Genomic DNA, 115,343 nt, shown 5'->3' with positions numbered 1-115,343 from the left:
TCTTCGAGCGTGATGTCGTGCAGTGCCTGGTCGATGCGCCTCAGCAGTTGCTGGTCCTCGCGGCGCACGAGCAGGTGCAGATCGGTGGAGAAGTCGCTCTCGAACGGATGAAGCTGCAGTTTGCCCGCGAAGTGCCGCCGGATCATCGCGTGCAGTGTAGCTTCCAGGCCGATCGCAGCATCGGCGATGCCGTTGTCCACGGCGGCCAGGGCTGCATGCCGATCGGGCAAGTGCAGCAGGCGGACCTGCGGATGGTGGGTTGCCAGCCAGCTGGCATAAGGGCCGCCGCGAATCACGGCCAGCACCTGCGCCTTCACGCTGCCGACGTCACGTGGCGCGTGCTCGCCTTTACGCACGGCCAGGACCGTCTTGCCGCCATCGAAGGCGCCGGATGCCATCAGGCCGGGGCAGGGCCGTGGGCGATGCGCCGGGCGGCCCATCACCAGCACCAGATCGGCCTCGTGCCGGCAGACGGCAGTGACCGCTGCCCTCGTGCTGGTGTAGGCGATGTCACGGAAGCGCAGTCCGGAATGGTCAGCCACGAGCTGCGCATAGCCGTGGGCGAGGGTCGGGAGCGGGATCGAGTCCGCCAGTGGTGCAGGCAGCGGGCGCAATGATGGCGCGGTGGCGACCCGCACTTCGCGACCCGCCGGCCACGCCTGCAGATGTGCATCCTCGGCCGAGGCTGCTGGCAGCAGGATCAGGACCATCAACGAGGTGACAAAGGTATGCAACCGGAGGCGAACACGGCGCCTCATCGGAGGTTCCGCTGCTCTCGCAGTGCATAGATCTCCACGTCATTGCGCAGCCCGAGCTTGCGCAGGGCGGCCACCTTCTGGGTGCTGACCGTCTTGACGCTGCGGTGGCGGCGCAATGCGATCTCCGACACGGTCAGGCCGGACAGGAGCAGGTCCAGCACTTCGCGTTCATTGCGACTGAGTTCGTCGCGGCAGGCCGGGACCAGGCAATCGGCCGGCAGGCGGCACAATCCCTGCGATACACGCACGATGGCCTCGGACAGCATCTCCAGCGGCTCGGATTTGCTGACAATGCCGCTGATGCCGGCCGCCAGAAGGTGGTCCACGCGGGTTGTTGGCGTCAGCGTGGCGAAGGCCAGCAGGGGCACATGAGGAAAGCGCTCCCGCAGCAAGGGAACCAGCTCATCACTGCTGCGGTCGCCAGGCGCCAGGGTGAGATCGATGATGGCGACATCCACTGCCAGCTTGCGCAGGCAGCCGATGAACGCGTCGCTGTGGGTGTGGCTGGCGACAATGTTGAAGCGGACGTCGCGGCACAGGTGCAAGGCGGTGCCGCGGCGGACGACTTCGTGATCGTCTAGCAGTGCGAGCCGCAGACGGCGCGGTGCAGGGTATCCATTCATGCGCTGGGAGGTGATCGGCGCCCGGGAGGGCGTGGCGACCATTCTGGCGCTGCTGCCGCGCCGGGCACCGAATTTGCTGGATTTTTGCGATTATTCCTAAGAGTCAATGTGCGCGAACCATCAATCCAGGAATGTTAATTGATGTAATGGATCGCCACGCCCGAATCCAGGCCCTTCAGAAGTTGGCGGGCGATGCCGCCCAGCGCAAAGGGTCGTGGCGTGTCATCGGACCGATTGCGGCACGCGTCTGAGCTTGCGGGTGTCATAACCCATGGCCGCAATCCGTGCGACCGCCTGCTCATAGTCATGCTCGGACACCTGTGGTGTGCGGGCCATGTACCAGACGTAGTCGCGCTTGCTGCGCGCCACGATGGTCTGGCGGTAGCTCTCGTCGAGCCAGGCAATCACGTACTCGGCCTGGATTGGCCAGATGAACTGCATGCCCCAGATCGCGCCATTGCCTTCCTTCTCCACACGACCGATGGGATGCATCGACTTCTGCGGCGCATCGAAGCTGCCCTTGCGGTAGGTGAAGGTGGTCTGGATGCGCCCGTCGGGACGAAGTGCGTAACTCTCCACCGCGTCGAAGGCCTCGCGTTCGGGGCGCGACGGGATATGCGCGATCACATACCAATCGCCCATGAAGCGCGGCACATCCACGGATGGCGGGCGCGGCAGCGGGCGGGTGTCGCTGGAACTGCAGCCGGAACCGAACAGGCCGACCGCGATCAGGGGAAGCAGCGAGAACATGCGCATGTTGCACCTCAGCGGGGTCGGAACAGATAGTGGGCCACCAGCCACTGCTGGCCGTCGTCATAGCCAAACAACTCGGCACAGGCCATCCAGAACATCCGCCAGCGCTGCCACCAGACCTTCGCTGCAGCCTGGCCATAGGTTGCGATCAACACCGGCATCACCTGCTGGCGGGCCGCATCCTGGTTGGCCAGCCAGTGGTCGGCGGTGCGCTGGTAGTGGGTGCCGTCCAGCAGCCAGCGCTGGTCGAGCCGCAGGTCGCGCTGGAAATGCAGCAGGGTGTCAGCTGCCGGCATCAGCCCGCCGGTGAAGAAGTGCCGCCCCATCCAGTTGTCGCCGCCGTCTGTCTCGAACGGATACATCAATGTGCGATGGGCGAAGATGTGCACGAACAGCGCGCCGTCCGGCTTCAACCACCGAGCGATGCCCGCCAGCAGGCGCTCGTAGTTGCGCACGTGTTCGAACATCTCCACCGACACGCAGCGGTCGAAGCGTGCCGCAGGCAGCTCAAGCTGGTTGACATCGCGGGTGATCACCTCGACGTTGTGCAGCCCCCTGGCTTCACACTGCGCCATGATGTGCTGGCGCTGGCTGTGCGAATTGGAAACGGCGGTGATGCTGGCCTGCGGGTAGCGTTCGGCCATCCACAGGGTCAGTGAGCCCCAGCCGCATCCCAGTTCGAGAATCTGCTGGCCATCGGCCAGGCCTGCGCGCTGGCCGTACAGTTCCAGCATCGCGTCCTCGGCCTGGTCCAGCGTTTCGCGCCCGGTGGGGTAGTAGCAGCTGCTGTACTTCAGTCGCTTGCCCAGGCAGGCCTGGAAAAAGGCAGCTGGCACTTCATAGTGCTGTCGGTTGGCTGCGTCGGTGTGCAATGCGAGTGGGCTGTCGGCCAGCTCGGCGATGCGCCGGCTGAAGCGCGCCGACTGGCCTTCGATGCCACCCTCGCTTTCCTCATGCAGGCGTTGCGCGCACAAGCGGCGGATGCCCGCACGCAGCGCCGCATCGGGGACCAGCCCGCGTTCAGCCCAGGCGATCAGCCCGGTTTCCGCGTCTTCGGCAGGATTCAGTGACGGGATCGCGTTCATGCGGAATGCTCCTTGGAAGAACGGGGGAACCAGGGAAAGAACATCGGTGTGCTGCGCTGGTAGGCGCGATAGTCGTCGCCGCGGCTGCGCAGCGCCTGTTTCTCGGTGAATGGGATGCCGCTGAGGTAGCGCAGGAACACGTACATCAGCAATGGGCCGGCCCACGCCAGCCACCACAGTGGCGAACCGACGGCGAGCAGCACATAAGTGAACCAGTGCAGCCACTCGAAGAAGTAGTTGGGGTGGCGGGAATAGCGCCAGAGCCCTTCGCGGCAGGTGCGGCCCTTGTTTGCCCGGTCGGCGCGGAACCGGGCCAGCTGCCGGTCGGCCAGTGCTTCGCCGCCGACGCTCAGCAGCCACACCAGCGCGGCGGCCACGGCCCACCACGTCATGCGGCTGCTCGGGTTGGCAGCCACTGCGACAAAGGGCAGGGCAAACAGCACCACCAGCAATGCCTGCGCCATGAAGAAGCCAAAGATCTTGCCCTGATGGCCCTGCCAGTGTTCGCGCAGATAGCGGTAGCGCCCGTCTTCCGGTTCGCTACGGACCCGGTGCCAGAGGTGCAGGGCCAAACGGCTGCCCCACAGGCCGCCGAGCACGCCCAGCGCGATCCGCGGCACCGTCGCGCCGTCGCCGAGCAGCGCCAGCAACAGGGCCGATGCACCTACGCCCTTGGCCCAGAGCACATCGACCACGCCGATGTTCTGGTGGCGGCGCTGCCAGGCCCAGCCCCAACTCATCATCAGCAAGGTGTACAGCAGGACCCACAGGAGATGGTTCATGAAGGAACTCCAGCCAGGGGCGGCGAGCTGGCTCGTGAGCCGCGACGGGCGCAGTGGCACAGCAGTGAAAGCGCGATGCACCAGCCCGCACCCAGTACCAGCAGGCCCTGCCATGCCGGCACAGCGAACCGCACTGCATCAAAGCCACGTGCCGCGGACAGATAGGCCAGCGGTGCCAGCAGCAGGCCGAACAGCGCCGGCAGGGCACGGTGGCGCAGCAGGAAGCGCATCGAGTTGGTCAGCGTCATCGCGAACGCGGCCCACAGCGCCATGATCCACGGTGGAGGCGCCCAGGCGAGCGGGGCGGCGGCGTAACGAACGGTGCCGGTCGCAGCGGCGCTGGCATCGACCAGCCAGGCGCAGGCCAGCGCCAGCACCATCAACCGAAGGTCCAGCCGTGGTTGCGGCGACGCCAGCAGCTGGCTGCCGATGTACAGAGAGGCTGCCAGCAACGCCGGCCACTGCCAGCCGCGCCCGGCGCCGGCCACGGCGCACAGCCAGACCAGCTGGTTGCCAAGCAGATTGGCCCAGAACCGGCGCATCTCAACTGCCTTGGCCCGATGAGGCGCCCGGGCGATGCCCCGGGCGCGCCATCAGCAGATGGGAGACCCCGATCGAGCGCTCCAGGAAGCCGCCCTCGCAATAGGCCAGGTAGAACTCCCACAGGCGGCAGAAGCGCGTATCGAAGCCCTGCGCCTGCACGTCGGGCAACCGGACGAGGAAGCGCTGGCGCCAGGCGCGCAGGGTCAGCGCGTAGGAGTGGCCGAAGTCCTGCTGGGCGATCAGCTGCAGGTCGCTGGACCGCGTTTTGGCGGCCATGATCGCGTTGATCGACGGAATGAAGCTGCCGGGGAACACGTAGCGCTTGATGTAGTCGACGCTGCGCCGGGCCTGCTCGTAGCGATGGTCCTCGATGGTGATGGCCTGCAGCAGGGCAACGCCATCAGGCTTCAACAGGCGCTGCAACGTCGCCATGTAGGTGTCCAGGTATTCGGCGCCGATGGCCTCGATCATCTCGATCGACACCAGCTTGTCGAACTGGCCCTGCAGGTCGCGGTAGTCCTGCATCAGCAGCGTGACCTGGCCTTGCAGGCCTGCGGCGCGCACGCGCTGTGCCGCCAGCGCATGCTGTTCTGCGGAGATGGTGGTGGTGGTGACGTGGCAGCCGTAGTGCTGCGCGGCGTGCAGCGCAAAACCACCCCAGCCGGTGCCGATCTCCACCACGCGGTCGCCCGGTTTGAGCTTCAGCTGCTGGCAGATGCGGTCCAGCTTGCGCCGGGAGGCGGATTCCAGCGACTCGTCTTCTTTGTTGAACAGGGCTGAGGAATACATCAGGTCCGGCGACAGGAACAGGGCAAAGAAGTCGTTGCCCAGGTCATAGTGCGCGGCTATGTTGCGGCGACTGCCCTCGCGGCTGTTGCGGCGCAGGCGGTTCCAGCCCCGCAACAGCCAGCCGCCCAGGCGGGCCGGGCCACGCTCCATGCCGTCGAGCAGGTCGCGATTGCGTACCAGCAGCCGAATCAGCGCCACCAGGTCATCGCAGTGCCATTCGCCCTGTATGTAGCTTTCACCTGCACCCACACTGCCTTGCGCTGCAACCTTGCGGTAGAACGCCGGGTCATCGATGGTGACGGTGACATGCAGTTCGCCATGCGCATCGCCCAGCCAGACTTCGCCGAGTGCATCACGCACGCACAGGCGGCCGTCGCGCATGGGGGCAAGCTGGGCCAGCAGGCGGCGGCGCAGGAATGCATCCAGGGCGCCGGGACGTGGCAAGGCGACCAGGGGAGTCATCGAATTCATCGTGGTTTCTCGGCAAGAGCAGGGTGGTCGTGCACGGGGTTGCGCTTCAGCCACAGCCGCAGCGCGTGCCAGTGGATGGCGGCCACCACCTGCGTGGTCATCAGGGGGTAGCAGGCCAGTACCCGGGCCAGCCCAGGGCCGTCCAGCACCCTTCGCTGCATGGACTGGGTGGCGTCGAACTGCCGAACGCCGTCGCGCCAGACCTGCATGTGCACGCGAAGATCATCACCAGGTGCGTTGAACCGCCAGTCGTAGCGGCAGTCCATCGGCATGAAGGGTGAGACGTGAAAGGATTTGTCGAATGTCCAGCGCAGTGATGCCCCGTCGCCGGTGGCCGCAGCTACCGGCAGCACATAGGCGTGCCGCTCCTTCCACGGGGTATTGGTGATCTCGGCGACGATGCAGTCCAAGGTGTTGCCATCGGCCCGGTAGCAGTAGTAGAAGCTGACCGGATTGAATACGTGCCCGGCGAAGCGAAGATGGGTGAGCAGGCGCACCGGGCCGGTGGGCCGATAACCCAGGGTAGCCGCGGCATGGTCGCGCACCGCATCGGCCAGTGGTTGCGCAGGGTTGCCGAAGTAGTCACTGCGGCGGAACTCGGCCAGGTTGCGGCGATTGACCGACCACAGCCAGCGCCCGGCGAACACGGTCTCCAGCTCGTCCAGATCGAGCAGCAGCTGCGCGATCGGATAGCGGAACGCGTGGGGCTGCGGATGATGCCGTCGGTGCATCACCTGCCCGAAGTAGAGTGCGCTGGCACTCACGCTGCCACCTCGCCGGGTGCGATGGTGTCGCGGTGCGGGGTGCACTCGCGCATCGCGTCCACCACGCGGCGGGCGCTGCGGATGCCGTCTTCGTGGAAACCCCAGCCCCAGTACGCGCCCGCGAACCAGGTGCGGCGGCGGCCCTGCAGCTCAGCCCAGCGCTGTTGCGCGCGTACCGCTGCGTGGTCGTGGACCGGATGGGCATAGTGCAGCCTGCGCAGCACCTTGGCTGGATCGATCGCCTCGCTGCGGTTGAGGGTCACGACCAGCGGGGTGTCACCGGGCAGGCCCTGCAGAAGGTTCATGCAATAGCTGACCGTACAGGGCGCGCCTGGCTCCTTGGGAACGTGTGCATTCCATGCGGCCCATGCCTTGCGGTTGCGCGGCAGCAGCGATGCGTCGGTATGCAGTACTGCTTCGTTGGCCTGGTAGCGGATGGCGCCGAGCACGTCGCGTTCGACCGGATCGGCGTCACGCAGCAGGGCCAGCGCCTGGTCGCTGTGGCACGCCATGATGACCTCGTCAAAGCCCTCCACGCCGGCCGCGCTGTGCACGCGCGCGCCCCACGGCATGCGCTCGACCGAATGGACCGGACATTCCAGCCGCTCGCGTACCCGCCAGCGGGCACGCAGGGCATCGACATAGCGTGCCGAGCCACCGCTGACTACCCGCCAAGGTGCGCGCCCGGTCATCTGCAGCATCTGGTGGTTGGCCATGAACTGGGCCAGGTAGCGGGCCGGGAACTGCATGACCGTGTCGGTCGGTGACGACCACAGCGCTGAAGCCATCGGCAGCAGGTGCTCGTCGATGAACGCAGCACCGTAGCGCTGGCCGCGCAGGTACTGGCCCAGTGTCGGGCCTTCGTCTTCCGCCAGCAGCAGCGGCGCATCCCGGTAGAACCGGCGCAGGTCGGCCAGCATTCCCCAGAAACGTGGCGAAACCAGATTGCGACGTTGGCAGAACAGGCCATCCAGCGACGTGGCGTTGTACTCGACGCCACTGCGCTCGCTGTGCATTGAGAAGCTCATGGTGGTCGGCTGCGAGGCCACACCCAGTTCTTCGAACAGTGCCGTCAGCAGTGGGTAGTGCAGGGGATTGAACACGATGAAACCGGTATCCACCGCCATGCGCGTGCCGTCCACCTGCACGTCATGGGTGTGGGTATGTCCGCCCAGGTAATCGTTGGCCTCGAACAGCGTCACTTCGTGTTCGCCGTCCAGCCACCAGGCACTGGCCAGGCCGGCAATGCCGGAGCCGATGATCGCGATGCGCATGTCAGTACCTCGCCTTGGCCAGTACCCACTCGGGGATGGGCTTGAGCCCCCTCACCAGGCCGAAGGCCGCCATTGCGCGCAGCCCGTACCAGGTCAGGTCGATCTCCCACCAGCGGAACCCCTGGCGGACGGTGCCAGGAAAGAAATGGTGGTTGTTGTGCCAGCCTTCGCCGAAGGTAAGCAGCGCCAGCCAGAGGTTGTTGCGGCTGTCGTCACGGGTCTCGAAGCGCCGCCGGCCAAAACGATGGGCCAGTGAGTTGATGGTGACGGTGGCGTGGAACAACACCACGGTGGAAATGAAGAAGCCCCACACCAGCAACTGCGGGCCAGAGGTGTGCAGCCCGGGCGCCCAGCGCTCCAGGCCGGCGCCGAGTGCGTACAGCGCAGCAGCCAGCAGTACCGGTACCGCCGTATCAAATCGGTCCAGCCAGCGCAGCTCGGGGAAGCGCGCCAGGTCAGGCACGCGCGATAGATCCGTGGCGAATGCCTCACGGGTCAGGAACCAGCCCATGTGGCTGCGCCAGAAGCCGCCTTCGCGCGGCGAGTGCGGGTCCAGCGGTTGGTCGGCATGCCGATGGTGATGGCGATGGTGGGCGGCCCACCACAGCGGCCCACGTTGCACGCTGGACGCACCGATCACCGCGAACACGAACTGCACCGTTCGCGATGCCTGGAACGTCCGGTGCGAGAAGTAGCGGTGGTAAAAGGCGGTGATCGCAAACATGCGCACTGCGTAGAGGGCTGCGGCGACGATCACGGCGGTCCAAGAGATACCTACCGAGATCACCGCGATGCAGGCCAGGTGCATCAACGCGAACGGTACGGCGCGCAGCCAGTCGATGCGTCCGGGCTCGCCAGCGGCGTGGTCTGCAGCGCTGCCGGTGTCGACCCAGCGCTTCAGGGTGCGCAGCAGGTGCCAGCGTCGGCGGGGAAGGGGCGCTACAGAGGCCATGGCGGATCTCGGCGGGTGTCGTGTCTTCCTCTACGCAGCAGTGCGCGCAATGGATGCGGCCGGCTGTGGAGAATTTCGGCTTCACTCGGGCATCACGCTGCAGCGCCCCACCAGGGGTTGCGTCCAGGCCTGCTGCCATTCGCTGGCGGACCGCTCGGCAACCGGCGAGCTGAAGCGCACCGTGACCTGTGGGTAGGTGCCGCGGGCATCGCGCAGGTTGCTGGTTCCGCGGAATTCCAGCAGGCGGCGGTCGGCGCTGGCATAGACCAGCGACAGGCGCGGCGCGATGCCGCCGTACCACGTGTCCAGACTGACCTCGATGGCCTGGGCGTCGATGCCCTGCCAGCGAACAGGGCCGGTACGCCGCACCTGCACCGGGAAGAAGCGCTGCCGCCCCGGCACCAGGAAGGGCAGGCTGATGCGTTCACCTCGCAGCAGCGCTGGCCAATGCTGACGCACCGCGGCGTCGAAGCCCGTGTCGATCACCGCATCCGGCGCCAACTCAAGCCGACGCTGACGCAGCTCACTGGCGGCATCTTCTTTCCAGGCGATCAACACCGACTCGCCACTGGCGTCGACTTCAGCGGTTTGCCCGCTACGGCTGTCCTGCAGCGAATAACCCCGGGCCTGCGGGCGCGCGCTGGCCGGCAGATGCTTGCGGGCGAAGGGGCGGCCATCCGGGCACTGATAGAGCACCCAGCGTTCGGCACCCTCCGATGGGCCGCGCCGCCAGTGCACTTCACGATAGAGCAGGTCGCCCTGCGCCGAGGTGGCCACGCCCTCGTTGCGCAGCCAGGGCGCCGCCAGCGCGGCATGGGGCAGGCATAGCAGCAGCCAGGCAGTGCGCATGGTATTCGTCCGGTAGAGAGGCTCAGGTCATACGGTGGCCGTGGCTGCTTGGATGCGCCGTGCCTGCTGCATCCAATGGCCACCCCTGCGCGTAGAGAGGACAGACCTTCACCTGCCCGCCGCTCACGCAGATGTACCCTGACGCCGCCAGCACCCTCCTCAACTTCGATACCGCACGCACCGTGTCCAGTTCCCAGCAGCCGAGCAGCGAGCCGACGAACTGGGCCGATGACATGGACAGTGTGGCGCGGCTGCGCGACCGCGACTGCTTCATGCGGATCTATGACTACTTCATGCCGCGGCTGTGCGTGTATCTGCGTGGCCTGGGGGCACCCGACGCCGTGGCCGAGGAAATGGCGCAGGAGTGCCTGCTGCGCCTGTGGTTGCGGGCGGCCGAGTATGATGCGGCCCAGGGCGCGCTGAGTACCTGGCTGTACCGGATCGCGCGAAACCTGCAGATCGACCGCATCCGTCGCGAGCGCAGCTGGATGCAGGTGCAGGCAGCGGTGGAAGACGCCGCGGCCGTGGACGTGATCGAGCGCAGCAGTGCCGAGCAGTTCGCCGACCAGGCGCGCCTTCGCCAGCGCATCAACGAGCTGCCCGCCGTGCAGGCGAGGCTGGTGCGGATGTCCTATTTCGAGGCGAAGAGCCACAGTGAGATTGCCCAGGCGCTGGGCATGCCGCTGGGGACGGTAAAGTCACACCTGCGACGTGCGTTCCTGCAACTGCAGGCCAAAGTGGGAGGTGCGCTGTGAATCCGCACCACCACCTGCACGAGTCCACGCTGATGAGCTATGCCGCCGGCGCGCTGCCGGCGCCGTTGAGCATCGTGGCCGGTGCCCACCTCGAGCAGTGCCCCCACTGCCGCCAGCGCCTGCGCGATGCCGAGGCAATCGGCTCGGTGTTGCTGGAGCAGACCCAACCGCCCGCTGCCGACGGGCGTCGCGAGCAGTTGCGCGAGGCCATGCTGATGCAGCTGGCCTCGGAGGCGCCGAGCGCCATCGCCGGAACCAGGCGCCCTGTGCCGAGGGAGCGGCCCGAGGCCGACCCCGACCACCTTCCTGCATCACTGCACCCGTACTTCGGCGCATCGCTCAGCGAGCTGCGTTGGCGCTGGATGGCGCCCGGCGTGCATTGCATCCGTGCCGAGCAGATGCCCTCGCTGATCATGCTGAAGATTGCCCCGGGCAAGTGCCTGCCCATGCACAGCCATGGCCGCAGCGAACTGACCCAGATCCTGCGGGGTTCGTACAATGATGCGCTGGGGTTGTTCGCACCGGGTGACGTGGCAGATCTGGACGAAGACGTGGAGCATCAACCGGTGACCGCGCCCGGTGTCCCCTGCATCTGCGTGTCAGCGCTGGATGCGCCGCTGGTGTTCAGTGGCTGGCTGGCGCGGAAGATCCAGCGTTTCGTGAAACTCTAGCGGGGATGACGATGGCCGGGACGGGCGCATTACGGATTCTGTTGACCGGTGCCGCAGGCCTGGTCGGGCAAGGTGTGGCGCTGGCCTGCCAACGCTCACCACAGGTGTCCGGCCTGACAGCGCTGGTCCGCCATCCGGGAAGTCTGAGCGGCGCCGGCAGCGAACTGATCGTTCCGGACTTCCTGCGTATCCAGGACCGGTCGGATGAACTGGCCGGGTTCGATGCCTGCTTCTACTGTGCCGGGGCGCCACCGGTTGGAACGGCAGAGGCCGAGTACCGACGCGTGACCCTGGACACCACTCTGGCGGTGGCCCTTGCCTGGGCGGCTGCGAATCCCGAAGGGTGCTTTCTGTATGTATCCGGTGCCGGCGCGGACCCTCGGAGCCGGCTGATGCCGTTGAGGATCAAGGGCGAGACCGAAGTCGCATTGCAGAGCCTGCCGGTGCGCACCGTGATGCTGCGCCCGGGCGGTGTCAGGCCGGTCCCGGGCACCGGCACCCGTCATGCCCTGTTGAAGCCCCTTTACTGGGGCGGTGCGCCATTGATGAAACTGGCCGGTGCGGTTGCACCTTCGTTGGTGACGAGCAACCTGGCACTGGGCCAAGCGATGATTGCCTTGGCCGTCAGGGAGCATCCACCGGCGACGGTGGAGTGCGCGGACATCAACCGGATCGCGGCCGGCGGGCGCGATCCGGCGTCCTGACCTCAGTGTGGCGCTGCGTCCAGCGCGGTGCGCACGGCCGTCGCCAGATCACTTCGGGTGAACGGCTTTGGCAGCAGCGCAACGGCCCGCCCTTGGCTGCCCACCTGGTCGTGGTCACGGGGATAGCCCGACGTGAACAGCACGGCGACCTCCGGCCAGCGTTCACGGACTTCCCGCACCAGTTCCCAGCCCGACATGCCGGGCATCACCACGTCCGAGAACAGCAGGTCCACCCTGGTATCCGGGCGTTCCAGCAGCCGCAGTGCGGAAGGGCCGTCGTGGGCTTCCAATACCCGGTAGCCCAGCAGCCGCAGTGCATCCACCGTGTGGGCGCGGACATCGTCGTTGTCCTCGGTCACCAGGATGGTTTCCTCGCGCGGCGAATAGCCTGCCAGGCCGGTCTGCGGAGTGCGCGCCTCGCTGGGCAACGGCAGCAGTGAACGCGGGAACATCATCGTGATGCTGGTGCCGCCGCCTTCCACCGAATCGATCAGCACGTGGCCGCCTGACTGCTTGACGAACCCGTGCACCATCGACAGGCCCAGGCCGGTGCCACGGCCAACCTGCTTGGTGGTGAAGAAGGGTTCGAAGACCCGGGCGAGCGTCGCCGCATCCATGCCGTGGCCGTTGTCGCGCACCCGCAGCATCACGTACTCGCCCGGCGTTGCATCCGGGAACAGCGCGGCATAGTCGTGGTCCAGATGGCTGTTGTCGACTTCAATCACCAGCCGCCCGCCATGCGGCATCGCATCGCGGGCGTTGACCGCCAGGTTCAGTACGGAGGCCTCCAGTTGGCTGATGTCGATCTCCACGCACCAGATGTCCTCCGCGCTGCGGATCTCCAGCTGCACCAGTTCACCCAGTGCACGCTGCAGCATGTCGTGCATGTCCAGCAGGCGGACATTGAGGTCAGCGGCCTGGCTGCGCAGCGGCTGGCGGCGGGCAAACGCCAGCAGGCGCTGGGTCAGGCTGGCGGCACGGCCCACCCCCTTCAGCGCATTGTCCAGCGCACGGCCCACCAGCGCACCGGCCTCGCCAGCCCTTTCACTGAGCAGCATGGCGTGCTCGACATTGCCGGAAATGACGGTCAGGATGTTGTTGAAATCATGCGCGATGCCGCCGGTGAGCTGACCGACCGCCTCGATCTTCTGTGACTGGCGCAGCGCGTGCTCGGCCTGCAGGCGTGCGGTGGTTTCGACGGCCTCGGACACAACGGCGGTGACCGCCCCTTCGGCGTCGAGCAGCGGACGGAACGAGAAGTCGAAGCTGCGGCGGCCGGTCGGGAGCTCCAGCTCCAGCGCATGCAGTGAACTGCGGCCCTGCGCTGCGTCTCCGACGGCGCGGTCGATCGCTGCGCCCATGCCCTCGGTGGTGGCGAACCAGACCGATTCGGCGAAGTGCTGGCCAACAATGTCCTTCTTGTCTGCAAGTACAGCGGCCAAGGAAGCGTCATTGGCATCGACCACGCATCCGCGCAGATCCAGCAGCACCTGATGCTGGAAGCTGGACTCGAAGATCGCCTGCAGGCGGCGCTTGCTGGCGCGCAGCTCGGCCGTGCGCGCCTGCACCTGCTGCTCGAGCAGCTGGTTGTCCTCACGCAGGGCCAGCTCGGCCTGCTTCAGCAGCGAGATGTCGCTGCCCAGGCAGATGTAGCCGGCCACGCTGCCATCGGCGGCATGCTCCGGCACGCATTCCATCTGTACGAAACGCGACTCGCCACTGCGATGGACGAGCTCGACCTGGAAGCTCGTGCGTTCGCCCTGCAGTACCCGTTCAAGGCTGGGCAAGGCGTGTTCGAAAGCGGAGATGCCGCTGACATCGCGCGCGGTCCGGCCCAGCAGCTCGGCCAGGCTGAATCCATGCCAGTCCAGGAACGCCTTGTTGGCGAACCGGTAGCGATGCGCGTTGTCGAGCTGGGCGATCAGCGCGGGTACGGCATCGGTGACCTGCTGCAGCTGCGCCTGGCTCTCGTTCAGCGCCGCCTGGGCATGCATCAGCTGGGCGCGTTCATGGGCTTCCTGGCGAGCGCGGCGGATCGCATCCGGCAGGCGTTGCAGGCGCTGCTTGACGACGTAATCGCGCGCGCCACGGGTCAGCGCCTGTACGGCCAGCTCTTCCGTCAGTGTGCCGGAGACGAAGATGAAAGGGGTCTGTGGAATCCGCTCGCGCGCCAGCGCGAGGGCCGCATCGCCATCGAATCCGGGCAGCACATGGTCGGCCAGGATCACGTCGAACGCACGGTTGTCGATGGCCTCGATGAACGCATTGCGCGTCCACAGGCGCTCGACCTCGAACTCCAGGCCGGCACGCCGCAGCTGTGCGGTGATCAGCTCCGCATCAAGCGCGCTGTCCTCCAGCATGAGGATGCGCAGGCGCTCGCTGCGGCGCGATCCATCACGCATTGTGCTGCCCCGAGCCGCTGGGCCGGTGCGGTGGTGGCTGGTTGGTGATGCCCCAGAACATGCCCAGTCCTTGGATGGCGTCAAAGAACTCCTTGAAGTCGACCGGCTTGACCACGAATGCGTTGACGCCCAGTTCGTAACTGCGCACCAGATCCTGCTCCTCGCGCGAAGAGGTCAGCATCACAACCGGGGTGCTGCTCAGGTACGGGTCGCCACGGACCTGCTCCAGTACCTCCAAGCCATTGACTTTGGGCAGCTTCAGGTCCAGCAGCACGACCACCGGGCCGCCGTGCATGGCACCGGCGAACTTGCCTTCGCAGCGCAGGTAATCCAGCGCTTCGGCGCCGTCGCGTACATGGATGACATCGTTCAGCAGCTGGCAGCGCTCAAGCGCGGCCATCGTCAGCTCTGCATCCTTGGGGCTGTCCTCTACCAGGAGGATCGGCCGCAGGTCCCTCATGGGTGTTCTCCTGTGGAGCGGGGTAGGGTGAAGTGAATGGTCGCGCCCTTGCCGGGCTCGCCCACGGCCCAGGTACGGCCGCCATGGCGGCCGATGATGCGGCGGACATTGGCCAGGCCGATGCCGGTGCCTTCGAACTCTTCGACGTGGTGCAGGCGCTGGAACACGCCGAACAGCTTGTCCACGTAGCGCATGTCGAAGCCGCAGCCGTTGTCGCGCACGAAGAAGTGGTCTTCCTCGTCGTTTCGCTCGTGACCAACCTCGATCACTGCATGTTCGCGCTCGCGGGTGAACTTGATCGCGTTGGCCAGCAGGTTCTGCCAGACCAGGCGCAGCATCGTCGGATCGGCTTCAACCTCCGGCAGCGGTGCGAGCGTCCACTGCACGTCGCGGCCGGTGTAGTCCAGGGCCAGGCTCCGGCGCACATCCTCGGCCAGCGCGGTCATGTCCAGCCGCACACGCCCCAGCGTGGAGCGTCCCATCTGCGAGAAGCTGAGCAGGTCATCCACCAGCGTGCCGGCGGACTTGGCCGATTCCACGATCGTGTCCAGGAAGCGGCGCTCGGTATCGTTCAGGCGTTCGCCCGCCGAGCTGCCCAGCAGCTCGGAATAGCCGACAATGTGACGGAAGGGAGCGCGCAAGTCGTGGCTGACCGAATAGGAGAAGGCTTCCAGTTCCTTGTTGCTGCGGAGCAGCTGCTCGTTCAGTTCGGCCATTTCCTCGGCCTTGCGCAACACGATATCGACGATGGCCGTGCGCATTTCGTGTGCCGCTTCGCAGTCAGCGTCGCTCCACGGCAGGCTGCGCTGCTGCACGGTCTCCTTCCAGGCCTCGAACGAGTTGCGCGGGGACAGCGCAACGCCCGGTGCGGCTTCCTTGCGGGGATCGCCACCCCAGCGCACGGTACGCACCACTTCCGGCCGGAACCACATCAAATAACTGTCATGCAACTGCGAAATGGACACCGCCAGCAGGCCGCTGGCCACATCGGCCAGGTGCGCGGCAGGCGACCAGTCGGCTGCCAGGTGATCGGTGCAGTAGGTTTCCTGACCGGCCTGCTGCGCGGCCAACCAGTTCGCCAGGGCCAGCACGTCGCTGGCGGAAGGGCACTGGCCAACACGCAGGCAATCGCCTTTGTGAACGATCGCCGCGCCGGCCGCGCCGGTCAGCGACAGCAGGCTGGCCTCGTCCTGGCGCAGGGCCGCCATGAAGTCCTCGTCGCCGGCCATGCGACCCAGCAGCTTGACCAGTATCGAGCGCCGCGCGACGCGCTCTTCGATCGCACGCGCCCGCTCCTTCAACGCGATCTGCAGCGACAGGATCTGGCCCATGAGCTCGCAGGCGGTACGCACGTGGTAGGGCAGGTGCCGTGGCTGCACGGTGTGGCAAGACACCAGCCCCCACAAGCGGCCTTCATGCACCAGCGATACCGACATCGATGCGCCGGTCCCCATGTTGCGCATGTACTGCAGGTGGACCGGCGAGACGCTGCGCAGCACGGCCAGGCTCAGGTCGGTGGCTGGTGCGTCGCGATGGTCGTCGGCCCGCATCAACGGCGCGGGGGTGTAGTTGTTGTCCGCGATCAGGCGCACCCGGTTGCGGCGGTAGAGTTCGCGGGCCTGCGCAGGAATGTCCGATTCGGGGAAGCGCAGGTCAAGGTAGGACGGCAACAGGCCGTTGCCATCCTCGGCCACCACGATGCCATTCCAGCCGGCATCGAACTGATAGACCAGGGTGCGGTCAAAGCCGGTCAGCCGGCGCATGTGCGCGGCAGCCAGCTGGCAGAGGTCTTCCACGGTGCCGGCCGACTCGATCCCGGCCATCAGCTCGCGGATGGCCGGATACAGTTCTTCCAGCGAGCCGGGCTGGCCGGGAACCGGCGCTTCCAGCTCGACCAGCAGATCGGTGGCGGAGCGGTGCAGCAGCAGTTGATGGCGGCCATGGCCATCCAGATGCACGGCACCGACATGCGCGCTGCTGCCGACCGTCGCCTGCTGGAACAACGCCTGGAACGGCGCCAGCGCACCGCCAAGCACCTTGCTGACATGCTGCGCCAACGGCTCGCCGAACTGCTGCAGCAGCCCCGGATGGCTGATGGCGCGCTCGAGCACCTGCAGGGACTGCGGCTCAACGACCAGAAGCACACCGTACGGCTGGATCGCGCCGGGGGTATGGATCGGTTCGCGCGCGCAGCTGGACGAGGCGGTGTCGTGCGCGGATTCAGCAGAAGGCATCAAGGGCAGGGCTCATGGTTCGTGGATGGCTGGATAGCCCAGTGATACATCCGTATCCATCAATGGTGAAGCAAAATCGTGCATCCGCCTACCAGTGTGTGCGTGTGAAGCGTGTTTCTGTCCAAGCTGAATTCTTCATGTAAAGACCAGGTCGAACACTTGCAGTTTCGCGAAGAGTACATCTGCGCTGCACATCAGCTCGACAGGTCATTGCCTAGGGTGGGTCCACTTCCCTGAGCGACCGCCCCGTGAATCTGCAGACCGTGCCCTTGCCCCCGTATCGCATGCTGCCTGACAGCTGCCAGTTCGAACTGCTGGATGTGGATGCGCTGCAGGACCCTGCCAGTGGCCGGTTGCTGCATCTGTACTCGCTGGTGGCCCGTTGCCTGTCCTGCGAGACGATCTTCAAGGCAGAGGAAGGGCAGGGCCTGGTCAGCCATACTGCGGCGCGGGTGGTGCGATGCCCCACCGGCTGCGGACAGCAGGCCTTCAAGCCGGCCCTGCTGCGGAGCTGGCACCGGCAGGCCGCGGCCCAGGCGTGACCGGCAGAGGTCACAGCAGCCCGGGATTGGCTCGCCATACCGCGAAGTTGAGCGCTGAAGCGAACGAGATCCAGGCCAGATAGGGAAGCAGCAGTGCCGCCGCAATCGGACGGACGCGCGCAAACGCGACGGTTGTTGCGCATACCAGCGCAATCAGTACAAGAATGTCGGCGAAGGCCAAGGCGCCCAGCTTCCAGCCGAAGAACAGCCAGCTCCACAGCGCATTGACGGCAAGCTGCACCAGGTAGAGCATCAGCGCCGGTCGTGCTCCACGCCAGCCGCGTTCGCGCCAGACCAGCCAGGCGGCAATGGACATCATGGCGTAGAGCAAGGTCCACACCGGACCGAAGACACTGGCCGGTGGTGCCCACGGGGGAAGGGCCAGGGTGGTGTAGAAGCTTGCCGCGGATGCCGACGCCCACGCCCCCAGAGTGGCCGCGATGAAGGTGATCGCCATCCATCCCAGAAGCCCGAAAACCTGTGAACTCCGCTTCATACCGTGCAGCTCCATGATGCGCTTGATTGCGTCTACGCACTGAGGCCGCAAATGGATGCAGGCCGCCAGCCTTCAGTCCGATGAACCTGCGGCGCCCGTTCCCTGGCTCGCTGGCAGCAGGGAAGGCCGCTGATCAAACCACTCGCGTGCCTTGGCCAGGTGCCACTGGCGCTGGTCACCGTCCAGCTCGATGCCCGCACCCAGCAGCCCCCAGCGCAGATACAGGTCCCCGCGCTTGCGCTGGTCGAGCAGATCCAGCCGCGCGCGTACCGACAGGCGATCGTTCTCGGCCTGCAGTCCATCGATGACCAGATGGCCTGGGCGCCAGCGCAGCGTTGCCTGTGCCTGTACCTGTCCGGAATCCAGCAGCGACAAGGTCCAGCGCGGGTAGTCGGTGCGCTCTGCGAACAGTGCAAGCAACGGACGGGCGTCGCTGAGATCCAGATCCGTGGTGGCATCGACCTGGAAGGGCGACTGCGCATCGATGCGGCCACGCTTGAAGGCCACGCGGCCCTTCCATGCACTTGGGCGCTCTGTACCGGCCACCTGCACATTGCGCAGCTCCACGGTGGTGCCGGACAGATCGAAATGACGTTCATTGAAGTCACCGCGGCGCAGGGTCGCGTTCACGCCGATATCGCCGCCCATTTCCAGTCCCGCCACCTTGGCACTGGCGTTGCGCGCAAACAGCCGGGCCGTGCCATGACCGACGCGTCCATCGGTGTCGAGCGTGGCATCGCCGCTCAGGCTGCCGGTGCCTTGAAGCAGCCGCACCTGCGGCGAGCCGAGGTAGCGGTTGTAGGCCGTCAGATCAGGGATGGTGGCTTCACTGAAGCGCAGCTGCGCGCGTACCCCTTTGCGCAACTCCTGCAGGCGGCCATCGCCGGCCAGGTCCAGGGCCAGGTCACGGCCGTCGAACAGGCGCACGCCCTTGGCATCGGTTGGCTGCGCAGTGAATCGTGGCAGCCGGACAGCCAGCTGTGCCTGGCTGGGGCTGCCGGCCTTCAATACGCCATGGGCACTGGCCGTGCCCGCCAAGCGGACGCCGGCGACCTCGGCCACGGCCGCGGCCGCCGGGATGTCCACAGTGCTGCCTTCGATCAGTTCGCCGTTGCGCAGGCGCAGATCGGCTCTCAGCGTGCCGCCTCCGTCCAGCTGCAGCCACGGCTTGCGGACGAACAGGGCAGGGATCCAGTTGAGCGAAGTGAACGTCCATTCGCCGCGCACTGTGCCCGAACTGCGGTCCAGCAGCTGTGCGGGCTGCCGGAAGGGGATGTCGCGGCCACTGACGTGCAGATCGGCATCCACTTCGCTGCCTGAGCCGGGTTTGGGCGGCAGGCGGGCCTGCAGGCGCAGGTCGTTGGCCACATTGAGCTGCAGGGCCAGCACGCCGCGGTCGGGGGCGCCGTCACCCAGGTAGAGCGGCACCTGCCAGATTGCGCGGTCCCCGGGCTGCAGCTGGCCGTCGATCAGGTGCAGCGCCAGTTGCAGGCGTCCGGGTATGGGCGCGCTGGAGATCTTCGGCGTTGTGGCATCCGTGTCCATGCGCAGGCCCTGGCTGCGGGCGTCGACCTCGAGCTGGGCATGCAGCAGCTTCAGCTTGGCCAGACCAGGTGCCTGGTCCCGATAGTGGCGCGGATAGCTGAAGCGCGCGGTGAGATCCATGTCGCCCAACAGCTGCACGCCGTCAAAACTGGTGTCCGCATCGCTGAACGCCACCTCGGATTCGAAGAGCTCCGACGGCCCGCCGCGTAGCTGCTTGAGGAAGCCCACCGTGCCGTGGCCCTTGCCGATGATCAGCAGCTTGCCAAAGCGTGCGCTGCGGATGCTGTCGCTGTGGATGGCGTCGAAACGCAGGGTCCAGCCGCGGTCACTGCGCGGCGGTGGCGGGATGGCTTCTTCGACGCGGCTGATCTCGGCGGAAACCCCCGTCGCCTGCAAGCGCGGAACCCGCACCTCGCGCTGGAACAGGGGCAGCACCGCCAACCGGGCGCTGGCGCGCTCGGCATGCAGCGCGTAGACCGTGTGGTTCACGTGGCCGCGCATGTGCACGTTCCAGGCGATGACATGGCCGGGCAGCAGCGTGATGGCCGGGCCGGTGGTCATCACGAACTTGTGCGGCTTGCGGTTGGTGACCTGATCGAACAACGGGGTATTGAGGAAGATGTTGCCGGCCAGCAGGTACAGCAGGTAGATGCCCAGCAGGACGCAGGCAGGGACGCGCCACCGTCGAAGCCGGTGCGGGATGTGCACGGAAACAGGAGGCATCTACTGCTCTGAGGGCCGGAATTCCCACAACTATTGCGGAGCCGATGGCGGTGGAGCGTGAAGCAGCTACGGAGCAGGCGTTGGATTCTGGTAGTGTCCAGCCTGATCGCCACCACAGATCTGCAGGAGACGCATGGAGATCCGGCCCGCCCGTGCAGGCGATTTCGACGCGATGTGGGGCATGTTCAAGCAAGCCATTGCGACGCAGGATGCGCTGCCCTTTGCTGGCTCTTTCGCTGTCGAGACGTTTCGCACGCATTGGTTCCAGGCCCAAGCACCTCATGTAGCTGTGCTGGAGGGCCGGGTCGTGGGCATGTACAAGATGGGCCCGAACTTCCCTGACCTCGGGGCGCATGTGGCCAGCGCCACGTATGTGGTGGATGCGCCGGCACAAGGGCAAGGTGTGGGCCGGGCCCTGGTGGAACACAGCCTGGAGCGGGCGAGGGCGGAAGGATTCCTGGCCATGCAGTTCAATTACGTGGTCAGTACCAATCGCCCAGCGGTGGCGCTGTACCGGAAGCTGGGGTTCGATGTGGTGGGAACGCTGCCGAAGGCGTTCCGGCATGGGACGCTGGGCTTGGTGGATGTCTTTGTGATGCACAGGTTCCTGTGATGCGATGCGTTGGTCGCACGTGGCCGGCGATATCCAGCCGAGGCTGGCTGCACAATTCCTGAGGATGTCCCTCATCCTCAGCGCATCGACGCGGGCCCGCGCCTAGATGGCATGGAGCTCGCCGGAATGGAACGAGCTGAATAGCGTGACGCGTCACGACCAGTGAGTGGCTACGGCTGGGGTGCCAGAACGCGCTCCTGAGGCCTCGGTCGTTGGTGCCGAATCGGCGAAAGCGCTCTTGCCAGGCTGGCGTGCAGCCACGGCAAGATCAGCGGCAAAACTACGGCCGCAAAGCCGTCTTTACCGGCCACTGTCAGATCCGCAAGATCCTTTGCCATTCCTGCAGAGGTTGAGGAAGCCCAAAGGGCGGTTGGCAGTGTGTTGCACGCGCAAAACTATGATTCTGTATCTCATTGATTAATCAATGGATCGATGCGGTGTTGCACCACAATCGCGCGCGCGCCAATGCTGTGTAGTTGGACATTGCACAACGCTAGTGCATGAATTTGGTGCGGCGCCAATGCACGGCTTCTAATTTGAGGCAAAGCCAATGGAGCGGCTGTGCCCGGCGGCGTAGTTCAAACGAGCGTAATCAATGCTGTGGGGACTGGAATGCTCTTGTCCGGCAGGCTATCGATGATTGTGGCCGAGCCGCTCTCGCAGCAGTCGAGGTGGCCATTGGAGGTTGCGAACCTCTTCCTTTAGGTCGGCCCCGCCACGTGGTCGAGGTGGGGCTCGGACTCGGACTCGGAGGAAGGGATAGTCGCGGCATCGCTAGAGATTCAGCCAGCCTCGCGCTGGCCCGCTGACGCTGATTGTGCACAAGCTAATCGCGCGACGCCCCAAGTTGAAACATCCGTGCTCCGGGCCGGAAGGCAGCGACCTCACTCGGTGCACCTCGAGCTGGGCACGAAGCGCGTGAAGCCTAGAGGCGTCTCCCTCAGGCAAGCTTCCTCGCTAAACAGCGCGGAGTACCCGGGCAGGCATGCCTCATGTCGCGCCCAACAGCTGCCATGACCAAGCCATCACTTCGTCAGCCACTGGCCGTAAGCCTCAACATCAATCATCGGTACGGTCCCACTGAACTGAAGTTGGGCGATGAGTTTGAAGAGGAACGCCGTCGCGGGCTTGTTCTCATTCACAAAGAGATAGCGATCCTTGGAATGGTCAAAGAAGAAGTGACCATGCGCAGCAACGCAGCCAAGGTCCAAGCGCCCGTCGCCGGGATTGGCGGTCAGTGCCCTTTCCAGGGAGGGCCCAAGCGCTGGACTCCAGTCACTTTCAAAGGTCAGCAGCCCGCCAAGAATTGGCATCAAGGCCTTTGGCGGATAGACCCCACCCGCGTGCGGGATTGGCAGGCTAGTGCGCTGCAACTGTCGAACGCTTGCCACCTTCTGCTGGGCGTACGCCACCAGCTCTGCATTCGCTGTCTGCTTGGCTTCGAACACCGCATAGACGCTCTCGGCAGGAACAATGATTTCACCCTCGTAGGTGAAAATAAACGGTGAATACTGCCGATCGAAAATCACCACATCAATCTGCTGGCTGAAATTTCCTTGACTATCCACCACGTGTGCCTTCGCAGCTTGATAGCGCTTTGGTAGGTAGGTATCCAGCAAGCTGATCCACACGTTCTCACTGGCATCCCCCTTGGACCCTGGGTGATTGAACGTCTTCCGGACAGTGGCAAGGCGCAGCTGAACATCCTCATGCAATGAAGAAAGCAGCTGTGAAAGTGACCATTGGGACATCTTGGGACCTCCATACACTCAGCAGCAGGCGCTTGCCTGGTCAACAATGTGAAATAGCAGCGACTGGGGTGGGGCAGCCAGCTGTGCCACACGAAACAGTGTCAGCGGCGCCCCGGCGCGTGCTGGGAAGGCATCTCAGCCATGATCCTGAAACGCCGGCGTTGGCTGCATTGGGCGAGCAATCTCAAGCGCGCGTTTGCTCTCAATCGATCGGTCTGGATAAGCATCTAGTACGATCGAGGGGATCAACCGCTGTGTGATGTCAGAGTAGGTGAAGCCGACCTCTTGTCCATCCTTCGCTCCAGTGGCCTCTACCAGCCCTTCGATCTGCACGGAGGATAGACCCAGCGGTCGCAACTGGTGTTCCAGGACGTAGCGTCGCTGAGCTGAATCAGGACGGTTGAAGGTCAAAATGTCAGCGGCGCGACGGCGTACGGCCGGATCCAGCGCGTTGAGGCGATTGGTGCACATGATCACGGCGGCGGGCACCTTCGTCTGCGCCAGACGATCGATACCCCTGATGAAGGCATTGACCCCTGCTCGATCCTCATGGTGCATCTGCGCCGATTCCCGAGACTGGGTCAGCGCATCGGCCTCATCCACCAGCAAGATGACCCCTCCGGTGCTTTTTCCGCGACCTTGCAATTTGGTCGCTTCTGCCAGCGCGTAGTCGAACGCTGTGGTGAGTAGCTGGGTCATCTCGCCAACCTGTCCCTTGCCTCGGGTGGCCAGGCTGAGCGGGAACAAGGTGATATCAATCTTCTCCTGTCGCGCCACGGCATCACCGATAGTCTCTGCCAATTCGGTTTTGCCAGAGCCGACGTCACCGGAAAGAATGACCAAAGGAGGTCGGCGCAGTACGGAATCAAGCAGCGTTGCGGCACCTGGGTGATGGCGCTTGGCCCACAATTCCAGGCCAGCTGGGTGGACTAGCAGGCCGAGAATCTTCGACAAGCGAGCCTTCTGATCGTCCACGCCAATCAGCCGATCCAATCGGGTGCGGGCGTCGATGTCCGGATAGATGCGACGTTGATCAAACAACTCGTCAAGGGTTGGCTTTGAGTGCATTAGTAGCTCCTGACACTGAGGCGGTCGAGTGCCTTGCCACCCGCAGAGTAGCTGCGGTCAGACACCAGGCTTCCGCTGATACCAGGCTCGGCTGCCCCGGTACGCTGAAATGGAAGCGACTTTTCAAATGACTCCCGCTGAGGAGCCGACAGCGTGAACCAGGCAGAGGAATACGTCAGGTAGTTGTAGAAGCTCGCCCCGGATACATCTGCGCCTGGGCGGAGCTTGCCGGGATCGTCATCGATTCCGGACATGCCTGCAAGATCTTTTGCGGTGTAGCGCAGTGTGGGCTCGATCCAGTTATCACCCCGCTTGAAACCGTAGGTGACTGTGTCCAGATAGCCGGCCTTCAACAATTCAACCACTTCGGTCTCATAAGCGGCGATTCTGTCATCGCTGGGCGCCCCATAGAAGCGCTGCATACGCTTGAGGTCGGCGGCCAATTTCGCTGCCATGTGGCGGGCATGAGTGATCGTAAAGGTGCTGGTGCTTGATTGTGTGTAGCTGCCAGTCATAGGGCCCTCACGCTTGGAAGGAAGAGCCGAAGACCTTTTGCCAGTAGCGCACGGTCTCCTGCTTGGTCGGTGCAGCCAGTGCCGCATCAATCGCGTCGCCGGCATCCAATGCCGCCTCGACAATGGCATCGACCTGCGCGTGACCGTACAATTTGGCCACGTTGTTCTTCTCGTTCACCGGATCAATGATCTGCATAGGCTCGGAGAAGGCGGCGATAATGGCGGTAGGGTAGTAATCCTGGAATGCGATTTGTTCGCGAAGGCCGCTCTGCGCCACGTAGGTGAAGAAGTGCTGGAGCGCTTCGGGGTAGTTGGAGAAATCACGCCCCTCATCGCACAGCTTTGCCAGGATCATCTCGATCATGAAGGACTTGAAACGAAAGCCGGGAACTTCCGTCTTCATGCGCCTTGCCCAGAACTTGACCAAGCGCACCACCTGCACAAAATCCGAAGGCTGCAATTGTTTACGCCGCTTGGCAAACTCTAGGTGCCGGGGAATGCTGGTTCTCAAGAACGAGCCATCATCCTGACTGACTAGGTTGCCATACCAGTCAGGATCGCCGTCATAGAGGATCGGCACCACGTCCACATCCAGCCCAGAACCTTGGAACGAGACTGTTACGGAGTAAGTCTGGGGCTTGACTTGTTCGGGCTTGAAATTTGGATAAGCCTTTCGAAGCCGCTCTGCCAAGTACTCCAGCAGCCTCCCAATGTCCTTGGGGGCGTCTGCCCCACTGATGTAACAGGCCACGTCAATGTCGTTGAGCGACCGCAATGCGGTGCCTTTTGCCAGACTTCCCGAAAGGATCATCTTTCGAAGGGTGAAATCCGGGTGCTGCCCTAGGTAGGTCTCCAGACGCTCTCTCAGTCCACGCGCCTGCGCGCGTAGCTCATTGGCTTTATCGCGTGGCAGATTGACCCGATCGTCGGCAAAATTGACAAGCTCCCTATGGCCTACGTGCTGCGTTCCCATGCATCGATCTCCAAGCCGGGCGCGTGCCGACCGGCGGATAGGTGAGGTGGTACTGCGACTTCCCCGCTGCCAACTTGCCGGCTCGTTGTCGCAGGAACTGCGACTCTTCCCCGATCACGGGCCGGAAAGCTGATAGCTCCCGATCAACATTGGGATGGCTTTCACAGTTTCAAGGGCGTGGGTGGGTGCCGGGACGCGGCGCGCCTGGGACGGGCTCAATCCGCGTCGAGCAGCCGTGCGGCCGGGTTGTGCTGGGCGCCGCCCTGCTGGAAGTAGCCAGCCGCGCTGGCCACCGAGCGGTGATCGGTATTCGCCATCAGGGCGGGCAGCGCCAAGCCTTGGTGCGCCCCTTCGGTGATGAAGCCCGAGCGCAGGTTGTGTCCGCCGAAGTCCCCTCCAGGCCGGCGAGTGCGGCGCGGTGCTGGATGACCACGGCGGTGGTGTGGGGCGCCTATCGCCAAGTCAACCCGGGTGCCCGCACGCGGCAGGACAGCGCGTCATCGGTGATCCTAGCGGTGGGCAGTATCCGCAACTGACTGGCGCACAACGGCAGATGGTGCGCGAGGAGTACATGCGGGGCACCTAAGGTCTTCGGTTTGGGGTGGAAGTCCCGCTGGTCCAGTACGTCATTCAGGCCTATCGCGCGGCGCCGAACCCTCAGCGTCATCTTGCTCCTGACTATCTACTGATGGTAGACCAGCCAGAGTCTCTGCCCGATGGCGCCATCTGGCATTGACTGGTGCATCAGCATCACGGATTGAAGGCGCCTGGCCCTGGCGTGGATTCGATTGCTGTTGTTGGCAAATGCTACGAATAAATGGGTGCCGCCCATTTCCAGGTGCAAACAGGCGGCTTCTCTATCTCGGCAGCTGAGTTGTGCGTCAGAAGTTTAGGGTGGGGCGATCGATGCCTTTGCTTAGGGTTGCGTTATCCGAACGCCACGCGCAATTCGTGTGGATGGCTCGTATCCAAAAGCGCAATGGGACTGGGCGATCTATAACGCTCCGGAAGCGCGCTCAAGTTGCCCTCATGCTCCGAGAGGAGGATGCCGTCCGCGTAGCCCTGGGCGAGCACCGCTAGTCTCACTCGTAGTCCCAATCCCGAGTTGCTCACCCGCTGCGGGCTGGAATGGCTGAATTTGCCCAGGAGCTCATCTACGAAGTTCAAATAGTTGGGGTGAATCACTCGATAGCGCCCGCCTGGCCTGGTCGCGGCGTAGCTGCTCCATCCATCCGGAGCCGGTTGATCCCGAGCTCCGGCGACTCGCTCGCCTTGAGGGCTAAAGGCCTGATCTGATCGACCTCGTCGGGAACCTCTGGCTGCATTCTGGTCAATGTAACGGAGGATTGGGCCTGAGTCGTCCTCAGAGCCCGTATGGTTTGCACGTAGTGCTGTATCTGCGCCTGCTGGTGGTGATTGTTGATCTGGGTGTGTCGTGAGCCTGTACCTTTTAGCGTTGCAGACCCTCCTGGCCTGGCGTAGCGCCAGGCCAGGAGGAAGGTCCACAAGGCTGGAAATCCTGCTGGGATCAACGTGTACCCCTGGAGTTACGATCAGCCGACTTGTACGCCTTTGCTCCGCACACCAGTTGAGGTAGGCCTGTAGATACGCCGTGGCATTGGGGTGGGGGTGTCTCTGCAAGGCGGAAGCCGACTCATTCATAAGGTCAAAGCCGCACGCACAGGTGAGCAACTTCGTGGGCGTGCCAGCGACTGTCACCGGAAATCCATTGCATCGTGGGCAACTCTGGCGCAGGCGAACGCCATGCCAGGGACACGTGGAAATCCAGGGCAGCTGATGCAGTGTGGTGTGATACCCGAGTCTGATGCAAGGAAGGCAGTACCTCAACCTGAGATGGGAGGGCAGTCTCGGGTCGTCCGTCATGAACGGATACCACGCCGCCAAGTCCCACTCGGGCGGAGTCTCGATCCCAAGGGTTGTAGAGAGTGCCTCTTGTTGTACTTGCGAGGTCGTCAGGCTCAAGAGCAGGTTGATGTTTCTGTTTGGCTTGATTCCGAGGAGTTGTGAGTACTCCGTGACCCGCCTGGCCTGGTTCAGTCGCGATAGCCTCGCGACGCAGCCAAAAGCCGATTGGTATGGAACAAGTCGGAGGTTGCCGCCGACCAGCTGAGCGCCGCTCCTCATTTGCCTACGGCCCTATTTCTTGAGCTTTCGAAGCCGGCGTATGCGCTGCGCAGGAGAGCTTCATCAATGTGCTGGGTAGTAAGCCCTTCGAAATCGTTGCGCCCAGCAGCGATCTTGGTGAGTAGGTGGTAGACAAACTGGTTGAAGGAGGCCATGAGCCAATCCTTGGGAACGGGATAGTTGCCTTGATTGGCAAGGTTCTCAATTCGTTCGCGTATCGCTTCGGTCTCCTTCTCAAGGCGCCAGCCAACGCTGTAAGCATAGGGTGCGAATGCTTCGGTGTAGGTCTTTCCTCCCTCGTCCGGCCACCTCATAACTTGGTCAAGCTGGCGAAATGCCAAGGCGACATCACATGCGTCCTGCACGTCAGCGTCCTCCGTCGGGATGTCCCAGAGAAGCCCGGTAAAAGGATGGCTGTCGACAAAGAATCGGCCATACAGATGTGGCGGCGCCAGCTGACTAAGATCGTCTGCGCCTCCAATCACGCTGTTGCTCTGGTGGATGAAGAGAAAGAACGGTTGCACTGATGATCCGAGGAAGTGGTTCTGAAGCTTTGCAAGGTGGGCGTAGTCCTTGAGCGTGAGCTGCTCAGCCGTATCGATCGCAATCACGACCACGTCGGCCGATGCTCTAGCGGCTTCCTGCTCAATTGCCCGGATGATCCTGAGGAGGAGATCCTGTGGGCTGGCTACGGTTGTTGCCCTCATGCCCAGTCCAAGGATGACCTCGCGGAAGAAGTTGCCTTCGCTAGGGGTAGTCGGTTTTCCGACGACCATCCGGAGGAATCCAATAGGAAATGGTCGCCAAGAAGTGGTGGTTTCAAGTATTCGCGTGGCAGTTGACTTCCCACACCGGCCATCGCCAATGATCCTCAGGCTCGGCCGCCCATACTCCAGGCACGTGGCGAATCCAGATGCCATTCGCAGTAAGGGGAGAGTCTGGATATTGGGGCGATGTCGCGCGTGCATTGGGTGGTTCTCAAGGCTCGCCGGGGCCTTCATCAGCGGAGCCTCGTGTTGAACGTGGCCCTGCGGATTCCCATCAGTGGAGAGCCTTGCCCCTGACTGTTGGTCGTGGAAGGTGGCTTGGGCACATCGCCAGCTGCCATGAGCGAGGCGCTGTCCCTGACGCCAGCGGCCGCCGATCGGACGGCTGCGTGATAGGCCTCAATGTTGTCGGCTAAACAGTAGTTACCGGGCTCCCGTGACGCGTCGCTCTTCGCCCAGCGTGCCGCGCGCTTCCTGATCGACAGCGTGTGGGCCACGCTCGCATATGGGGCGAGAGCGTGAAGTGTGAGTACACGCTTACCGCCTCTCCAGAGGGTCAGCTTGCGAATGTCTCGCCAGTCTTCGTAGGTTGCGTCAAATGACTGCCCAATCAGGTGCCACTGTCCAGACAGTGTTGGTGACCTGTACCTAGCGTGGTCGAGATAGACGAGGGGAGGTACACCACTCCTTCTGGAGCCTCTGATGGTCACCTTCATCCGCCTAACGGTCATGTTTCTCACGTCATCTTCGGTGCCAGGTGCATGCCACACCCACTCCCCAGATGCCAGATGCTCATCAATGATTCGCTTGGGCGACCTGGGTTCGCGAGTGGACCGGCTCGTCACATTGTGCGAGGTAACATAGGTGTCAATGAGGTCTTTCAAGACCTCCAGGAGAATGGGGTGGTCTTTCCCGTCAAGCTTTGTAGTGACTTGACGCTCATTCACTTGCGTTGCGGGAGCAAAGCCGCCGGCGATGTGGCGCAGCAGGCCATTCTCAATCTTCTTGAATAGAGCCTCGATGTAGGGGCGACCTTCGCCCATCCCGGATCGTCCAAAGTGCAGGATTCCCTTGTGATGATCAATGAGATTTCGGACTGTCATCTTGGCGTGATGGGATGAGTCGTTGTCCATTGCGATCATTGCGCTTCTCATCACTACCTCATCCACTAGGTAGATCGACGGCATCCATGCACTAGTCGAGTAGCTCAAGTTCGACGTGCTCAGATCCCTTGGTTGCCAGGGGCTCATGATCTTCGCGAACAGGCTGACTACATCGTGTTGCTCGTACTTCCGGCCAAGCACCATTTCCCAACCAAGGATGGCGCCACTCCCGACATCAACAACTGCCAGTAGCCAGATCCGACTAATCTTCTCTAGCCGGAATGAGCCGTCCGCCATCGGCATGGCCAGCCATGCGTCGATGTCGACGGAATGCTCGTCGTACTCAACTCGATCAAATGGCCGAATGCTGAGTAGGTTCTCGATTCGGGTGGAAGTAGGCTCATCCGCAGCCAAGAGCATCTCATTTTCGCTCTTTGTGCCTCGGATGCGCTTTATGAGGGAGGTCAGTGCTCGTCTTCCCTTGTCACGGATGTTGAGCGGATACATGGCCTGAAAGCCCTTCCCAGTCAGCACCTTCACGAACTGGGAATGCAGCCTGTCGAACGCGGGGCTCCTTTTGGACTGTGTTGGCAAGGCGCCCTTGAATCTTGCGACTGCATCGCCGAGTTCGGGGATCGCTTGCAGGACAGCATCTATGGCGAACGGATGTGAACTATCGGGGACGACCGAGTTGTTGCGATCTGACACGCTGAATCGCGCATAGGGAATGCAGGCTCGGTATCCGACTCGATGACCGCTCTCGTCGAAGAGCAGTGCGGTCCGGATCATTCGAGAGAGGGTATTTCGCGGCACGCCCCATCGAAGGGCTGCGTCGACCAAGGTTGCCCCATCAAGGACGCTGGTGAGTGCTGACAGGCGGGCTTGAAATTCCGACTGTTGATCAGCTGGAAGTACGATCCCATTTGGCCTTGGAGTTGCCCGGATCGACTCGAGGTCGACGGCATTGAACTTGGAACTCATGGGTCGGCCCTCCAGATCCTTGATCGCCCCGTCATTCGAGGAAATGCATCGGTCGCCAGAAATCCGACGTGAAGCAACTCAGCCACGACCCCCTGAATGTGAGTTCGAGGGTGGTGCCTGAGCTCATGGATGAGTTCATCTGCACTGATGCTGCCGCTTCGCTCGATGGTCGCGGCGATTTCCTGTCGCAACGCCAGGCTGCTCCCCAGATCCTTGGCTGACTGGCAGAACCCGAGCAGTTGGTAGCAGAGCTCATTCCTGCCGCCGGGCGCCTTGAGTTCGTCCTCCGTGATTAGCCACAAAGAGATGCCTGCATCCTTGGCTGCTGAACGAAGCCGGTCCAGCTCGCGAGGACGACGCTTGCCATCCACGCCGGGTACTGTCTGCGAATTCGGAATGACGTTTGCATAGATCTCCTGGCCTCCGCGCCTCTGAAACCAGAAATGGAGTTCCATGCTGTCAAGTCCTACCGGGATGGACCGAGGCCTCTCGGTCACGGCCGCCACTGATGGATCAAACTCCAATTGCAGTCGAAGCGCGAGTTGCAGGGGGCCGTGTACGGTAACCGTCCGGTTCTCTTTCGGGCTAAAGAAGGTGAAGATGTCCCCCCTCTTGATCTGGCCAGCGGTTAGTTCACGGGGGGCCAGCGGTCGATCCTTCCCATTGTGGAGCGGGTCGGAGGCGCGTGCAGACGCTACGCCTTGCAACGGGCTCACGGGATTGGTCGCGTGGTTGCTCATGCTGCCTCCTTGTGGATGACTGCAGTTCGCATGGTCGAGGAGTGGCGCTGCGCAATCGCGATTGAGGGATGACTCAATGCATGGTCAGCTGAGTGTTGGATCTTCATCGATCGACTTCCCGGTTGGCCTCGGAGAATGAGGCTCGGTACTGGCGGCAATGGCCAGCAGGGTCATTGGGGATTTCGGGCATGGGGTGCCGTGCCGATTGCCATACGATGGCAGTCGGAGCGCGCAGATGCCCGCTCAAGCAGCTTTGCCGCTTGACACGAAGTCGGAATTGCGGGAGCCTACATACGTTATCGTAGAGCTTCACCCCCTCTCGCTCCGGCGAGAGGCTATCGCCCCCGTTGCTGCGGGGGCGATTTCATTTCCGGGGTCGGAGATTTGATGAACTGGGGGGCTAAATGCCTCCTTTGAAGCTGGAGTTTTGGCGTCAAGCCGTTCAGGGGCGCACTGTGCGCCTAGGTGAGTTTCAGCAGATCAGAAGTGGTGCGGGCCTTTTGGCTTCGGCCTCAGCTCGCGTGCTCAGGAATTACAGCGAGTTCAGCCACTCAGCGACATCTCGCGTTTTGGCGAACAACCCCCGCCGACCTGGCAGCGGAAAGGTGCGAACCGGCAAAAGTTCACGCTGGACGGCTCGGCCGAAGGTGCGGCCGTTTGGAAAGCCAAGGTTCCGCTGGAGGTCGCTGCCGCCCATGAGCTCCCCATGCCGCTCTAGCAGCTCGCGACTGAGTTCGGTGGAGACTGCTGCTTCTGGATTCTGGATAGGCATGACGCAACTCCTAGCTACCGTTGGACCCCATCATGCACAATTGCAGCCAGTTCTAGGGGATTCTTTAGTCCCGCTTCAGAAGATCCATAAGTATGCCTCGTGGCAAGATTCCAACAGACGTGGCGCTGGTCGTCCGCAATAGCGTGTGGGCCTGCGTTGTGCGAAGGCTGCATGGCGATCGACTGACCTGGGATGATCTTGATCAGTTGCTCTTGCCTAGAGTTGGGCTCGATATACACGCGCAAGCGGCCAACGGTCGTCCCCGATCCTTCTACCGGTTCTTCAGCAAGGGGCATCATCCAGGGAAGCTACGCGGTCCTGGTGGATACTTGATTGACTCGGTGCATGGGGATCCAGCGTTCGCGGCTGCAAAGGAGGCCTTCGAGCATCCGATCTGGATGATCTGCAGCACAGAGGCTCCCACTGCGGAGCAATTGCGGGGCGTACGTCGATCACTAATGGAGCGTCTTGGGCTACTGATGCCGTCCATCACCGAACGCCTGGTGGCTTCTCATCACAATCTCCCTGGCCTCAGCAGCTATGCGCCAAGTCGGGTAGATGCCTTGGAGTCCATGTTCAACGTGGCCGAAGGTGGCTCCTTGGACGCGATAGGCCTGTGTGCGTGTAACTATCTGTTAGCTATAGACAGCGGTAGGCTCGAGACTGCAGTAGATGTCCGGGATGCACTACGCTGGGCAATTATTCGTTTTTGTGCTGTTTGGGGATTGCGCCCCGACGCATGCACGGCAATCCAGCTGTTGATGGAGCAGCGGGTGGTCAGGCTTCGTAGGGGATCGCTGTTGCCAAAGGATGTTGGGTTTCCACTTGGCAATACGGATTCCAGCGCGTTTAGTAGCAATTCGGCGAAGGGGGTATTCTTCGCAGATGACTATCCGTGCATGCTTCCGGTGACTCCTCGCACAGGTGGGGTGGATACATTCTTCGCCCGGTTTCACTCGCACTATCTTGCTTTCGTGAATGATCTGACAAGGCAAGGAGCATTCGCGCAGCTGGCTGGGACTGAGCTCGGCGGATCTTTGCCGACTCAAGATGCAATTGACGACCTGTTTCTTGGGCTGCTGGACGTGCCGGAGGATGTTTGTCACGGCGAGGTTGCAACTCTCAAGCAGTTTGCGCCAATCAGTCCGGTAGCGGCATGCGTGGCGGAAGTCCTGCCCACTTCTAGCATCGGAAGCTCGCCTTACACCCGCATCAAGCCTCTGGGCGCAGTGCTTCTGAAGTTCATGCGTTCTGTCGACATGCTGGTTGACGTTGAGCATCCGCATCCCATGGTTGATGAGCCGTGAGATGCGCCTCCAGGATCTTTCGTTACCTTGAAGTGGCGTCAACAAGGGAGAGGTATCAACGCTAGCCGCGCGGTGGAGGTCACTGTTCTTGCGGGGAGATGCGCATGCTGGTTCTGCAATGCATGCCGAGCCTTTTAAGCTATGGTCAGTACGAAGAGGTCGCCCCAAAGGGATTTCCTTGAAGCGCTGAACCTCTTATTGCGAAGGAATCGTCAGTCAAGCGCGCCGACAGGGCTTATGAATGCTTTCCCTTCTAGCTCGGATGGTGCGCTGGAGGCCACCACTTGACCAGCCAGTCCTGTGTAGCCAGAACTGGCAAGAAGCCATTTGCTCAAAGTGGTCGCATGCTCGTTGAGCGGGATAGTGGGGTGGGCACTAGGCGTGAGCCTAGTGGTACGCATCTGAAGAAGACTGAGCCTTAGCTCAGTAAAGTCAGTCTTTGAGTCGCTTCTCAAAGTCGGCAATGAGCTTGCCCAGGGATAGGCCTGTCAGGCGCGCTATGTCCCTAAGCTCCACGACGTCAACCCTGCGCTTCCCTGTCTCAACATCGCTAATGAACGACTGGCTGCGCCCCAGCTTGCTGGACACTTGTACTTGGGTAAGGCCAGCAGCCAAGCGCGCGTCTCTGACGGTCTCAATCAGGGCGGCGTATTCCTTGCGATGGATTGTCTTGGCCACGGCCGCACCCTGGTTGAGCGGCTTCAGAAGCTATATCCAGTTCTCCGATATCTAAAAACCAGATATCCTGTGCTTCTCATTGACAGGGGAAGGGCATGATCAAAGAACAACGTCGACGCGACGCAGCTGGCTGGGGCAGGCAGGGCTTGCTGCTTGCTCTGACGGTCCTAGTTGCCGCCTGCAGCGGTCCAGTAGACAGGAAGTTGGTCACTGACGGCACGCAGGAGCAATACAGAGCGTCGATTGACGCAATTGACGCCGAGCTGAGTGCCCATGAGCGGGATGCCTTCAACTGGGCCGTTGCCGGCCTTGATCTGGCTGAGCTGAACAAGGCCTACCCGAATGCATCTATAAGACAGGTGGTTAGGGGGCACATCAAGCAGATTAGGGATGCCCATCCAAAAGAAATTCTTGCTCTGCAGGAGCAGGCCAACGCGCAGCGGCCGACGATCACCGAACTAGAAAGAGTGCGTGCGAGTGGCGCAACGTTACGGATCGAGGACAGCTTCTTTGGCCCGAAGCCGGTCATTGAGGCGCGAATTGCGAATAGCTCAACTTTGGCGCTCAGCCAGGCCAGCTGGGCGGCGACGCTCTACATCAATGGCGAAGCTCAGCCCACGGCAAAGTCGCGGGTGCACAGCGACTTCCGATCGATTGATGGCCTCAAGCCGAGCCGCGGCGTCACGGCGCGCTTCAATGTTGGCTTCGTAAAAGGTGATGATGCGTGGTCGACACTGGCAATTCGACAAGCGTCTTCAACGCGAGTCGAGCTCGAACTAATTCCTCAGACGGCTTTGGACTTCAATGACAAGCCCTACATAGCTGCCAACTATAGGGAAAAGATCCAGTCTCTGGAGAATCAGCTTAAGCAAGCCGAGAAGTTCTCAGATATCTGACTCATTGGCGTTCCGCAACTGCGTCCGATGACCAAGCGCAGCGCGGAACGCTCCAGATCCAAGTGTCCAACTGCTGATGAGGATCCTAGCGCTCAATGCGACCGACCATCCTTGCTCTCGATCTCGAGGGGACGCTGATCTCAAATGCTGTCAGCCAGATTCCACGCCCAGGGCTTTATCAGTTCCTTGAGGTCGCTCATGAACTCTTCGAGCATCTGGTCATCTACACCACGGTCCCTGAGGCAGCTTTCCGCAGGATTTCGCGGCTGCTGGTCGAGGAAGGGAGCGCGCCAGGCTGGTTCGCTGAGTTGCCATATACATTCTGGGGAGGGGCAACGAAGGACCTCCGGTATGTGTCTCCGATCCTGGGTGCAGCGCTGTTGCTGGACGATCACGCGGACTACATCCATCCGGGGCAGGAGCGCTATTGGATTGAGGTCTCTTTGTTCGGCGCTCCATATGACGCGGATGACGCCGGCCTGGAAGTGGCCCTTGAGATGCTGAAGGAACGATTGGTTGTTCCGTTGTAGTTGGTGTGCTTAGTGAGTGGGTTGGCGGGTGCAGCTCTTCCAGCCAGCAGCGCCGGTTGCTGCATAGGAATGGGCTGTCGTTCAGGAGATCCGACATGATTCGAACAAGTTTGACCCACCCTTTAGCTATCGCGGAACTCCCGGTTGGCGAAAGGGGAGGGGCAATTGGTGTGACCTTCGCGCCAGGTAAGTACCAAGAAGTTGCGATGACGGGGGCATGGGCGAGAGACATCGATGTGGATGTCTCTGTGATTCAGTGTTGGGGAGCCAGCCACCTGATCACGCTACTCGAGCCGTGGGAGTTCAGTGAGTTGCGGATCGAGTGCTTGCCTCAAGTGGTTGAAGGGCAGGGCATCTCATGGCATGGCCTTCCAATCACGGATGGCGCAGCACCTGACCAGAGGTTGCTCGAACGATGGCCAGTACTGGGGTCAATGCTCGTTCGGAGTTTGCATTCGGGCCTGCGCATTGTGGTCCACTGCAAGGGTGGGCTGGGGCGAGCCGGCACTGTCGCAGCGATGCTTCTACTGCAGTCAGGGGCTGAGCGAACAGCGCAGGCTGCCATTGGCTCGGTGCGACGTGTCAGGCCGGGTGCCATCGAGACCGCTGTCCAGGAGGATTTCCTGCAGCAATGGGCACAGGGACTGCGCTCGTAGTTGCCCTTCCAGATCAAACGCGTGGCGAGCTCATCAGTCGTTCAAGGCCAGCCCTGGCTATTGGCGCCACCGATACCTACGCGATCTAGTCGACCGCTGACACCGGATTCGCTGGGTCGCGCGCCCACTAGTGGACGCGGCGCGGAGAGTATCCGCTAAAGCCTCCAGTCGCTACTTGGCTGCAGCCAGTACTGTCTGCCCAGAGGGATAAACGTCTCCATTGCCACGTCCAAGATCAACGGCTGACGCCAGCCATGGCCTGGCACGAAGCAAAAGTCAGTCGGGCCAAGTGCTCCCGATTGAACTCGGCTAACGAGCCAAGTGCATCTCCTGCTGATCTCTCGATCAAGTACCCGACGGGCGGCCTCCTCGTCCAGATCAGCTTTCAGGAACTCCGACGCAACGTTGCGCATGCCGGCCCACAGTACATACCTCTTGCGTCCCAAGCTCAGTGCATTCCACTCCGGGAGCTGGGTCGATCTCAGGCCATTGCCCAGCGTGGGAGATAGCCGATACTTGCGTAGCAGGTTGGCCAGGTATGCACGGGCTTCGCTCTCTGCGAGCGAGGTTCCCAAGGTCCGTTTGGCAGTGGACGGGCATTCGGCAGCCCATCGGGTAAGCGTACTGGTCAACCTGGCCTCCAGACTCACGTCCTGACGTGACCAAGCGGCCTGATAGGTCCATGCCAGAGGCTCATACAAGGACCTCGCCCCGGAATTGGGGGCTGCGATGGGAATGCGCTGCAGTACGCGAAGTGAGGCAAGCGTATCGAGTGCGGCTGAGGCCAAGCCCTCGGCGGCAACAGGCCCGCTTACGGTCCTTGAGCGCTCCAGTGCGCACCAGGCGCAGGCTAAGAACGGGCCGATTGAACGAACGAAATCGTCCAACTCTGGCCAATGCGAAATGAGGGTCGGTTGGGTGACAACATAGGCCACTTGTCTCTCAGATCGCTCGCCTAGCTCACCAGCATAGCAGCGAGGCGAGTCCGCGTCTATCTGATCTTCAGATATCGCCACACTGCTGTCCGTGGCTGCGCTGGAGTTGTGAGTGAAAGTCCCGTCGCTTCCTCCAGCGGTGTTCTAGGTTCTTTGGGGAGCCGTGCTATGCCGAGGAGCGCGAGTAGGCCATTGAGCATGGACGAATCAGTGGTTCAAGTTCCATGTCGCGCGGCCGATACAGCCCTGTCCAGACTCCTGGCGGGTCGTCCCGGCCACGAATCCAGTCGATGGCATCCCGTTTGCCCAGGAGCTCCGGAGCGACGTTCTAAGTACCCTGCCATGTACTCAATTCAGAAGATCATCGACCTGCTGCTGCTATTGGGCGTTCCTTCGCTGCTCTTCATTGGCGCTTACGTTCTGCGCCGCCCCAAAAGAGAGCTCAGTTGGGAGCCGGTGCTGGATCAGCGAGTTCATTGCTGGAAATGGTGCGCCTATGGCTTCATTTTTCTCTTGTATGTTCCCGGGACGACGTTGTATCGAACGTTGATTCCTACGGGTTGTGATGGACTTGTTTGCGTCCAGTTCTTCACCGCGAGTGGATACCGTATCGCCCCGAGCGAACTTCATGTTGTTCTCGTCGCAACTGCCGTTTTCGCGGGGTACTTCTTTGCGCGTGTTCGAGCTTCGTACTCACCGATTCCTACCAGGGCCCGGGGCTACGTCCTGAAGGTTGCCTATCATGGCAAGGGGGAGTACTCGCCACACTTGGAGATAGCCCGCCAAGTTCGCCGGCGTCAGCTCAGAGCGGAGCTTGCTGAAAGGCGTAGGCTTGAGCGGGAGGGCTTCCACCTATGGTTAAGATCCGTACGGCCGTGGGTTTGCACGTTGGCCAGAGGCTCTACTGTTGAGCTACTTAGCCCCATGCTGTCGGGAAGGGACCCACTCACTCTTGTCAGGTGGCTATCTCGTAGCGGCCCCATACATGATGTAGTCCTTCTTTCTAGGCGACTTCGTTGGTGTGAGGCGTTCTTCTACCACCTCACCGTGAATCATCGACTTTCCTTCAAGTCAGTTCGATCCGAAGGCATACGATTCAGGGTCGGCTGAAGGCCCCACTCATCACATCCTGTGTGTCTTAGGGCGATACACGATTCTGGGAGGCCGGGCGTATTGGCTAACTGATTGAGTCAAGTCGAGGGCCAGAGGCGGTGGCATTTGACCTTCGGCTTAGCTGAAGATAGTCCAGTGACATTCAGTTCATGAGTCGGCCGCCACCGAACCCACTCGCCCTTTCCGGGCTTTAGTTGAGCCCATTCTCCACTTCAGGCGAATGGGCGGCATATCACGCTCAATGATAGCTCGTGCTCGCACTCACCTTGCCGCGGAAAACGCGGTATGACCAGGCGGTGTAGCCCAGGATGACAGGAAGCATGACCGCCAAGCCGACCAGGCTGAAGCCAAGCGACGACACTGGCGCTGCTGCATCCCAGATCGTCAATGCCGGGGGGAGCAGGTACGGCCACATGCCGAGTACGAGGCCTAGGTAACCCAGGACAAACAACGACAGGCTCAGTAGGAAAGGGGCAAGATCATGAGTGGGGCGTTTCTCCGCGCGCCACAGCGCCACTGCCACGGCGAGCGTAAGAAGGGGGACGGGGGACAGCCACCAGAAATTCCCGTCACTGAACCAGCGAGTCATTAGTCGCAGATCAAGGAACGGCAGCCAGCTGCTCACGAGCCCCATGGCCACGATCACGGCGACCACCAGGGGGCGGGTCAGGCGCCTGGCAAGTGCGTGGGTTCGCCCCTCGGTCTTCAAGATTAGCCAGGTGCCTCCAAGCAAGGCGTAGCCGGCAACCAAGGCTGCTCCGGTAAGCATGGCAAAGGGGCTGAACCATAGGAATGGCCCGCCAGCGTAGGTGTCACCAGTCATTGGCACGCCTTGCACCACCGTGCCAAGAATCACTCCTTGAGAGAACGCGGCCAGAAGCGAGCCAAGGCCGAAAGCCACGCTCCAAAGCCTCTTGGAGCGATGGGCTTTGAACCTGAACTCAAAGGCGACCCCCCGGAAAACCAATGATACAAGCAGCAGAAGTACTGGAAGGTACAGGGCCGAAAGAAGCGCTGCATAGGCTGTTGGAAACGCTGCTAGCAATCCGGCTCCGCCGAGCACCAGCCAGGTTTCGTTGCCATCCCATATTGGGGCAGCGGTGTTCATCATCACATCGAGCTGCTCTTCATCCTCGGCAAAGGGCGCGAGAATGCCAATACCGAGTACGAAGCCGTCGAGGACGACGTACATCAGGACGCCGAAGCTGATGACGGCGAACCAGGCGATGGGCAACCAGGTCATCGAGTCCATGTCAGCGTTCCTCAGAGAGATTGATCAGCGGCCGAGATAGGCCGTGCAGGTGTGCGATCACCACCCTCTAGCGACGGACTTCCGTCTTGGGCATGTGGGCCATGTCGGAGGATCTTGACCAGATACCAGATGCCCCAACCAAATACGAACGCATATCCAGCGACATAGACCGCGAGTGAGATCGCTGTCATCCAGGCCGTTTGCGGTCCCACGGCATCAGCCGTTCGCAAAACGCCATAGACAATCCAAGGCTGGCGCCCCATCTCGGTGACAAACCAGCCGGCCACCAAAGCAACGAACCCACTTGGAAGCATCCAGTTCCAAGCGCGCAGCAGGGCCCCGGAATCGAACAGCTTACGGCGGGCCAGGGTGAAAGCAGAAAGCCAGGCGAGCAGTAGCATGAGGGTGCCTATCCCAACCATGATCCGGAATGCGAAGAACACAGGCGTGACCGGAGGTCGTTCGCTCGCCGGTACGGATGTCAGCGGTGCGAAGGTTCCATCCATGGAGTGAGTCAGGATGAGGCTGCCAACACGCGGAATCGCGATCTCAAGATCGTTCCGCTCTTCCTTCTCATTTGGTACAGCGAAGACGACCAGCGGAACTCCTTCACCTTCTTGGCCCTGATGCCAGTGAGCCTCTACCGCTGCGATCTTCATCGGCTGGTGCTTGAGGGTGTTCAGACCATGCATGTCACCCACGAAAATCTGAACAGGAACGGTAATGGCCGCAAATATCACAGCCGCCCCAAGCATCTTGCGGCCGGCTTCGACGTGCTCCTTACGCCGCAGGTACCAGGCGCCAACACCACCCACCACGAAGCAGGTTGTTATGAATGACCCTATTGCCATATGGGCCAGTCGATAGGGGAACGATGGATTGAACACAACCTCGAACCAGTCAACCGGATGGACCACTCCGTTGATCATTTCGTAGCCCGCAGGCGTATGCAACCAGCTGTTGGAGGCAAGAATCCAGAACGTTGAAAAGAGCGTTCCAAGTGCGACCATGCATGTGGAAAAGAAGTGCAGGCGTGGTGATACTCGCCCCCAGCCGAACATCATCACTCCGAGGAAACTTGCCTCCAGGAAGAAGGCTGTCAGGACCTCGTAAGTCAGTAGGGGGCCGATTACGGTTCCGGCGATCTGGCTCAAACGAGGCCAGTTTGTGCCGAACTGGAACGCCATGACGATACCGCTTACCACGCCCATGCCGAAGGACACGGCAAAGATCTTCTGCCAGAAGAAGAACAGATCCCGCCACACCGGGTTGCGGGTTCGAAGCCAGCGCCATTCCACGAAACCAAGCCAACTGGCCAAGCCAATGGTGAAGGCAGGGAAGAGCACATGGAAGCTGATGAGAAAGCCGAACTGAATTCGGGAAAGGAGGAGGGCGTCCATAACGATCCCAATAGGGGGTGGGTGGTGGCTAGCGGCTCAAGTTCCGATGGTGCCTAGCAATTTCATCGGCGGAGATCCTTGCTCATTGCACGGCAGGCGTCATCTGGCGTCATACGGCTGCTAGGTGTGCAGCTTCCAAATCGAGTAGGCGCTGGGGGTGTGAATAGATGTTGAAGCCATCCGAGCGCGCGAAACCGACAAGACAGATCCCTGCGGCCTTTGCGAGATCTATGGCTAAGGCTGTGGGTGCCGATACCGCTGCAACGATCGCCATGCCTGCATAGGCGGCCTTACTCACCATTTCGTAGCTAGCACGGCTAGATAGAAGCACGAGACCTTCGTTGGTTGAAGTCGATGAGCGCCTCATTGCACCAATGAGCTTATCTAGTGCGTTGTGCCTGCCCACGTCTTCGCGTACCACTTCGATAGCTCCGTCCGGGAGAACCCATGCTGCTGCGTGGGTTGAGCCGGCAGCCTCGTTCATTGGCTGTAGCCCTTTTAGCGAGGACAGTGCTACGCGTAGCGCCAAGGCGGAGTAGGTGGTGGGTCGGTCGATTGGCAAAGGCATTCTGAGCACTTGCTCCAGTCGACTAGCTCCACATAGCCCGCAACCGCTACGCCCGGGTAGGTTGCGGGTGGCGTCGTTGGGCATTGACACGATGGGCGCACTATCTGTGACTTCCATCGCCAGCTCAATGCCTTCCAGCGATGGCCTCACTTCAATCCGGAGAAGTTGGGAGGGATCAGAAATTGTTCCCTCCGTCATGGAAAAGCCCAGCGCAAAGTCTTCCAGATCCGTTGGGCTGGCCATCATCACCGAGAAAGGACTGTCGTTGTAGAGCATCGCGACAGGCACTTCTTCGGCAACGCTGTCCATGATTGAGCCGCGCTCGCCACCACGCCACCGAAGGGTTCTTCGATATGCGATGCCGCAGGGCTCGTTGGCAGGTACTGGGCTGGGCGCTTGCATGGAGATGAGGCCTGGCGGGGAGGGAAGCCGGTAACGATGATCTGGGCGTGCAGGGTCCCTCGGGTCGGGGACTTCTTAGTGGTTTGACAGTGCGGAGAGTATCCCAAGGCGTACACCCCGCTGCGGTCAAAATTTACAAATGTTCGCAGATGGACAGTTTGGCTGAGTTGATCCGACATTCTGTTCGAGGGGCTGTGGCCCGCCTGTCCGCTACATGTGCCTGTAGCTAGAAAACGCCCGATAAATTAGATAGTTACAATCGATGGCGGGTGGCGTGAAGACCTGTTCGTGGTGAGGGCCAGGATGAGCGCTTCGGGTCCGTTGAGGCACTCGTATCGGACACCAGTGCCTCGATTCGATCCCCGGCGTGTACGCCGGACGTCTTGTCTGGGCAGGGTGGACATACTGTCCGTGGAAGGGGAGGCCGTCGCGTGCTTAACTTTTCCCACTCCCAATTGCATGCTGCGAGTGCCTGTCATGTCAGAGCAGAAGATCCCCCGTTACAAAGCCTACGACCATCCTGCCGGTGGTTGGGGTGCCGCCGGTGCAACCGCCAAGGTTCTGATGCAGCAGAGCGTCATTGCCAAGGGATCTAAAGCGCTTTTGTCGATGAATCAGCCTGGGGGATTCAAGTGCCCCAGTTGCGCTTTCCCGGATGCAGATCACACCAAGAAGCTGGAGTTCTGCGAAAACGGTGCGAAGGCCTTGGCATGGGAGGCAACCAAGCATCGCGCCACGCGTGAGTTCTTCGCGGAGCACACTGTCCAGGAGCTGATGGCGCAGTCCGACTATTGGCTGGAGATGCAGGGTCGATTGACCGAGCCGATGCGATATGACCCGGTATCCGACCATTACGTTCCTTGTAGCTGGGATGAGGCCTTCGCGCTGATCGGGCGACACCTGCAGGCCCTGTCCAGCCCGCATGAGGCTGAGTTCTACACCTCGGGGAGGACGCCGAACGAAGCCGCGTTCCTGTACTCGATCTTCGTGCGCGAGTTCGGAACCAACAACTTCCCGGACTGCTCGAACATGTGCCACGAGCCGACCAGCCGGGGGTTGCCGCCGGCAATTGGTGTCGGCAAGGGCACTATCGTGCTCGATGACTTTGAGCATGCTGAGGCCATCTTCGTCATCGGCCAGAACACAGGCACCAACTCACCACGAATGATGTCCAACTTGGTGGAGGCGCGGAAGCGTAATGCTCCAATTGTCGCGGTCAATCCTATGCCGGAACGTGCGCTGATTCGCTTTGCCGAGCCCCAGGACGTCGTGCAGATGGCCACGTTTGGCTCCACCGAGATTTCCAGTGAATTTGTACACATTCGCATCGGCGGTGACCTGGCCCTGATCAAGGGCATCATGAAGGCTATGTTCGAGCGGGAAGCGGCCGGCGAGTCTGTTCTCGATCACGAATTCCTGACCGAGCACACCGTCGGGCTGGAGGCATTGCGTGAAGAAGTGATGTCCCTGGAGTGGAGCCAGATCGTCCAAGTGTCCGGGATCAAGAAGGAGCAGATTCTGCGTTGTGCAGAGATCTACATCCGTTCCCGTGCGACCATTATCTGCTATGGCATGGGCCTGACCCAGCACCAGCAAGGATCTCGCCTTTTGCAGCAGGTTGCCAATCTGCTGATGCTGCGCGGCAACTTCGGAAAGCCCGGGGCGGGCATTGCTCCTATTCGCGGCCATTCCAACGTGCAAGGCGACCGTACCGTCGGCATTGATGAGAAGCCGACGCAACGCTACCTGGACCAAGTTCGCGACGTGTTCGGGTTCGAACCGCCGCGCGAACATGGGCACCATGTGGTTGAGTCTATTGAGGCGATGCTGGCTGGAACCGCCAAGGTCTTCATCGGCATGGGCGGGAACTTCATCCATGCTGTTCCTGATACCGAAATTGCCTACAGGGCAATGCGTGGTCTTGAGCTTACGGTTGGCATCGCCACCAAACTCAACCGTGGCCACCTAGTGCATGGCAAGGAGGCGCTGATCCTACCGGTGGTGGCGCGCTCGGAGTGGATCCATACCCCGCTGGGTGAGCAGTTTGTCACCATTGAGGATGCCATGTCGAATGTCACCGCATCCCGTGGAGTACTGGAGCCTGTGAGTGAACATGTTCTTCCGGAAGTTGAGATCGTGTGCCGCATGGCAATGGCAACACTGCCGGACAGCAAGGTCGACTGGGCAGCTTGCATGCACGATTACAACCATGTTCGTGAGCTGATCGCGGCGGTCTATCCCAGCATCTACGCAGACTTCAATGAACGGATCCAGGCGCCGCGTGGCTTCCACTTGGACATTCCGCCGCGCCGCCGTGAGTGGCCGACACCTAACGGGAAGGCCAATATTCTGGTGTTGCCGGGTCTTGAAGTGAACGACCTGGTCGAGGATCCCACTATGCTTCGGCTGGCCACGGTTCGCTCCCATGACCAGTACAACACGACAATCTACAGCTACAACGATCGCTATCGCGGTGTGTATAACGATCGAATGATCCTCTTCATGAACCTGGAAGATCGAGTAGCACGAGGGATTGGGAAGGAGGAACAGGTGAGCCTCGAGACGATCTCCAGTGATGGCGTCTGCCGGCGGGTCGATGGGTTGACTGTGCTTGACTATCCGATGCCGCGTGGCGCGATTGCGGGCTACTACCCTGAACTCAATCCACTGCTACCTCTGGATTACTTCGATCGCATCAGTGGTACCCCCGCGGCGAAGTCGATCCCGGTCAGGGTGGTCATTTCACAGTGATTGCGCCGGCATGTCGTAGGGAGGACTAAGAATGTCAGCCGAGCTCATTCGGGCGCCAGAGCCGGTAGGTGAGGGCGCACTGGCAGATCATCCCCGCCAACTCACCGACGGTTTCGGACGCAGCTTTCCGTACCTGCGCCTTTCGTTGACCGAAGCCTGCAACTTCCGTTGCAGCTACTGCCTGCCCGACGGCTACCAGGCCGATGGCCGCCCGCGCTTCCTGCAGGTGGAAGAAATCGCGCGCCTGGTGCGTGCGTTTGCCGCGCTGGGCATGAGCAAGATCCGCCTGACCGGCGGCGAGCCCAGCCTGCGCAAGGACCTGGATGAGATCATCGCCACCGTGGCGGCGGTGCCGGGCATCCGCAAGGTGGCCATCACCACCAATGGCACGTTGCTACCGCGGCGCCTGCCGGGCTGGCACCGCGCCGGCCTGACCGCGCTGAACGTGAGCATGGACAGCCTGCAGCGCGAACGTTTCAAGACCATCACCGGGCATGACCGCCTGCCGGAGATCGAACAGGGCCTGGCCCTGGCGCAGGCGCTGGGCCTGCCGGCGATCAAGCTCAATGCGGTGCTGCTGCGTGGCCTGAACGACGACGAGCTGCCGCAGTGGATGGACTACCTGCGTGACCGCCCCTTCAGCGTGCGCTTCATCGAACTGATGCGCACCGGCGACAACGAAGCCTATTTCCAGCGCCACCACCTGCGCGCCGACGTGGTGATCGAGCAGCTGCTGGCGGCTGGCTGGCACGAACGGCCGCGCGCCGCCGATGCCGGCCCGGCGCGTGAGTACAGCCACCCGGACCATCGCGGCACGGTGGGCATCATCGCCCCGTATTCGCGTGACTTCTGCAAGGGCTGCAACCGCCTGCGGGTGACCGCCAAGGGTGACCTGCGGCTGTGCCTGTTCGGCGAGTTCGGCGTGCCGCTGCGCCCGCTGCTGCAGAGCGACGACGACCATGACGCGCTGCTGGCACGCATCACCACACAGCTTGGCCTGAAAGCGGCCGGGCATGGACTGCACCAGGGCCAGACCGGGCTGACCCCGCACCTGGCTTCCATCGGAGGATGAGCAACACGATGAGTGGGGAATTGAATGCGGCCTTCCATATGGCCGATGTCCGCGACAAGCGCATCACCCGCCGCCGTGCGGTGGCGGTGGGCGAGCTGCATGCCGGTCCAGTGGCCTATCCGCTGATCGTCGAGCGCCGCCTGCCCAAGGGCGATGCGCTGGTGATGGCCGAGATTGCCGGCCTGCAGGGCGCCAAGATGGCCTCGATGCTGATGCCGCTGTGCCATCCGCTGCCGCTGGAACTGGTGCAGGTGTTCTGCGCGCCGGTACCGGAACGGCAGGCGATCCGCGTGTGGTGCGAGTGCGCCAGCGAGGCGCGCACCGGCGTGGAGATGGAGGCACTGGCCGGCGTCAACGCGGCGCTGCTTACCCTGTACGACCTGAGCAAGCCGGTGGAACCGGCCCTGCGCATCGAAGGTATCCGCCTGCTGTTCAAGGAAGGCGGCAAGCGCGGTGTCTGGCTGCACCCCGACGGCATGGACGATGCCGAGCGCACGCGTTTCAAGCCGCGTGCGCCGAAGGGCCTGGAGGGCGCGGCCTGCGCGGTGATCACGCTGAGCGATCGCGCCAGCGACGGCACCTATGAGGATATCTCTGGCCCGACCCTGGTGACCGGCCTGAAAAAGCTGGGCGGCGAGGTGGTGGCCGCTGAGGTGTTGCCCGATGGCATCGAGCCATTGGCGGGCCGCCTGCAGGCCTTGGCCGCCGAGGGCGTGCGCCTGTGCCTGTGTACCGGCGGTACCGGGCTGGGCCCGCGTGACCTGACCCCGGAGGCGCTGCGTTCTTTGAACGCGCGGCCGGTGCATGGCCTGGCGCAGATGGTGCGGGCACTGAGTGCACAGCACACGCCGATGGCCTGGCTGAGCCGCGCCGAGGTGGTGCAGCTGGGCAACATGCTGGTGTTCGCGCTGCCCGGCAGCCCGAAGGCGGCGGCGCAGTGCCTGGACATCCTGGCGCCGGTACTGGGCCATGCCCTGGCGATGGTCGAGGGTGGTGGCCACTGATGATTGCCTACAGCGAAGCCCTGCAGCACCTGCTGGACGCAGCCACGCCGCTGCCGGCCGAGCGCCTGCCGCTGCATGAGGCCGGCGGCCGTACCCTGGCCAGTGACATCCACAGCGGGCAGTCGTTGCCGCCGTTCGACAATTCGGCAATGGACGGCTTCGCGCTGCGCGCCAACGGCGCGACGTTCGAGGCCGGTACCGAATTCGCGGTGCAGGGCTGGCAGGCGGCCGGCGATGCCGGCGCCGAAGGCGGCGAGGGTGCATGGGAAATCATGACCGGTGCACGTATGCCGTCCGGGCTGGATACGGTGGTGCCGGTCGAGAACGTGGAGATCCTCGCCAGCGAGGAGGGACGCCCGACCCGCATCGCCTTGAAGGCATCGGTGAAGCCGGGCCAGCATGTGCGCCTGCGCGGCCAGGACGTGAGCGAAGGCGAGCGCGTGCTGCAGGCCGGGCAGGTGCTGGATATCAATGCGCGCACCCTGCTGCATGCCATCGGCGTGGGCCAGGTGGCGGTGGTGGCGCGGCCGAAGGCGGCAGTGATCGCTACCGGCAAAGAGTTGGTGACCGAGGCGGCGCAGGCGCTGGAATCCGGCCAGATCCGTGACAGCAACCGACCGTACCTGGTCGGCCGCCTGCAGGCCGCCGGTGCCGAGGTGGTCTGGCAGGGCACGGTGGGCGACGACGTGGTCGCGTTCAATGCGGTGCTGGATGAAGCGCTGGCCGCGGGCGCGCAGGTGCTGATCAGTACCGGCGCGGTGTCGGCCGGGCGCTACGATTTCGTTCCCGATGCGCTGCGCGGCCGTGGTGCGCGCATCGTGTTCCACAAGGTGGCGATCCGCCCGGGCAAGCCGCTGCTGTTCGCCGTGCTGCCCAATGGCGCGCTGTACTTCGGCCTGCCGGGCAACCCGGTCTCCGCTGCTGTGGGCCAGCGTTTCTTCGTCGAGCCGGTGCTGCGCCGCCTGTTGGGGCTGGCGCCGGAAGTCATGTTGCAGCTGCCGCTGCAGGCCGACGTGCGCAAGCCGCCGGGCCTGCGCTTCCACGCGCGTGCGCGGGTGGAAATGGACGGTCAGGGGCGCCTGAGTGCGCGCGTGCTGTCCGGGCAGGAGTCGTTCCGTTTGATGTCCATGCTGCAGGCCAACGCCTGGGTGGTGCTGGAGGCTGAGGGTGACCTGGCCAGCGCCGGCACCTACGTGCGCGTGCAGGGCTGGGGTCACCACGAACCGGTGCAGCTGGTGAGCCAGGAGTCATGATGAAACAGGTGAATCTGCAGTTGTTCGGTGCGTTTTCCGATCTGGATGCCAGCCGCGAGATTGCCGTGGATGTGGCCGGTGGCACCGTGGCCGATCTGCGCCAGGCGCTGCGCGAGCTGCTGCCGGTGCGTTGGCCGGGATTCCGTGCCGGCCTGCTGGATTATTCGGCGTTCGCCGACCAGCAACGCGTGCTGCGCGACCACGAGGCGCTGCCCGACGATGGCCGGGTGGCGATCCTGCCGCCGGTGAGCGGGGGCTGAGCGATGAGCGAGAAGATCATCGCGAAGGTGGTGGACCGCGCGCAGGCGGCGATCGATCCAGCCGAGGGCATTGCTGCGGTCTCTGATCCGGGCTTCGGCGGCATCGACGTGTTCATCGGCAAGGTGCGCGACGTCAACATCGGCCGGCCGGTGACCGGGATCACCTACGACCTGTTCGAGCCGCTGGTGTTGAACGAGTTCAAGCGCCTGGCCGCCGAGGTCGAGGCGACGTTTGGTCCGAAGCTGAAGCTGTATGTGGCCCACGCCAAGGGCCGGTTGGGCATTGGCGATGTGGCGGTGGTGGTGGCTGCCGGCAGCCCGCACCGCGACGAGGCGTTCCGCGCCTGCCGGCAGTTGATCGAGGTGGTCAAGCACCAGTGCCCGATCTGGAAGCAGGAGCATTACGAGGACGGCGACAGCGAGTGGACCGAAGGCTGCAGTCTCTGCCATACGGATAACGAACCCACGCAAGCTCATGACAATGCCCATGAATGTGCACACGATCACGAACATTCCCACTGACGGCATCGTGCTGGCCGGTGGTCTTTCCAGCCGGATGGGCCGTGACAAGGCGCTGCTACCGTGGCACGGGCGAACCCTGCTAGAGCACATGCGTGGCCTGCTGCGACAGGCAGGTGCGGAAAGGGTATGGGTGAGTGGCAACTACCCGGCCTTCGGTGGCATTCCTGATCGCGTGGCACGCTGCGGCCCGTTGGGCGGGCTCTACAGTGTGGCCATGTGCATGCCGGACGCTGCCGCTCTGGTGCTTCCGGTGGATACGCCCAATGTGACCCCGGCGTTACTACAACGGTTACGTGATGCGCCTTCGGCTGCCTGTGTGCTGTTTGCGGAAGAACCCCTGCCGATGCGGTTGCAGATTGATGACCATTGCCGGCATGTGTTGCGGGAATTGATCGAGAATCCGGCGGCGCACCGCTCGCTACGCGCCCTGCGAGAACGCTTGGGCGCAATCGAGCTGCCACTGGCGGATAGCGAATACGACCAGCTACTCAACTGCAACACCCCAACCGAGCTCGAGTTCATTGCATCATGAAAGTCCAGCTACAGCGGCAGGCAGTTCGTCTGCGCGTTGATGAAGAGGAGCTAGCGCAGTTGCTGGCCGGCGAATCGGTGGAGAACCTGACGCGGTTCGGCGGCGATCGCGGCTGGGGCATGGTGCTATCACTGCATGCAGGGCAACAGGCGGTGCTTCTGGAGGGGAGCGAGTACTGCCGGTTGATGCTTCCTCGCGAAGCGGTTCAGTCCTTGGCATCACGTTTGCCCTGTCGTGATGGTCTTGGTTTTGGCATCGCGCTGGGTGATGACATCTCGCTGCAGCTTCAATTCGATGTGGATGTACGAGACAGCCTGCGCCAACGAGGTCCGCACCGTCGTGCACCCTCTGCCTAGCTCTGGGCGGGCCACCTATGTAGCGCCTGCGATGCCAAGGATAGGCGGTGAAACCGATCTAAACCCAACCAAACGGGGAAACCAATGATGAAACGAGCTGGACTGTTGTTGCTGGGACTGCTGGCCACGGTGCCGGCCTGGGCGGCCGAGCTGACGGTGTCGGCGGCATCGAGCCTGACCGAGAGCTTCCGCGAACTGGGCACCGCCTATGAGAAGGCGCACCCGGGAACCAAGGTCGATTTCAATTTCGCCGCGTCCGGCGTGCTGCTGCAGCAGATCAGCCGCGGCGCACCGGTGGATGTGTTCGCGTCGGCCGACGAAACCACGATGGACCAGGCCCAGCAGCAGGACCTGCTGGCGGTCGGTACCCGCGAGGTGTTCGCAGTGAACGCGCTGTGGGTGGTGGTGCCGCCGCAGGCCAAGGCCGCGCCGCGTACCCTGAGGGATCTGGCTGGTGCCGGCGTGCAGCGCATCGCACTGGGCAACCCGGACAGTGTGCCGGTCGGCCGCTATGCCAAGGGTGCACTGGAAGCGGCGGGCCTGTGGCCGTCGGTGCAGGGCAAGACCATCACCACGCAGAACGTGCGCCAGTCGCTGGATTACGTGGCTCGCGGTGAAGTGGACGCCGGCTTCGTCTATGCCACCGATGCACAGGCGATGCCCGACCGGGTGCGCCGTGCCTTCGCGGTGCCGGTGACGGGGCGCATTGCCTATCCGCTGGCGGTGACCAAGGTCAGCGCGCAGCCCGCCGAAGCCAAGCGCTTCACTGCTTTCGTGCGTTCGGCACAGGGCCAGGCGATCCTGGCCAAGCATGGGTTCGGCAAGCCCTGAGGCATGGATCTCGACTGGAGCGCGCTGTGGTTGTCGCTGAAGGTGGCCGGCTGGGCCACCGCGATCAATCTGGTGCTGGGCGTGGCACTGGGCGCGCTGCTGGCGCGGCGGCGATTTCCCGGCCGTGAGCTGCTGGATTCACTGCTGACCCTGCCGATGGTGCTGCCACCGACGGTGCTGGGGTATTACCTGTTGGTGCTGATCGGTCGCAACGGCCCGATCGGCGCGTGGCTGCAGTCGTGGTTCGGCATCAACCTGGTGTTCACCTGGCAGGCTGCAGTGATTGCTGCGGCGGTGGCCTCGCTGCCGCTGGTGTTCAAGCCGGCACGCGCGGCGTTCGAGGAAGTGGACGGGCAGCTGGAGCAGGCCGCACGCACGCTGGGGGTGTCCGAAGCGGCGGTGTTCTTCCGCATCACGTTGCCGCTGGCCTGGCGCGGCATCCTCGCCGGGCTGTTGCTGGCGTTTGCGCGCGCGATGGGCGAGTTTGGCGCGACGCTGATGGTGGCTGGCAGCATTCCCGGCCGCACGCAGACGCTGTCGATCGCTATCTACGAGGCGGTGCAGGCCGGCCAGGATGGCAAGGCCAACGCGTTGGTGATCCTGACCTCGGTGGTCTGTATCGTGATCCTGTTGCTGGCCGCGCGGCTGGTAGGCGGACGTCGCCGGGAGCTGCGCGATGTGGCTTGACCTGCAGGTGCAGCGTCGCCTGCAGGCGGCCGGCCAGGATTTCGTGTTGGACGTATCGCTGCAGTGCACGCAACGCCAGGTGGTGCTGTTCGGACCCTCGGGCGCGGGCAAGAGCCTGACCTTGAAGGCGGTGGCCGGGCTGCTACGGCCGGGCCAGGGGCATGTACGGCTGCAGGGGCAGACCTTGTTCGATGCGGCTACCGGCGTGGATCTGCCGCCGCAACGCCGCCGGCTGGGCTACGTGTTCCAGGATTACGCATTGTTCCCGCATCTGAGCGTGCGCCAGAACGTGGCGTTCGGTCTGCAGAAGGGCTGGTTGAATCCGCGGGTCGGCCAGCGCTTCGATGCAGTGGAGCAGTGGTTGCACGCATTCCGCATCGACACGGTGGGCGATCTACTGCCCTCGCAGGTCTCCGGTGGCCAACGCCAGCGTACCGCCTTGGCGCGCGCCCTGGTGACGCAGCCGCAGGCGCTGCTGCTGGATGAACCGTTCTCCGCGCTGGACCATGATCTTCGCCAGCACCTGCGGCAGGAGCTGGAGGCCGTGCTGGACGGGGCCGGCATTCCACTGTTGCTGATCAGCCATGATCCCAACGACATTGAGATATTTGGGGGCCAGATCGCCCACATCGAAAATGGGCGACTGATCTCTCCTCCCGGCTCGCGTCAGAGGCCGACCCGTCAGCCCCGCCTTCTACCATCCTTAGTCAGCTCCCCAACAAGCCCGGGTCTTGAGGGGAAGAGCAACCATCAGTCGGTCGGAGACTCAGAGAGCCCAAAGCCACGATACATCTGCCCGCGAGCCGCGCAAATGGGAGACGACCCTGGAGCATAGGCATCTCTATGCCGGTAGGCGAGCGGTAGGGCCTGGACCTTCTTGCAAGGCGGATCGACTCGCCCGCGCTTGGCCGCGCTGCGTGGCTCCGGCCGAGGCGGGGACAACGCGCACCCAGCGCTTCCCATATGGCCGAATTGGCGTAATGATCCGCTCGAAGGGAGCGAGACTTCTCCAGCCTCCCGTGGCGGCCGACCGCCGAGGGGCTTGGAGGGGCACGGAGGCCATTGGCGCTCTGGGCAATATGGCGAGGAGTCCCCCGGTCCGTTTGGCCACCAAGAGGTCGATACGAGGCTCGTAGGGCAAGAATTCCGGATTGGCATATGACTGAGGTCGACAGCATTGAACGTCTAAGACTGGCCTTTGGTGCACAACGTCCTACGTCGTGAGAGGGGGTGTTTTGTTCGATATGTCACCCGTCATCTAGCGGTCGAGAGATCGAAATGAACTCGACCACGAATCGACGGAACTAGCCACGCTTCACTTGTACTGAGGGAAACATGACGCCAAAGAGCGCCAACCAATCTTCCGAAGAGCGCGCAAACGGCGATCTTGCTTGGCCGGACCTTGCGCGCTCATCGATACTGATCGTTGACGACGAACCTGGCATGCGTAGCTTCTTGGTTCGCGCCTTGCGACCGCGATGCAAAGCTGTGGAAGCTGCAGCTGACACCATTGAAGCGGAGCAGCATCTGACGGAGCGCCACTTTGACATCGTGATTGTGGACAACGTGTTGCCAGGGAAGAGTGGCATCGCGTGGCTGGAGGACCAGCGCAGGGGAGGGGTCTTGGCCGACTTCATTCTGATTACTGCGTACGCAGACTTGGATTCCGCTATCGGCGCTATCCGCGCGGGAGCGGCTGATTTTCTTCTCAAGCCTTTCAGAACCAATCAGTTGCTGGCCGCTATATCGCGCTGCCTGGAACGCGGTCGCCTACGGCGCGAGAATGCCATTCTCCGTCACGAGCTACATGGCTCCGGTGCACCAGCTGCGCTTCGAGACAGGCTCACAGGTAGCTCGCGTGCGATTCAGGCCACCAAGGATCTGATCGCGAAGGTCGCACCACTGCCCAGTAGCGTGCTGTTCACTGGAGAATCCGGCTCTGGAAAGGAGGTTGCCGCAAGATCGCTGCACGCGTTGTCCGCTCGGGCATCTCATCCTTTCATTCCAATAAATTGTGCAGCTGTTCCCAGCGAGTTGATTGACGTTGAACTGTTCGGGAGTCTCAAAGGAACGTTCAGTGGAGCGAACTCGTCTCGCCAAGGACTGGTCGCCTATGCAGAAGGCGGAACATTGCTGTTTGACGAAGTCGCTGATCTTCCCTTGGCTCTCCAAGGAAAGCTGCTAAGGATGCTTGAAGATAGACGGATACGACCAGTTGGCGCAGATCGGGAGATTCCGATCGATGTCAGATTCATCTTCTCAACCAACAAGAATTTGGTTGCGGAAGTGAAGAATGGAACATTCCGGTCGGATCTCTACTATCGCATCAACGTTCTCGAGGTGTCGCTTCCTCGCCTTCATGACCGCGGCGCTGATGTGTTGGAGCTGGCGGCGGGCTTCATGCGTGAGCTGGGGCTGCAGCTTGGCCTTCAACCGATTCCGATCGACGAAAGGACCCGGGCATATCTTCAGAGCTACTCGTGGCCCGGGAACGTCCGCGAGCTTCACAACTACGTTGAGCGTAGCCTGATACTCGGACACTTTCCGACTCAGCTTGAGCGGTTGGAGTCACTCTCTGACCCACGAAGCCGGCTGCTCTCGGAGGTCGAGCGCAGGCACATCCTTGCAGTGCTTCGTGAGACTGGCGGAGATCGCGAAAGAGCGGCCACGATCTTGGGCATATCGCGAAAGACGATTGATCGTAAGTGCTCCAGTTGGAATGTATCAGCCTAGGAATCTGCAATGAACCGAGCGCGCTCAGTTCGCTTCCGCCTGCTTCTAATCGCGATCCTTCCAATGTTTGTGATCCTGCCGGCTATCGTCGGCGGACTCATCTACCAATGGGATTTGCGCTTCGACCGACTGCTCGCCTCGAAGGTTGGCGGGGACCTGAAAGTTGCGGGACAGTACATGAACCAGCTGCTCGTCAACGACCGCGCGACGCTGGCTGCGATTGCTGATTCGCAGAGCTTCCATGGCGTCATTAGCCAGGGGGTCAACAAGAATGCAGAGCTTGGCAGCCTACTGGCGTCGAAAGCCCAAGGTGGTTCACTAGACTTCATCGCACTGTTGGATTCAAACGGTCGCTTGTTGGCTAGTAGCGAGCCGGCCTCGCCAGCTGAGCTTGACTTGGACTGGTCAGTCATCGAAAAGGCCCTGAAGGGAGCGTCCAGCGTGGAGGTGGGGGTGGTAAGCCGGGACGATCTGATGGAGATCTCCCCAAAGCTCGCCGCACGGGCCGAGGTCATTCGTCCGCATAACGCAAGGAATCCTGTCGATTCGGCCCAGAGTGAGAAGCGGGGCCTAATGATTCAAGCTGCAACGCCGGTTGCACTGCCAAACAATCAGGTCGGCGTCTTGATTGCGGGTACTCTGCTGAACCACAACACCGAATTCATCAAGCAGATCACTGATCTTGTCTACCGAGATAAGGCCCTGCGTACTGGCGCAACAGGGATAGCCTCCATCTTCCTTGGTGATACCCGCATCAGCACCAATGCGTTGTTGGCGGGAGGGAACCCGGCGTCGGGGACCCGGGTGTCTTCTGAAGTGGCCGAGGCCGTGCTGGGCCAGGGAAAGACCTGGCAGGCAAGAGCCTACGTAGTCAATGATTGGTACATCGCCGGCTATATGCCCATTCTCAATGGCCGGGGTGTACCCATTGGTATGCTCTTCGTGGGCTTTCTGGAGGAACCATTCACCACGGCCCGTCGAAATTCCATCGGAGCGATCGTGTTCGGTTGCCTGCTTGTTGCAGTCATCACCGTACCCCTTTTTCTGCACATCGCTCGCGGCGTGTTCAAGCCACTTGAGCGAATGGATCAGGCAATTGGACGGGTCAAGGCGGGTGACCGCAGTGCTCGCTCCGGAGCAGGGGCATCCAATGATGAAATCGGACGTGTCGCTTCGCACTTGGACCAACTGCTCTGTCAGCTGGAAGAGAAGGAACGACAGCTGGTCGCCTGGAACGAGGAGCTCAATTCCAGGGTGGAGGAGCGAACTGCTGGTCTCGCACTAGCCAATAGACGGTTGGAAGAGACGACCCAGCACCTGATTGTCACTGAGAAGCTGGCAACAATTGGCGAGATCGCAGCAGGAATAGCGCACGAGATCAACAATCCGCTTGCCGTCATGCAGGGGAACCTCGAGCTTCTGCGTGACTCGATCAGGGAGCCCGAGGGTCAGCGGTTTGGAGAAGAGATTGACCTCATTGAGGATCAGATTGGGCGTATCAGCGCCATTGTTTCCAAGTTGCTGCAGTTCTCCAAGCCCAGTGAGTACTCCGGTCATAGTGAGCTGCTAGAGCCTGCCACGCTGATGTTGGAGACGCTGCCCCTGATTCAACACCTCATCAAGCGCCATCCCGTGAAGATAGAGGAGAACTTCCTGTCCACACGGCTCGTAGCGGGCAATCGGGGCGAGCTGCAGCAAATTCTTGTGAACCTCATGATCAATGCAATCTATGTGATGCAGAAGGGTGGAACGCTGGGATTGGCGACGTTGGACGTTGACGACGTTCATGGTCACCCTGGCGTCGCTTTGCGAGTATCAGATACTGGAAGCGGCATTCCTCAGGACATTCTGGTCCGAATTTTTGAGCCATTCTTTACGACCAAACATCGTCAAGGTACCGGGCTGGGTCTTTCCATCAGTCAGATGCTTGCCAACCGCCACGGTGGCAGCCTGTCTGTAGAGAGAACCGGCCTGACAGGGACCGTCATTGAACTATGGATGCCCGAGGCTGCCGACGATGAACTGCTTTAGACCTGCTGTAGCAGTGTCATGCGAACGGCGTGATGTCATTCGCATTTCGAACTCAAGTGAAAGGAATTTGTTGCTTGGCCGTATCGACGCCAGCAGTCGATCAATGAATCAGAGGTTGGCATGACACACCGTCTCCCAGATGTTGAAACGAGAATGCGAAGGCAGCCGACGTTGTGGGACGTTGCGTTTGCTGTCAGGGGTACCATCCTGCCCAGGATCGCATTGCATCTACTACTGATTAGCATTGTGACCGCAGGAGCGGTGCTCGCATCAACGGAGCATCCAGGAATCTTTGCTCGCTTCAGTGCCGTTCCGTTCACGCTCATTGGCATCGCACTTTCCGTATTCATGAGCTTTCGAAACAACGCTTGCTATTCCAGATGGTGGGAGGCGAGGCACCTTTGGGGCGACCTGGTCATAGCGTGTCGTTCGATAGCCCGACAGACGACCCTGCTCGATCCAAACAGCCGAGCACAGATCCTGCGAGGCCTGTGTGGCTTCAGTGCTGGCCTCTATTCTCGACTGCGCCGGGCCGACGAAGCCCATGCGATCGCACCTTGGTGGGATATTGGCAAAGCATCACAAGGCCCGAATCCGACGGACGCTGTGCTCCAGGGCATTGGCTTGAAGCTTGCCCATCTGGCTCATGAGGGAAGGATCGACTCGATTCAGTACTCGGTGCTGGATAAGCAGCTTGCCAGCTTGGCTCGTATCCAGGGTGGGTGCGAGAGGATACTCAATACTCCGATTCCATTCTCGTATTCGCTGCTGCTTCACCGGACTGCGATCGTATTCTGCACAACGCTTCCTTTTGCGCTGGCAGGAACGTTGGGGTGGTGGACCTTTCTACCGGTACTCATTGTGGCGTACACGTTTTTTGGTCTGGATGCGCTGGGCCGTCAGCTGGAGGAGCCATTCAGTGCCGCACCGAACGCGCTCCCGATCTACTCAATGCAGAGGACGATCGAGACAGAGCTAATGTCTACGCTGGCTCTGACTGCGGTCGATCACGAGTCGGTACAGCAGCCAGGTAGGGAGGGGTGAGGCGTGATCGGAGGGCGGTGGGTGCACTTCTGAGGCCGCTCCGGCATGTAACGATGTGCCAGCTCATGCTCTAGCGCTAGTCAGGCATGGATTGCCAAGCTCACCTGAAAGGAACTCGCCCAAAGATAGCATTCGTACAGCCCCCTTGATTCCGTTCGCACATATGGGATGGAATCTGTGAGACGGGAATAGTTCCTCTAACGATCAAGAATGAGCCAGTAGGAGCGTAAGTGATGTCAACAGATATGTTCGTAATGCATTCGGATCATACGCCGGCCGGGGATCAACCCGAAGCGATTGCCAGGCTAATTGCTGGCATCGAGGAGGGAGCAACACATCAGACCTTGAAGGGAATTACAGGGTCAGGGAAGACCTTCACGATGGCCAATGTGATCCATCGGCTGAAGCGACCCACGCTCATTCTTGCGCCAAACAAGACGTTGACTGCTCAGCTCTACGGGGAGATGAAGGCGCTGTTCCCCGAGAATGCCGTGGAGTATTTCGTTTCCTACTACGACTTCTTCCAGCCAGAGGTCTATATCCCAGGTAGCGATCGTTACATCCAGAAAGACTCAGCCATCAATGATCACCTTGAGAGGCTTCGACTATCGACTACGAAGTCTCTGATAGAGCGTAGAGACGTGATTGTTGTCGCTTCGGTGTCCTCAATCTATGGACTCGGGGACCCACAGAGCTACCGGGATCTGCAGGTTGAGCTTGCGCTTGGAATCGAGCTGGATCAGAGGGACTTCCTGCGTCGGCTTGCATCGCTTCAGTACGACAGGACTGAGCGGACCCTGAAGCGTGGCACGTTCCGTGTGTCTGGCGATGTGGTCGATATTTTTCCCGCCGACTCTGAGTACAAGGCAATTAGAGTAGAGCTCACGGATGAGGGGCGAGTGCAGTCGCTCACCTGGATTGATGCGATTACAGGGAAGAAGCTTGGCGATGAGACGCGCTACCTCGTTTCTCCAAAGACTCTTTTCGCAAGCCCCAAAACAGAAATCAGTGAGGCTACGAAGTCCATCCTCAAGGATCTGGAGGCCAGGGTGGCGGAGCTCAACGCATCTGGTCGAATCGTTGAGGCAAATAGGCTTTACGAGAAGATCACGAACGACGTGGAGATGATGAGGGAGCTGGGCTATTGCTCTGGCATGGAGAACTACTCCAGTTACCTGAACTCAAAGCCGTCAGGAGCTAGGCCGACGACGCTCATGGACTACCTCCCGAAGGATGGCCTGCTATTTGTTGACGAGTCGCACGTCATGGTTCCTCAGATCGCGGCAATGTTCAGGAGCGATCAGAGCAGGAAGGAGACTCTAATCGAGTACGGGTTCCGTCTACCTTCGGCGATGAACAACAGACCGCTTAGCTTCTCTGAGTTTGAAGCCATCAAGCCTCAGACGATCTTCGTTTCGGCTACGCCTGGGGCCTATGAGATTGGTAGATCCAAGGGAAGATTGATTGACCAGCTCATCAGGCCCACTGGCTTGCTCGATCCGCTGGTAGAGGTGAGGCCGAGGGAGGGCTACAGGCGCGATCTTCTGTCAGAGATCGCCCGTTGTGTACGAGAGGGCGACAGGGTCTTGGTGACCACGCTGACAAAGGTGTCTGCTGAGGAGCTGTGCGAGTTCCTCGAGGATCAAGGGGTGCGTGCGAAGTACATGCACTCGGATATCAAGGCAGAGGATCGAGTTGAGATCATCAATGGGCTGAGGGCTGGCGAGTTCGATGTGCTAGTGGGCATCAGTCTGCTGAGAGAGGGACTCGATATTCCTGAGGCCTCTCTGGTCGCTATCGTTGATGCGGACCAGGCGGGCTTCCTTCGGTCGAGCCAGGCCCTCATTCAGATGATTGGACGAGCCGCAAGAAACTCGCGCGGTAAGGCGATCATGTATGCCGATACGATCACCAGTGCGATGCGGCAGGCCATTTCTGAGACTGATGACAGGCGACAGCATCAGATCGCGTTCAATGAGGAGTTCGGCATCACCCCGTCAACGTCTCGCGGAATGTTGGGATCAACAGAGGCTCGCCCTGACCGGTCGCAAGCCCATTCAGCGGAGTTCTGCGCCAACCTAAAAGATCTCTGTGATCGAATTACATCAAAGGAGCGACAGCTTCTGGAGCTCTCTGATGCCGGGGACGAGGAGGAGATCGAGTTCGTCAGGCTGGAGCTAGACAAGCTATACCGCCAATTCATCTACATGTAACCACTCTTTCGAGTGGTGGGGCGTGGCTCCTGCAGGAGCCCGCCTTTTCTGGTGTGCGGGTGGGGCGAGAGGGGCCTGTCACTGGCCTCTGGCGGCGGCTCGAAATCAGGTGCAGACTGAGTCAACGGAGCAAAAGACCCTCCCAGATTGCTAGCTTGCATACTATCGGGGAGTATAGTATCGTTCCCTCATGTGATACGTACAGGTGCGCAATGCCTCACAGCCCTCGGGAGAAAAAGCAGGCCCTTACCCGTGTACGTCGGATCAGCGGACAGGTGGCTGCATTGGAGCAGGCTCTGGAGAGCGGGGCGGAATGTGCTGCAGTACTTCAGCAGCTTGCTGCTGTGCGCGGGGCGGTCAATGGTTTGATGGCGACGGTTCTGGAGAGCTATCTGCGTGAAGAGTTCCCGCATAGCGACACGCACACCGACTCTCAGAGGAAGTCGATTGACGAGACCATCTCTATTGTCCGCTCCTATCTCCGTTAGTCAGTTCGCAGCATTGCTTGATGGCGCTAGTACTAAGTAGAGGAGGCAATCTATGGGTGTCCGAACTACTTCTTTTTCAAGTAGAACCCGCCATTCCTAGCCCCTTCGTGGGTTAGGGCGTCACGACTAGGACGTTGAGGCCTTTCCAGGAGGCTCCAGGGCATGCTGGATGATGTCAGTCGAGTTGCGCCTGTCTGTATTTCTTGGAGCGGGCATTCTCGGCCGGCGTCGTTGACTTCGGCATCTGACTGAGTCATGGCAGGCCCATTGAAGTGAGCTTCCAGCCTCGTTGCGGCCCCCATGCGGTCCGCGCCTGGCTTGGAAGGTGGGAGAGCAAGGGCCTGCGATCTATGCGGTGCTGTCCTCCCCGCTTGTTGTGGCTCCCACTACCGCCCTACACCAGAGCCGGTTCCACCACGCGGCCTTTCGCTGAGCTATCGCACAAGCAAGTGATAGGCCTCCCGTGAGCGGTGTTTAGAAGATCATCCATTCTTGAGGCTATGTATGAATGACCCATCCGGCCTGAGCCAAGCTGCAGGCACGCCAGCGGAAGGCTACGTATATGGGATGCCGGCGCACGCGGACCGCCGCGCCGCCGTTGAGGAAGTCCATGCGCGACCGCACCTGCTCACCCAGTCTCCGCGAAGCCTTCTCCAGCTCTCCTTCATGACAGAAGGGGACATGAGTCGAGATCGTGCCGCGATTGACGATCTGTCAGGTCGTATGGGGGCTGCAGTCGAGGATCACACCACACCTCATCACGCGCTTACGTGGAATGAGGGTGATCTGCACTGCGAGAAGCACACTGAGTTCTCTTCCTACCTCTGGAGCGCACCACTGAGCTCAGAAACAGGTGAGCCTTGTGGGGACAACCCGTTTAGACAGGGATTCAAGCCGCCAGGACCCGTGATCTCGGCTGTTAGCGTCAGGCTTTTGCCTTGGACCGCGGAGGCGGAGAAGGAAATAGATTGCTTTGATCCCGTCAGCCGCTGCTATTCGCTGGTTGAGAACGGTGCCGCGGCCATTGTGACCGACTTCCGGCAAGACGAGGAAGGGCTAACCCACATGCTCATCCTTGATCGTGACCTGACTCCGGCGCGGGCAGGAGCGCTGGCGCAACGACTGCTCGAGGTCGAGACATACCGAACGCTTGCCCTGCTAGCGCTACCGCTGACTCGCTCCATGACGTCGAATCTTCGTCGCATGGAGGCGCGTCTGGCTGCAATTACTGAAGAGATGCGCAGGGCCTCCGGTGGACGTCGTGACAGTGACGTACTCCTCTCGGATTTGACCAGCCTGGCTGCAGAGTTGGAGGCGGACGCCGCGGCAAATCTCTATAGGTTTGGTGCAAGTCGGGCTTACTACGAAATTGTTGAAGAGCGACTCGATGCGTTGGCCGAGGATCAAGTTGCCGGCTATAGCACCTGGGCGGACTTCTTGTATCGAAGAATTGCACCGGCCATGCGAACTTGCCAGTCCGTGAAGGAGCGGCAGGGCAAGCTCTCAGACAAGTTGACGCGCTCGATCTCGCTTCTTCGGTCGTGGATTGATGTTGAGCTCGAGCGGCAGAACCGCGATCTACTGGCGTCCATGAATGATCGGGCGAAGGTTCAGCTGCGCCTGCAGCAGACGGTGGAAGGTTTGTCGGTGGCCGCCATCTCGTACTACGTCGTAAGTCTTCTCGCATACCTGCTCAAGGGTTTGCCTGGGACGCATGACATCGCAGCAACCGTCACTGCGATCTTGGTTCCCGCTGTATTGCTGCTGATTTGGTGGATTGTCCGAAGGATCAGGCATGCACACGGTGACTCGGCTATCGAAGACAAGGCCTAAAGCCTGGCTTAAGGCCACATTCGATTCGCGATAGATGGCCTATCAAATTCAATTCTGAGGAAAGAACAATGGAACGCATTGAGCGTCACGCAAGCTTCGGTGGATGGCAAGACGTCTACCAGCATGAATCATCCAGCCTTGGCTGCACCATGAAGGTTGGAGTCTATCTCCCTCCGCAGGCGTCCAGCGGCCCGGTACCTGTTCTCTACTGGCTCTCGGGCCTGACGTGCACAGAGCAGAACTTCATCACCAAGTCTGCAGTGCAGCAGCTCGCTGCTGAGCATGGCATTGCCATCGTTGCTCCGGATACAAGTCCGCGCGGAGAGTCCGTCGCGGATGATCCGGCTTACGATCTCGGCCAAGGCGCAGGGTTCTACGTTAATGCCACCGAGGCACCGTGGTCTGACCACTACCGCATGTATGACTACGTTGTAAGTGAGCTGCCTGCTCTCGTTGAGAAGAACTTCCCTGTTAGCCAGGCTCGCTCAATTAGCGGCCACTCAATGGGCGGCCACGGTGCCTTGGTCATCGCTTTGCGAAACCCAGGTCGCTATCGCAGCGTATCCGCCTTCTCTCCGATCGTGGCACCTACTCAGGTTCCTTGGGGCCAGAAGGCGTTTTCGGCCTACCTGGGGGGAGATCAGGAGCAGTGGCGGCAGTATGACGCCGTGGAGCTGATCGCAGATGCAAAGGAGCGCCTGCCCCTGCTGGTGGATCAAGGGCTCAGCGATGATTTCTTGCAGAATCAGCTCCGCCCCGAACTGCTTCAAGATGCATGCGCCAAAGTGAATCATCCGCTCTCGCTGAACCTTCGCGATGGTTACGACCATAGCTACTACTTCATCTCCAGCTTCATTGCCGATCATCTCAAGCACCACGCATCGGCGCTGAACACCTAACCAAGGAGTGCTGCCGTGATCAAGACCTCCAGAAATCGTCATCAAGTTGTGATCGTTGGGGCGGGCTTCGGCGGACTGGAGGCCGCCACGCACCTTGAAGGAGTGGATGTCGATGTAACAATCATTGACCGGCGGAACTATCACTTGTTCCAGCCGCTGCTCTACCAGGTAGCTGGTGCGTCACTGTCACCGTCGGAGATTGCATGGCCGATCCGCTATCTGTTCCGTGACCGCCCCGAGGTGAGGACCCTCATGGCGGAGGTCGAGGGTGTGGATAAAGCTGCCCGCCAAGTGATCCTTCAGGACGGCACTCGATACCCTTACGACACCCTTGTGCTCGCTACGGGAGCGACACATGCCTACTTTGGGCATGACGAATGGTCGAAGTACGCTCCAGGCCTGAAGAGCCTGGAGGATGCAACAACCATTCGAGGCAGGATCCTGAGCGCGTTCGAACAAGCGGAGCTCTGCAATGATCCCGAGGTTCGAGAAGCCCTTCAAACCTTTGTGATCATTGGTGGTGGGCCTACAGGTGTCGAGCTTGCCGGAACCATCGCGGAGCTGGCGCGAGGCACGCTGCAGGATGACTTTCGGTCAGTTGATCCCAGCAAAACCCGGGTATTTCTCATTGAGGCGGGTCCGCGGCTGCTTCCCGTCTTTCCTGAAAAGCTCTCCGAGTACACGAGGCGCGCCCTCGAGAAGCTTGGGGTATCAGTTTTGTTGGGGGCACCTGTCACAGAGTGCGCCTCTGATGGGGTGATGCTCAATGGCAAGAAGCTGGCGGCATCCACAATCGTCTGGGCAGCCGGAGTTCAGGCGTCTCCAGCCGCACGTTGGCTCGACACCGAATCAGATCGGGCGGGGCGCGCAATCGTCGGCCCTGATCTAACGGTGCCTGGTTCCCCCAACATCTTCGTGATTGGGGACACTGCTTCATCAGCCACTGCGGACGGAAAGACCGTTCCTGGAATCGCGCCTGCGGCCAAGCAACAAGGCAAGTACGTCGCGGGCCAGATTGAAGGGCTGATAACAGGGGCGCGGAGGACCGCTGCGTTCAAGTACCGGCACCAAGGCAACCTCGCCACGATTGGACGCAGCCTTGCAGTAATCGATATGGGGAAGCTAAAGCTGAGCGGAGGAATCGCATGGTGGATCTGGAAGCTCGCTCACATCTACTTCCTTATCGGAGTGCGAAATCGCCTGAGCGTCGCAATGAGCTGGGTATGGAATCACAGCGTTGGATACAGAGGAGCTCGCATCATCCTCCGTGATAAAGCAGGCAATGCCACAAGCGGCTCATTGGATGGGAAGCTGAAATAGGGGCCAAGAAGCTCCGAATGCATACTCGCAACTGACTTCCCGAAGGAGAACACCTTGGCAGATCTATTCACAGCGAAACCAAGGGCACCACTGGCCGAACTGCTACGACCGAAGTCTCTCGACGAGTTCGTTGGGCAGCAGCACCTGCTGGGGCCAGGGAAGCCTTTGCGTCTTGCCTTTGAAGCAAGAAGTCTGCACTCCTTCATCATGTGGGGCCCCCCGGGCGTCGGTAAGACCACCCTGGGGCGCCTCGCAGCGATGGTGACTGACAGTCACTTCATTGCGATCTCCGCCGTACTTGCCGGGGTAAAGGACATCAGGCAGGCCATTGATGATGCGCGGGCCGAACTCGACGTACGCGGTCGCTCCACGGTACTTTTCGTCGACGAAATTCACCGGTTCAACAAGGCCCAGCAGGATGCGCTGCTACCTCACGTTGAGTCAGGGCTACTCACACTGGTGGGTGGCACAACAGAGCATCCAGGACTGGCCGTTAACTCGGCGCTGCTTTCGCGCGCGCAGGTGTACACACTTGAGCCTCTCTCTGACGCAGATCTTGAGAAGCTCTACGAACGCGCCAGACCTCACTTGCGAGGCGTTGACCTCTCCGATCCCGCATTGCAGCTGCTGAAGGGCTTCGCTGATGGTGATGGCCGCAGATTCCTGAACCTTCTCGAGCAGGTCTCAACTGCGGCCTCTGAGAAGCGGGTGGAAGAGGTGGATCTTGAGTTTGCCAAGCGCTCCACTAGCCCGTCACTGCGCCGATTCGATAAGGGCGGGGACGAGTTCTATTGGCAGCTCTCCGCGTTTCACAAATCACTGCGTGGCTCTGACCCCGACGCCTCCCTCTACTGGCTAGCGCGCATTCTGGATGGGGGCGGGGACGTGAGCCAGGTCACACGTCGAATGATTGTTATGGCAAGCGAAGATATCGGAAATGCTGATCCGGGCGCTCTGCACTTGGCCATCCATGCTGCGCAGGCGTATGAGCGACTTGGCTCTCCTGAAGGTGAAATTGTCTTGGCCCAGGCTGCGACCTATCTGGCGCTCTCCCCCAAGTCGAATGCGTCCTATGCCGCTTGGGATCTAGCAAGGGCCTTCGTCAAGGAGCACGGATCATTGCCAGTTCCCATGCATCTTCGGAATGCTCCAGCGAAGCTTATGAGGCAGATGGGGTATCGACAAGCATATCGCTACGCGCATCATGAGCCAGACGGCTACGCAGCTGGACAGACGTACCTGCCGGAGGGTGTGGAGAGGCCGAACTGGTATCGGCCCACTGATCGGGGAGCTGAGCGCGCCTTGGCTGAGAGACAGGCATGGCAGCGAGCCTTGGATGAAGAGGCATCGCAAACCGAAGCCGAACCCTCTTCCGGCCAGTGATCCAGCTGAACTTAACGTCTACAACCTACAGAGAGATGCACATGCCAAACGCCACGTTCGGTGAAGCTTCCTGCAGTGTCGCAGCAAGCGGCCTTGTAGAGGTGCGCGGTGCGCGTGAGAACAACCTTAGAGACGTTGATGTCTCAATTCCTCGCAACGCACTGGTCGTCTTTTCCGGTGTATCCGGTTCCGGGAAGTCATCTCTTGCATTCGGGACAATCTATGCGGAAGCTCAAAGGAGGTACTTTGAGTCCGTTGCTCCCTATGCTCGACGCCTAATCGATCAGGCAGGCGTCCCTGATGTTGACTCCATCGATGGACTCCCGCCGGCAGTAGCGCTGCAGCAGCAGCGTGGTGCCAGCAATGCGCGATCTTCGGTGGGTAGCGTCACCACGCTATCCAGCCTCATTCGTATGATGTATTCCCGCGCGGGAGCATATCCGGCTGATCAGCCTATGCTTTATGCCGAGGACTTCTCACCCAATACTCCCCAGGGCGCATGCGCGACCTGCCATGGCCTTGGCCATGTGTACGAGGTGACAGAGGCCCTCATGGTGCCGGATCCAAAGCTGAGCATCCGTGAGCGTGCCATTGCTTCGTGGCCACCTGCATGGCACGGGCAGAACCTTCGCGACATTCTGGTGACGCTGGGCTACGACATTGATAGGCCTTGGAAGGACCTTCCCAAGAAGGACCGCGATTGGATTCTGTTTACCGAGGAGTCGCCCACTGTGCCGGTCTATGCTGGGTTCACGCCGGCGGAGACGCGTGCGGCCCTGAAGCGTAAAACTGAGCCGAGCTACATGGGAACCTTCACTGGCGCCCGTAGGTATGTCCTGCACACGTTTGCTAACACGCAAAGTGCCCTGATGAGGCGCCGCGTATCGCGATACATGGAGGGTAAGCTTTGTCCCACGTGCCATGGCAAGCGGCTTAAGGCAGAGTCGCTGTCAGTGACATTTGCGGGTGTGGACATTGGTCAATTCATGCAGATGCCTCTTGACCAACTGGCGTCCCTGCTCGAGCCCATTTCTCGAGGAGACTTCAGTGCTCATGCTGGCGGGGGCAAGGCGAACAAGGAAGCCACCCGTCGTGATCGCGCCGATAGGGCGGCCAGTGGGCGGGCGGTCCACGCGGTGTCTCCTGACGTCCGCCGCACCTCAGCGCTGTCGGAGGAGAAGCGCCTGGCCGCGCAGCGCCTCGCTAGTGGAGTGATGAGCCGAATCAGTCAGTTGCGTGGCCTTGGGCTTGGCTATCTAACTTTGGATCGCGCTACGCCGACATTGTCCGCTGGCGAGCTGCAGCGATTGAGACTCGCCACGCAGTTGAGCTCGCTGCTCTTTGGCGTGGTGTACGTGTTGGACGAGCCGTCGGCAGGTCTTCATCCCTCCGACAGCCAGGCTCTCTATGACGCCTTGGACCGCCTCCGCGACGGTGGTAATTCCGTATTTGTTGTGGAGCACGATCTGGAGCTGATGCGCCGTGCCCAGTGGTTGGTGGATGTTGGGCCTGAGGCGGGAGAGCGGGGCGGCAAAGTGCTCTACAGCGGAGAGCCGGATGGTCTTCGTGACATCGACGAGTCACGTACCGCGTTGTACCTCTTTGACAAGGTCCCGCCCCCTAGTGGCCAAGAGCGTCAAGCGAGTGGTTGGCTGGAACTTCAGGGCATCCAGCGTCACAACCTGAAGCGCATTGATGCGAAGATACCTCTGGGCATCCTCACCGCGGTGACCGGGATTTCGGGATCGGGCAAGTCCAGCCTCGTCGCCCAAGCGTTGCCGGAGTTGATGATGCTTCAACTTGGCCACGAGCCTGAAGACGACGCGGTGGAAACGGGGGCAGCAGACGGGCCAACCGTCATCGAGACGACAGGGGGACACCTCGGCGGAGATGTCGATGCTATTCAGCGTCTCGTCCAGGTTGATCAGAAGCCAATCGGACGGACGCCGCGATCGAATCTCGCGACTTACACCGGCCTTTTCGATCATGTTCGAAAGCTGTTTGCCGCAACACCAGATGCGCGGCGTCGACGTTACGACGCAGGTCGATTCTCCTTCAACGTGGCCAAGGGACGTTGTGAGACGTGCGAAGGGGAGGGATTCGTGAGCGTCGAGCTGCTGTTTATGCCTAGCGTCTATGCACCGTGCCCAACGTGCCACGGTGCGCGATACAACGAAGCTACGCTGAAGGTGCTTTGGAACGGTAAGAACATTGCAGACGTTCTGCGGATGACTGTCGACGATGCACGTGAATTCTTTGGCGATGAGGACGCGATCGCTCGCCCACTTCAGTTGCTGAAGGAGATTGGTCTTGGATACCTTCGACTGGGCCAGCCGGCTACCGAGCTATCGGGTGGTGAAGCGCAGCGCATCAAGCTGGCCACAGAGCTTCAACGGAGCCAGCGCGGGCGGACACTGTATGTCCTGGATGAACCCACTACGGGCCTCCATGCCTCGGACGCGGATAGGCTGCTTGTGCAGCTCCAGCGGCTCGTTGATGCCGGCAATACGGTGGTCATGATTGAGCACGACATGCGTGCCGTTGCTCAGGCGGATTGGGTAATCGACGTGGGTCCAGGTGCCGGTGATGCGGGCGGGCAGATCGTGGCGGCAGGAACTCCAAAACAGGTCGCTCGCGTGAAGAGAAGCCGTACCGCCCCCTTCTTGGCTGAGGAACTCGCCCGCGCGGGTTGACCCGACGCTCTTTTGGCCACCATGAGCGTCCCTGGCGCTCATGGCGGCCAGATCCCGTATCAGAGAGCGGCCAAGCGACTCGGCGTTAGCGCTTCCCTGCTTTGGGTGGCGTTAGGGCCGAGGTGGGGGAGGGCGCCATCTGCGTAAGGCTCGGTAGTGCTCCGACGGCGGAATGGAGTGCATCGAAAACTACTCTGACGCGAGGTGAGACTGGGCCGCGTTGAGGCCGATAGACGTACAAGCCCCACGGCGCAGGATCGAATTCTTCCATCACACGCTGCAGAACACCTGACTGAATGAGTGGGGCAGCCATGTAATCAGCAAGTTGGGCAAACCCCAAGCCCGCAATGACCCCTGCCATCTCCATGTCGGCATTGTCTGCAATGAAGACCGGTGCTGTCGGCGCCACCTGTACGCCTCCAGCCAAGTACCAGGGCCAGGGCCTGCCTGTATTGATGTCCACCGACGCAACCAGTGGAAACCGCGAGAGCTCGCTAGTCTCCGCTGGTGCTCCGATTCTCTCTACAAGTGCGGGGGAGCCAACGACGTGCAGTCGCATCTCTCCTGCCTTCTTCGCAATGAATCTGCTATCACGCATGAAGCCGACGCGGATTCCGACATCGATCCCTTCATCGACAGCGTCTGCAACCCGATCGCTTAAGCGAACGTCCAAGACAATTCCCGGGTGACTTTGGGTCACTGTATCCAAGGCGGCAAGAACTGCCCTGGAGCCCATGCTGTGAGGGGCACTAATTCGGACTGTGCCCTCAATCTGTGAGGCCGTCGCCTTGGTTCGCGGGCGCCACAGCTTGTCTAAGCCCTCAAGCGCCGGCCGCAGCTGATGTAAGAGGTCCTCCCCAAAGGCCGTGATGCGAACCTGGCGTGTGCTTCGGTGGAACAACAGCTCCCCGTAATGACTTTCAAGGGCCTGTATCGCTCGGGTGATGGCCTGAGGAGAGCTTCCCAGTCGAACAGCGGCCTCACGAAAGCTCGGCGCCTCAGCCGCGGCCCTAAACGTCTTTAGAAGATCCAGCTCGCTGTTCATCTTAAGGCCCTGTGGTCGTTGGGCTCATATTATTCCATTTCAGGGAATTATGAAATCCTATCAATTCCATATACAACAATTCTTCAGGTCTCCAGAATTCCTCCACACCCTCACCTGACCGGAGAACCTGATGAGCAAGTTCAACTACATCGAAGAGTACTACCAGGCATTCAACCGCGGTGATCGCGACGCGATGCTCTCGATGCTCACTGACGACGTTGTGCACGATCTAAATCAGGGGAATCGCGAAGTAGGGATCGACGCATTCCGCGCGTTCCTGAGCCGCATGGATTCCTGCTACAGCGAGCAGCTTCACGACATCGTGGTGATGTACAGCAGCGATGGTGCGCGTGCCGGCGCGGAGTACGTGGTGCACGGACTCTACCACCACACGGACGAAGGTCTCCCTGCAGCTGCAGGGCAGATCTATGTTCTTCCCGGTGGCGCGTTCTTTGACATCCGTGATGGAAAGATTGCGCGCGTTACCAACTACTACAACCTGGAGGACTGGATTTCCCAGGTCCACAAGGCGCCCTGAAATGGCTACCAACGTGCGAGTAGAGGTACTGGTCGGCACCGAAATCGAGGACTGGCTCGATCGCGTCGCTCAGCTGCGGATCGAGATATTCAGTAGCTATCCCTACCTGTACGAAGGAGACATGGACTATGAGCGTCACTACCTCCGCAATTATGCGACGTCTGACGGGGGCATCGTTGTTCTGGCCAGGGATGGAAGGGACGTTGTAGGTGCATCGACTGGCCTTCCTTTGTTGAGCGCCGATGCCGCTTTCATTCGTCCCTTCCAGGAGCACGGTCCCCGGCCAGAAGAAGTCTTCTACTGCGGGGAGTCCGTACTGAGGCCGGAGTACAGAGGAGCTGGCTTGGGCCACGTCTTCTTTGATCGAAGAGAGGAGCAAGCCCGACGAAAGGGCTTCAAGTGGTCTTCTTTCGCGTCGGTGGTTCGGTCGGAGACTGATCCGCTTAGGCCACCTGGATATCGAAGCAATGAAGGCTTCTGGACTCGCCGTGGGTATGCACAACAGAGCGCGATGAAGGTCGCTCTTCCTTGGCGGCAGCATGGAGCCACGCACGAAACCGAGCAGACACTTTCACTTTGGCTCCGTTCCTTGGAGGACGTTACATGAAGATTGCAGCAGCTAAGTACGTGATCGGTCGTCCGAAGACCTTTGCCGAGTTCGCTGCGCGCCAGCGCCGAATTCTGAATGACGCACGGGAACAAGGAGTTGAGCTTGCAGTACTTCCGGAATACCTGTCGCTGGAACTGGGTTCGACTCTTCCAGAAGCTCTTCAGCTTAGCCTGAGGTCCACCCTGGAGTCGCTCCAGATCTATCAGAGCGCATGGTGTGAGCTCTACAGCACCTTGGCTGTCGAACTGGGAATGACCATCCAGGCAGGAACGTTCCTCACCGCAACATCCCATGGGATGTATCGCAACCGTGCCTGGTGGTTCACAGCTGATGGTCGCAGCGGATGGCAGGACAAGCTTCAGCTTACTGGCTTCGAGAAGCAGGCAGTTGTCATCGAGCCTGGCGATCGCATCGCGGCGTTTGAGCAGGACGGAAAGCGTGTCGGGATTGCGGTTTGCTATGACAGCGAATTTCCGCTTCCTGTTCGCCTCCAGCAAGAGGCAGGGGTGCGCTTGCTGTTGGTGCCAAGTTGCACCGACACCGACGCCGGTGCCACCCGTGTCGATGTTGGGTGCCGAGCGCGAGCGCTTGAGAATCGGATGTTCGTGGCAAAGGCGGTCACCGCCGGCGTCGCCGACTGGAGTGAAGCGCTTGATGTCAACACCGGTGAGGCAATGATCCTCTCACCGATGGACCATGGCTTCCCCAGTGACGGCGTGCTCGCAGCGACCTCCGACGATCAGGAGTGGGCGATTGCTGACATTGACTTCGCAGCGCTCGAAGCAAGCCGTGCACGAGCGCAGGTAGCCGTCGACAAGGATTGGGATGGTCAGCTCCGCTTCCATTCCGTTGAGGTCCTGAACTAACCAACGTCTAGATGCCTGGGCCATGAAGTGCTCGTGGGCGTCGCTGGCAACTCAAATACCTGGGGAATCAAAATGCATCGTATTGTCATTGTTGGTGGTGGGGCCGGAGGGCTGGAGCTGGCTACGCAGCTGGGCCGGAAGCTCGGGCGCTCAGGGCGAGCAAAAGTCACTCTTGTCGATGCTCGGATGACGCATCTGTGGAAGCCACTCCTTCACGAGGTTGCCTCAGGCGCGTTGGATGCCGCAGAAAGTGAGCTCAACTATCTCGCCCAAGCTAGCTGGAATCACTTCCAGTTTCAGTTGGGGCGGATGACGGGTTTGGATCAGAAGTCCAGAAAGATCGAGCTTGCCCCACTGTACGATGAGGAGGGCAACGTTATTGCGCCCCGTCGCTCGATCTCCTACGACACCCTGGTGATCAGTGTGGGTAGCGGAACGAACGACTTTGGAACTCCCGGTGCAGCGGATCATTGCCTGTTCCTGGACGATCCCGATGCCGCCATTGCTTTCCAGAAGCGGCTGCTGAGCGAGTACATGGGCGCGCAAGCGCGTGGCAAGTCAGAAACACTGGAGGTTGCGATCGTCGGCGCCGGTGCCACCGGTGTCGAGCTGGCGGCCGAGCTGCGTGATGCTGCAAGGCAATTTAGCGCTTATGGGCTGGACAAGATCTCTCCCGAGAATCTGAAGATCACGCTTATCGAGGCTGGTCCGCGAGTGCTGCCAGCTCTGCCAGAGCGCGTGAGCCTGCCGGTCGCCGAGCGGCTTGTACATGAAGGCGTTCGTGTCATGTGTGGCTCGGCTGTGACCCTAGTGGATGAAGAGGGCCTGCAACTCGCCAATGGCATCAAGGTTGCTGCGAGGCTGAAGGTATGGGCGGCGGGCATCCGTGCTCCCGTCTTCCTTGCATCCCTCGGGAACCTAAAGACCAATCGCATCAACCAGCTCGAGGTATCTGAAACGCTGCAGACAACGCAGGATCCGAACATCTTCGCATTCGGGGATTGTGCAGCCTGCCCGAATGGACACAGCGGTACAAACGTTCCCCCCAGGGCACAGGCCGCTCATCAGCAGGCTCACTTCCTTGCGCTGGCAATTACCCGCCGTATCGAGGGACGCCCGCTGCCCAGCTTCACCTATCGAGACTATGGATCGCTGGTGTCCCTGTCGAGGGAGGGCGCCGTTGGCACGCTGATGGGCAACCTCATGGGGTCATTCAAGGTCGAGGGCTGGCTGGCCAGGATGTTCTACATCTCACTGTATCGCATGCACCAGAGGAGCCTGTTCGGTACACGCCGGGTGGTTGCGCGCATGTTGGCAGACGCATTGGGACGGAGTACGGAGCCTCGCCTCAAGTTGCATTGATGCGGGCGAGCTGAGGGGCGGAGCTGCGAGTCAATAATTCCAACGCAAGGAATTATGAAATCCAATCTGTTCCATATACAGCAATCCATCGAAGTCCAATACTTGGTCCCAACAGCTCGCCAAGAAGAATGCTGTAGGCGCATTCGACCTGATTGAAACGCGTTCTAGAGCCGGCGCCAGGGGCGGCGCGCCCGATGTACCACTGATCAAGCTCGCCCCAAAGACCGTTGTCGCACTTATCTCGTTACACCCAAGGAGAACTCACATGAAATCCCGTGCAGCCGTTGCATTCGGTCCCGGTCAACCGCTCGAGATCGTCGAAATCGATGTTGCTCCGCCGAAGAAGGGCGAAGTACTGGTGAAGATCACCAGCACCGGTGTCTGCCATACCGACGCATTCACCCTGTCGGGCAATGACCCTGAAGGCCTGTTCCCGGTGGTGCTGGGCCATGAAGGCGCCGGCATCGTTGTCGAAGTGGGCGAGGGCGTGACCAGTGTGAAGCCCGGCGATCACGTCATCCCGCTGTACACCGCAGAATGCGGTGAGTGTCTGTTCTGCAAGAGCGGCAAGACCAACCTGTGCGTTGCCGTACGCGCCACCCAGGGTAAGGGCGTGATGCCTGATGGCACCAGCCGCTTCAGCTACAACGGCCAGCCGCTGTATCACTACATGGGCTGCTCGACCTTCAGCGAGTACACCGTCGTGGCCGAAGTCTCTCTGGCCAAGATCAATCCGGAAGCGAATCCGGAGCACGTCTGCCTGCTCGGTTGCGGTGTCACCACTGGCATTGGTGCGGTGCACAACACGGCCAAGGTGCAGGAAGGTGACAGCGTGGCCGTGTTCGGCCTCGGTGGCATCGGCCTGGCGGTGATCCAGGGTGCTCGTCAGGCGAAGGCTGGTCGCATCATCGCAGTGGACACCAACCCGTCCAAGTTCGAGTTGGCCAAGCAGTTCGGCGCAACCGAATTCGTGAACCCGAAGGATTACGACCGTCCGGTTCAAGAAGTCATCGTTGAGATGACCGGCTGGGGCGTCGATCACAGCTTCGAGTGCATCGGCAACGTCAATGTGATGCGTTCGGCGCTGGAGTGTGCACACCGCGGCTGGGGCCAGAGCGTTGTCATCGGTGTGGCCGGTGCTGGTCAGGAGATCTCCACCCGTCCGTTCCAGCTCGTGACCGGTCGTCGCTGGATTGGCAGCGCCTTCGGTGGTGTGAAGGGCCGTAGCCAGCTGCCTGGCATGGTCGAAGACGCCATGCGGGGTGAGATCGATCTGGCTCCGTTCGTGACCCATACGATGGGCCTGGAAGCAATCAACGAAGCCTTCGAACTCATGCACGAAGGCAAGTCCATTCGTACTGTCATCAACTACTGATGCACCGCAGCACCGGGCAACCGGTGCTGCACTTCCAACAATAGGAGTTTAAGTCCATGCAACACCAAACTATCCATCCCTCGGTCGATTCCGGCGTCGTTGCCGGAACCGCCGGCTTCAAGGGCGGCACGCTGAAGTGCCTGTGCTCTGACAAGCCGGTTGAGATCTCCGTCGCAAGCAATGTGGCCCACAACCACGCCTGTGGTTGCACCAAGTGCTGGAAGCCGGAAGGCGCCATCTTCTCCGTGGTCGGTGTCGTTCCCCGCGATACCGTTTCGATCACGGCGAACGCCGACAAGCTGGCGATTGTCGATCCGGCTGCGACCATCCAGCGCCACGCGTGCAAGGACTGCGGTGTCCACATGTTTGGCCGCATCGAGAACAAGTCCCATGCCTTCTACGGCCTGGACTTCATTCACGTTGAACTGTCCGAACAGAAGGGCTGGGAAGAACCGCGCTTCGCCGCATTCGTGTCTTCGATCATCGAAGGCGGCGGCGCAAGGCCGGAACAGATGGACGGCGTCCGTAGCCGCCTGAAGGCTCTGTCCCTGGAGCCGTACGACGTGTTGAACCCGCCGCTCATGGATGCGCTGTCCGCGCATGCTGCACGACTCAGCGGCGTTCTCTCCTAAGTAGTGTAAATGCCGCCCCTTGCATGCAAGGGGCGGTACTTCCTGACAGTACGCCACCGGCGTATACATTTTCGCTCAGAGCCTGGAGTCTTCGACCATGTCCTTGCTTCCCCCCAACGCAATGCACGAGCGGACTCTGCAGGGCGTACAGAGCACCGGCAACGCACGGGCAATTACGAAGGCCGCGACTCTCACTGCGGTCATGATGTCCGTCGAAATTGCTGGAGGATGGGCCTTCAACTCGATGGCTCTTCTCGCAGATGGCTGGCACATGAGCTCTCACGTGCTGGTACTCCTGTTCGCACTTTCTATCGCTTGGTACGCTGAGCGGAATCAGAGCCGCCCAGAGCGCGCGGCTCGGGTGCTAGCGGTTGAGCTCATCGCGGCGAGCGTAAGCGCGATGATCATGCTTTGGATTGCCGCTTCGATGGCCTATGAATCGACGGAGCGTCTCCATGCGCCAGAGGCTGTTCAGTACTCAGAAGCGCTTGCCATCGCCGTTGCGGGTTTGATTACAAATATATTCTCAGCGCGGTGGCTACATTCTGCCTACCATCGCGAAGGTGCTGCGGTTGATCACTGCCACGTTCCGCATGAGCGCCATGCTGACGAGAAGGGGCCCGGTGCGCGCAGGAGTCCCAATCTTCGTGCGGCCTATCTTCACGTCGCTACGGACACCGCTGTAACGGCACTCGCAATTACTGCACTTGTCGTGGGGATGATCTGGGACGTGACATGGCTGGACTCAGTCACAGGCCTCATCGGCGCGTCGGTTGTCGCAGTCTGGGCCATTAGATTGCTTCGTAGCTCCATTTCGGCGTGGACAGGTCGGCGTAAGTAGCTAGTGCGGTGGTGCCTCCGTGCTCAGCACGGAGGCTAGCCCTGCGATTGGGAGCCTTCCACAAAACTCGCTGCGACCGGAGTCATTCCTGGACGCATCTGGCGAGCCCGCCGAGCGCCTATGCCCCACCTCACATGATGCGGAGTTGCTGGCGGGGTGGCCATTCTCTCAGTCAGAGATCAACAAACTGACTGTGATTCTGAAACGTCCATCTTGAGCGGCTGACGTTGCTTCGCAGCGAGGTGACGTGCCCTTCAGTCTAGGTCAGCACCTGGGGCGCCGGCTGTTGCTGCACTTAGAGAGGGCCTGGACGATCTCTTGCTCAGGCGAACGTCTTGGCGAGCCCAAGAGCGCTAGATACTGCTGCAGGGATGCGCCGCCTTTGAAAGCAATTGGCGTGCGGCCGGCTGATGGCCTGGTGTATGGCTCAAACCCCTTCCTCCGGGTCTACTGCGACAGCGCATTAGATCTTCAATTGAACCTCACATTGAGTCAAATGGCAGCAAGCCCATGAAAAGACTGGCGCTTAGTCGGTTGTCTGTGATGGCGGCACTCGTGTTCCTGGCCGCTGCCCGAGCCCCGGTGGCCCAGGCGGCCGAACAATGTGGCCCGGACGCGATGCGCGACCACCCGCCGCAGATCAGCTTCCGCGTCGACAACGACCTGTTCGGTGGCCGCCACCAAGACCAGGGCTATACCAACGGCGCGCAGCTGACCCTGGTCTCGCCGAACCTGGTCGACTACACCGCCGACCCGTGCCTGCCGCGCATGGCGCGCTGGGTGAACCAGTACCTGGAAGGCCTGCACCCCGGCAGGTTCGAGCAGCAGAACATGATCTTCAGCATCGGCCAGGCCATCTTCACCCCCACCGACCCGACCCGCCGCGACCTGATCGAGGATGACCGGCCGTATGCCGGCGTGCTGCTGGCCAGCTTCGGCTTCAACGCACGCAGCGGCGACCGCCTGCAGACCACCCAGCTGGCCGTGGGCGTGGTCGGGCCCTGGGCCCAAGGCAGGCAGGTGCAGAACGCCGTGCACGACGCGCTGGGGGACGAGAAGTTCAAGGGTTGGGACAACCAGCTGCACAACGAGCCGATATTCATGCTGACCCACGAGCGCATGCGCCGCTGGCCGGCCGATGCCAGTGTCAATGCCGGCGGCTGGGGCTGGGATGCGATCAGTCACTATGGCGGTGCGATCGGCAACCTGGAAACCAAGGCCAACGCCGGTGGCGAAGTGCGCTTCGGCTGGAAGCTGCCCGACGACTTCGGCAGCACGCCGCTGCGCCCGGCCGGCGAGAACACCGCGCCGACCCGTGGTGGCCGCCCCAGCGGCTGGTCCTGGCACCTGTTTGCGACCACCGACGCGGCATGGGTAATCCGCGACATCACTCTGGACGGCAATACCTTTCGCAACAGCCACAGCGTGGACAAGCGCCACGTGGTCGCCCAAGGCGGCTACGGCATCGCGGTGATGCGCGGTCGCTGGAAATTCGCAATGGCGCGTTACCACAGCACCCGGGAGTTCTATGGCCAGCGCCAGTCGCCGGTGTTCGGAAGCTTCACTATTAGCCGCTCGCTATAGTAGATGGCGACGATCGCGGGTGTTCGACCATGCTATGTCCTTGAGTGCAGTACCTCGCAGAGCGACTACAGAAGTAACGCGGGAGTGCATGATGGAGAGTACTGAATGATGCTAATCACCAAGCTCGTCGTAGTCATCGTCGCGCTTGCCGCTGGGATCAAGGTGATTGATTGCTGTGTCGTGTGGGCAGCGCGACGAAGGCTGGAGAAACTTCAGAAGCTAAAGGCGCCGGCCCCATCGAGATCTCCTTTACCCGATGCCCTGGTGGTCTACTACTCTCGCTCTGGGCACACCGCCTTAGCCTCTAGTTATCTGGCGAACCAGTTACACGCCGATCTGCGTGCTGTCGAAGCATTTGACTACTCATTGGGCTTGGCCGGGTGGGTGAATGCTATGGCTGATGGGGGTCTTGATGACGCGTGGATAAATCCCGCGTGGATGGATCTAGCTCCCTATGACGCTATCTATTTGGGAACACCCATCTGGCGTGGTTGCCCAGCGCCGCCGGCTTGGGAGTTTGTTAGGAGCAACATGTTCCCTGGGAAAAAGGTCGTACTAGTCACTACATCCAGAGGATCATGGAAGCAGTCAGCTATTGAGCTCCTTGGGCGAGAGATAGTTCGACGAGGTGCGCGATCATTCGAGCATCGGCCTTTGGCGCGCAAGCGTGCCTGGTTCAGAAGATCGGACCCAGATGATCTCAGAATTACGGATCTGCTGTGACCGACCTACCATGAATGCCCCCGGCCAATGCTGCGTTTAGTCGGCACCCCTCGCCTTAGCTAGCGCTATGCCAATCGCCGCGTCGACCCTTGCTGCACGCTCGTCAACGGCCTAGGGCCGTCCCGATAGTTTCGTGAGGTGGTTTCATTCGCGATTGTCGAGCCGTCCGTTAGACAACGCATGCTGGAGAGCAATCGCAACCTGCGTCGCGGCGTAGACCCAATCGTTGTCTTCTTCGTACGGATCCACTTCCGAATCTTCTTTGCCACCATGGAAGAGGTTGTTGCGGACTTGCCGCATGGCTTCCACCAGCGCGACCGCATCCGATTCGGCATCCAATGGGCAGGGGCAAAAGCGGGCCACCAAGTTCCCGTTCTCTTCAATAATCATCTGCTTCATGGGGCGCTCATCGCGTTGACAGAGAAGGCGCGTGCGCGCCGACTCAGGAACCTCTGACGCGAAATCGTCGCCCAACTTTCGGACGCGCTCTTGCACCTTGCGCCAAGCCACGTCGGACGTCGGTTGCCCCGTCCGGTCTTTCCGGAAGAAGTCCCCGTGCCGTCGGAGCTGGAATTCCAGTTTGCTCACGGTCTTGAGAAGGTCGTAGGCGAGATTGGCGCTTACCGGCATTTCAGCATTCTATGTGAGTAGTGTGAGGTCCGAATCGCAAACTGCCACAGCGAAGGCACAAGGACCACCAAGAAATGGCGCTACTTGAGAGCCGCCTAACACGCGGGAGGATGTCATCCTGTAGGCCGGGCGTCGCACCTCATCTATATTCTTGACCTATAACCGCTTCGGGCTGGCAACGCAGGCCGGCTGTGGCTTGGGACAACTTTGCCTAGACACCGCTAAGAATACTTGGATGGGGTTCGCGTGAAGGCCGCGCTTACGATTCGCCTCTCAGTAGTCGTCCATTGATTGCAGGTGAGTGCTGCGCTTCGACTTGGTGGCTGTCGAGTCTAGGTCGGGTTCATCTCCGTTCACCGTTACCCACTCGATGAGAGGCCCCAGGTCGGATTGGCGGCGGGCTTCCGCATACAGCTTGCTATAGGCGGCCATGGCGTATATCGGCGACAGCATGAGCTCCGCTGCCAAGGCGAAGACATCGGACTCGGGTGGCAGCGACACAGTGGTGAAGGCGTCGCTGTCGGCATCGGTGTGGCGCTCAGCCAGCGCATCCAGAAGACGCCGACGGAGTGCTTGCTGGAAGGGGCTATGGGTGGGATTAGGACACCTCAGGCCGTCTTCGACCGGAACCCAGGTGTCCAGTGACCAGGCGGGGGCGAGCACTTGCGGGGTTGCCGCGTCGTCAATCCCCTGTGCATTACCCTTCAGAGTGCCCATAGCCTGGTCAGAGAGCCGATTTCGCAACAACCAGCGGTCATCAACCGAACGCTGCCAGAGAGTCCATAGACTCCCACCGGACCGCCATTGGCCGATCTCCTCGAACAGTTCGGAGGCCAGTCCGCCTCGCGCCTCCAGCTTTGAGGCAAGGCTCCATGAGGCCGCCAGCGCGGGTGGGTTACGGAGCGGATGGGCCACGTTCGATAGGCCTAGCCATTGCGCGAGCACCGCAAAATCGGATAGACCCTCCCTGATTTCCTTAGGAACGGCTGCAACGCATTGTCCAACGGTATCGATGTGCTGCCCGCCCCGCTGGAAGGCAGCGAGGGCCGCGTACAAGGCCCACATCGGGCTGGCCATTGCTTGCTCGGTTGATGGCACCGCCACCTCCCGGCCGACTGTAAGCTGCGCTCGCGCCGCCTCCGTCGCAAGCCCGATCGGATCGAACAGCAGTGACGCACTTCCCATCCGGATCAGATGGATGGAGGCAGTCGCCAAGTCGAGCATTCGTGCGCCCTGAGTGTCCACCATCGGAGGGGTTGGCGGAGCTGAGGTACAGTCAAGGTAGATCTCGGTACGCCACCCCTTAATCACCGGGACGACCAGTCCGTCTTCATTCGACTCGCCCCAAGGGCTGGCCGTTCGCAGTGCGAGGCTGCCAGCTGTTGCTGCTAATTTGAGGTAGGCGTAGCCGAGCCTGTCGTCCGTACCACTGTGGATGAGGCGCTCCTCCAAGGTTGCCCCTACAAGGGAACTGAGGTGCCACTGCCGCCACGGTGGCGCGGGGTTTAGAGAGCCGTCGGGACTGAAACTGGAGTCGCGCGCGAAGACAAAGACCTCACCGATTTCGCTGAGATCGCGGCTTGGCTCCGTCGGAATCATCGAGTATTCAGCGGCATGAAGGGACTGATATTGGTGCGTGGTTGACGTGCCGATGACGGGCGCAGCCGCGGAAAATTCGGGCCCGGGCAACCGCTGGTCGAGGGGCGCATCCGCAACAACGAACAGCGATTGCGCCGATTCGGCCCCGACGTGCACCAGGGCTTTGTAGAGTCCCGGAGCTAAGGACAGCGAGACCACTCCCGTACCGATGCTGACACGAGCGTAGCTAGCATCGAGCACCGTGATCTGCGCGTTGGGATTGTCCGTCCTCAACACCACCGGCTGCGCTGCAACCTGGTCGGTTCGCAAAGCGGGCATGTCGATAGGTGCAGCAACGGGAGGGGTGTTGCCTGCAGCTGGCAGCACCGGGTAGGGAACCTCGAAGGCGAGGTCGGGTAGATTCCCTGGTGTAACGACGAGATGCAGACCCGGGGTCAGCTCCACGATGGGATGCTCGAGCTGGCGAAGCTGGCTACTGCGTAGCTGCCCATTTGGCGCCATGTCGGTGGGCGGCGCGGGTGGGTAAGGAGAGATGTCAGGATCCGGTTGCCGGTCGATGGCCGCGGATCTAGCAATGATGCGGCTCAGGTCGACGGCAACCCGGCGTGGGAGCGCGGAAGCTGGCGCCGACGCCGGGCGCTGATATATTCGAATCCGCTTCGTTGCGGGAGTCAGCGGTGGCGTGTATCCGGTTTCCTGTTCGTAGCGATCGGCCCATAGCACTTGGAAGTAGTCCGCGACGGCGCGATCCGTCACCCATCCGTCGGCGTCAGGCGGTGCGCTGCGCAGCGCGTCCAGTAGGACGCTAGTGAACAGGCCGCGAGACTGCCCGGCCGGGCCAATGTTGCGCTCAAAGGACTGACGTCCCCGCGGCGCTCCATACGCCTGGAACAATCGGACGTGTGCCGTTCGTTGCCGGTCCGGCGGGGTCCAAGTCGGCTCGAGCACCTGGCTCGCCTTGAGTACGTCCTGGCAGCAGTCCGTTACCAGGATGATTTCATCAAAGAAACCCGCGTTGGCGATTTTCGACGCATAACGTAGGACGGCGATATGCGCCGTATCGCCGTTTTGCGCGACGGCCGAGAATAGTGCCGGGTCGTGGATCGTCGAACCTGCTGTGAACCCGTGTCCGGCGAAGAACAGATACAAGCGCTGTCCAATGCGGTCATGCCATCCGTTCGGGGTGCGCAGCCATAGATTAAGCGCCTTCTTGAGCTCCTTCTCGGTCGGGTTTGCGTCGTCCGGGGTCGCTGCCACGCCATAATCCTGCGACCGTATGACTTGGATACGTCGGGTGTCCAGGTCGCCGTACTCCGGATCGAGGAGCCATTGCCGGAACTCTTCGCCATCGTTCTCAGGTCCATGGAGGTCACTCAGGCCGGGATAACGGTTAATTGTCAGCACGATCGCGTAGTGATCATCTCGCGGCATGTCCACATCTCTCCCTGTTGCGTACACAAGGGCACCTTTGGCGTGCTCTCGAAGATGTCACCATCCGCCGAGGAGGCTCTCAACGCTGAGCAGCGTATCTTCGTCGTCGTCGAAAGCTCCGTGATCAATGCTTGTGCTGTTCAAGCCTGCTGTCTGTCCTTGGGACTTGGACCAGATCGTACGGTTCGGTGCAGCTCCGAGCCACGCGCGGACTGCACCTATTTCGGGAAACTTGCTATCTGAGTAGATGTGGTGCCAAGCGAAGAAGCGTTCCATGCCTAGCAGCGGCATGTCCGGTTCGTCGACGAGCGTTCCGTCGGAATTTGGGCGCGATTCGAGGACACCCGACACCAGATAGAGGAGGGAGCTGGGATAGATGAAGCGCTTCCAGTCCTGCCCATTGGGAAATTTAGAGTCGTCTCCGACGACCTGATCGTCCCGTTCGAATTCATCGCGCATGCCAAACAAGCGGAAGTGACGGATGCGATCGCCATGTTGGGTGATCGTGGCGGCAAAGCGCTCGTAGGTGATGGCGGGCGCCAGGAACACGACGTCGAATGCAATCTCGGCCGGCAGAAGCTCTGATGCCTTGTCAAGCCAATTGGCGATGTAGACGGCGCCAGTGCTGTGGCCGACTAGAGTGATCCTCGATAGCAGCCCTTCAGAGGCATGGGCGGCACGCAGCCGCTCCAGCAGCGCAGTTCCGGCATACAGGTCGGAGCCGTCGCCGAACGCATCGAGTGAGTCCTGCTTCATGCGGTTCCACTGGAGTGCCTTGCCCCATTCATTGAGTCCACTGCCACCAAAATGAACACCACGCAACACTTCCTCTACGACCGTTGCATACAGGCCGTGATCGCGTTGATCCGCGTACCGACGCAGAACACCCTGCAGGATGCGCTTCACCAGAAGGGCAACTTTGAACCAGACGATCAACCCGCGGCCTCCCTCGACCCCGGCGACCTGCGTTGATACCGCCTGCGAGAACGGGGTATCTCGAACGCTCGCTCCTCCCCCGATGAATGCATCGCGTGCTTCGTCTAACGCGGTTGGCAGGGTTTGCATGGCGACCACAAACTCGCTGTCGGTTTGCAAGTCGGCTTCGATCTCGGCGTCGTCGATCAGCGCACTCGCCGCACGCGCACCTGAGGGCCCTACTACAGGTTTGAAATCACGGTAGGGCACGTGATTGCGACTGGGATCGCTCCAATATGTATCAACTGCCTGGCGGACCTTCTCTGCATCGACGTTGCCCGGCGTGATGGTCCGGGCGCCGTTGCTACCTCCCAAGCGGCGGAGCGCGTACTCTAGCGCCTTGCGCACCAGATTCTTGAATACCGGCTCATCCGGCAGCTCGCGCAGGTTGTTGCGGATCGTTTCAACGAAACCCGACTCCCACACGGAAAAAACCGGATAGGCCGATTGAGAAAAGCGCCCCTCAAGTCGCTGGGCAATACCGATACCCGCGGCCTTGTCGACCAGGCCCCCGTGAAAGTAAAGCAGCAAATGACCACGCCCGTCCTTACGAAGCGCCGTGACGATAGCGTCGATATCCTCTGGCTTCGTATCGGTTCCGGCACCGATACAGCCGTTGCGACTGTGGATTTGATGCAGACTGCCCATACCTAGCCCCCTGTGACCAGAATGATCCCAACCCAGAGTGCCATGAGTTTATGAAGTGGGCAATCAGTAATCGTCTAGGTCGGGATTGGTCACCTCAATGCCGAGTAAGCGAAGGGCTAGAGTTGAATGCCCCGGACCATGCCGCAGCTGGGGCGGTAGTTTGCATTTGGCGCTCGATCGATAGGGACACGAGGGCACGGCTCATCGACCGGATCATTGAGGTACAGACGGAGAATTGGCTTTGAATGCCAATGGCGTCCATCTGATACGGTTGCTATGTAGGGTAGCTACCCAGGCAGGGGTAGCGCGGTATCCGTGCCGGGCCTCAAGTTTGGCTACGATCATGCCATCCGCTAATTCAGCTCGCCAAATAGCCACGGTTGGATCGCGGTTGGATCGTCGACGCAGAGGTGAAATTCGTTCGGCGGCTCCTTCTCTGCATCGGTGGCGCAGCGCAGCTCATGTAGTCGGTATTGGAGTAGTGCTGCACGGGTTCTTAACCTGTAGGCTGCCTTACCTCCGAAATACTCGATACGCACCATATCCTTCTGATCTGGTGTCAGATGCGGATGGGGGACGATCGACAGCTCTACCTGTGTCTGCCAGGCGGCGTCCTGGCTAGGCTCGGCCCGCTCTGGCCGAGGATCAGCCAGCTGTTTCAAGCCGCTCAGCCGATTTATAGACAGGTCCAGGAAGCGTCCGGCTTCCGCCTCGTCCTCGGCGATGACAAATGCGCGAACATGCCAGCGCCTGCCTGCCTGCACCAGCGCATGAGGGAACAGTCGTTTGGTGCGAGGTGCTGGGTTGCGCATGGACCGGTGCTCGCCAACGAGCCCCTTGCCCTCTCTGCAGGCACGATTAAGCAGTGCGAAGTGGCGTCGTTCAACGCCGCCGAGGATAAGCTGGGAGCTCTCGATAAAGCCTGTAGCTTCCTGGGGGCGCTCAAACGCAAGGTACTCTTCGATCAGCCCTTCGGTTAGGAGGGGTCTGAAGCCAGACATCGCCACGTATCCGCGCACATGGCTTCGGTACTCAAGGCCGCCTCCATTGAGTTCAGCATATTGGGTTAGCAATCGACTTACCGTGGTGATATGCAGATCAAACACTTGGCGTACTCGCTCATTGGTGACTTGCCCCTCCCAGAGGAGCAGCGTTTCGATGGCTCGAAGTGTTTCCGGACTTTTGTTTGGATTGGGGCGGGGGCGGGGCATGGGGCTGGGCCGGGGTCAGATGACACGCAGCTTAGCATTGATGCTAAGTTAGCGTTTATGATATGTTAGCGTTTATGCTAATGTGAAGTAGACAGCCCAACTTCTGTGGAGTTGCACAGTGTCCAGCTCTCTGTTTGAGGTACTGCCATCGCAACTCTTTCGCCCATTGGCCTCGGCAAATCGGGAGAACTACTGGCGGCTGCTCTTGGGTCTGTACGAAGAATTCTTCGGGCCAGAGGCTGAGGTTCCCCCGGCGACCGGCTGGGAACGGCGGCAGTTGACGCAGTTCATCGAGAACTACCTCGAACACGATGACGCTTGGCAGGCAGAAGAGGGGGTAGGCCAGCTCACTCCGCTCAACATTCGCGCCAACATGTACTTGAGCCATCTCACGGAGAATGGCTGGTTCGAAGAAGAGCAGGTGGGACTCACGCGCACTCTGTCCATGACTGCTGTGGTAAGCCGTTTCCTTGCCACCTTGCAGGTCTTCACAGAAGACACGCCGGCGATGGTCGGCGCGAAGATGCGTTCCATTGAAGACACATTACGTCGGGTGCTTGATCCTGCAAGCAATGTCTACGGCGACGACTTCGTAAACGCCGGCGACAGCGCCCATGCGCTTCTGTCCGGGATTGCCGCCATGAGTCTGAACGTGCGTACCCTTCAGCGCGAGATATTCAAGTCCGCGACCCCCGGGGCGGCTATCCGTCGGTTGTTTGAAGACTACATTTCCAAGCACGTCATGGCTGACTATGCGGACTTGGCTGGCGCCGATCACCCCCTCGCACGAAAGGCGCAGGTGTTGAGCCTAACTCAGGAAATCCATTACGGGGATCATCGGGAACGGATCATCGTGTGGTTGGCCGAGCGACGCTACAAAGGTGATAAAGGCACGGCTGAGGCTGTCTATGAGAAGGCGATCAGGCGATTGAGCAATGTCTATCGTCTGCAAGACTACTTCGATCGCTTGGGCCAGGATCAGCGCCATATCGAGCGTCGCATGCTGGCCATGATCGAGTACCAGCTTCGCGCGCCGGGCCAGCTCGAGAGACGGATCAAAAAGGCTATCGCCGGAGTCAATGCTGCGGAGAACTTCGACGCCTCCATGCCCGTTGGGCCCGGAGCATTGCTTTCCGGTGAACTCCTGTTTCAACCACGCATCGCCCGTCCGCCCATTCCCAGGACCGCCGATTCTCCCCGGCAGATGACAGCCGAGCAGGAGGCGCGGATGAACCTGCACAGGCGTGCGCGTGATGCGCGTACCGCCATGCCAACAGAGGTGAGGGTGTACTTGCAGGGTGTCATGGGAGGAGGCAGGCAGATCCGGGCGTCTCAGCTTCCCATCACCGGTATCAAGCAATTTCGAATGGTGCAGACGCTGTCCACCTACGCACAGGAGGCAATGACAGGCCTCGGAAAGAAGCACCATGAAGGAATTTCAAAGCGACTACCTGGATATCGCTTCCAAAGCGCCGGTGATGAACGAATTGCCGGGCCGTATTTGGACATGCCGGACTTCTACATCACCAAGGTGAAATGACATGGCACGCCACTGGGAAAAGGCGCTTAGCCGCGACACTATGTACGAGGAGCAGGACTACGAGCAGGCGGCCTATCGGCTAGTAACCCACCAGGTCTTGTCCGCCTCGGACCGGGCGACCCGGAAGGATTACGGCATTGTCAGCCGAAATATCAATGACTTTGAGCAGGTAGTTCGTCCCCTCGGCATCGAGCTGTTGCACGACACCAACTACCAGTACATCGTGGCGCGGCCCGTGCACGTACTGACCCAACAGCGAGCCAGCAAGGACGAAACCCTGCTGCTGTTGGTGCTCGCCGGCGTTCATCATCGCGTCCGTTTCGAGGGGCGCGAAGAGCCAAATGGCGAAACTTTCGTCGATTTGCCTGACTTGCAAGAGCACTACGAGAAGGAAACGGGCAGGGACTTTCCCTCGCCTGGGGACTTCCGCTCTTTGATGGCCAAGTTCAAGCGCTGGGGGATTGCTGCCTTTGAGGACAGGGACGATGTACGGAATCAGCTCGCGAAGGTTCGCATCCATCCCGCGATCGGAGATCTGCTGCGGAAGGAATACTTGAGCCATCTGGAATCCTTCCGCAAGGAAGTGGCAGGTGAGGGGGATGCAGCTACTTTCGACGCAATGAATGAAGTCACGGAGGATGGCAATGTATCTGCTTGAGAAATTTCACCTGGTACAGTTTTTCCTATTCCGTGCCGAAACCCTGAGCTTTAGTCCTGCAACGGGCATTGTGGCGCCTAACGGATCGGGAAAATCTGCGATTCTGGATGCGATGCAGATCGTCTTGTACGGAGGGGATCAGAATCAAATCGATCTCAATGCGCAGTCAGGGGGCGTATCAGGCACTCGGGGGCGTTCAGTGCGCGAATACTGCCTCGGCTACTATCGCGGTGACGAGCATATTCGTGAGAATGCGACGTCCTATTTGACCATGGTGTTTCGCGACACTGAGGGCGAATTGCCGCCGGTTTCGGTTGGCCTGGCCCTGGGCGCATCAGTGGGCGATCCAAAGCTGCACGTCTACGGGCGCTATGTGGTCCAAGGGGTTGCGCTCGCGTTAGATGATCATCTTGAAGCGAACGCCGAGGCGGAACTTTTGCCGTTGGCCTGGGGAACGTTCAATAAGCTGATGGAGGACGCAGTCAGTCGCGTGAATGGTAGGCTCGCAGTGCCTCCGTCGGCGGAGAAGCAGGTTGAAGCAATGTTGTTCGCCTTGCGCCCCAAAGGAGGGGGCAGCATCGACCCGAGAGCTTTTCGGCGAGCGATGAAGAATGCGCTTAATCTGCAGAAAGTTCCTGACACCAGCAGCTTTGTTCGAAATTACATTGTCGATGCCCATCCTATCGAGCTCAAGAACTTCCGCTCCCAGCTCGACAATCTGCGCTCGCTTCAAGCCAAGGTTCTGGAAACACTGGACAGGCTTGAGAACGTCAAAAGCTTGATCGCAGCCGGTCATAAGGCTACTCAGACTCGGATGCACGCAGCGACCTATAGGGCGCTGTTGGATGACTATGAGCGTGAACAACACATGGATGCTGTTGATGCGGCACAAACTACGCTGCATGAAGCGCGGGACAGGCATCAGGCAGCGCAGAACGCAGTCGACAGCGCCAAGGCAGAGCATGATCGACTCAACGGCGTGCACATCGAACTAGAGCTTCAATCAGCAGCAGATCCGGCGATCAGTGCCGCCCGTGACCTGGCCAGCGAACGAGAGAGATCACTTAGACCTATCAAAACCAATGTGGCCCAGGCCCTTCGCGAGGTGGTGGCGGGCTTCGAGAAGGCCAACCGCGTGAAACCCGATCTCGGAGGCTGGCAGCATCTGGCGATGCCTTGGGTTGAGCTTCTTGACGCGGTTTCCAGCACATCCGTATCCGATGCGCTTGTGCTTGACGTTTCGCAGGCCTCGGCAGCATTGCGCGAGTCCAGCATGCGGGTTGCTCCGATCATCCAGTCGGCAAGGCGTCAGCTAGACCATGACGAGCAGAGGCTGTCCAAGCTCGGAAATGAGCTTAGGATCGCTAACGAGCAGATCAAACGCATCCAAGAAGGCAAAGCGGAACTCCCGCCGGCCGTCCAAGCAGTTGTGAACATACTTGGAGATAAAGGACTTCTGTGCACGCCCGTCTGCGATTTGGTCACGGTCACAGATGCTGACTGGGCACCCGTAATCGAGGGATTCCTTGGTCGTTCGCGCACTGCCCTGGTTGTCCGTAGCGGCAAATTTGAGGATGCCTTGTCCGTTTTCAACAAGATTCCGTGGGATACAAAGCCGGATTCAGTACTGTTGGTGAACCCGGTGAAGTCGAAGGCGGATATGGGTGTAGTTCCGCCAATGGGTCTCGCGCATCTGATCGCGGGTGACAATCAAGTGGCGGTGGACTATATCCGTCTTCGACTCGGCCGGCTGGAGCGATTGGAGCGCGTCACTACGGATAGCCCTGAGGGCTTCACCCGTACTGGCGAGCAGGCTGGACGTGCTGATTTCGGCCGTCGACGCCCCTTGTCTGCAACGGAACTGGTGCTGGGACGCCAAGATGCCAGCCATCGCCTGGCGGTGCTTCGGCAGCAGCGCAGCACGTTGGGGCAGAACGCAGCCGAGTGCGAGCAGGAGGCGAACCGGTCGCGCCAGTTGGTTGAAGCCCTTGAGAAGTTGGTGGGACTTGAAGGACGTATCCAGGACATTGAAAGATGGCTGAACTCGCACATTCAGGAGCAATCCGCGCTTGATGCAAAGGCGGCGATGCAAGAGATCGCAAGCGCACCTGATCTCCTTGCTCGTCAGCTGCTCATCACAGAGGCAAGGCGAGCTGCCTTGGCAGCACAGTCGAAGCTGGAAGAAAGCAGCAGAGACGTCGGAACTCATGGTGAGGCTTTCCGGCAAGCACAGAGACGGCTAGACGAGCTTGCGGATAGAACCAACGGAATCTGCTCAAAGGCGGCTCTCAGTCGCCGCAATGAATACGTGGGTGATGAGTGGTTCGAAACAAAACGCGATGAGTTTGATGGTTCCGGCCTATCGCTGCATACGATTGTGGCGAAGATCAGTGACGCTACGGTTAGAAGTGGCAATCAGTTGTCTTCCCAAGTGCAGGCGTTGGCAAGTGACATGTCCACGTACGCAAACCAATTCGATCCTCAGATGGATATCGCGGTGGGCGACCTGGGCGCCATGTGCGAGACAATGGCTCAGGAGAAGCAACGGCTAGAGGAATCCGAGCTCCATCACTACCAAGTGCTTTCCGCGGAAGCTGCAGAAGCGGCAGAGCAAACGTTCAAGGTGCAGATCGCCGCCCGCCTGAGCGACCACTTCGCCAGCATGCGCAGCACGCTCAATGAGCTGAACAGTACGATGGAGCGCTTGCCGCCATTCTCGAACAACGAGAAGTATCACTTCGTCACCAATCTCAATAAAGATCATGAGTCGCTGTACAAATTCATACTGAAGGTGGCTGGTGCGGGACCGGAGGGGGATATCTTCTCTGGCCAGGTGGATGCTCCTCCTGAGTTCAGGGCGATGCTTGAGGGAAAGGATGCAGAGGCGAACAGGCTTCTGGAGGACTATCGCAATTTCTTCAACTTCGAGATTGACGTTCGCAGCAATGGTGTGACGGTGACCGACTTCTCAAAGCGCATGGACAAGGGTTCCGGGGGCGAGCACCGCGCGCCTCTTTTCATCGTTGCTGCAGCTTCGATGGCACGCGCATTGGGAAAGTTGCGCGGTGATCAAGGCGGCATGTCGCTGATAATTTTCGATGAGTTGGGTGACAAGATTGACTCAGTGAATACCCGTGCCGTCTTTGAGTACCTGAAGGCATTGGGCCTTCAGCCCATCGTCGCGGCACCGGACGATGCCTTGGGTAAGATCAACGAATCGGTGGATACCTACATCGAGATGTACCGTGACGACGATCTTATCTCCATCAAACACGTCCGCATTGATGACGATGGTCATGTAATTCTGGATTCCGACAACTGGCGCAAGCATCCCGAGCTTCTCGAGGAGGAGCTCAAGCGTGTTGAAGCAAGTCGAATGCCCCATGGGGAAGGAGTCGTTGCATGAGTATTGCCCGGGCCTTCCTGACGTCAATTTTCAATCGCTCCCAGAATGCAGTGAGTCGTGGCGAGGATGAGCGAATAGCTCTCAGGCTGACGGAGTCATCATGTCCAGAGTTCTTCAGCCTGCGCAGCATCGAGGATGCAAGAGCGTTTCGTTCCGAGCTTGAACTGGCTGAGCGCTCTGGAGCTATCGAAATCAGGGCCAAGGTGATGGTGCAGCCGCCTCTGGATGTTGCGGGCGTTGCCGTACTGAACCTCGCGAAGCTGGCGAACTTCTTGGGGGCACGACTTCGTCGTGATTCCGTATCAAAGGCCCGTTCCATGCTGGACACTCACACCAGCCTTTTCCCCGTACTGACCGAGGTCATTGAGCGCTGGTCGTTGGGCCATAAGGTTCGCGGGCAAGAGGCTGCCGATGCTTCTGTAGCGCAAATACTGGATGCAATCAGCCTCATTTCAGCAAGGCGAGGCGTCGTTAGGGACGAACTATTGCGCCGGGTTTCGTCCATGATGTTTGGTGACAGCAAGCGAGTGGAGGGCATCGTGAAATGGATCGATTTGCTTTGGTTCAACTCTATTGCACCATCTGGACTTGATAGTAGCGAGGTGTTCTCGGCCATAGGCCTGCACAAGGAACCATTGCCCGTACTGATCTCAGGTCCACTTACGGTTGTTACGTCGACTACGACGGTGGGAGTGGTTCATCCATATCTCGGCTTCGCTCCTGCCCACATCGCTGGATTCGTGCCGAACCCAGCCGTGCTGAGTTGGCGTGTTCTCACTATTGAGAATCGACAGACATTCCATGAGTTTGCTGAGGCTGCATCTGATCAAGTCGGCCTCGTACTGCTCTATACCGGTGGTATGCCGTCCCCATCCTGGAGACAGGTCTACATGCTGATCTTGAAATCACTTCCTCGCCAGACAACTCAGGCGTTCCATTTCGGCGACTTGGATGAGGGTGGGATGAGGATTGGCGCCGTCATCGCAGGATCTGCCGCCGAGGCGGGGTTCACCCTGAAGCCGTGGTTGATGGATCCCAGGGAGCTCATTGGTCTCGGTTACGCTCTCAAGCCAACGGCTGAATCGGTGTCTAGCGCAATGTCTCGAACTTGTCGATCCATCGGGTGGAATGACTTGGCCATTCATGTGGAAACGCATCCGGGGACGCTGGAGCAGGAGGTTCTCCTTCCACAGTTTCCAGGCTCCTAGAATTCTGGGCAGTCTGACCTAGGCGACAAATTGCTTTGCGCCGTCTTTAATGCCTTGATGCGCGTGCCCCGATCATTGCGGGAAGGGAATCATGAGATTTTTTGAACTTGATGCTGTAGATATCACAGCGCTCAGTGCTGGCGATCTGCGTGAATTGGTTGCCCGTCTTTGCGAAGCGGAGGTAATCCAGAAGGGGCGTCGGCCGAAGAACGTTATGTGGGGAGGTGCGCAGGAGGCGCCTGATGGCGGTTTGGATGTCCGTATTGAGGCTATGGACTTGCCGTCCAACGACGGCTTTGTTCCTCGTGGGATCTGCGGTTTCCAGGTCAAGAAGCATGCTATGGGTGCGGCGGCATGCAGGGACGAGATGTTGGAGGGTGGCACCCCAAAGCTCGTACTTGCAGATCTTGCCGATCGGGATGGTGCCTACATTATCGTTAGTGGCAAGGACGATTGTTCAGACAGCATGTTGGCGAGTCGAGTGCGGGCGATGGAGGCGGTCGCGGGGATCCTTCCTGGAAAAGCGTCTCTGCGCGTTGACTTCTATGGTCGAGATCGATTGGCGACTTGGCTACGGCGGCATCCAAGCGTTGCGCTGTGGGTTCGTGCGCGCCTCGGCCGCCCCTTGTCCGGCTGGAGGCCTTTCGGGAGGTGGGCAGCTACTCCCCCAGCCCAGAACGACGCATTCCTTGTTGATGACCACCCCTGCGTGATTGACGCGAACTCGAGCGCAAAGACTCCCATGCCTGTTTCTGAGGGTATACATCTAGCTCGAGAGCGGTTGCGCCGCCGCGGTAGTGCGGTTCGCATCACCGGCCTCTCCGGAGTGGGGAAGACGCGATTCGCGCAGGCCCTGTTTGAGGCGAACGTTGGTGAGGAGGCCTTGTCACCAGCTAGCGCAATCTACGCCGACCTGGGTGAGAACTTGACACCGACGGCATCCGAGCTAGTTTCATACATCGTGGCTAACGATCATGCGGTTCAATTGGTGCTGGACAACTGCCCGCCAGACGTGCATCGGCAGTTGCAGAAGCAGGTCTCCGCAAGTAGCGCGATGCTCAGCCTTCTGACAATCGAGTACGACATCTCGGACGATCGTCCTGAGGAAACCGAAGTGATCCACCTCGAGCCGTGCAGCGAGGAGACGGTCTCGATGCTGATCCAGCGGCGGCACCCAGACATCGGGAAGTTGAACGCTGGCAAAATCGCCGAATTTTCCGGCGGCAATTCGCGCATCGCGATCGCGCTGGCCAGCCGGGTAGATGCAGATGAGACGTTGACAAACTTCTCCGACGAGGACCTTTTCCATAGGTTGTTCAGTCAACGAAAAGGAGCGTCCAATGAACTTCTGGAATGCGCTGAAGCGCTATCGCTCGTCTATTCCTTCAATGTTTCCTCGTCCGAGTTCAATGATGAGCTTGGCGTCCTAAGTGCCATCGTTGGCCTCGATCGTCGTGGTCTGCATCGGGCTCAGGCTGAGTTGATGCGTCGTCAGCTCGCGCAGAGTCGTGGTGAGTGGAGAGCAGTTCTTCCTCATGCACTTGCCAATCGTTTGGCGAAGCGTGCGCTGGAGAACATCCCTGTCGACGCAATCAATGCCGAGCTGCTAAAGCCAGAGAACCTCCGACTTTTCGTCTCATGTGCGCATCGACTGGGATACCTGCACGATTTCGGGCCTGCGGTTCGGATGGCAAATAGTTGGGTGAGCCCCGGCGGACCGCTGCATGATATTGGATCGTGTAACGAAGGCACGCTGTCTGCATTGCTATACATAGCGCCGGTATTCCCGGAGACCGTGCTGCAGCTGATCGAGAACGCCGCAACCAAGCCAGGCTTTGCCTCGCGCGAGAACCGAAACTTCAGGTTGTTCGTGCGCCTGCTGCACCAGCTAGCTTACGACGAGGATAAGTTTGATCGTGCTGCGACGGTCATGCTGAAGTTCGCCGAGGCCGAGAAGTCAGGTGAGAACAGGGACAGCATAGTTGGACAGATGCGGCATCTGTTCTCGTTGCACCTGTCAGGTACGCTGGCGCGACCAGAACGGCGGTGTGCGTTTGTCAGCAAGCTACTCGAGTCGGGCACCGAGAGGCATCGCGAGATCGCAGCCGAGCTGTTCCATGCTGCGTTCGAAGCGACGCACTGGACGTCTTTCTCGGCGTTCGACTTCGGTGCACGCAGACGTGATGCTGGCTGGCAGCCGCGAACGCGTGCCGAAGAGCTCGAGTGGTATGTCGGCTTCTTGAACTTGCTGCGACCGGTGCTGACATGCGATGACTTGACTCTTCGCGACTGGGCGCGCTCACTTCTGGCAGGTCATTTCCGGGAACTATGGACGTTTGCGGGCTGTTTTGATGATCTCGAGGAGATAGTCAGAAGTCATGCTTCGAAAGGGGAATGGCCGCAGATGTGGGTCTCGGTAAAGAAGACGCTTGGCTTCGATGGCGACTCAGCTCATCCTGATCTACTGGCTCGGCTGGAGTCACTTTCGCGCGTTGCGGCACCATCCGGCCTCTATTCGGAGATCGAGGCCTATGTGCTGTCCAATACTTGGGATCACATCGAGAGTAGGGGGGAGCAAGTAACCTTCAGTGACGAGATGATCAAAGAGAAGGTCATCTCTCTTGGTGAGATGGCCGCAGCAGAGCTAGGTTGCTTAGAGCGATTGGGTCCAGGGCTTTGGTCGGGCGAGTTCGATGCACTGCATACTTTCGGCATTGGGCTGGCGCAAGGCAGCGTCGACCTAATTGCCACTTATGAGCGTCTTTTGAGCCTGTTGCAACTGCAGGCGCCTGCGAAGCTCAATCCACAGGTGCTTCAAGGCTATATCAGCGCTGCAAACGATATCGACCCCCGCTTGGCCATGGTGATGTTGGAGCGGGTGCTAGATCATCCCTTGTTGCGGACGTTCTTCATCTACCTGCTCAGCGCCATCAAGATTGGCCCATGGGGGTTCAATATGCTGATTGAGTTGGCTCGAGGGGAAGAGTTCGAAGCGTGGCGGTTTGGACAGCTTGCCTATGGCCGCATGCACGAGTCCCTTACCGACAGCGAGCTCGCGGAGCTGTTCACCATATTGAACCAGCGCCATGATGGCTTCTACACCACGCTTAGTGTGCTAGAAATGCGATTCTTCGCGGGGAGGGGCGGAAACTACGTGCCGAGTGAAGATCTCCTTTCGACAGGGCGCGACGCCATTCGCGCTCTACTCGCGGGGAAGCGCGGACAGACTGAATTGAATCGCATCCGAGGGACCAAGCGGATCGCCCAGCAGTGCCTATCCGAGTCTGCTCCAGAACAGGAAGTGAAGGAGATCGTGAGGTTGCTTTGCGAAGCGTTGGATGATCTTAGAATTCGCAGCTCTGATTTCGAAGTCCTCATGACAACGCTATTCCGCAACTTCCCGGAGATTGTCCTTGGAGAGATCTTCACGGGCGACGATAGGGAGCGTCGTTTGATTGATCGCGTTTTCAAGTGTCGTTTCGGAGGTGCTTCGCCGTCACTCAATAGTATGCCGGTGGATCGGCTGATTACCTGGTGTCGAGGTGATCAAGATCGGATCGTGCGTGTTGCCGCAGCGACCTGCGCCTACTCAACTGTAGAGGCAACCGATATACCACTAGAACATCCCAAACGCGTTGTCCTCAGTGCGTCCATCAAAGGCTTGCTGGAAGCCGCAGTGGACAAGCAATGCATCGTCGATGTGATGTTTGCCGGAATCCAGCCCATGAGTTGGTCTAGCTCGTTGGCTGACATCATAGAAATTCGGGCCAAGGCTTTTGCTGAGCTGCTGGAGCATCCATTGGCTGAAGTGAGAAATCTTGCGGCGGAAAGGCTTGAACGGGTCGAGCTCACAGTGCGAAGAGAGCGACAGCGGGAGGCGCAAGATCAAAGTCGACGGGAACAGCGCTTTGAATGATGCGTATGGGTGAGATGGAGCCGGCTAGTCATCTTGGTGTTGCGCCCCGCATAGATACTCGGTCCTGTTGGCTCATTGTGAATTCGATGTACATAGATGAAAGGACCCTGTGCACACTGATTGGTTCTACGCGGGCACAATCAGCTGTGGCCGAACAGCAACAGGGCGGCAACTCAGGCGGGACTGTCACTCAAGCAGCTTGGGACCCAGTAAGTCCTTGGTAGCAGGTCGCCGAAGAACCGCCGGATGAACGCTGTTCTTCGGCGTATCTCTGTGGTGACAGACGGCGCTTTGCGTGGTCCGGCCGATTTTGGGGCCAGCTGGCATCGCCAGGTGAGCCGCTCCAGGTTGTGACGCCCAACATGGCCCAGTCGGATCTGCTGGGCCGTGGGCGTATGCAGGCCGGCCACCTCAGCGGGTAGCGGGGCAGCGGGGCAGCGTGGGTGCAGGCTGCGCTCAAAGATCTAGGAGAGATCTGGACCAATGGTGTCACTTCGACTAGCGCCAAGATTCGACTCTGCCTCTTTTCCAGGCTCCGCGCGAATTCTGGGAGTGACCGGCTAGAAGATAGTGAAGTCTCTCCCGATTTATCCGATGTGCCCAGGAAGGATGGGCTTTAGGTTCAGCCTTGGCTCCAACAGCGATGGACCGAAGCAGGCTCAAGGCCAAACATGGATTCGGGGTGTCTATCGTGGTAGGGCAATGGCTGCTTCCGACGCATAGCGGTCGTTCCAGTTCTTACGCCAGAAGGGCTGTCGTCAGCGATAACAGCCTGTAGTTAAGCGTCTAGGATCGAAGCGGAGTATGGATGGCCTTAGACCGAGTATCCGCCCTTCGCCGTTCTTAGGAGAGTTTGCCCGCAATTACTCGGCTGCTCTATATGCCTGCTTGCGAACACGTTAACGGCTAAGGACTCTTTCCCACAAGCGGCGGTGAGTTGTTCCAGGCCAGCCGGCGTCACAACGAGGTAGCAACCCTCGCCCCACAGAGAATCCGCATCGATTCCAACCGGGCCAGCGTCACGCCACCAGTGAAGCTCTGCGACCACCGTTCCGCTCGCATCGAAGAATACGCTCGGTGTCTCGTCATGAGCGCGCCAGCGAAGCCCCTCAACCCAGTTTGGGCATAATGCAAACGGATTGGCCGCTGTGTCAAAGCCCATGTCCACGGAGCAGACAACTCGCCTTACCAGCGTTGGTGCCAGATCATTGTCGAGTGGGACGTACTGGCCTAGCCAAACAGCGATAGGCAGCTTGGCGTAACAATCGTCGAAGTCTTCACTATCAGTCTCTGCCCAAGGTGCTCTAAAGCGATAGAAGCGGTGCTCTGACAGTCGTGCCTTGTGGATATGGAAGCGAGACACCTCGGCCACGACTTGGCCGTCGCAGTGCGCCAGGAAAGGGGCAACATCGCCGTCAACCTCGTCAATCCACTTCTGCTCTCGCTCGGACCAACCGGCACTTCGGTCAATCAGCGGCCTTCGAATCCACTCGGGACGAACTCGCGGGAGCATCAATGGCCGAGGCGGAAGGGGGTAGCCCAACTTCTCCAACAGCATCGGACTGTCCCGGCTCTCCAACTTGCCGGCCAGGCGCAGTTCCCCTGCGACGTGGCGAAGGGCAGCAATGGCAATGTAGGCGTGTGGCTTCATGTAAGTGATCTGCATATCAAGGACACGAAGCTGAGCCTCAAGCTCTTTGACACCAGAGGGCCCGAAGGCCTCAAGTCCACCCCAATCCTGGATGAACATCGCCGCGCGCCGGCGGACTGTCATCTCCTCGATGTCTGCCGCCTTTGCAATGTGACGTGCCGTCGAGCGCAACATACGAGTCCAGCCAAGCGGCGATTCGACGCGCATTGCACCAGTTCTCTCGTCCGTGAATGCCTGGTCGCTCTCTGGCAGGTCACTGAATTCGAGGAGATAGAAGAGTGGCAGTGGCTTCGCGTCCAAAGAGACAGCCAGCCCCCACCGATGCGACAAGAGCGTGGCTGACTCGGCTACCGCAATGTCACGGTGACTGACCATTGCAGCTACGGCGCGGCCCAATACGGGCTCGAGGTTCGCGCTGTCGGCAGCGAGCAGCGTTCCGAGTGCTTGCAAGGGGGCGTCCAACTCACCGTCCATAAGTCGCCGGATAAGAGATGTGAACAAAGATTGACCCTGTCCGGCTTGCCTTGCCAAGCTCAGCGCGCAATTGCGCGCATGCCGCTGAACCTCTGCAATGGGAAGCCGATAGGCAAAGTGCAGCAAATCCTCCAAAAGGTCCGTGTCGCTGAGTGGTAGCTCGCTCGACTGGAAGGGCCGCCCCAACTGGAACTCGCGAGTGCAGGTCATCTGCTCCTCAAGCAGCGACCAGATAGCCGGCCAATCTGGCGTCAAGCTGATGACCGGCAGTATCGAATCCAGCTCTGTGAGCAGTGCCTGGGTATTCTCCTGGCCCGTCGTCACTGAATCGACTATGTTCTCGAAGGCCGCAAGGCATGTGGATGATCCGTGCAGAAGCTTCTTCGCCTTAAAGTAGAAGAACCTGCCGCCACCCATCCACTGGCTCCAGGAGCTCCAGGGGTCGTTGCTTGTCTCGTAGCCTTGCATAAGCTTCTTGGCGTAATCGACCTCATCGGCCGCAGCAAACCGCTCCACCATCAGGAAGCGGCAGCGTGCGTTGTCCTGCAATACCTGCCAGCGCTCAAAGACCCTTCGCGCCAGATGAAGCGGAGCTGTGTCTGCCAGATCTTCGAAACGGTCCGGGGCGTTGTGGTTCAGCTCGTCGCTATCTGCTTCAAACGCGAGTTCAAGATCCTCGAGAGTAGCTTCCGAGGCGTACTTGTTAGGCGTATACGAGTGTCGAGGCTCCGGCGCTTCTGGCGTCCACCGAGCGATGGCGGCTTCGAGCTCAGGCGACGAGAATCCATGCTTTCCGGAAGCCTTGTGAATGCGCTGGAGCAGCGTGATTCTCTCGTGCGCTCTGCTGGCTACCTCGACCGCCCCAAGCAGCATCAGAGCGAGCGGTTCAATCTGGTCAGGGCCGGCTGCGTCCGCGGAGGCGTCGATGAAGTCACCAACATGGGACGGATCCCGGTAGTGAGGTTCCATATAGAATGGCAGGCACAGACCGCACCAGACGGTTGCGCATGCCAAGACGAGTTCCGGGTTTCGCCTGACCATCCCCGTCATGAGCAGGTCGACACGATTCGGCCAGCCGATTAGATGCCAATCCGCCAGTGTCTTTGACACCTCGAAGCCGAAGCGAGGTCCAACCTGCATCGCTTCCTTAATCAGTGCCATCGTAAGGCGATGCGCGGCCGACGACCCTTCCGTTTTGGTCATGCCACCGACCTGACGCATCAGGTCTGAGACCCGCTTGACACGGCTTTCCGGGTCAGCTGCGTTCGCGAGAGCTAGAATGTTTCGCCAGATCGCGTACTGCGGGTCTTTCTTGGGAGCCAAGGCATAGCCAAGGCATTGCTCAGGAACCGTCGCCAGCAACTGTTTCGCCCGCTCTAACTCCCCGACCGCAGCCAACCCGATGGTTAGATTCGCTAGCCCGTCGATCTGCTCGCTTGGTGTACTTTCTTTAAGCTCCGCCACGAGGGCATTAAGCCGATCCGCCGCCGCCGCACGATCACCGTCAACGCGATATGCATCGACAGCCAATCTGCGTCGCAGGTAAGCAGTTCCCTTCGACGTCGATGAGGCGATGGCTGAGTCAACCTCCCCAAGTACCGCGCGATACTCAGTTTCACCGCGCTCGGCGCCGAGCCTCAGCAGCGCTTGCACGAGCGTGGGGATCGCTTTCAAAGACTGCTGGATACGGTATGACTCGCTGCCGCCTTCTGATGCGAGACGTAGGACATACCCAAGGGACGTGCGGGCTATGCCTTGGATGCCGCCTGCCGATAGGGACCCGTTGACGCCGGCAGCGCGACCTAGAAGCACACCTATCGTCGAAGCGTGCTGTTGGAGTGGATGAAGGAAGGTGTGCTTCGACGGTGTCACGCTTGGCAGTGGCCTCTTGAGCAGCGTGCAAAGCCTCGTGTGATGCATCACTGCGCCGACCAGATTGCCCAGCCCAGCCAGGTCCGTCTTGTCGTCGCACATGGAGATCATCGGTGCGACCAGCTTGTCGAACAGGGCCTCGGCTAGGTCACGACGGCCAGCTTCGAATGCGATCAGCGCCATCCGACGACGGTAGCCGTTTGGTACCTCCCCGAACCCGGGAAGAGCGACGGCACTATCAAACAGCGCAAGCGCTTGCCCAACGTCGCCACGTCGACTGGCCGCAAGCCCTGCGTGAACCATCACCGACGGCTTATCTTCGTTGGCTACTCCGAGCTTGCTACATAGTTCTTGAGGATCGGAGCCAATCTTCTGAACGAGCATCGCCTTTGCGGCTTCCCTCCTAAGATGCAGCCGCAGCGCGACGGCAGATTGCGGATCCACCTTTTCCGGCTCCCGTCGACCCTCTGCGGCGAGATGATCAACCGCTATCTGGATCTGCTCGGTGTCTCGGAAGTGGACGGCGCGCATTGCCCATCTTTCGAATTCCTTGATGTTGTGCTGGTGCCCGTAGTTTCTGAACTTGGGCGTATGGAGCTGCGATAGCGGTTCGAGGCTTTCAAACAGCTCCTTCGCGCGGTCGAAGTCGCCTCGCGCTAGTAGGGCGTCGACGACCTCGTAGCCCTGGCTGGGGAAGTCCTGCACGAGGGAGACGGCTGCTTCAATGTTCCCCACCGCCAGCATAGCCAGCGGGAGTTGGTTGGCGTACTCAAGGGCTGATTTGCGCCGATCTACTTCGTCACGACACAGCAGCAGCCGTGTAAAGGCGGTTGCGTCGTGCGTTTCACGCACTGCCAGCAGGGCGAGGCGGATGTCGGCGTGAATCTCGGCGATAGAACGCCCGTCAGCCAGCTGCTGCCTGAAGCGAGCGGGCATCGCCAATGCCAGTACATCGGCACCGTCGCCAGCACGGGCGCGGTAGCGCAGCTCAAGCCAGTACTGTGCCGATTCAGGTGGCGCGCTCTTCGCCAACTGGGCAAGGTTGCGGTATACGCGCTGCGAGTATTCAGCGTCGACGCTCCCGAGGCGGGTTCGCGGTTGAGCGATGACGAATAGCCTAAAGCTGTTGTGGAAGACGCTCCATCCCCGGGATGAACTGCGGAGCAGGTGCTGCGCAATGACCAGGGCGCGTTCAATCGAGGACTCCTTGACCATCGTGGCCAGCAGTCGCAGGTCCATGGGTGCCTCAGCCCGAGCGATGAAGCCCAGCACATCCATGGCATCGACATCGTTTGCGATCTCGCGCCAAGCAGCTGAATATACAGTCTCAATATCGCCGTCGAACGGCATCCCGCCGCTAAGAAGGTGCTTGCGACCAGCTTCGTCAGCTTGCAGCAGTGCCTGAATCAAGTAGCGCGTTGCCAGCGGGTGGCCATGCGTGAGATTGCTGAGATCCAATCTTGGAATCTCGGCAGGCAAGCCTAGCGCATCCGCCATCCAGGTGAGTTCCTCGCGACCGAGAGGCCCCATGAGAACCTGTCGCTCTCTCTTCTCCGCTTGCGCTCTTACGGCGGGCTTCAGATTAGCGAGATCCAACCGTTGCGTGCCGAGCACGAACACGACCCCGTTTGGGATTGCCGCGGGAAGAGGCAGCTCTCCCAGAAACGAATTGGTCGGCCGTTCTTCGCGTGGCACATGGTCTAGCCCGTCGACAACGATGATTGTACGGATCCCTTCGCGAGTGAAGCGCTCACCAGCCTGCCGTAGCAGGACGCCGAACTGTTCGCGGCGCTCAGATAGCGAGTCATCGCGAAGACGAAGTCCAACTAAACCGCTGTTCCGCAGTTGCGTACCTACGTCGGTCAGAAAGTTGTCTGCCTCCCCACGACCCACGCCTTGAGCCGCGCCCGGCACGTACGCCAAGTAACGAACGAGCCGAACACTTGCTTCAGTGGCCAACGCAACCTGCAGGAGAGTGGATTTTCCGGAGCCAGGTGGTCCTATGAGTGAGACGTAGCCGTGATTGGAGGCATGAAGCGCTGCTAGTAGCTTGACCTCAGTGTCCCGATTGCGCTGAACATAGGCGCCGACCGGGAACCGATGGATGAGCAAAGTCTTGACGGGATCGCGCCATCCAAGCTCACGAAGCAGCTCGTCACGCGTCCACCTGTCCTTGTCGCGTTCATCGGCGACTAGCTTGGGAAGCACGCTGGCAATCTCGCATGCCTGTCTCGCCTGCTCCGCATTCAGCTTGTGCGACTGGATGAAGTTCGCTGCAGCTCCGCACACCACGCGCAGGGCGTGCATGAACTGTTCGAAGTCGTCATCATTTAAGCCGGCTTCGCGGCGCAGGTGGTCGATCAGTCGGCTCCATCCTCGCGCGGACCAATCCGACAGCGACCGATTTGGATGCTGTTGGAACTCCTCGAGAAATGCAGCGCTGTGCCGCAGCCGGCCGTCGCCTGGCTTGTCGGTAACCGATGGAAAGTCGTTGACGACCAAGTGAATCTCGACGCGACTTCCTAGGTTGTCCTTGGACAGGCACTGCCAAGCTTGAACTAGGGGCTTCAAGAGACCATTGGCACCAGTAAACAGCGTCTCAACAGTGAAAGTGCCTGGGAACTTGGACGTCTTGAACTGGTGACCGACCACCAATCCATCGAAGCCTAGTACCAGGTCGTCCGCAATGCCCGCGTTGCGGTCAGCGACGCCAATCCAAAGCAGCTCGTCGCGCTCAAGCGCGGCATAGATGGCAGCGCCCGCGCGCTCGTACTGGCCGACGTATCCACGAAGCGCTCGGCGTTCGCCCTCCGCCGGCACCGTTGCGGGAGCTGTAGCAGCGGATGGCTGCGAATTTTGGGGCGCTTTCGAGGCCATAAATATGGATTGGGTAGTGGGTGCGAACCTGAGAAAAGGGAGCCGCTCCAGCATAACCCGGGGGCGTCGAGCACCAGCGGGTATGCCGTCGCCGCATCGAGCGGCATTGTGAATCGAAGTATATCCGTCGTCGATCACATCGGTCACTCGCACGGACGCGAGAACGGCTGTTCGGACGCATGTGGCCGCAGGCGGACATCAACGGAACAAGGGGGGCAGGGGGGAATATCGGGGGTGAAGCATGGCAGCTGTCGGCCCGAAACGGAGGCTCGACTTACACCTTCCAGACTTTGCTACTCACGGGCACATCAGCTTTATCGAGTCTAGGGAGATAGGCAATCAGTTTGTAACCGCCAGGTCGAAAGTGGTCGAGACGAAGCTCCGCTTCTGCTTGCAATCTGGTGCCGTCCGGACCTTCGACCATGACCGCATAAACGGGATTCTTCTTGCCATGCGAGAGCGGCAAATCGGACGTCAGGGACGAGTGGCCATTGCCTTTCGCACCGCCAAGCATCGCAGGATCTTTGGTGTAGCCGTGCGCGATTTATTGGAGACGGCCGACTCAAGCATCGGGCACAGATCACCCGATCTCCGTGACGTGAGGGCGGACTGCGACGGGGGCTCATCAGAGACCGACAGTGATAGATCGCAGCGAAGCCGCGACGATCAAAGGATACTTCTACTAGTTTGACCGCACGATTGCCTAGGACTCAGTGCTCGTCGTGTCTCCATACCGCCCTATGGGGCACTCTGCACTTGACCTTGCGGCAGCTTCCAGCATCCGAGCCGCCGGATTCGTTTCGGCCGCACCGGCTTGATAGTAGCCGATGACACTGACCACCGATCGGTGATCGGTCATTGCCATAATGGCTGGCAGGGCAATTCCTTGCCTAGCACCTTCCGTTACGAAACCCGATCGTAGGCTGTGACCGCCAAAGCTCCCCACCAATCCGGCAGCGCGGGCGCGATTCTGGATGATGGTGGCCACCGACTTGGGTGACAAGCCGGCCCCAACTTTCCCGCGTGTCAATTGGCGGAAGAGGGCACCCTCCTGCAGTCCAGCCGCTTCGATCCAGGTGCGAAGCGCTTCGGCCGGTGGACCTAACAAGGGCTTGTCCGGCGAGCCGCCTGCTTTGACGCCCTCCTGAAGCGTTTTGCCGACGTCCAGGTGGTAGAGGTAGCCGCCGTCGATCGGCGCAAGCTTGCTCAAGACGGCATGGGCCGTCTCGCTCCGACGGCGCCCACCACTGGCGAAGGCGAAGTAGAGCAGGGCACGATCACGTTTCCCAACAAGATCGTCCTCACAGGTCGCAATCATCGCCATCAATTCGGTCGCAGTGATCGCCGTCTTCTTGCTCGGCCGCTCGCCGCGCTTATGTGCGGCGCGACGGCCCTTGGCCAGCAGCTGCCGAACCTCGCTGCTTTCGCAGGGATTGGCCAGCTTGAGCAATTGATGGGCGCTGGAGAGCACCGCAACGCGGTGGACGATGGTCGACAGCTTGAGCGGTCCTTGGCGCTGCTTGAATTTGCCTTCCACCAAAAGCGCATCCAGTGTCGGCGGCAGCTCCCAGGTCAGGGCATCGCCTGAGCGCCGGGCCAGATGATCGATGATGAACTGGATCACGCAAGACGCGTCGACCGGCATGGCGATGACCACTCCGTAGCGGCCTTGGTACCAGGCCGCCCAGTAGCGCAAGGCGGTGGCGTAACTGCGCGTGGTGTTGGCCGAGGCCGCTTCGGCGAAGACTTCGCGCACCGCGTCCGCCGAGGACTGCGAGAGCTGCGCCACAGTCGGATTGGCAGGAGCCGCGGTGGTCAGAGCTGGAAGAAGGTCGCTCATAAGTGATTGAAAGTAGGGCTTAAAAATAGCCTGAGTTCCGATAAATATATCTTATCGGAAGCGCAAAAGTACAGGGCAGGGCGATCACTCAGCGGCCTTCTACTAAAGGCGATCCAGGCCTCCGTTGCGCGACATGTGTTGCACTTACTAAGATCACAAAGACACGTTCGGTGTCAGTCTCGAAGGATCGAAATGGCCGTCTATGTTGTTACCTGGAATTTGAACCGAGAGGCCAACTACGACGCAAAGAGGACTGCGTTCCTTAAGCACCTGGAGCGCTACCAGAACGTAGCAGATCCCGATCTGGAGTCGGTCCGCTGGGTGTCCGGGGATATGAGGGCTCATGATCTATCTGCCGATCTTCAACAGAAGCTCGACAAGAATGACGGGATTTTTGTATCCCAGCTTGTCCGTGGCGAGTACCAAGGCTACCTCAGCAAGGCGACATGGGAATGGATCAGGCAGCGCCTTGACTGACACCGCCGAAGTCCAAGGGGCTCTGACGTGGTTGGGGCTCGGGGGCCGCGACACCGGAGCCAGTCAAAATTGGGGGGTCCAGTCGCTGAACTGGCTCAGAAATGAAGCTGACGGTCATAGCCGTCTCCCGAAGTAGATGCTCTCGAAAGCGCGTGGCTGCAGCGCCTTGGCAACATCATTGGGGGTGCACCAGATTTGCGACGCACCATTGGCGATGCACCAAGATCACAGCGAGTCATTGGGACTGCACGTAGCTCAGCGCATCAATTGCTACAAGTTGCCGCACAAGCTGCCCCAAATTCGCAGCGCTCAACACAGTGATCGAATCACTGACAATCAGGCCGGCGCCTGGAGTGGATCAGGGGCGTGACTGGTGAAGCCTGGATCGGGGAATGGCGCAACGAACATAATATACATTATGCGAAATCATGGATTGGCCGAATCCGAGCCTTCGTCTCTTCCGCTTGGCAATGGCTGGGCCTCTGGCTCGGCTCTTGCCTGCGACCTGGGACCCCGGCCAAGGATGAGATCGCGGTATGATCGTGTTCGACCCGCACCACCGTATCGACTTGACCGGCCCTTGGGCCGGTTTTTCTTTCCTCGGCGACCGCCTGATTACGCCCGAAGGCCGCGAACTGCTCCCCGAGGATCTGGCCTGGCTGTCGCTCACTGCCTGCCAGGCGCAGGAATGGCGCCGGATGATGGAAGCTGCCCGTTCAACTCCGTCGATCGACAGTTCCAGAAATGTGCGCAATCGCGACGCCGGCGTTCGCCACCATCCTGCCACTGTCGTCAATCTGCGGGACGTCGTGAGCCAACGCAAACAGCGTTCGGCGGTGGCGATGGCTGGCCCTGACGCCGAACCGCCAGCAGCAGTCCTGCCGTTACCGGGGCCGAGACCACGCCAGCGCGTGTGAGGCGCGTCCGTAGGGGCGCTGCCCCTACACCCCGGCTAGAATGCGCGCAGGACAACTTGGGGGCGCTATGGATAAGGGCGGATGGCAGATCACGTCTGCAGTACTGGCAATGGCATTGCTCGGAGCGGGGTTTGCGCTCCAGGCGAATCGAACTGCTCTGGCGCAGGCGAACGAAGACCTCAAAGCCGCGAGAACTGTTGAGACGGTGACTGTTCACGAGGTTCATCGCGAGGCGTGCCAAACATCACCAACGCAGCTGCCGGACAACGAAGTGATTCCGTGGCCGGCTGGAGCGAAATGCATGGGCGGACGTCTAATCAGCAGAACGGCAGACGGCTGGGAATCCGTGACGCACAAAGGGCGCCCTGTAATCTGCGCCCCCTAGTGCTACATCACCAGGATGGCAAGGATTCCCAGCACAAGCAGATGGCCCACATAGTAGGCATAAAAGGCCCTACCTGATCGCGGGATGCGTGCGGAGAGTTCGCCCAGGATCATCACAGGTAAGGCCAGCAACGCCCAACCGTTGCCGTTGTAGAGGCACAGCAGGCCCATGCATGCCCACACCCATACTGGCAGCACCATGTAGAGCCGCTGCCGACGCCAGTCCCAAGAGCCAAGCAGCCAGTGCATGCGCTTACCGTGGCTCTTGAACCATGCCCAGGCCGCCAGAACTAGCCACACGCCAGGCCAGGCGTAGTCAAGGACAATCGGAGCCACGACACACAGCAGCGCAGCCAGCGCCCACTGACGGCGTTCCAGAGCCCATATGCAGCCAGCCGCGGCGGAGAAGGTCAGCAGCACGTTGAACGGCAACGCCTGGCCGAATGCCAGCACAGCCGCGGGAGTGGCAACCAAGCCCCAAAGTGCCAGGCGCCGAGCAGACTTCCCCGCATCGGCGCCAGGTTGCGCAAGGTTGTAAGCCATGACCAGGGCGAACACAGGGAACGCAACACGACCCAGCTGGGACACACCTGGCACGTGACCAAGGCCGAACACGGTCACGATGTGATCGCCGGTCATCAGCACCAGGGCGAGCCATTTGAGCAATTCACGCCCGCCACTGGTCATAGCCGATTCTCCCCAGGTGGCGTGGTGAGGTGAGTGCCTGACTGCTGCTGAGGCGACTCGGGGAAAGTGCCCATAGCACGGGGCTGACGTTCAACAGCGACGCCCTGCCCCCGCTGCTCGATCTGATCGAGCGCGCGGTTGATCTGCGTCTGACCATCCACAAGCCTGTTCTCACGTCGAGGCAGATAGGGCTCGTACTGGCCGCGTCGCGCGACGTAACGGCACGTAGGTTCGTCCAGGTCGTAACGGCTACCCTGCTCCGTCACGCAATTGCAGCTGGGTTCGTCGTGACCACCGAGACCATTCTCGCCACCGAGCGACGACATGCAGAAAACGCGCGGCGGCTCGCTGGGGACGCTAAGCGCATCGTCATATACGGGCGCGCTCCAGGGCTGGGATGGGACACGCGGTAGGAACTTGTCGACGTATTCCTTTAGCGGTTGTGCCGACTTTGCCGCCACCGCTCCGCCCGCCGTCGCTGACGCTCCGTCGCGCGGAGCGCTGACGCCACTGGCACCACCTGGTGCGGGAAGGTCGCCGCCGCTCATGCGCTTATCCATTCGCCCGAACGCGACGTACAGCATCACCACCGCAGCCACAATCAAGATCGGAAGCGCGATGTAGTACCAGGGAATCTTGCGCTCGGTGGTGTCAAGTTCGGTGGACTTGTACATGCCCATCGGACGCTTGGGTAGCGTCTTGCGCTTGATCGTCAGGGGGGTAGCTTTCTCAGCCCGCGCTTCGAACTTGTCGAACTCGCGGAGGTGCACAAACTTCGTTCCGAAGCGGCGACGCACATGGACGTGTCGCTCAATCAGATCATGTACGAACTGATCGCACTGCTTGTCGGGGGATTGGCTTACGAAGATGAAGTCCAGGCCCTTGTGCCGATGCTTGGCAAGTTGCTCCACGTGATGCGGCACCTTCGCACCGGCTGGCCGCTTGGGGAGCATGCCGTGCTCATAAGCCTCATCGACCAGGGCGACAGCGCCATCAGGAAGGAAGTTCGGCCAGTCGCGGAACTGATCCGGCGTCATTTCCAGAACGCCAGTCTTGGCGTAGTCGAACTCGCGAATATTGCAGGCGTAGACGATGCGCCCCTGATCTTTGAACTCAAGCAGGCGTTCGATGGCGTGGAGCGTCTTGCCGTGCCCAGGCTGGCCGGTGTACCAGTAGATCATGAGCCCGCTCCCAGCTGGTCAGCGACAGCCTTCGGCACGATGAAGACCTTCCACGCCATGCGGACCGTTAAGGCGGAGAGGATCATTGAGAACGAAATGCCGACGCCCAGGTAATTGAGCATCTGCATTGCAGGCCCATCCAAGCCACCGACAAACTGCATGACGAACTCTTTCAGTTTGGGCAGCAGTGCATTGAACGTGACCGTAGTCAGTCCGAACGTTGCAAGCCCCTTGCCAATCAGGCCAGCCGCAGCGTCTTTCAGCTTGCCGACCAGCGACGTTGTCGCGTCAACGATCCAGTCAGACACCATGCCCATCAAAAGACCCGCCCCATAAGGATTTGAATTGCCGTGTATGCGCCGAAGATCAAGATCAAGGCGCGGAAAATCGCTGCGATGCGACAGAAGTACGGGAAATCAGCGGCGTTGACCGTTTTCCCCATAATCGTGATTGCCGGAGGTTCAGGACAGGTGCCAGCACCGCCAAACATGTTGCTCGTATCGAGATTGCTGGTTGAAAGCCCGATGCCCCACTTCTTAGCGCTGGCAACGTCGGCCGCACCGTCACCAATCGGCGTCACGTCCCCCCTCCCCTCCAGTACATCGGCCACGCCATTGCCGTTTGCGTCTCCGTTGGTGCCACCCTGCCCTGGCGTGTCCTGCTTTGAGGCGAGCTTCTCCATGGCGCACGCAGAGCGCCACTGCATCAGCAGTTGCGTGTACTCCATCGCGTTGCACTTCTCGCCCGTGCAGGTAGGCATGCCGGATTGGGAGCAATGCCCGCCACTGATGTTGTTGTTGCGCCGGGTATTGCAGTCGATCCGCCACTGAATTCGTGCCTGACCACACATGATGGGCGACCCGCTACATGACGGGGGCGATTCGCATGTGTCGCCACCGGAGAAGCTCTCGGGATCATCGGTGTCCGGCTGGCCGTCGTTGTCCTTGTCCTTCTTGCAAGTGCCATCAGGCCCGCGCACTTCACCCTTCGCACACTGACCATCACCTGGAATGCAGGTGCCAAGCGGGCTTCGGATCATACCCGCTGGACACTCTTCGTCCTTCTTCTTGCAGGAGCCGTTTACCAGCGCCATGCCATCGGGACAAGGCTTCTCATCCGTACATGCGTTGCCAACCTTAACCTTGCCTTCGGGACACTCGGGCTCAACGGGCTGGCAAACCTTCAATGCTCCGTTCCAGATCGTGTTGCCGCCCTGCTTACTGCAATCTGGCTTTTCGTTGCAGCTCTTGCCCGTGCTCCAATAAGACGTCGTGTCATCGCCGTTATCGGCGTACTTGACTTCACAGCCACGACTGCATCCGACAGAACCGGACGGAGGAAAGAATGGAGTCGTCTTCGTCCCACGCGATTGACAAGACTGATCGTACGCGACTGTAGAGCTATGACGTCCCTGAAAATTGCCGTTTGCAAAGTGGCAATTACCGAAGGCGTTCACGCTACCTGGACCCACAATCAATCCTATCGTGCCCGAGTCAATCGTGGCACCGGCAACAGTTCCGCTACACGACTGCCGAATATTGCTGATTGCTTGCTCTGTCGCCTCACCTTGATCGATCGCATAAGCCACCGATGGCACAAGTACGAACAGGAGTAGCAGGATGCGCCTCATCACACGCCCTCGAACGCGATCCAGCATGCGCCGCAGAAGGCAACGATTACGAAGTACCCCATGACACTTCTCCCTAATAAAAAAAGGGGGCGAGCGTTTCCGCGCACCCCCGTGAGTGAACTTGCGCCCCGATCAGCCCTTGGCAGCGCGCTTGGTGAAAGCCCACACCACCAGGATGCCCAGCAGCAGGGCAATGGAGCCGATCACGATTGCCATGTCTGCGTTGCCCTTGGAGACCTCGGCAGCGATGGCTGCGCCGGGCGACGTGCTGCCCGAGGCCAGGGCTGCGCCCGACGCAACCAGGGCACCGGCACCAGCGCCGATCTTGGTGAAGGTGGAGGCGCCAAAACGGCGCAGGGTGTTCATGTGCTTCATTGCGGTTTCCTCGTCATCAGTAGACCCCTATGCGCGCAGCGCGGAATACGAGGCGCGCCTTCAACCCAATCGCCCAGGACAAAACAATAGCTCCTGCAACGAGGGTCCCATCGGCCAAATCCAGGGGAGGCAGAATTGGCTGGTGGTATGGCATCCAGATCGGCACCGAACACGTGCCGTCCTGCTGCACGTTCTCAGCAGCACAGCCGACCACGTATAGAGGTGCCGGATCGGACATGGTTTAGACCTTGGCTGCGGGCTTGGCCGACAGAGGAATCAGGTCGACGTAGCGCTTCAGCACCAGATCACCGTACTGGCTCAGTGCGAAGGACTGCGGGTCGATGTCGTACTCACCCGGGGTGTACGGTGGGCGCGAGCCGAGGCCGACACGGAAAGGCAGTTCGAAACCGTTGCCCAGGTCGAGGCCAACGGTCTGCGAACGATTGATGGTGTTGGTCTTGCTGTTGTGCCGTTCTTCGACGGCAGCGGACTTCACGCGGCAGATAGGCATAGTTCTTCTCTCACATAGCGATGGAGTGGTTCACCCTTGGAAATGCCGCGAAAACGTCCGGGGTGACCGTCACGGACGACGCGGGCCAGCAGGAAGTCGGTGAACGAATCACCGAACGCTCCATGCAGAACACTGAGGGCCGGGCCTACCTGACGCTCCATCCAGAGCACCATTGCCTCGGCGGAAACTTCGACGTGCTTGCGGATCGTGCGCAGCCGAGTGCACACGCCCTTGATGAGGTCCTGCAAAGCACTGTACGAACCGCGCAGGTATGCGCCGGGGTTCAACAGCACATCCAGCGGGATTTCCATGTGCTTGCCGTACAGGCGCACTTCCGCACGCACCCAGCGCGAGGACGGGAGGCCTTCGGCCTTGCCCTTTTCATACACGCACAGTTCCTTGTGGCCTTTGCCACCGACGTACAGCGTGCAGCCGGTGTTGTGGCCTTCATCGGAAATGAAGCGATGACGCGGGGGGCAACCGCCCTCGGTAAAGCCGCCCTGAGCGGCAACCTCGCGGAGCGCATGAACGTCCAGGCGTTCGCCTTCGTAGTCGTCGTGCGCGCAGTCAACGCGGGTAATCTTCGCGTCCAACATGGCGCACTGCTTGTAGACGCGGGCCCAGTCACGAATCCACTTGCAGCCCATGCCGGTCAGGCTCAGGCACACGGTGCTTTTCTTGCCCCCGATACCGACACGGCCAACAACCTCATTTTCCCGGTCGATCAGCACCGCCGACTGCTCGTAGAAGTTCCAGTTCTTCTCGCGGATCGCACCGGCAACGACTTCGCCACGGAAGCCGAAGATGCGGAACAGCAAGAGGTCCAGCTTCTTACAGTTCACTTCTTCAAGGGCGGAGAGCGGGACCACAATGGTCAGGTAGTCGATGATTGCGTCTTGCTGACCCTTTTGGCCCGTGTTACTCCCCGGGCCAATCTCCGCCGCCGCCCACTGCCCCTTTTCACCGGGCGAAAGCGGGGAAAAGCCCCCTGCCCCGCCCTCTACAGCCATCCTGAAGCGAGCGCGATCAACGGCCATCGGATCGCTCCTTGCCGAGCTTCCACAGGCGGCGAAGCCCCAGCCATGCCTGCTCGATCACGATGGAGAGCAATGCCAGTCCCAGCCAAACGGCGATGAGCGCGGCGCAGCCCGCAAGGCCCATATCGAACTCGGCAAGCTCGGCGAACGAGGGGAATCTGCTCATGCCGCACGCCCCCTGTGGCGCTGGTAGAACTCTTCGTCCTGAGCGGTCCAGTCCGTGGCGGCAAGTTCGACCCGCGCCTGGGCGACGATGGCCGCTTCGCGTGCACTGCGACGGGCAGACTCCCCGCGCCGGTCGAGCCACCACGAAACGAGTTTGGCGCCACCAATCGAAACGGCCACGATGGCCGCCAGCAGCACGAAGGCAATGAACGAATCGATCATCCCAACCCCCTGCCCCAAGCCCCAAGAGAACCCGCCAGCGGCCTTGGGGTGCCGGTGGCGGGAGTGTCAAGGATTCCTCGACACCGGGGCGAACTGTAAAGTACCCCTGTACACCCCTGTCAAGTAGGTATCGACAATGAGCGCCAGCTACGACCTGTTCTGCCGGTGGAAGCACGTGCAGAAGATCCAGAGCGACAACGCTGGTGCGCTGGCATTGGGCGTGTCCCGGGCGACCGTTTCCCTCTGGAAACAAGGGAAAAACGCGGAAATCCACTACATCGAGCGGATGGCGGTGGACATTGGTGACAGCCCGGAAATGTGGTCGGCTGTCGTGATGGCTGAGCGGAGCAATTCCGAGGACGAAAAGGCCGCGTGGCGCCGAATTGCGCAGAAACTCGCCACGGTGGCCATGGCGCTATGCCTCTTCGTGGGTACCGCCCTGCCCCGTGATGTGCAGGCTATGCCGCAGGCTGGTAATGCCTTGCACGATATACATTATGCGAAATCCAGTATCCACCGAATCTGGGCTTTTGTTGGTTCCGCATGGCAATGGCTGAGCCTCTGGTGACTGCCACAACGGAAACGCCCCAGATCCCACAGCTGTCCGCCCGTATTTCCCCACAAGGACGCCCGCGATTTCCAGATCTCCCCCAAAGATGCCCTTGATTCCTGGATCCGCACCTAAGACGCCCTCGATTTCTGGCTCCACATCCAGCTCGCCCTTGAGTTCCCAACTGCGCACCTGATCGGTCAGAGCTTGTCGCCTGCACTTCCCAGTTCCGCCAGTCGCGACATTGGTCGCAAGAACAATTAGACGAGATCTCGGGCCTGAACGTGCGAACAGTTCAGCGGGTTGAGCAGGACTACAACACCGCGACTTCCCTGGGTGACGCGCCACGCCCCGCTCCACCTGCTCAAGCGCGTCGCTCGCCCCCTGACCAAGCTTTGACCTTAACTGGGCGTCGGTGACTCCCTCCCGTTCTGGTCGGCATCTGGGCCTTGTAGCGGCTCAAGCGCTGAGCTATAACGCCTTAGCCAGTCGCTATAAAGCGCCGGTGTTGTGCCCGCATAGCCAATAGGCTCCGGGTGCCCGAGGTCCACCCAATGGGGGCACGGGAATCCTTCGATTCCGGAGCCATCCATGACCGCCAAACGCCGCAGATCCCTTCGCACTTCTGCCTTCTACGCCCAATCGGGCCGTTGCTTCTATTGCGGCCTGCCGATGTGGCTCACTGCACCCTCAGAGCTCGGGCTGAAGGCCAGTAAGGCCCGAGCCTTTCAATGCACCGCCGAGCACCTGGTGGCCCAACAGGACGGGGGCAGAGACGTGTCCGGGAACGTGGTGGCCGCGCATAGCCGGTGCAACCAGGGGAGGCACCAGCGGAAGGGACCAGCCCCTTCCGCTGAAGCGTTCCGGGCGCTGGTTCAGACGCGGCTGGCAATGGGGAGATGGTGGTCCCGACTGCCATCAGGGATTGCACGTGCTTCCGTATGGCCAATTGAATTGAATCTTTGCAAGGAATCGGCAGCTGCTTGCCTGATTCGCTAGTCCACACTAGTGGCGCCCGGTTGCGGTGCTAGAACGGCGAGTCTGCTGCGAAATGGTCGCGCATTGGGCCTAACAAGGTCTGCGACCCTGTCAACACGTCCGAGAATTCCACCTGTCGCCACCTTCTCGTTCCAATATCGTTCCATCCACTCGGCTTTATCCAGGATCTTACCCGGAGCGCCTAGCAGCCTCTTGGCGATGAAATGCCGGATGAGAGCGGCCTGGCTATCGAGAATCACGACGCCCGCCCTTGGATTAGAGTCATAAGCGCTGTACGAGATCAGATAGTGGACATAGTGGCGGTCTGGCTCTTCGTCATCCCACGTCAACAGGTTGCTTAACCCCGCAGCGCGAGCATCCGATCGCACCTCTTCGCTCACGAGCACCATGGGATTGCGTGCTTCCTTACATTCCATGCGATAGGCGTCCAGCATCGCCGGTCCGAAGATCATCTGAGAATCATGATGAATGCTTCCAACTGTGAGCCCTCCACGTATCAATATATCAACCACTAGCAGGTTCTCGGCCAACATTCTGATGCAGCTCAGGATGTCGGCAAGGCCAGCAGGAGAGCGGCTGCTTGATATGACGATGCAGTCGCTGAAGTAAGTGAACAAAAGTCCTGTTGCTGGGTTGCAGCACGCTGTGTTCTTTAGTCTGTCGATGGCCTCTGCTATTTCATCAAGCTTGCTCATGTCGGCTGCCGACTCTTGGACAAGTGCGGAGAACCCGAGCATGTCGATGAAGGCGACGTACTTATCTTGGTAGAGCATGAAGAACTCCTTAGATGGTCGTGCCCATGGTGCCGAGGGCGGTTCCATTTGACCAGCGGGTGCGGGGCACGTCATAGGCCATGGAGCAATGTCAGCGACCTGGCTCGCGCACTAGTCTCGCAGAGGCTTGTTACGGCGCATCTTCGCATCGGATAGAAGCGAGCGAACGAGAGAGTTGAAGTCCATCCTGGCCCTAAAAGTTTCCTTCACCCTTGGTTAAACGAATGTCCGCTTTCGGTCAGAAGCGGACCAAAGTAGCCGGTGCTCTTCGCAGCCCGTACGCGACTTGGAGTCATATCATCAATCTGTATCAGGGCTCAGACCTAAGTGCCTGATGGTCCAATTCAGCGACACTATCCAGCTTCGGCGTCATCGCACACTTCGGGATACAGCCAGCGCGATCCGCTTATGGAACCAAACCGCACTGTGCCTTACTCTTAAGGAACATTGCCAACGGCAACCTTCGGCAATTGAATTTAGAGAATCCGGGCGGTTCATCCCGCGCGGCCCGTTAATGTCTACAGCTGTGGAGTTGTGAATGGCAGAAGATCAAGGTGGTGAAGAGGTAATTAGGGAGATAGGGAAGGCGCTAGCCCTTGCGTCTGAGCTTGATCCACAAATTGTTAGATCGCTTCGCTCCGCGATTGTTCAGGCGATGTCTGATTACGAGGACGACACGAATGCACAAGCTGCAGCCGCACTTGCGGCGGTTCTCGATTTTAGACCTGTGACGACCCAAGACGCCCTCTCGCAAACCTTGGGTGAGATCGGGAAGCTGGTCGAAGGTCTCACCGGACTGGAGGACGTTCATTACACTGTTGAGACACCAGAAGGTCGCCGAGTTCGCTCAATCCGGTCACATCTACCAACTGTATCACCCCAGCGTTTGACGGATCACGAGCAGGCAGATCTTGAGGCCTATATCGCTCGATATCTGCCACCGGACGACCCTCGCGAGGAACACGCGCCACGAGGACCGCGACTGTGACGATCAGTAAGTTAGCAATCCTCAACGCTGTGAAAGCAGCCATTTCGCGTGCTAAGGCGAGCGGGTCTCCCTACGCGCAAGGAAAGGCTTACGAACTTCGGGTGCTGCTTAGGCTTCTGCGAATCATCGATAGTGCGGGCTACAAGCTCACGTGTATCCCCAAGATGGCAGGCGTCCTGACGTTTGGAGGATCTCCATGCAAAGCAAACCATCCGGATCACGATTACATCAGTGGATCTACGTCTACTGAGAAGCTCGAGATTAGGATTTCAGTGCAGGTCACCACACTAAGCCATAGCTGGAAAGGCACGACGGTGGTCAAAGCGGCTGACCGTCACGAGATTGACGTCGGTGTATATCGTCCGATTAAGACCCGTCGCTATCCCGCATTTACGGAGTTACTTCTTGGGGTCTCGTGCAAGACTGGCGGCTGGAACAAGGCGTACGTCCGCGAGGCGCTAGGTATGCGTAGGGAGCTAGGATTCCTCACATCACCTAGGACGAGCTTGACGAGCTCAGCTCCGTGGTTCATCGCAACAGTTCCCTGCGATCCTCCGGTTCCCTTTGCCTTGTACGCGACCAACGCTGGGTCCGCCGTGTATGCGTCGTTGGCAGCTTTGGGGCTCTACGTCGAGCACTACAAGGGGTAGCGGAAACAGGCTTTGGAGTACGGATCAACTCAGGTGTGTCGAGAACGATGCCCGCTTTGGGTCGAAGGCGGATGCCATCACCGGGCCGGTCGCCGCCCAATGTCCGCTTCCGGCCAGAAGCGGACATCCACCCTGCCCTCGATAAACATCCCAAATCCACGGACGACCTTGGTCTGCTTTGGCCTTCTGCCTTAGGGCCAGACCTGAACTTCGATTTCAGCCCCTAGCGTATTTGACTCCCGCGACCTAGATCTCTCCTAGATCCTTGAGCAGGGCTTGCCCCTTCTGCAGAAACCCAACTAGCAGTCGACCTCCTGCTACTTTCCGGCCCAATTGCCCATTGAGGTAGCTGACCTGGAGACGCGCATGGGCCAGCAGATCCACCTGGGCCATGCTAGGGGTCGCGGCCTGGAGCGGTTCGCCCGGCGACGCCATCTGCCCCCCGATCGGCTGGACAACGCAAGGGCGCCGGCTGTCACTCTTCGCATACGCCGTGGCCATCATCCGGCCGTTCTTCAACGACCATCCACCAAGCACCAACTCGGTCCCGAGTTGCTCGATCGGCAATCCCGCTTCGCTAACCGCTTTCTCAAAGTTCGGCCAGAGTTGGTCCACCACCAGCCCTAGCTCGGCAGATAGCTGTTCTATTGTGAAATCTGCGCGGAAGCTGGCCTGCAGTGCAAGCTCGTAGATGCGGAGGAAGAATTGCGTAGACCCGCGCGCAGCAAGCACTACGTTGTGCTGAGGGATCAGCAGCAGCTTTGCCCCCGCGGAATACGCCCCTGTGAGAGCATCCTCTGCCAGGGTATCCGCTGCGACGACGAGGTGGTCACGAGTGAGGAGAACGTTGAGGATGCTCATTGCGGGATCGTCTAGACGTTTGCAGACTATCGCCTTCCCCTCCCCTCCTGTCCAGACTGCTATGGCCTCCGCGATCACACAAATTCTTGGTCGCCCCAATGCTTGCGAGAACGCACTTGAGATACGCCGCGGCTACCTCAAGGCGATGGAAGATGCGCTGCGGGTTTCGCTTCTGATCC

The 115,343-nt window shown here is 60.5% G+C and carries 95 protein-coding genes and 3 pseudogenes (2 of these 98 only partly in view); 51 read left to right on the top strand and 47 right to left on the bottom strand.

Annotation, left to right across the window (positions count from 1 at the left end; genetic code table 11):
- The 11 genes from R5H29_RS20990 to R5H29_RS20940 all read right to left on the bottom strand — a co-directional run.
- Window positions 1–758 carry the beginning of an ATP-binding protein gene (locus R5H29_RS20990; protein ID WP_332329758.1) on the bottom strand. 1,567 nt of this gene lie to the left of the window's left edge, so 758 of the gene's 2,325 nt are visible here — the first part of the coding sequence; it begins with the start codon at window positions 756–758; its stop codon lies off the left edge, out of view.
- On the bottom strand, window positions 755–1,423 hold the full coding sequence (locus R5H29_RS20985) for a response regulator transcription factor (RefSeq protein ID WP_227844946.1): 669 nt from the start codon (window positions 1,421–1,423) through the stop codon (window positions 755–757). The genes R5H29_RS20990 and R5H29_RS20985 overlap by 4 nt, the downstream gene beginning before the upstream one ends.
- A gap of 180 nt (window positions 1,424–1,603) precedes the next feature.
- Entirely contained in the window at window positions 1,604–2,137 is a 534-nt protein-coding gene (locus tag R5H29_RS20980; protein WP_019659664.1) for a lipocalin family protein, read from the bottom strand.
- A gap of 8 nt (window positions 2,138–2,145) precedes the next feature.
- Window positions 2,146–3,219: a cyclopropane-fatty-acyl-phospholipid synthase family protein gene (locus tag R5H29_RS20975; RefSeq protein WP_155029518.1), complete on the bottom strand. Its 1,074-nt coding sequence runs from the start codon at window positions 3,217–3,219 to the stop codon at window positions 2,146–2,148.
- A complete protein-coding gene (locus tag R5H29_RS20970; protein ID WP_332329757.1) occupies window positions 3,216–4,001 on the bottom strand; it encodes a DUF1295 domain-containing protein in 786 nt (261 codons plus the stop codon). The genes R5H29_RS20975 and R5H29_RS20970 overlap by 4 nt, the downstream gene beginning before the upstream one ends.
- Window positions 3,998–4,543 carry a DUF2878 domain-containing protein gene (locus R5H29_RS20965; protein ID WP_332329756.1) on the bottom strand — a complete coding sequence of 182 codons (546 nt, stop codon included), beginning with the start codon at window positions 4,541–4,543 and terminating at the stop codon, window positions 3,998–4,000. The genes R5H29_RS20970 and R5H29_RS20965 overlap by 4 nt, the downstream gene beginning before the upstream one ends.
- 1 nt (window position 4,544) lies before the next feature.
- Window positions 4,545–5,804, bottom strand: a complete 1,260-nt coding sequence (locus R5H29_RS20960; protein ID WP_332329755.1) for a cyclopropane-fatty-acyl-phospholipid synthase family protein — start codon at window positions 5,802–5,804, stop codon at window positions 4,545–4,547.
- Entirely contained in the window at window positions 5,801–6,568 is a 768-nt protein-coding gene (locus R5H29_RS20955) for a DUF1365 domain-containing protein (RefSeq protein WP_010485792.1), read from the bottom strand. Before R5H29_RS20955 ends, R5H29_RS20960 begins: the two co-directional genes overlap by 4 nt.
- Complete coding sequence (locus tag R5H29_RS20950; protein ID WP_155029520.1) at window positions 6,565–7,842, bottom strand: NAD(P)/FAD-dependent oxidoreductase; 1,278 nt, start codon at window positions 7,840–7,842, stop codon at window positions 6,565–6,567. Before R5H29_RS20950 ends, R5H29_RS20955 begins: the two co-directional genes overlap by 4 nt.
- A gap of 1 nt (window position 7,843) precedes the next feature.
- Window positions 7,844–8,794, bottom strand: a complete 951-nt coding sequence (locus R5H29_RS20945) for an acyl-CoA desaturase (protein WP_332329754.1) — start codon at window positions 8,792–8,794, stop codon at window positions 7,844–7,846.
- 81 nt (window positions 8,795–8,875) lie between these two features.
- Entirely contained in the window at window positions 8,876–9,643 is a 768-nt protein-coding gene (locus tag R5H29_RS20940; protein WP_332329753.1) for a hypothetical protein, read from the bottom strand.
- Between the two features lie 131 nt (window positions 9,644–9,774).
- Between R5H29_RS20940 and R5H29_RS20935 the strand changes: the two genes are divergently transcribed.
- The 3 genes from R5H29_RS20935 to R5H29_RS20925 are packed head-to-tail and all read left to right on the top strand — an operon-like array spanning window position 9,775 to window position 11,773.
- Window positions 9,775–10,398, top strand: coding sequence for a sigma-70 family RNA polymerase sigma factor (locus tag R5H29_RS20935; RefSeq protein WP_058981669.1), 624 nt, complete (start codon window positions 9,775–9,777; stop codon window positions 10,396–10,398).
- Window positions 10,395–11,069, top strand: coding sequence for a ChrR family anti-sigma-E factor (locus tag R5H29_RS20930; RefSeq protein WP_155029522.1), 675 nt, complete (start codon window positions 10,395–10,397; stop codon window positions 11,067–11,069). Before R5H29_RS20935 ends, R5H29_RS20930 begins: the two co-directional genes overlap by 4 nt.
- 11 nt (window positions 11,070–11,080) lie before the next feature.
- The gene (locus R5H29_RS20925; RefSeq protein WP_032955262.1) at window positions 11,081–11,773 is read left to right on the top strand and encodes an oxidoreductase; all 693 of its coding nucleotides are present in this window, start codon (window positions 11,081–11,083) and stop codon (window positions 11,771–11,773) included.
- A 2-nt stretch (window positions 11,774–11,775) separates the two neighbouring features.
- Here the strand turns inward: R5H29_RS20925 and R5H29_RS20920 are convergent, their stop codons facing one another.
- Genes R5H29_RS20920 through R5H29_RS20910 form a run of 3 tightly spaced genes read right to left on the bottom strand, consistent with a single transcriptional unit; the run spans window position 11,776 to window position 16,869 of the window.
- On the bottom strand, window positions 11,776–14,175 hold the full coding sequence (locus R5H29_RS20920; protein WP_332329752.1) for a response regulator: 2,400 nt from the start codon (window positions 14,173–14,175) through the stop codon (window positions 11,776–11,778).
- Window positions 14,168–14,635 carry a response regulator gene (locus R5H29_RS20915; RefSeq protein ID WP_019659676.1) on the bottom strand — a complete coding sequence of 156 codons (468 nt, stop codon included), beginning with the start codon at window positions 14,633–14,635 and terminating at the stop codon, window positions 14,168–14,170. The genes R5H29_RS20920 and R5H29_RS20915 overlap by 8 nt, the downstream gene beginning before the upstream one ends.
- Window positions 14,632–16,869, bottom strand: coding sequence for an ATP-binding protein (locus R5H29_RS20910; RefSeq protein WP_332329751.1), 2,238 nt, complete (start codon window positions 16,867–16,869; stop codon window positions 14,632–14,634). Before R5H29_RS20910 ends, R5H29_RS20915 begins: the two co-directional genes overlap by 4 nt.
- A gap of 248 nt (window positions 16,870–17,117) precedes the next feature.
- Between R5H29_RS20910 and R5H29_RS20905 the strand changes: the two genes are divergently transcribed.
- Window positions 17,118–17,411, top strand: a complete 294-nt coding sequence (locus R5H29_RS20905) for a hypothetical protein (RefSeq protein ID WP_031269080.1) — start codon at window positions 17,118–17,120, stop codon at window positions 17,409–17,411.
- Window positions 17,412–17,421: 10 nt separating this feature from the next.
- Here the strand turns inward: R5H29_RS20905 and R5H29_RS20900 are convergent, their stop codons facing one another.
- Both R5H29_RS20900 and R5H29_RS20895 read right to left on the bottom strand, forming a co-directional pair.
- On the bottom strand, window positions 17,422–17,907 hold the full coding sequence (locus R5H29_RS20900) for a TspO/MBR family protein (RefSeq protein ID WP_031269081.1): 486 nt from the start codon (window positions 17,905–17,907) through the stop codon (window positions 17,422–17,424).
- Window positions 17,908–17,979: 72 nt separating this feature from the next.
- A complete protein-coding gene (locus R5H29_RS20895; protein ID WP_332329750.1) occupies window positions 17,980–20,175 on the bottom strand; it encodes a hypothetical protein in 2,196 nt (731 codons plus the stop codon).
- Between the two features lie 133 nt (window positions 20,176–20,308).
- Here R5H29_RS20895 and R5H29_RS20890 point away from each other — a divergent pair, with 133 nt between their 5' ends.
- Complete coding sequence (locus tag R5H29_RS20890) at window positions 20,309–20,788, top strand: GNAT family N-acetyltransferase (RefSeq protein WP_012480167.1); 480 nt, start codon at window positions 20,309–20,311, stop codon at window positions 20,786–20,788.
- Window positions 20,789–21,813: 1,025 nt separating this feature from the next.
- Here the strand turns inward: R5H29_RS20890 and R5H29_RS20885 are convergent.
- From R5H29_RS20885 to R5H29_RS20845, 9 genes and pseudogenes are all read right to left on the bottom strand, one after another.
- On the bottom strand, window positions 21,814–22,539 hold the full coding sequence (locus R5H29_RS20885; RefSeq protein WP_026070607.1) for a DUF6602 domain-containing protein: 726 nt from the start codon (window positions 22,537–22,539) through the stop codon (window positions 21,814–21,816).
- 135 nt (window positions 22,540–22,674) lie between these two features.
- Entirely contained in the window at window positions 22,675–23,607 is a 933-nt protein-coding gene (locus R5H29_RS20880) for an AAA family ATPase (RefSeq protein WP_017355006.1), read from the bottom strand.
- Window positions 23,607–24,122 carry a hypothetical protein gene (locus R5H29_RS20875; RefSeq protein ID WP_026070608.1) on the bottom strand — a complete coding sequence of 172 codons (516 nt, stop codon included), beginning with the start codon at window positions 24,120–24,122 and terminating at the stop codon, window positions 23,607–23,609. Before R5H29_RS20875 ends, R5H29_RS20880 begins: the two co-directional genes overlap by 1 nt.
- Before the next feature lie 7 nt (window positions 24,123–24,129).
- Window positions 24,130–25,095, bottom strand: coding sequence for a CBASS oligonucleotide cyclase (locus R5H29_RS20870; protein ID WP_026070609.1), 966 nt, complete (start codon window positions 25,093–25,095; stop codon window positions 24,130–24,132).
- Window positions 25,096–25,310: 215 nt separating this feature from the next.
- Window positions 25,311–25,519, bottom strand: a pseudogene (locus R5H29_RS20865) (integrase); the annotation flags it as partial.
- A 1,717-nt stretch (window positions 25,520–27,236) separates the two neighbouring features.
- The gene (locus tag R5H29_RS20860) at window positions 27,237–28,160 is read right to left on the bottom strand and encodes an ATP-binding protein (protein WP_329761816.1); all 924 of its coding nucleotides are present in this window, start codon (window positions 28,158–28,160) and stop codon (window positions 27,237–27,239) included.
- An 80-nt stretch (window positions 28,161–28,240) separates the two neighbouring features.
- Entirely contained in the window at window positions 28,241–30,091 is a 1,851-nt protein-coding gene (locus R5H29_RS20855) for a hypothetical protein (RefSeq protein WP_049399271.1), read from the bottom strand.
- Entirely contained in the window at window positions 30,088–30,831 is a 744-nt protein-coding gene (locus tag R5H29_RS20850; protein ID WP_235646382.1) for a hypothetical protein, read from the bottom strand. The genes R5H29_RS20855 and R5H29_RS20850 overlap by 4 nt, the downstream gene beginning before the upstream one ends.
- Before the next feature lie 532 nt (window positions 30,832–31,363).
- A complete protein-coding gene (locus R5H29_RS20845) occupies window positions 31,364–31,603 on the bottom strand; it encodes a hypothetical protein (RefSeq protein WP_049399270.1) in 240 nt (79 codons plus the stop codon).
- Between the two features lie 119 nt (window positions 31,604–31,722).
- On the opposite strand from R5H29_RS20845, the gene R5H29_RS20840 reads away from it, so the two are divergent.
- Window positions 31,723–32,910, top strand: a complete 1,188-nt coding sequence (locus R5H29_RS20840; protein ID WP_146257381.1) for a hypothetical protein — start codon at window positions 31,723–31,725, stop codon at window positions 32,908–32,910.
- A gap of 432 nt (window positions 32,911–33,342) precedes the next feature.
- Here the strand turns inward: R5H29_RS20840 and R5H29_RS20835 are convergent, their stop codons facing one another.
- Window positions 33,343–33,588 (bottom strand): helix-turn-helix domain-containing protein, encoded by a 246-nt coding sequence (locus R5H29_RS20835; RefSeq protein ID WP_017354505.1) that lies wholly within the window; start codon window positions 33,586–33,588, stop codon window positions 33,343–33,345.
- 95 nt (window positions 33,589–33,683) lie between these two features.
- On the opposite strand from R5H29_RS20835, the gene R5H29_RS20830 reads away from it, so the two are divergent.
- The 3 genes from R5H29_RS20830 to R5H29_RS20820 all read left to right on the top strand — a co-directional run bounded on the left by R5H29_RS20830 (window position 33,684) and on the right by R5H29_RS20820 (window position 35,670).
- Window positions 33,684–34,484 (top strand): hypothetical protein, encoded by an 801-nt coding sequence (locus tag R5H29_RS20830; RefSeq protein ID WP_017354504.1) that lies wholly within the window; start codon window positions 33,684–33,686, stop codon window positions 34,482–34,484.
- 95 nt (window positions 34,485–34,579) lie between these two features.
- On the top strand, window positions 34,580–35,014 hold the full coding sequence (locus R5H29_RS20825; protein WP_017354503.1) for an NIF family HAD-type phosphatase: 435 nt from the start codon (window positions 34,580–34,582) through the stop codon (window positions 35,012–35,014).
- Between the two features lie 95 nt (window positions 35,015–35,109).
- Window positions 35,110–35,670: a cyclin-dependent kinase inhibitor 3 family protein gene (locus R5H29_RS20820; RefSeq protein WP_026070517.1), complete on the top strand. Its 561-nt coding sequence runs from the start codon at window positions 35,110–35,112 to the stop codon at window positions 35,668–35,670.
- 2,286 nt (window positions 35,671–37,956) lie between these two features.
- On the opposite strand, the gene cydB is transcribed toward R5H29_RS20820, so the two are convergent.
- The 3 genes from cydB to fdhD form a co-directional block, all read right to left on the bottom strand.
- Window positions 37,957–38,970, bottom strand: coding sequence for a cytochrome d ubiquinol oxidase subunit II (cydB, locus tag R5H29_RS20815; protein WP_017354501.1), 1,014 nt, complete (start codon window positions 38,968–38,970; stop codon window positions 37,957–37,959).
- 11 nt (window positions 38,971–38,981) lie between these two features.
- On the bottom strand, window positions 38,982–40,370 hold the full coding sequence (locus R5H29_RS20810; protein WP_017354500.1) for a cytochrome ubiquinol oxidase subunit I: 1,389 nt from the start codon (window positions 40,368–40,370) through the stop codon (window positions 38,982–38,984).
- Between the two features lie 109 nt (window positions 40,371–40,479).
- Window positions 40,480–41,340 (bottom strand): formate dehydrogenase accessory sulfurtransferase FdhD, encoded by an 861-nt coding sequence (gene fdhD / locus R5H29_RS20805; protein WP_026070516.1) that lies wholly within the window; start codon window positions 41,338–41,340, stop codon window positions 40,480–40,482.
- 477 nt (window positions 41,341–41,817) lie between these two features.
- Here fdhD and R5H29_RS20800 point away from each other — a divergent pair, with 477 nt between their 5' ends.
- From R5H29_RS20800 to R5H29_RS20700, 21 genes and pseudogenes are all read left to right on the top strand, one after another.
- On the top strand, window positions 41,818–44,091 hold the full coding sequence (locus tag R5H29_RS20800; protein ID WP_026070515.1) for an FdhF/YdeP family oxidoreductase: 2,274 nt from the start codon (window positions 41,818–41,820) through the stop codon (window positions 44,089–44,091).
- A 31-nt stretch (window positions 44,092–44,122) separates the two neighbouring features.
- Window positions 44,123–45,163 carry a GTP 3',8-cyclase MoaA gene (gene moaA, locus R5H29_RS20795; protein ID WP_017354497.1) on the top strand — a complete coding sequence of 347 codons (1,041 nt, stop codon included), beginning with the start codon at window positions 44,123–44,125 and terminating at the stop codon, window positions 45,161–45,163.
- 8 nt (window positions 45,164–45,171) lie between these two features.
- Window positions 45,172–46,167 (top strand): bifunctional molybdenum cofactor biosynthesis protein MoaC/MoaB, encoded by a 996-nt coding sequence (moaCB, locus tag R5H29_RS20790; protein ID WP_043396339.1) that lies wholly within the window; start codon window positions 45,172–45,174, stop codon window positions 46,165–46,167.
- Window positions 46,167–47,420, top strand: a complete 1,254-nt coding sequence (glp, locus tag R5H29_RS20785; protein WP_180855161.1) for a gephyrin-like molybdotransferase Glp — start codon at window positions 46,167–46,169, stop codon at window positions 47,418–47,420. Before moaCB ends, glp begins: the two co-directional genes overlap by 1 nt.
- Window positions 47,420–47,680 (top strand): MoaD/ThiS family protein, encoded by a 261-nt coding sequence (locus R5H29_RS20780; RefSeq protein ID WP_017354494.1) that lies wholly within the window; start codon window positions 47,420–47,422, stop codon window positions 47,678–47,680. Before glp ends, R5H29_RS20780 begins: the two co-directional genes overlap by 1 nt.
- Before the next feature lie 3 nt (window positions 47,681–47,683).
- Window positions 47,684–48,202 carry a molybdenum cofactor biosynthesis protein MoaE gene (locus R5H29_RS20775; protein WP_332329749.1) on the top strand — a complete coding sequence of 173 codons (519 nt, stop codon included), beginning with the start codon at window positions 47,684–47,686 and terminating at the stop codon, window positions 48,200–48,202.
- Window positions 48,168–48,734: a molybdenum cofactor guanylyltransferase gene (locus R5H29_RS20770; protein WP_180855159.1), complete on the top strand. Its 567-nt coding sequence runs from the start codon at window positions 48,168–48,170 to the stop codon at window positions 48,732–48,734. The genes R5H29_RS20775 and R5H29_RS20770 overlap by 35 nt, the downstream gene beginning before the upstream one ends.
- Entirely contained in the window at window positions 48,731–49,090 is a 360-nt protein-coding gene (locus R5H29_RS20765; protein ID WP_032966746.1) for a hypothetical protein, read from the top strand. Before R5H29_RS20770 ends, R5H29_RS20765 begins: the two co-directional genes overlap by 4 nt.
- An 87-nt stretch (window positions 49,091–49,177) precedes the next feature.
- A complete protein-coding gene (modA, locus tag R5H29_RS20760; RefSeq protein ID WP_180855157.1) occupies window positions 49,178–49,921 on the top strand; it encodes a molybdate ABC transporter substrate-binding protein in 744 nt (247 codons plus the stop codon).
- 3 nt (window positions 49,922–49,924) lie between these two features.
- A complete protein-coding gene (modB, locus tag R5H29_RS20755; RefSeq protein ID WP_005413347.1) occupies window positions 49,925–50,608 on the top strand; it encodes a molybdate ABC transporter permease subunit in 684 nt (227 codons plus the stop codon).
- Window positions 50,598–51,257, top strand: a pseudogene (locus R5H29_RS20750) (ATP-binding cassette domain-containing protein); the annotation flags it as partial. The gene modB and the pseudogene R5H29_RS20750, both read left to right, overlap by 11 nt.
- 686 nt (window positions 51,258–51,943) lie before the next feature.
- Window positions 51,944–53,341 (top strand): sigma-54 dependent transcriptional regulator, encoded by a 1,398-nt coding sequence (locus R5H29_RS20745; RefSeq protein ID WP_099596072.1) that lies wholly within the window; start codon window positions 51,944–51,946, stop codon window positions 53,339–53,341.
- 9 nt (window positions 53,342–53,350) lie between these two features.
- Window positions 53,351–55,372 carry a cache domain-containing protein gene (locus R5H29_RS20740; protein ID WP_180855153.1) on the top strand — a complete coding sequence of 674 codons (2,022 nt, stop codon included), beginning with the start codon at window positions 53,351–53,353 and terminating at the stop codon, window positions 55,370–55,372.
- Between the two features lie 120 nt (window positions 55,373–55,492).
- Window positions 55,493–56,416: a bestrophin family protein gene (locus R5H29_RS20735; protein WP_258014416.1), complete on the top strand. Its 924-nt coding sequence runs from the start codon at window positions 55,493–55,495 to the stop codon at window positions 56,414–56,416.
- A 233-nt stretch (window positions 56,417–56,649) separates the two neighbouring features.
- Window positions 56,650–58,629, top strand: coding sequence for an excinuclease ABC subunit UvrB (gene uvrB, locus R5H29_RS20730; protein ID WP_332329748.1), 1,980 nt, complete (start codon window positions 56,650–56,652; stop codon window positions 58,627–58,629).
- 212 nt (window positions 58,630–58,841) lie between these two features.
- Window positions 58,842–59,117, top strand: a complete 276-nt coding sequence (gene frmR, locus R5H29_RS20725) for a formaldehyde-responsive transcriptional repressor FrmR (protein WP_017354484.1) — start codon at window positions 58,842–58,844, stop codon at window positions 59,115–59,117.
- Between the two features lie 504 nt (window positions 59,118–59,621).
- Window positions 59,622–60,950, top strand: coding sequence for a DUF3422 family protein (locus R5H29_RS20720; RefSeq protein WP_180855149.1), 1,329 nt, complete (start codon window positions 59,622–59,624; stop codon window positions 60,948–60,950).
- A gap of 68 nt (window positions 60,951–61,018) precedes the next feature.
- Window positions 61,019–61,849 carry an S-formylglutathione hydrolase gene (gene fghA, locus R5H29_RS20715; RefSeq protein ID WP_180855147.1) on the top strand — a complete coding sequence of 277 codons (831 nt, stop codon included), beginning with the start codon at window positions 61,019–61,021 and terminating at the stop codon, window positions 61,847–61,849.
- 15 nt (window positions 61,850–61,864) lie between these two features.
- Window positions 61,865–63,169: an NAD(P)/FAD-dependent oxidoreductase gene (locus tag R5H29_RS20710; RefSeq protein WP_180855145.1), complete on the top strand. Its 1,305-nt coding sequence runs from the start codon at window positions 61,865–61,867 to the stop codon at window positions 63,167–63,169.
- 54 nt (window positions 63,170–63,223) lie between these two features.
- Window positions 63,224–64,552, top strand: a complete 1,329-nt coding sequence (locus R5H29_RS20705) for a replication-associated recombination protein A (RefSeq protein WP_180855143.1) — start codon at window positions 63,224–63,226, stop codon at window positions 64,550–64,552.
- 41 nt (window positions 64,553–64,593) lie between these two features.
- Complete coding sequence (locus R5H29_RS20700; protein WP_180855141.1) at window positions 64,594–67,245, top strand: excinuclease ABC subunit UvrA; 2,652 nt, start codon at window positions 64,594–64,596, stop codon at window positions 67,243–67,245.
- 85 nt (window positions 67,246–67,330) lie between these two features.
- Here the strand turns inward: R5H29_RS20700 and R5H29_RS20695 are convergent, their stop codons facing one another.
- On the bottom strand, window positions 67,331–68,290 hold the full coding sequence (locus R5H29_RS20695) for a LysR family transcriptional regulator (RefSeq protein ID WP_180855139.1): 960 nt from the start codon (window positions 68,288–68,290) through the stop codon (window positions 67,331–67,333).
- Window positions 68,291–68,420: 130 nt separating this feature from the next.
- Here R5H29_RS20695 and R5H29_RS20690 point away from each other — a divergent pair, with 130 nt between their 5' ends.
- The 9 genes from R5H29_RS20690 to R5H29_RS23035 all read left to right on the top strand — a co-directional run bounded on the left by R5H29_RS20690 (window position 68,421) and on the right by R5H29_RS23035 (window position 76,821).
- Window positions 68,421–68,828 carry a ketosteroid isomerase-related protein gene (locus tag R5H29_RS20690; RefSeq protein ID WP_005413338.1) on the top strand — a complete coding sequence of 136 codons (408 nt, stop codon included), beginning with the start codon at window positions 68,421–68,423 and terminating at the stop codon, window positions 68,826–68,828.
- A 1-nt stretch (window position 68,829) separates the two neighbouring features.
- Entirely contained in the window at window positions 68,830–69,435 is a 606-nt protein-coding gene (locus R5H29_RS20685; RefSeq protein ID WP_017354477.1) for a GNAT family N-acetyltransferase, read from the top strand.
- Complete coding sequence (locus tag R5H29_RS20680) at window positions 69,432–70,304, top strand: carbon-nitrogen hydrolase family protein (protein ID WP_017354476.1); 873 nt, start codon at window positions 69,432–69,434, stop codon at window positions 70,302–70,304. Before R5H29_RS20685 ends, R5H29_RS20680 begins: the two co-directional genes overlap by 4 nt.
- A 72-nt stretch (window positions 70,305–70,376) precedes the next feature.
- Window positions 70,377–71,666, top strand: coding sequence for an NAD(P)/FAD-dependent oxidoreductase (locus R5H29_RS20675; RefSeq protein ID WP_180855137.1), 1,290 nt, complete (start codon window positions 70,377–70,379; stop codon window positions 71,664–71,666).
- Window positions 71,667–71,931: 265 nt separating this feature from the next.
- Window positions 71,932–73,041, top strand: coding sequence for an S-(hydroxymethyl)glutathione dehydrogenase/class III alcohol dehydrogenase (locus R5H29_RS20670; RefSeq protein ID WP_005413335.1), 1,110 nt, complete (start codon window positions 71,932–71,934; stop codon window positions 73,039–73,041).
- Window positions 73,042–73,097: 56 nt separating this feature from the next.
- Window positions 73,098–73,673 carry an S-(hydroxymethyl)glutathione synthase gene (gene gfa / locus R5H29_RS20665; protein ID WP_005413334.1) on the top strand — a complete coding sequence of 192 codons (576 nt, stop codon included), beginning with the start codon at window positions 73,098–73,100 and terminating at the stop codon, window positions 73,671–73,673.
- A 97-nt stretch (window positions 73,674–73,770) separates the two neighbouring features.
- The gene (locus R5H29_RS20660; RefSeq protein WP_099596065.1) at window positions 73,771–74,514 is read left to right on the top strand and encodes a cation diffusion facilitator family transporter; all 744 of its coding nucleotides are present in this window, start codon (window positions 73,771–73,773) and stop codon (window positions 74,512–74,514) included.
- A 543-nt stretch (window positions 74,515–75,057) separates the two neighbouring features.
- A complete protein-coding gene (locus tag R5H29_RS20655) occupies window positions 75,058–76,098 on the top strand; it encodes a lipid A deacylase LpxR family protein (RefSeq protein ID WP_180855135.1) in 1,041 nt (346 codons plus the stop codon).
- Window positions 76,099–76,203: 105 nt separating this feature from the next.
- Complete coding sequence (locus R5H29_RS23035) at window positions 76,204–76,821, top strand: flavodoxin family protein (protein ID WP_407073561.1); 618 nt, start codon at window positions 76,204–76,206, stop codon at window positions 76,819–76,821.
- Between the two features lie 144 nt (window positions 76,822–76,965).
- Here R5H29_RS23035 and R5H29_RS20650 read toward each other — a convergent pair whose 3' ends face one another.
- From R5H29_RS20650 to R5H29_RS20635, 4 genes are all read right to left on the bottom strand, one after another.
- A complete protein-coding gene (locus R5H29_RS20650; RefSeq protein ID WP_180855133.1) occupies window positions 76,966–77,451 on the bottom strand; it encodes a hypothetical protein in 486 nt (161 codons plus the stop codon).
- 273 nt (window positions 77,452–77,724) lie between these two features.
- A complete protein-coding gene (locus tag R5H29_RS20645; protein WP_180855132.1) occupies window positions 77,725–80,481 on the bottom strand; it encodes a caspase family protein in 2,757 nt (918 codons plus the stop codon).
- Window positions 80,482–80,538: 57 nt separating this feature from the next.
- Entirely contained in the window at window positions 80,539–82,104 is a 1,566-nt protein-coding gene (locus tag R5H29_RS20640) for a hypothetical protein (RefSeq protein ID WP_180855130.1), read from the bottom strand.
- Between the two features lie 353 nt (window positions 82,105–82,457).
- On the bottom strand, window positions 82,458–83,315 hold the full coding sequence (locus R5H29_RS20635) for a hypothetical protein (RefSeq protein WP_146027645.1): 858 nt from the start codon (window positions 83,313–83,315) through the stop codon (window positions 82,458–82,460).
- 118 nt (window positions 83,316–83,433) lie between these two features.
- Here R5H29_RS20635 and R5H29_RS20630 point away from each other — a divergent pair, with 118 nt between their 5' ends.
- The 5 genes from R5H29_RS20630 to R5H29_RS20610 all read left to right on the top strand — a co-directional run bounded on the left by R5H29_RS20630 (window position 83,434) and on the right by R5H29_RS20610 (window position 94,043).
- Window positions 83,434–84,855 carry a Wadjet anti-phage system protein JetA family protein gene (locus tag R5H29_RS20630; RefSeq protein ID WP_049400904.1) on the top strand — a complete coding sequence of 474 codons (1,422 nt, stop codon included), beginning with the start codon at window positions 83,434–83,436 and terminating at the stop codon, window positions 84,853–84,855.
- 1 nt (window position 84,856) lies between these two features.
- Window positions 84,857–85,513 (top strand): DUF4194 domain-containing protein, encoded by a 657-nt coding sequence (locus tag R5H29_RS20625; RefSeq protein ID WP_102947213.1) that lies wholly within the window; start codon window positions 84,857–84,859, stop codon window positions 85,511–85,513.
- Complete coding sequence (locus R5H29_RS20620; RefSeq protein WP_208043162.1) at window positions 85,500–88,919, top strand: SbcC/MukB-like Walker B domain-containing protein; 3,420 nt, start codon at window positions 85,500–85,502, stop codon at window positions 88,917–88,919. Before R5H29_RS20625 ends, R5H29_RS20620 begins: the two co-directional genes overlap by 14 nt.
- On the top strand, window positions 88,916–90,127 hold the full coding sequence (locus tag R5H29_RS20615) for a Wadjet anti-phage system protein JetD domain-containing protein (protein ID WP_180855125.1): 1,212 nt from the start codon (window positions 88,916–88,918) through the stop codon (window positions 90,125–90,127). Before R5H29_RS20620 ends, R5H29_RS20615 begins: the two co-directional genes overlap by 4 nt.
- Window positions 90,128–90,218: 91 nt before the next feature.
- On the top strand, window positions 90,219–94,043 hold the full coding sequence (locus R5H29_RS20610; RefSeq protein WP_332329747.1) for a hypothetical protein: 3,825 nt from the start codon (window positions 90,219–90,221) through the stop codon (window positions 94,041–94,043).
- Between the two features lie 814 nt (window positions 94,044–94,857).
- Here R5H29_RS20610 and R5H29_RS20605 read toward each other — a convergent pair.
- Together R5H29_RS20605 and R5H29_RS20600 are read right to left on the bottom strand one after the other, a co-directional pair.
- Window positions 94,858–100,917: an ATP-binding protein gene (locus R5H29_RS20605; RefSeq protein WP_332329746.1), complete on the bottom strand. Its 6,060-nt coding sequence runs from the start codon at window positions 100,915–100,917 to the stop codon at window positions 94,858–94,860.
- 703 nt (window positions 100,918–101,620) lie between these two features.
- The gene (locus tag R5H29_RS20600) at window positions 101,621–102,757 is read right to left on the bottom strand and encodes a site-specific integrase (RefSeq protein ID WP_180855121.1); all 1,137 of its coding nucleotides are present in this window, start codon (window positions 102,755–102,757) and stop codon (window positions 101,621–101,623) included.
- Between the two features lie 192 nt (window positions 102,758–102,949).
- Between R5H29_RS20600 and R5H29_RS20595 the strand changes: the two genes are divergently transcribed.
- A complete protein-coding gene (locus R5H29_RS20595; RefSeq protein WP_180855119.1) occupies window positions 102,950–103,234 on the top strand; it encodes a hypothetical protein in 285 nt (94 codons plus the stop codon).
- A 536-nt stretch (window positions 103,235–103,770) separates the two neighbouring features.
- Window positions 103,771–104,151: a DUF3653 domain-containing protein gene (locus tag R5H29_RS20590; protein ID WP_332329745.1), complete on the top strand. Its 381-nt coding sequence runs from the start codon at window positions 103,771–103,773 to the stop codon at window positions 104,149–104,151.
- Window positions 104,152–104,538: 387 nt separating this feature from the next.
- Here the strand turns inward: R5H29_RS20590 and R5H29_RS20585 are convergent, their stop codons facing one another.
- The 9 genes from R5H29_RS20585 to R5H29_RS20545 form a co-directional block, all read right to left on the bottom strand.
- Window positions 104,539–105,222: a TraX family protein gene (locus tag R5H29_RS20585; RefSeq protein WP_332329744.1), complete on the bottom strand. Its 684-nt coding sequence runs from the start codon at window positions 105,220–105,222 to the stop codon at window positions 104,539–104,541.
- A complete protein-coding gene (locus R5H29_RS20580; RefSeq protein WP_332329743.1) occupies window positions 105,219–106,403 on the bottom strand; it encodes a zonular occludens toxin domain-containing protein in 1,185 nt (394 codons plus the stop codon). The genes R5H29_RS20585 and R5H29_RS20580 overlap by 4 nt, the downstream gene beginning before the upstream one ends.
- Complete coding sequence (locus R5H29_RS20575) at window positions 106,400–106,711, bottom strand: DUF2523 family protein (RefSeq protein WP_164159213.1); 312 nt, start codon at window positions 106,709–106,711, stop codon at window positions 106,400–106,402. The genes R5H29_RS20580 and R5H29_RS20575 overlap by 4 nt, the downstream gene beginning before the upstream one ends.
- An 8-nt stretch (window positions 106,712–106,719) precedes the next feature.
- Entirely contained in the window at window positions 106,720–108,033 is a 1,314-nt protein-coding gene (locus R5H29_RS20570) for a hypothetical protein (RefSeq protein ID WP_332329742.1), read from the bottom strand.
- Window positions 108,034–108,165: 132 nt separating this feature from the next.
- On the bottom strand, window positions 108,166–108,408 hold the full coding sequence (locus R5H29_RS20565; protein ID WP_180832651.1) for a hypothetical protein: 243 nt from the start codon (window positions 108,406–108,408) through the stop codon (window positions 108,166–108,168).
- 241 nt (window positions 108,409–108,649) lie between these two features.
- Window positions 108,650–108,919 carry a single-stranded DNA-binding protein gene (locus R5H29_RS20560; RefSeq protein WP_332329741.1) on the bottom strand — a complete coding sequence of 90 codons (270 nt, stop codon included), beginning with the start codon at window positions 108,917–108,919 and terminating at the stop codon, window positions 108,650–108,652.
- The gene (locus tag R5H29_RS20555) at window positions 108,901–109,956 is read right to left on the bottom strand and encodes a replication initiation factor domain-containing protein (RefSeq protein ID WP_332329740.1); all 1,056 of its coding nucleotides are present in this window, start codon (window positions 109,954–109,956) and stop codon (window positions 108,901–108,903) included. The genes R5H29_RS20560 and R5H29_RS20555 overlap by 19 nt, the downstream gene beginning before the upstream one ends.
- Window positions 109,946–110,122: a hypothetical protein gene (locus tag R5H29_RS20550; protein ID WP_164171563.1), complete on the bottom strand. Its 177-nt coding sequence runs from the start codon at window positions 110,120–110,122 to the stop codon at window positions 109,946–109,948. Before R5H29_RS20550 ends, R5H29_RS20555 begins: the two co-directional genes overlap by 11 nt.
- Window positions 110,119–110,343 (bottom strand): hypothetical protein, encoded by a 225-nt coding sequence (locus R5H29_RS20545; RefSeq protein ID WP_332329739.1) that lies wholly within the window; start codon window positions 110,341–110,343, stop codon window positions 110,119–110,121. Before R5H29_RS20545 ends, R5H29_RS20550 begins: the two co-directional genes overlap by 4 nt.
- A gap of 136 nt (window positions 110,344–110,479) precedes the next feature.
- Here R5H29_RS20545 and R5H29_RS20540 point away from each other — a divergent pair, with 136 nt between their 5' ends.
- From R5H29_RS20540 to R5H29_RS23030, 3 genes and pseudogenes are all read left to right on the top strand, one after another.
- Window positions 110,480–110,911 carry a DUF3693 domain-containing protein gene (locus R5H29_RS20540; protein ID WP_332329738.1) on the top strand — a complete coding sequence of 144 codons (432 nt, stop codon included), beginning with the start codon at window positions 110,480–110,482 and terminating at the stop codon, window positions 110,909–110,911.
- A gap of 218 nt (window positions 110,912–111,129) precedes the next feature.
- Window positions 111,130–111,312 (top strand): annotated as a pseudogene (locus R5H29_RS20535) (hypothetical protein); the annotation flags it as partial.
- Window positions 111,313–111,484: 172 nt separating this feature from the next.
- The gene (locus R5H29_RS23030) at window positions 111,485–111,892 is read left to right on the top strand and encodes an HNH endonuclease (protein ID WP_349675278.1); all 408 of its coding nucleotides are present in this window, start codon (window positions 111,485–111,487) and stop codon (window positions 111,890–111,892) included.
- Here R5H29_RS23030 and R5H29_RS20530 read toward each other — a convergent pair.
- Complete coding sequence (locus tag R5H29_RS20530; RefSeq protein ID WP_032966761.1) at window positions 111,889–112,665, bottom strand: hypothetical protein; 777 nt, start codon at window positions 112,663–112,665, stop codon at window positions 111,889–111,891. The two genes, R5H29_RS23030 and R5H29_RS20530, sit on opposite strands and share 4 nt — an antisense overlap.
- A gap of 538 nt (window positions 112,666–113,203) precedes the next feature.
- Between R5H29_RS20530 and R5H29_RS20525 the strand changes: the two genes are divergently transcribed.
- A complete protein-coding gene (locus tag R5H29_RS20525; protein WP_141653545.1) occupies window positions 113,204–113,653 on the top strand; it encodes a hypothetical protein in 450 nt (149 codons plus the stop codon).
- 896 nt (window positions 113,654–114,549) lie between these two features.
- On the opposite strand, the gene R5H29_RS20520 is transcribed toward R5H29_RS20525, so the two are convergent.
- On the bottom strand, window positions 114,550–115,164 hold the full coding sequence (locus R5H29_RS20520) for a hypothetical protein (RefSeq protein WP_033835133.1): 615 nt from the start codon (window positions 115,162–115,164) through the stop codon (window positions 114,550–114,552).
- A gap of 61 nt (window positions 115,165–115,225) precedes the next feature.
- Between R5H29_RS20520 and R5H29_RS20515 the strand changes: the two genes are divergently transcribed.
- Window positions 115,226–115,343 carry the 5' end (the start) of a hypothetical protein gene (locus R5H29_RS20515; RefSeq protein ID WP_049401600.1) on the top strand. Its footprint extends 143 nt past the window's final position, so only the first 118 of its 261 coding nucleotides appear in the window; it begins with the start codon at window positions 115,226–115,228; the stop codon falls past the right edge of the window.

Origin of the sequence: Stenotrophomonas sp. A3_2, assembly GCF_036624925.1 — a bacterium.
In the GTDB taxonomy this organism is placed as follows: domain Bacteria; phylum Pseudomonadota; class Gammaproteobacteria; order Xanthomonadales; family Xanthomonadaceae; genus Stenotrophomonas; species Stenotrophomonas hibiscicola.
The sequence above is the reverse complement of the archived record's forward strand: the minus strand, read 5'-3'. Positions and strand labels throughout refer to the sequence as shown.

Bases quoted from the DNA above. Each gene is read 5' to 3' on its own strand.
- R5H29_RS20985 (WP_227844946.1), bottom strand. From the start codon at position 1,423: ATGGTCGCCACGCCCTCCCGGGCGCCGATCACCTCCCAGCGCATGAAT.
- R5H29_RS20980 (WP_019659664.1), bottom strand. From the start codon at position 2,137: ATGCGCATGTTCTCGCTGCTTCCCCTGATCGCGGTCGGCCTGTTCGGT.
- R5H29_RS20975 (WP_155029518.1), bottom strand. From the start codon at position 3,219: ATGAACGCGATCCCGTCACTGAATCCTGCCGAAGACGCGGAAACCGGG.
- R5H29_RS20970 (WP_332329757.1), bottom strand. From the start codon at position 4,001: ATGAACCATCTCCTGTGGGTCCTGCTGTACACCTTGCTGATGATGAGT.
- R5H29_RS20965 (WP_332329756.1), bottom strand. From the start codon at position 4,543: ATGCGCCGGTTCTGGGCCAATCTGCTTGGCAACCAGCTGGTCTGGCTG.
- R5H29_RS20960 (WP_332329755.1), bottom strand. From the start codon at position 5,804: ATGAATTCGATGACTCCCCTGGTCGCCTTGCCACGTCCCGGCGCCCTG.
- R5H29_RS20950 (WP_155029520.1), bottom strand. From the start codon at position 7,842: ATGCGCATCGCGATCATCGGCTCCGGCATTGCCGGCCTGGCCAGTGCC.
- R5H29_RS20945 (WP_332329754.1), bottom strand. From the start codon at position 8,794: ATGGCCTCTGTAGCGCCCCTTCCCCGCCGACGCTGGCACCTGCTGCGC.
- R5H29_RS20940 (WP_332329753.1), bottom strand. From the start codon at position 9,643: ATGCGCACTGCCTGGCTGCTGCTATGCCTGCCCCATGCCGCGCTGGCG.
- R5H29_RS20935 (WP_058981669.1), top strand. From the start codon at position 9,775: ATGTACCCTGACGCCGCCAGCACCCTCCTCAACTTCGATACCGCACGC.
- R5H29_RS20925 (WP_032955262.1), top strand. From the start codon at position 11,081: ATGGCCGGGACGGGCGCATTACGGATTCTGTTGACCGGTGCCGCAGGC.
- R5H29_RS20920 (WP_332329752.1), bottom strand. From the start codon at position 14,175: ATGCGTGATGGATCGCGCCGCAGCGAGCGCCTGCGCATCCTCATGCTG.
- R5H29_RS20915 (WP_019659676.1), bottom strand. From the start codon at position 14,635: ATGAGGGACCTGCGGCCGATCCTCCTGGTAGAGGACAGCCCCAAGGAT.
- R5H29_RS20910 (WP_332329751.1), bottom strand. From the start codon at position 16,869: ATGCCTTCTGCTGAATCCGCGCACGACACCGCCTCGTCCAGCTGCGCG.
- R5H29_RS20900 (WP_031269081.1), bottom strand. From the start codon at position 17,907: ATGAAGCGGAGTTCACAGGTTTTCGGGCTTCTGGGATGGATGGCGATC.
- R5H29_RS20895 (WP_332329750.1), bottom strand. From the start codon at position 20,175: ATGCCTCCTGTTTCCGTGCACATCCCGCACCGGCTTCGACGGTGGCGC.
- R5H29_RS20890 (WP_012480167.1), top strand. From the start codon at position 20,309: ATGGAGATCCGGCCCGCCCGTGCAGGCGATTTCGACGCGATGTGGGGC.
- R5H29_RS20885 (WP_026070607.1), bottom strand. From the start codon at position 22,539: ATGTCCCAATGGTCACTTTCACAGCTGCTTTCTTCATTGCATGAGGAT.
- R5H29_RS20880 (WP_017355006.1), bottom strand. From the start codon at position 23,607: ATGCACTCAAAGCCAACCCTTGACGAGTTGTTTGATCAACGTCGCATC.
- R5H29_RS20875 (WP_026070608.1), bottom strand. From the start codon at position 24,122: ATGACTGGCAGCTACACACAATCAAGCACCAGCACCTTTACGATCACT.
- R5H29_RS20870 (WP_026070609.1), bottom strand. From the start codon at position 25,095: ATGGGAACGCAGCACGTAGGCCATAGGGAGCTTGTCAATTTTGCCGAC.
- R5H29_RS20860 (WP_329761816.1), bottom strand. From the start codon at position 28,160: ATGGCATCTGGATTCGCCACGTGCCTGGAGTATGGGCGGCCGAGCCTG.
- R5H29_RS20855 (WP_049399271.1), bottom strand. From the start codon at position 30,091: ATGAGTTCCAAGTTCAATGCCGTCGACCTCGAGTCGATCCGGGCAACT.
- R5H29_RS20850 (WP_235646382.1), bottom strand. From the start codon at position 30,831: ATGAGCAACCACGCGACCAATCCCGTGAGCCCGTTGCAAGGCGTAGCG.
- R5H29_RS20845 (WP_049399270.1), bottom strand. From the start codon at position 31,603: ATGCCTATCCAGAATCCAGAAGCAGCAGTCTCCACCGAACTCAGTCGC.
- R5H29_RS20830 (WP_017354504.1), top strand. From the start codon at position 33,684: ATGATCAAAGAACAACGTCGACGCGACGCAGCTGGCTGGGGCAGGCAG.
- R5H29_RS20825 (WP_017354503.1), top strand. From the start codon at position 34,580: ATGCGACCGACCATCCTTGCTCTCGATCTCGAGGGGACGCTGATCTCA.
- R5H29_RS20820 (WP_026070517.1), top strand. From the start codon at position 35,110: ATGATTCGAACAAGTTTGACCCACCCTTTAGCTATCGCGGAACTCCCG.
- cydB (WP_017354501.1), bottom strand. From the start codon at position 38,970: ATGGACTCGATGACCTGGTTGCCCATCGCCTGGTTCGCCGTCATCAGC.
- R5H29_RS20810 (WP_017354500.1), bottom strand. From the start codon at position 40,370: ATGGACGCCCTCCTCCTTTCCCGAATTCAGTTCGGCTTTCTCATCAGC.
- fdhD (WP_026070516.1), bottom strand. From the start codon at position 41,340: ATGCAAGCGCCCAGCCCAGTACCTGCCAACGAGCCCTGCGGCATCGCA.
- R5H29_RS20800 (WP_026070515.1), top strand. From the start codon at position 41,818: ATGTCAGAGCAGAAGATCCCCCGTTACAAAGCCTACGACCATCCTGCC.
- moaA (WP_017354497.1), top strand. From the start codon at position 44,123: ATGTCAGCCGAGCTCATTCGGGCGCCAGAGCCGGTAGGTGAGGGCGCA.
- moaCB (WP_043396339.1), top strand. From the start codon at position 45,172: ATGAGTGGGGAATTGAATGCGGCCTTCCATATGGCCGATGTCCGCGAC.
- glp (WP_180855161.1), top strand. From the start codon at position 46,167: ATGATTGCCTACAGCGAAGCCCTGCAGCACCTGCTGGACGCAGCCACG.
- R5H29_RS20780 (WP_017354494.1), top strand. From the start codon at position 47,420: ATGAAACAGGTGAATCTGCAGTTGTTCGGTGCGTTTTCCGATCTGGAT.
- R5H29_RS20775 (WP_332329749.1), top strand. From the start codon at position 47,684: ATGAGCGAGAAGATCATCGCGAAGGTGGTGGACCGCGCGCAGGCGGCG.
- R5H29_RS20770 (WP_180855159.1), top strand. From the start codon at position 48,168: ATGAATGTGCACACGATCACGAACATTCCCACTGACGGCATCGTGCTG.
- R5H29_RS20765 (WP_032966746.1), top strand. From the start codon at position 48,731: ATGAAAGTCCAGCTACAGCGGCAGGCAGTTCGTCTGCGCGTTGATGAA.
- modA (WP_180855157.1), top strand. From the start codon at position 49,178: ATGAAACGAGCTGGACTGTTGTTGCTGGGACTGCTGGCCACGGTGCCG.
- modB (WP_005413347.1), top strand. From the start codon at position 49,925: ATGGATCTCGACTGGAGCGCGCTGTGGTTGTCGCTGAAGGTGGCCGGC.
- R5H29_RS20745 (WP_099596072.1), top strand. From the start codon at position 51,944: ATGACGCCAAAGAGCGCCAACCAATCTTCCGAAGAGCGCGCAAACGGC.
- R5H29_RS20740 (WP_180855153.1), top strand. From the start codon at position 53,351: ATGAACCGAGCGCGCTCAGTTCGCTTCCGCCTGCTTCTAATCGCGATC.
- R5H29_RS20735 (WP_258014416.1), top strand. From the start codon at position 55,493: ATGACACACCGTCTCCCAGATGTTGAAACGAGAATGCGAAGGCAGCCG.
- uvrB (WP_332329748.1), top strand. From the start codon at position 56,650: ATGTCAACAGATATGTTCGTAATGCATTCGGATCATACGCCGGCCGGG.
- frmR (WP_017354484.1), top strand. From the start codon at position 58,842: ATGCCTCACAGCCCTCGGGAGAAAAAGCAGGCCCTTACCCGTGTACGT.
- R5H29_RS20720 (WP_180855149.1), top strand. From the start codon at position 59,622: ATGAATGACCCATCCGGCCTGAGCCAAGCTGCAGGCACGCCAGCGGAA.
- fghA (WP_180855147.1), top strand. From the start codon at position 61,019: ATGGAACGCATTGAGCGTCACGCAAGCTTCGGTGGATGGCAAGACGTC.
- R5H29_RS20700 (WP_180855141.1), top strand. From the start codon at position 64,594: ATGCCAAACGCCACGTTCGGTGAAGCTTCCTGCAGTGTCGCAGCAAGC.
- R5H29_RS20695 (WP_180855139.1), bottom strand. From the start codon at position 68,290: ATGAACAGCGAGCTGGATCTTCTAAAGACGTTTAGGGCCGCGGCTGAG.
- R5H29_RS20690 (WP_005413338.1), top strand. From the start codon at position 68,421: ATGAGCAAGTTCAACTACATCGAAGAGTACTACCAGGCATTCAACCGC.
- R5H29_RS20685 (WP_017354477.1), top strand. From the start codon at position 68,830: ATGGCTACCAACGTGCGAGTAGAGGTACTGGTCGGCACCGAAATCGAG.
- R5H29_RS20680 (WP_017354476.1), top strand. From the start codon at position 69,432: ATGAAGATTGCAGCAGCTAAGTACGTGATCGGTCGTCCGAAGACCTTT.
- R5H29_RS20675 (WP_180855137.1), top strand. From the start codon at position 70,377: ATGCATCGTATTGTCATTGTTGGTGGTGGGGCCGGAGGGCTGGAGCTG.
- R5H29_RS20670 (WP_005413335.1), top strand. From the start codon at position 71,932: ATGAAATCCCGTGCAGCCGTTGCATTCGGTCCCGGTCAACCGCTCGAG.
- gfa (WP_005413334.1), top strand. From the start codon at position 73,098: ATGCAACACCAAACTATCCATCCCTCGGTCGATTCCGGCGTCGTTGCC.
- R5H29_RS20660 (WP_099596065.1), top strand. From the start codon at position 73,771: ATGTCCTTGCTTCCCCCCAACGCAATGCACGAGCGGACTCTGCAGGGC.
- R5H29_RS20655 (WP_180855135.1), top strand. From the start codon at position 75,058: ATGGCGGCACTCGTGTTCCTGGCCGCTGCCCGAGCCCCGGTGGCCCAG.
- R5H29_RS23035 (WP_407073561.1), top strand. From the start codon at position 76,204: ATGATGCTAATCACCAAGCTCGTCGTAGTCATCGTCGCGCTTGCCGCT.
- R5H29_RS20650 (WP_180855133.1), bottom strand. From the start codon at position 77,451: ATGCCGGTAAGCGCCAATCTCGCCTACGACCTTCTCAAGACCGTGAGC.
- R5H29_RS20645 (WP_180855132.1), bottom strand. From the start codon at position 80,481: ATGCCGCGAGATGATCACTACGCGATCGTGCTGACAATTAACCGTTAT.
- R5H29_RS20640 (WP_180855130.1), bottom strand. From the start codon at position 82,104: ATGGGCAGTCTGCATCAAATCCACAGTCGCAACGGCTGTATCGGTGCC.
- R5H29_RS20635 (WP_146027645.1), bottom strand. From the start codon at position 83,315: ATGCCCCGCCCCCGCCCCAATCCAAACAAAAGTCCGGAAACACTTCGA.
- R5H29_RS20625 (WP_102947213.1), top strand. From the start codon at position 84,857: ATGGCACGCCACTGGGAAAAGGCGCTTAGCCGCGACACTATGTACGAG.
- R5H29_RS20620 (WP_208043162.1), top strand. From the start codon at position 85,500: ATGTATCTGCTTGAGAAATTTCACCTGGTACAGTTTTTCCTATTCCGT.
- R5H29_RS20615 (WP_180855125.1), top strand. From the start codon at position 88,916: ATGAGTATTGCCCGGGCCTTCCTGACGTCAATTTTCAATCGCTCCCAG.
- R5H29_RS20610 (WP_332329747.1), top strand. From the start codon at position 90,219: ATGAGATTTTTTGAACTTGATGCTGTAGATATCACAGCGCTCAGTGCT.
- R5H29_RS20605 (WP_332329746.1), bottom strand. From the start codon at position 100,917: ATGGCCTCGAAAGCGCCCCAAAATTCGCAGCCATCCGCTGCTACAGCT.
- R5H29_RS20600 (WP_180855121.1), bottom strand. From the start codon at position 102,757: ATGAGCGACCTTCTTCCAGCTCTGACCACCGCGGCTCCTGCCAATCCG.
- R5H29_RS20595 (WP_180855119.1), top strand. From the start codon at position 102,950: ATGGCCGTCTATGTTGTTACCTGGAATTTGAACCGAGAGGCCAACTAC.
- R5H29_RS20590 (WP_332329745.1), top strand. From the start codon at position 103,771: ATGATCGTGTTCGACCCGCACCACCGTATCGACTTGACCGGCCCTTGG.
- R5H29_RS20585 (WP_332329744.1), bottom strand. From the start codon at position 105,222: ATGACCAGTGGCGGGCGTGAATTGCTCAAATGGCTCGCCCTGGTGCTG.
- R5H29_RS20580 (WP_332329743.1), bottom strand. From the start codon at position 106,403: ATGATCTACTGGTACACCGGCCAGCCTGGGCACGGCAAGACGCTCCAC.
- R5H29_RS20570 (WP_332329742.1), bottom strand. From the start codon at position 108,033: ATGAGGCGCATCCTGCTACTCCTGTTCGTACTTGTGCCATCGGTGGCT.
- R5H29_RS20565 (WP_180832651.1), bottom strand. From the start codon at position 108,408: ATGAAGCACATGAACACCCTGCGCCGTTTTGGCGCCTCCACCTTCACC.
- R5H29_RS20560 (WP_332329741.1), bottom strand. From the start codon at position 108,919: ATGCCTATCTGCCGCGTGAAGTCCGCTGCCGTCGAAGAACGGCACAAC.
- R5H29_RS20555 (WP_332329740.1), bottom strand. From the start codon at position 109,956: ATGGCCGTTGATCGCGCTCGCTTCAGGATGGCTGTAGAGGGCGGGGCA.
- R5H29_RS20550 (WP_164171563.1), bottom strand. From the start codon at position 110,122: ATGAGCAGATTCCCCTCGTTCGCCGAGCTTGCCGAGTTCGATATGGGC.
- R5H29_RS20545 (WP_332329739.1), bottom strand. From the start codon at position 110,343: ATGATCGATTCGTTCATTGCCTTCGTGCTGCTGGCGGCCATCGTGGCC.
- R5H29_RS20540 (WP_332329738.1), top strand. From the start codon at position 110,480: ATGAGCGCCAGCTACGACCTGTTCTGCCGGTGGAAGCACGTGCAGAAG.
- R5H29_RS23030 (WP_349675278.1), top strand. From the start codon at position 111,485: ATGACCGCCAAACGCCGCAGATCCCTTCGCACTTCTGCCTTCTACGCC.
- R5H29_RS20530 (WP_032966761.1), bottom strand. From the start codon at position 112,665: ATGCTCTACCAAGATAAGTACGTCGCCTTCATCGACATGCTCGGGTTC.
- R5H29_RS20525 (WP_141653545.1), top strand. From the start codon at position 113,204: ATGGCAGAAGATCAAGGTGGTGAAGAGGTAATTAGGGAGATAGGGAAG.
- R5H29_RS20520 (WP_033835133.1), bottom strand. From the start codon at position 115,164: ATGAGCATCCTCAACGTTCTCCTCACTCGTGACCACCTCGTCGTCGCA.